The sequence below is a fragment of the Sphingopyxis chilensis genome (assembly GCF_035930445.1).
Taxonomy (GTDB): Bacteria; Pseudomonadota; Alphaproteobacteria; order Sphingomonadales; family Sphingomonadaceae; genus Sphingopyxis; species Sphingopyxis chilensis.
In genome coordinates this window covers 1763188-1878104 of the sequence record NZ_CP142394.1, presented here as the reverse complement: position 1 = coordinate 1878104, position 114917 = coordinate 1763188, and the positions used below count along the sequence as shown (strand labels likewise).

Annotated in this window: 104 protein-coding genes (2 of these 104 only partly in view); 45 read left to right on the top strand and 59 right to left on the bottom strand. The window is 65.0% G+C overall.

The genetic code is table 11. From position 1 onward, the window contains the following. The 7 genes from VSX79_RS08455 to VSX79_RS08425 form a co-directional block, all read right to left on the bottom strand. Positions 1 to 535 carry the 5' portion of an acetyl/propionyl/methylcrotonyl-CoA carboxylase subunit alpha gene (locus VSX79_RS08455; RefSeq protein WP_326915164.1) on the bottom strand. It extends 1460 nt beyond the left edge of the window, so the window shows 535 of its 1995 coding nt (coding positions 1–535); the start codon lies at positions 533 to 535; its stop codon lies beyond the left edge, outside the window. Then, positions 535 to 744 (bottom strand): hypothetical protein, encoded by a 210-nt coding sequence (locus VSX79_RS08450; RefSeq protein ID WP_326915163.1) that lies wholly within the window; start codon positions 742 to 744, stop codon positions 535 to 537. Before VSX79_RS08450 ends, VSX79_RS08455 begins: the two co-directional genes overlap by 1 nt. After that, entirely contained in the window at positions 741 to 1781 is a 1041-nt protein-coding gene (gene bioB, locus VSX79_RS08445) for a biotin synthase BioB (RefSeq protein ID WP_326915162.1), read from the bottom strand. The genes VSX79_RS08450 and bioB overlap by 4 nt, the downstream gene beginning before the upstream one ends. After that, a complete protein-coding gene (gene scpA, locus VSX79_RS08440) occupies positions 1778 to 3925 on the bottom strand; it encodes a methylmalonyl-CoA mutase (RefSeq protein WP_326915161.1) in 2148 nt (715 codons plus the stop codon). Before scpA ends, bioB begins: the two co-directional genes overlap by 4 nt. A 186-nt stretch (positions 3926 to 4111) precedes the next feature. Beyond that, a complete protein-coding gene (gene mce / locus VSX79_RS08435) occupies positions 4112 to 4549 on the bottom strand; it encodes a methylmalonyl-CoA epimerase (RefSeq protein WP_179496343.1) in 438 nt (145 codons plus the stop codon). A gap of 10 nt (positions 4550 to 4559) precedes the next feature. Continuing rightward, positions 4560 to 5309, bottom strand: a complete 750-nt coding sequence (locus VSX79_RS08430; RefSeq protein WP_326915160.1) for a hypothetical protein — start codon at positions 5307 to 5309, stop codon at positions 4560 to 4562. A gap of 126 nt (positions 5310 to 5435) precedes the next feature. Beyond that, positions 5436 to 6968, bottom strand: coding sequence for an acyl-CoA carboxylase subunit beta (locus VSX79_RS08425; protein ID WP_326915159.1), 1533 nt, complete (start codon positions 6966 to 6968; stop codon positions 5436 to 5438). A gap of 112 nt (positions 6969 to 7080) precedes the next feature. Here VSX79_RS08425 and VSX79_RS08420 point away from each other — a divergent pair, with 112 nt between their 5' ends. Next, complete coding sequence (locus VSX79_RS08420) at positions 7081 to 8490, top strand: helix-turn-helix domain-containing protein (RefSeq protein ID WP_326915158.1); 1410 nt, start codon at positions 7081 to 7083, stop codon at positions 8488 to 8490. Here the strand turns inward: VSX79_RS08420 and VSX79_RS08415 are convergent. The 3 genes from VSX79_RS08415 to pgi form a co-directional block, all read right to left on the bottom strand. Further along, positions 8487 to 9503 (bottom strand): SDR family oxidoreductase, encoded by a 1017-nt coding sequence (locus tag VSX79_RS08415; protein WP_326915157.1) that lies wholly within the window; start codon positions 9501 to 9503, stop codon positions 8487 to 8489. The genes VSX79_RS08420 and VSX79_RS08415 overlap by 4 nt on opposite strands. A gap of 39 nt (positions 9504 to 9542) precedes the next feature. Next, positions 9543 to 10889, bottom strand: a complete 1347-nt coding sequence (gor, locus tag VSX79_RS08410; protein WP_179496353.1) for a glutathione-disulfide reductase — start codon at positions 10887 to 10889, stop codon at positions 9543 to 9545. Between the two features lie 107 nt (positions 10890 to 10996). Continuing rightward, on the bottom strand, positions 10997 to 12502 hold the full coding sequence (pgi, locus tag VSX79_RS08405) for a glucose-6-phosphate isomerase (protein WP_326915156.1): 1506 nt from the start codon (positions 12500 to 12502) through the stop codon (positions 10997 to 10999). A gap of 278 nt (positions 12503 to 12780) precedes the next feature. On the opposite strand from pgi, the gene lepB reads away from it, so the two are divergent. Genes lepB through era form a run of 3 tightly spaced genes read left to right on the top strand, consistent with a single transcriptional unit; the run spans position 12781 to position 15166 of the window. Then, the gene (gene lepB / locus VSX79_RS08400) at positions 12781 to 13599 is read left to right on the top strand and encodes a signal peptidase I (protein WP_179497406.1); all 819 of its coding nucleotides are present in this window, start codon (positions 12781 to 12783) and stop codon (positions 13597 to 13599) included. Then, positions 13596 to 14276 (top strand): ribonuclease III, encoded by a 681-nt coding sequence (gene rnc / locus VSX79_RS08395; RefSeq protein WP_179496357.1) that lies wholly within the window; start codon positions 13596 to 13598, stop codon positions 14274 to 14276. Before lepB ends, rnc begins: the two co-directional genes overlap by 4 nt. Continuing rightward, positions 14273 to 15166, top strand: coding sequence for a GTPase Era (gene era, locus VSX79_RS08390; RefSeq protein ID WP_179496359.1), 894 nt, complete (start codon positions 14273 to 14275; stop codon positions 15164 to 15166). Before rnc ends, era begins: the two co-directional genes overlap by 4 nt. On the opposite strand, the gene VSX79_RS08385 is transcribed toward era, so the two are convergent. The 5 genes from VSX79_RS08385 to plsY form a co-directional block, all read right to left on the bottom strand. Then, positions 15163 to 16287: a lipase family protein gene (locus VSX79_RS08385; protein WP_326915155.1), complete on the bottom strand. Its 1125-nt coding sequence runs from the start codon at positions 16285 to 16287 to the stop codon at positions 15163 to 15165. The two genes, era and VSX79_RS08385, sit on opposite strands and share 4 nt — an antisense overlap. Before the next feature lie 114 nt (positions 16288 to 16401). After that, on the bottom strand, positions 16402 to 18951 hold the full coding sequence (gene topA, locus VSX79_RS08380) for a type I DNA topoisomerase (RefSeq protein WP_326915154.1): 2550 nt from the start codon (positions 18949 to 18951) through the stop codon (positions 16402 to 16404). Between the two features lie 80 nt (positions 18952 to 19031). Further along, complete coding sequence (locus VSX79_RS08375) at positions 19032 to 20642, bottom strand: VWA domain-containing protein (RefSeq protein ID WP_326915153.1); 1611 nt, start codon at positions 20640 to 20642, stop codon at positions 19032 to 19034. Positions 20643 to 20748: 106 nt separating this feature from the next. Further along, positions 20749 to 21834, bottom strand: a complete 1086-nt coding sequence (gene dprA, locus VSX79_RS08370; protein WP_326915152.1) for a DNA-processing protein DprA — start codon at positions 21832 to 21834, stop codon at positions 20749 to 20751. Next, entirely contained in the window at positions 21831 to 22433 is a 603-nt protein-coding gene (gene plsY / locus VSX79_RS08365; RefSeq protein ID WP_326915151.1) for a glycerol-3-phosphate 1-O-acyltransferase PlsY, read from the bottom strand. The genes dprA and plsY overlap by 4 nt, the downstream gene beginning before the upstream one ends. A gap of 133 nt (positions 22434 to 22566) precedes the next feature. Between plsY and murI the strand changes: the two genes are divergently transcribed. From murI to VSX79_RS08345, 4 genes are all read left to right on the top strand, one after another. Beyond that, positions 22567 to 23370 (top strand): glutamate racemase, encoded by an 804-nt coding sequence (gene murI, locus VSX79_RS08360; protein ID WP_326915150.1) that lies wholly within the window; start codon positions 22567 to 22569, stop codon positions 23368 to 23370. A 137-nt stretch (positions 23371 to 23507) separates the two neighbouring features. After that, positions 23508 to 24728, top strand: coding sequence for a 5-aminolevulinate synthase (gene hemA, locus VSX79_RS08355; protein ID WP_326915149.1), 1221 nt, complete (start codon positions 23508 to 23510; stop codon positions 24726 to 24728). Then, complete coding sequence (locus tag VSX79_RS08350) at positions 24725 to 25414, top strand: nitroreductase (protein WP_326915148.1); 690 nt, start codon at positions 24725 to 24727, stop codon at positions 25412 to 25414. Before hemA ends, VSX79_RS08350 begins: the two co-directional genes overlap by 4 nt. A 72-nt stretch (positions 25415 to 25486) precedes the next feature. Then, positions 25487 to 26749, top strand: coding sequence for a YceI family protein (locus tag VSX79_RS08345; protein ID WP_326915147.1), 1263 nt, complete (start codon positions 25487 to 25489; stop codon positions 26747 to 26749). A 24-nt stretch (positions 26750 to 26773) separates the two neighbouring features. On the opposite strand, the gene VSX79_RS08340 is transcribed toward VSX79_RS08345, so the two are convergent. From VSX79_RS08340 to VSX79_RS08325, 4 genes are all read right to left on the bottom strand, one after another. Further along, positions 26774 to 27433 carry a class I SAM-dependent methyltransferase gene (locus VSX79_RS08340; RefSeq protein WP_179496377.1) on the bottom strand — a complete coding sequence of 220 codons (660 nt, stop codon included), beginning with the start codon at positions 27431 to 27433 and terminating at the stop codon, positions 26774 to 26776. A 3-nt stretch (positions 27434 to 27436) separates the two neighbouring features. Then, a complete protein-coding gene (locus VSX79_RS08335) occupies positions 27437 to 28654 on the bottom strand; it encodes a DUF3419 family protein (RefSeq protein ID WP_179496379.1) in 1218 nt (405 codons plus the stop codon). A gap of 144 nt (positions 28655 to 28798) precedes the next feature. Further along, positions 28799 to 29245, bottom strand: a complete 447-nt coding sequence (locus tag VSX79_RS08330) for a hypothetical protein (RefSeq protein WP_179496381.1) — start codon at positions 29243 to 29245, stop codon at positions 28799 to 28801. 46 nt (positions 29246 to 29291) lie between these two features. Next, on the bottom strand, positions 29292 to 30281 hold the full coding sequence (locus tag VSX79_RS08325; RefSeq protein WP_326915146.1) for a threonine ammonia-lyase: 990 nt from the start codon (positions 30279 to 30281) through the stop codon (positions 29292 to 29294). Between the two features lie 63 nt (positions 30282 to 30344). Between VSX79_RS08325 and VSX79_RS08320 the strand changes: the two genes are divergently transcribed. The 4 genes from VSX79_RS08320 (at position 30345) to VSX79_RS08305 (ending at position 34318) form a co-directional block, all read left to right on the top strand. After that, positions 30345 to 31553 carry a saccharopine dehydrogenase family protein gene (locus tag VSX79_RS08320; protein WP_326915145.1) on the top strand — a complete coding sequence of 403 codons (1209 nt, stop codon included), beginning with the start codon at positions 30345 to 30347 and terminating at the stop codon, positions 31551 to 31553. A 135-nt stretch (positions 31554 to 31688) separates the two neighbouring features. Further along, positions 31689 to 32774 carry an alpha/beta fold hydrolase gene (locus tag VSX79_RS08315; protein ID WP_326915144.1) on the top strand — a complete coding sequence of 362 codons (1086 nt, stop codon included), beginning with the start codon at positions 31689 to 31691 and terminating at the stop codon, positions 32772 to 32774. Continuing rightward, positions 32771 to 33121, top strand: coding sequence for a DMT family protein (locus VSX79_RS08310; RefSeq protein ID WP_179496390.1), 351 nt, complete (start codon positions 32771 to 32773; stop codon positions 33119 to 33121). Before VSX79_RS08315 ends, VSX79_RS08310 begins: the two co-directional genes overlap by 4 nt. Before the next feature lie 24 nt (positions 33122 to 33145). Continuing rightward, positions 33146 to 34318: a carboxynorspermidine decarboxylase gene (locus VSX79_RS08305; protein WP_179496392.1), complete on the top strand. Its 1173-nt coding sequence runs from the start codon at positions 33146 to 33148 to the stop codon at positions 34316 to 34318. Between the two features lie 27 nt (positions 34319 to 34345). On the opposite strand, the gene VSX79_RS08300 is transcribed toward VSX79_RS08305, so the two are convergent. Next, entirely contained in the window at positions 34346 to 36004 is a 1659-nt protein-coding gene (locus tag VSX79_RS08300; RefSeq protein WP_179496394.1) for an FAD-dependent oxidoreductase, read from the bottom strand. Between the two features lie 256 nt (positions 36005 to 36260). Between VSX79_RS08300 and VSX79_RS08295 the strand changes: the two genes are divergently transcribed. From VSX79_RS08295 to VSX79_RS08275, 5 genes are all read left to right on the top strand, one after another. After that, positions 36261 to 37454, top strand: a complete 1194-nt coding sequence (locus VSX79_RS08295; RefSeq protein WP_179496396.1) for a type III PLP-dependent enzyme — start codon at positions 36261 to 36263, stop codon at positions 37452 to 37454. Between the two features lie 89 nt (positions 37455 to 37543). Then, on the top strand, positions 37544 to 38866 hold the full coding sequence (locus VSX79_RS08290; RefSeq protein WP_326915143.1) for an MFS transporter: 1323 nt from the start codon (positions 37544 to 37546) through the stop codon (positions 38864 to 38866). An 83-nt stretch (positions 38867 to 38949) separates the two neighbouring features. Then, a complete protein-coding gene (locus VSX79_RS08285) occupies positions 38950 to 40104 on the top strand; it encodes a CaiB/BaiF CoA transferase family protein (RefSeq protein WP_326915142.1) in 1155 nt (384 codons plus the stop codon). A gap of 66 nt (positions 40105 to 40170) precedes the next feature. After that, positions 40171 to 40602, top strand: coding sequence for an MAPEG family protein (locus tag VSX79_RS08280; protein WP_179496402.1), 432 nt, complete (start codon positions 40171 to 40173; stop codon positions 40600 to 40602). Positions 40603 to 40614: 12 nt separating this feature from the next. Beyond that, positions 40615 to 41049, top strand: coding sequence for an MAPEG family protein (locus tag VSX79_RS08275; protein ID WP_179496404.1), 435 nt, complete (start codon positions 40615 to 40617; stop codon positions 41047 to 41049). A 3-nt stretch (positions 41050 to 41052) separates the two neighbouring features. Here VSX79_RS08275 and VSX79_RS08270 read toward each other — a convergent pair whose 3' ends face one another. The 8 genes from VSX79_RS08270 to VSX79_RS08235 are packed head-to-tail and all read right to left on the bottom strand — an operon-like array spanning position 41053 to position 50826. Beyond that, positions 41053 to 42252, bottom strand: a complete 1200-nt coding sequence (locus VSX79_RS08270; protein ID WP_326915141.1) for a class I SAM-dependent RNA methyltransferase — start codon at positions 42250 to 42252, stop codon at positions 41053 to 41055. Position 42253: 1 nt separating this feature from the next. Continuing rightward, complete coding sequence (locus tag VSX79_RS08265; RefSeq protein ID WP_326915140.1) at positions 42254 to 43606, bottom strand: NAD(P)H-hydrate dehydratase; 1353 nt, start codon at positions 43604 to 43606, stop codon at positions 42254 to 42256. 32 nt (positions 43607 to 43638) lie between these two features. After that, positions 43639 to 44028: a hypothetical protein gene (locus VSX79_RS08260; protein WP_326915139.1), complete on the bottom strand. Its 390-nt coding sequence runs from the start codon at positions 44026 to 44028 to the stop codon at positions 43639 to 43641. Further along, the gene (ilvD, locus tag VSX79_RS08255; protein ID WP_326915138.1) at positions 44025 to 45884 is read right to left on the bottom strand and encodes a dihydroxy-acid dehydratase; all 1860 of its coding nucleotides are present in this window, start codon (positions 45882 to 45884) and stop codon (positions 44025 to 44027) included. Before ilvD ends, VSX79_RS08260 begins: the two co-directional genes overlap by 4 nt. Before the next feature lie 59 nt (positions 45885 to 45943). Continuing rightward, entirely contained in the window at positions 45944 to 46675 is a 732-nt protein-coding gene (locus tag VSX79_RS08250; protein WP_326915137.1) for an N-formylglutamate amidohydrolase, read from the bottom strand. After that, positions 46672 to 47520, bottom strand: a complete 849-nt coding sequence (locus tag VSX79_RS08245; RefSeq protein WP_179496416.1) for a 4-(cytidine 5'-diphospho)-2-C-methyl-D-erythritol kinase — start codon at positions 47518 to 47520, stop codon at positions 46672 to 46674. The genes VSX79_RS08250 and VSX79_RS08245 overlap by 4 nt, the downstream gene beginning before the upstream one ends. Further along, positions 47517 to 49154, bottom strand: a complete 1638-nt coding sequence (locus tag VSX79_RS08240) for a tetratricopeptide repeat protein (protein ID WP_326915136.1) — start codon at positions 49152 to 49154, stop codon at positions 47517 to 47519. The genes VSX79_RS08245 and VSX79_RS08240 overlap by 4 nt, the downstream gene beginning before the upstream one ends. Positions 49155 to 49170: 16 nt before the next feature. After that, entirely contained in the window at positions 49171 to 50826 is a 1656-nt protein-coding gene (locus VSX79_RS08235; RefSeq protein ID WP_179496418.1) for an electron transfer flavoprotein-ubiquinone oxidoreductase, read from the bottom strand. 118 nt (positions 50827 to 50944) lie between these two features. Between VSX79_RS08235 and VSX79_RS08230 the strand changes: the two genes are divergently transcribed. The 4 genes from VSX79_RS08230 (at position 50945) to VSX79_RS08215 (ending at position 55161) form a co-directional block, all read left to right on the top strand. Further along, on the top strand, positions 50945 to 51733 hold the full coding sequence (locus VSX79_RS08230; protein ID WP_179496420.1) for a uracil-DNA glycosylase family protein: 789 nt from the start codon (positions 50945 to 50947) through the stop codon (positions 51731 to 51733). A 12-nt stretch (positions 51734 to 51745) separates the two neighbouring features. Next, positions 51746 to 53512, top strand: a complete 1767-nt coding sequence (locus VSX79_RS08225; RefSeq protein WP_326915135.1) for a lytic transglycosylase domain-containing protein — start codon at positions 51746 to 51748, stop codon at positions 53510 to 53512. Beyond that, positions 53502 to 54026 carry a molybdenum cofactor biosynthesis protein B gene (gene moaB, locus VSX79_RS08220; RefSeq protein ID WP_179496424.1) on the top strand — a complete coding sequence of 175 codons (525 nt, stop codon included), beginning with the start codon at positions 53502 to 53504 and terminating at the stop codon, positions 54024 to 54026. The genes VSX79_RS08225 and moaB overlap by 11 nt, the downstream gene beginning before the upstream one ends. Before the next feature lie 76 nt (positions 54027 to 54102). After that, positions 54103 to 55161, top strand: coding sequence for a PA0069 family radical SAM protein (locus tag VSX79_RS08215; protein ID WP_326915237.1), 1059 nt, complete (start codon positions 54103 to 54105; stop codon positions 55159 to 55161). Here VSX79_RS08215 and VSX79_RS08210 read toward each other — a convergent pair. From VSX79_RS08210 to tpiA, 10 genes are all read right to left on the bottom strand, one after another. Next, positions 55158 to 56762 carry a long-chain fatty acid--CoA ligase gene (locus VSX79_RS08210; protein WP_179496426.1) on the bottom strand — a complete coding sequence of 535 codons (1605 nt, stop codon included), beginning with the start codon at positions 56760 to 56762 and terminating at the stop codon, positions 55158 to 55160. The genes VSX79_RS08215 and VSX79_RS08210 overlap by 4 nt on opposite strands. A 77-nt stretch (positions 56763 to 56839) precedes the next feature. After that, positions 56840 to 60328, bottom strand: a complete 3489-nt coding sequence (gene dnaE / locus VSX79_RS08205; RefSeq protein ID WP_326915134.1) for a DNA polymerase III subunit alpha — start codon at positions 60326 to 60328, stop codon at positions 56840 to 56842. 39 nt (positions 60329 to 60367) lie between these two features. Beyond that, positions 60368 to 60844, bottom strand: a complete 477-nt coding sequence (locus VSX79_RS08200; protein WP_179496430.1) for a glutathione peroxidase — start codon at positions 60842 to 60844, stop codon at positions 60368 to 60370. A 1-nt stretch (position 60845) separates the two neighbouring features. Then, positions 60846 to 61382, bottom strand: a complete 537-nt coding sequence (locus tag VSX79_RS08195; protein ID WP_326915133.1) for a hypothetical protein — start codon at positions 61380 to 61382, stop codon at positions 60846 to 60848. Between the two features lie 29 nt (positions 61383 to 61411). Continuing rightward, positions 61412 to 62089: an ABC transporter ATP-binding protein gene (locus VSX79_RS08190; RefSeq protein ID WP_179496432.1), complete on the bottom strand. Its 678-nt coding sequence runs from the start codon at positions 62087 to 62089 to the stop codon at positions 61412 to 61414. Further along, complete coding sequence (locus VSX79_RS08185) at positions 62082 to 63332, bottom strand: lipoprotein-releasing ABC transporter permease subunit (protein WP_179496450.1); 1251 nt, start codon at positions 63330 to 63332, stop codon at positions 62082 to 62084. The genes VSX79_RS08190 and VSX79_RS08185 overlap by 8 nt, the downstream gene beginning before the upstream one ends. Before the next feature lie 435 nt (positions 63333 to 63767). Then, on the bottom strand, positions 63768 to 64451 hold the full coding sequence (locus tag VSX79_RS08180) for a Crp/Fnr family transcriptional regulator (RefSeq protein ID WP_179496452.1): 684 nt from the start codon (positions 64449 to 64451) through the stop codon (positions 63768 to 63770). A 27-nt stretch (positions 64452 to 64478) separates the two neighbouring features. Further along, complete coding sequence (locus VSX79_RS08175; RefSeq protein ID WP_179496454.1) at positions 64479 to 66110, bottom strand: CTP synthase; 1632 nt, start codon at positions 66108 to 66110, stop codon at positions 64479 to 64481. Between the two features lie 105 nt (positions 66111 to 66215). After that, the gene (secG, locus tag VSX79_RS08170) at positions 66216 to 66668 is read right to left on the bottom strand and encodes a preprotein translocase subunit SecG (protein WP_179496460.1); all 453 of its coding nucleotides are present in this window, start codon (positions 66666 to 66668) and stop codon (positions 66216 to 66218) included. A 100-nt stretch (positions 66669 to 66768) separates the two neighbouring features. Continuing rightward, positions 66769 to 67518, bottom strand: a complete 750-nt coding sequence (gene tpiA / locus VSX79_RS08165; RefSeq protein ID WP_326915132.1) for a triose-phosphate isomerase — start codon at positions 67516 to 67518, stop codon at positions 66769 to 66771. A 179-nt stretch (positions 67519 to 67697) separates the two neighbouring features. On the opposite strand from tpiA, the gene VSX79_RS08160 reads away from it, so the two are divergent. Continuing rightward, on the top strand, positions 67698 to 69644 hold the full coding sequence (locus VSX79_RS08160; protein WP_326915131.1) for a peptidylprolyl isomerase: 1947 nt from the start codon (positions 67698 to 67700) through the stop codon (positions 69642 to 69644). A 2-nt stretch (positions 69645 to 69646) separates the two neighbouring features. Next, positions 69647 to 71164 (top strand): anthranilate synthase component I, encoded by a 1518-nt coding sequence (trpE, locus tag VSX79_RS08155; protein ID WP_326915130.1) that lies wholly within the window; start codon positions 69647 to 69649, stop codon positions 71162 to 71164. A 73-nt stretch (positions 71165 to 71237) separates the two neighbouring features. Here the strand turns inward: trpE and VSX79_RS08150 are convergent, their stop codons facing one another. Genes VSX79_RS08150 through VSX79_RS08140 form a run of 3 tightly spaced genes read right to left on the bottom strand, consistent with a single transcriptional unit; the run spans position 71238 to position 74801 of the window. After that, complete coding sequence (locus VSX79_RS08150; RefSeq protein WP_326915129.1) at positions 71238 to 72608, bottom strand: sensor histidine kinase; 1371 nt, start codon at positions 72606 to 72608, stop codon at positions 71238 to 71240. Further along, positions 72605 to 73528, bottom strand: a complete 924-nt coding sequence (locus VSX79_RS08145; protein WP_326915128.1) for a hypothetical protein — start codon at positions 73526 to 73528, stop codon at positions 72605 to 72607. Before VSX79_RS08145 ends, VSX79_RS08150 begins: the two co-directional genes overlap by 4 nt. Positions 73529 to 73586: 58 nt before the next feature. Beyond that, on the bottom strand, positions 73587 to 74801 hold the full coding sequence (locus tag VSX79_RS08140; RefSeq protein WP_179496472.1) for a glycosyltransferase family protein: 1215 nt from the start codon (positions 74799 to 74801) through the stop codon (positions 73587 to 73589). Positions 74802 to 75105: 304 nt separating this feature from the next. Here VSX79_RS08140 and gyrA point away from each other — a divergent pair, with 304 nt between their 5' ends. The 3 genes from gyrA to VSX79_RS08125 all read left to right on the top strand — a co-directional run bounded on the left by gyrA (position 75106) and on the right by VSX79_RS08125 (position 80280). Further along, a complete protein-coding gene (gyrA, locus tag VSX79_RS08135) occupies positions 75106 to 77772 on the top strand; it encodes a DNA gyrase subunit A (RefSeq protein ID WP_326915236.1) in 2667 nt (888 codons plus the stop codon). Further along, positions 77769 to 78080 (top strand): DUF952 domain-containing protein, encoded by a 312-nt coding sequence (locus VSX79_RS08130; protein WP_326915127.1) that lies wholly within the window; start codon positions 77769 to 77771, stop codon positions 78078 to 78080. Before gyrA ends, VSX79_RS08130 begins: the two co-directional genes overlap by 4 nt. Positions 78081 to 78207: 127 nt before the next feature. Next, on the top strand, positions 78208 to 80280 hold the full coding sequence (locus VSX79_RS08125; RefSeq protein ID WP_326915126.1) for an amidohydrolase family protein: 2073 nt from the start codon (positions 78208 to 78210) through the stop codon (positions 80278 to 80280). A gap of 221 nt (positions 80281 to 80501) precedes the next feature. Here the strand turns inward: VSX79_RS08125 and VSX79_RS08120 are convergent, their stop codons facing one another. The 3 genes from VSX79_RS08120 to nadC form a co-directional block, all read right to left on the bottom strand. Then, positions 80502 to 80666, bottom strand: coding sequence for a hypothetical protein (locus VSX79_RS08120; protein WP_257018133.1), 165 nt, complete (start codon positions 80664 to 80666; stop codon positions 80502 to 80504). Positions 80667 to 80821: 155 nt separating this feature from the next. Further along, on the bottom strand, positions 80822 to 81538 hold the full coding sequence (locus tag VSX79_RS08115) for a ribonuclease T2 family protein (RefSeq protein ID WP_179496482.1): 717 nt from the start codon (positions 81536 to 81538) through the stop codon (positions 80822 to 80824). Beyond that, entirely contained in the window at positions 81525 to 82373 is an 849-nt protein-coding gene (nadC, locus tag VSX79_RS08110) for a carboxylating nicotinate-nucleotide diphosphorylase (protein WP_179496484.1), read from the bottom strand. The genes VSX79_RS08115 and nadC overlap by 14 nt, the downstream gene beginning before the upstream one ends. A gap of 91 nt (positions 82374 to 82464) precedes the next feature. Between nadC and VSX79_RS08105 the strand changes: the two genes are divergently transcribed. Then, a complete protein-coding gene (locus VSX79_RS08105; RefSeq protein ID WP_326915125.1) occupies positions 82465 to 83601 on the top strand; it encodes an NAD(P)H-dependent flavin oxidoreductase in 1137 nt (378 codons plus the stop codon). A gap of 37 nt (positions 83602 to 83638) precedes the next feature. Here the strand turns inward: VSX79_RS08105 and VSX79_RS08100 are convergent, their stop codons facing one another. After that, positions 83639 to 84085, bottom strand: coding sequence for a peptidylprolyl isomerase (locus VSX79_RS08100; RefSeq protein ID WP_179496488.1), 447 nt, complete (start codon positions 84083 to 84085; stop codon positions 83639 to 83641). A gap of 158 nt (positions 84086 to 84243) precedes the next feature. On the opposite strand from VSX79_RS08100, the gene mgtE reads away from it, so the two are divergent. Then, entirely contained in the window at positions 84244 to 85689 is a 1446-nt protein-coding gene (gene mgtE, locus VSX79_RS08095) for a magnesium transporter (protein ID WP_326915124.1), read from the top strand. Between the two features lie 221 nt (positions 85690 to 85910). Then, on the top strand, positions 85911 to 86039 hold the full coding sequence (locus VSX79_RS08090) for an entericidin A/B family lipoprotein (RefSeq protein WP_179496492.1): 129 nt from the start codon (positions 85911 to 85913) through the stop codon (positions 86037 to 86039). Positions 86040 to 86054: 15 nt separating this feature from the next. Here the strand turns inward: VSX79_RS08090 and tatC are convergent, their stop codons facing one another. The 9 genes from tatC to VSX79_RS08045 all read right to left on the bottom strand — a co-directional run bounded on the left by tatC (position 86055) and on the right by VSX79_RS08045 (position 93312). Then, positions 86055 to 86861 (bottom strand): twin-arginine translocase subunit TatC, encoded by an 807-nt coding sequence (tatC, locus tag VSX79_RS08085; protein ID WP_179496494.1) that lies wholly within the window; start codon positions 86859 to 86861, stop codon positions 86055 to 86057. Continuing rightward, on the bottom strand, positions 86858 to 87250 hold the full coding sequence (gene tatB / locus VSX79_RS08080) for a Sec-independent protein translocase protein TatB (RefSeq protein ID WP_326915123.1): 393 nt from the start codon (positions 87248 to 87250) through the stop codon (positions 86858 to 86860). Before tatB ends, tatC begins: the two co-directional genes overlap by 4 nt. A gap of 32 nt (positions 87251 to 87282) precedes the next feature. Further along, on the bottom strand, positions 87283 to 87516 hold the full coding sequence (locus VSX79_RS08075; protein ID WP_179496498.1) for a twin-arginine translocase TatA/TatE family subunit: 234 nt from the start codon (positions 87514 to 87516) through the stop codon (positions 87283 to 87285). Between the two features lie 25 nt (positions 87517 to 87541). Next, the gene (scpB, locus tag VSX79_RS08070) at positions 87542 to 88135 is read right to left on the bottom strand and encodes an SMC-Scp complex subunit ScpB (protein ID WP_179496500.1); all 594 of its coding nucleotides are present in this window, start codon (positions 88133 to 88135) and stop codon (positions 87542 to 87544) included. Continuing rightward, positions 88132 to 88905, bottom strand: coding sequence for a segregation and condensation protein A (locus VSX79_RS08065; protein ID WP_326915122.1), 774 nt, complete (start codon positions 88903 to 88905; stop codon positions 88132 to 88134). The genes scpB and VSX79_RS08065 overlap by 4 nt, the downstream gene beginning before the upstream one ends. Before the next feature lie 7 nt (positions 88906 to 88912). After that, a complete protein-coding gene (gene nagZ / locus VSX79_RS08060; protein ID WP_179496502.1) occupies positions 88913 to 89920 on the bottom strand; it encodes a beta-N-acetylhexosaminidase in 1008 nt (335 codons plus the stop codon). Between the two features lie 107 nt (positions 89921 to 90027). Next, positions 90028 to 90777: an SPOR domain-containing protein gene (locus VSX79_RS08055; protein WP_179496504.1), complete on the bottom strand. Its 750-nt coding sequence runs from the start codon at positions 90775 to 90777 to the stop codon at positions 90028 to 90030. After that, on the bottom strand, positions 90777 to 92504 hold the full coding sequence (gene argS, locus VSX79_RS08050) for an arginine--tRNA ligase (protein ID WP_179496506.1): 1728 nt from the start codon (positions 92502 to 92504) through the stop codon (positions 90777 to 90779). The genes VSX79_RS08055 and argS overlap by 1 nt, the downstream gene beginning before the upstream one ends. Positions 92505 to 92640: 136 nt before the next feature. Then, positions 92641 to 93312 carry a hypothetical protein gene (locus VSX79_RS08045; protein WP_326915121.1) on the bottom strand — a complete coding sequence of 224 codons (672 nt, stop codon included), beginning with the start codon at positions 93310 to 93312 and terminating at the stop codon, positions 92641 to 92643. A gap of 174 nt (positions 93313 to 93486) precedes the next feature. On the opposite strand from VSX79_RS08045, the gene ispH reads away from it, so the two are divergent. Genes ispH through rnhA form a run of 3 tightly spaced genes read left to right on the top strand, consistent with a single transcriptional unit; the run spans position 93487 to position 95884 of the window. After that, positions 93487 to 94467 carry a 4-hydroxy-3-methylbut-2-enyl diphosphate reductase gene (gene ispH, locus VSX79_RS08040; protein ID WP_179496510.1) on the top strand — a complete coding sequence of 327 codons (981 nt, stop codon included), beginning with the start codon at positions 93487 to 93489 and terminating at the stop codon, positions 94465 to 94467. Beyond that, positions 94467 to 95429 carry a homoserine kinase gene (gene thrB / locus VSX79_RS08035; protein ID WP_326915120.1) on the top strand — a complete coding sequence of 321 codons (963 nt, stop codon included), beginning with the start codon at positions 94467 to 94469 and terminating at the stop codon, positions 95427 to 95429. Before ispH ends, thrB begins: the two co-directional genes overlap by 1 nt. Beyond that, entirely contained in the window at positions 95426 to 95884 is a 459-nt protein-coding gene (gene rnhA, locus VSX79_RS08030) for a ribonuclease HI (RefSeq protein WP_326915119.1), read from the top strand. Before thrB ends, rnhA begins: the two co-directional genes overlap by 4 nt. Before the next feature lie 35 nt (positions 95885 to 95919). On the opposite strand, the gene VSX79_RS08025 is transcribed toward rnhA, so the two are convergent. Together VSX79_RS08025 and VSX79_RS08020 are read right to left on the bottom strand one after the other, a co-directional pair. After that, positions 95920 to 96096, bottom strand: a complete 177-nt coding sequence (locus tag VSX79_RS08025; protein WP_326915118.1) for a YegP family protein — start codon at positions 96094 to 96096, stop codon at positions 95920 to 95922. 86 nt (positions 96097 to 96182) lie between these two features. After that, a complete protein-coding gene (locus tag VSX79_RS08020) occupies positions 96183 to 97322 on the bottom strand; it encodes an NAD(P)/FAD-dependent oxidoreductase (RefSeq protein WP_326915117.1) in 1140 nt (379 codons plus the stop codon). A gap of 98 nt (positions 97323 to 97420) precedes the next feature. On the opposite strand from VSX79_RS08020, the gene VSX79_RS08015 reads away from it, so the two are divergent. The 7 genes from VSX79_RS08015 to VSX79_RS07985 all read left to right on the top strand — a co-directional run bounded on the left by VSX79_RS08015 (position 97421) and on the right by VSX79_RS07985 (position 104568). After that, complete coding sequence (locus VSX79_RS08015) at positions 97421 to 97903, top strand: A24 family peptidase (RefSeq protein ID WP_326915116.1); 483 nt, start codon at positions 97421 to 97423, stop codon at positions 97901 to 97903. A gap of 54 nt (positions 97904 to 97957) precedes the next feature. Beyond that, a complete protein-coding gene (gene cpaB / locus VSX79_RS08010; protein WP_179496522.1) occupies positions 97958 to 98998 on the top strand; it encodes a Flp pilus assembly protein CpaB in 1041 nt (346 codons plus the stop codon). Position 98999: 1 nt separating this feature from the next. Continuing rightward, positions 99000 to 100547 carry a type II and III secretion system protein family protein gene (locus VSX79_RS08005; RefSeq protein WP_326915115.1) on the top strand — a complete coding sequence of 516 codons (1548 nt, stop codon included), beginning with the start codon at positions 99000 to 99002 and terminating at the stop codon, positions 100545 to 100547. A 25-nt stretch (positions 100548 to 100572) separates the two neighbouring features. Next, positions 100573 to 101214 carry a CpaD family pilus assembly protein gene (locus VSX79_RS08000; protein WP_326915114.1) on the top strand — a complete coding sequence of 214 codons (642 nt, stop codon included), beginning with the start codon at positions 100573 to 100575 and terminating at the stop codon, positions 101212 to 101214. Next, entirely contained in the window at positions 101211 to 102482 is a 1272-nt protein-coding gene (locus VSX79_RS07995; protein ID WP_179496528.1) for a pilus assembly protein CpaE, read from the top strand. The genes VSX79_RS08000 and VSX79_RS07995 overlap by 4 nt, the downstream gene beginning before the upstream one ends. Positions 102483 to 102539: 57 nt before the next feature. Then, complete coding sequence (locus tag VSX79_RS07990) at positions 102540 to 103508, top strand: type II secretion system F family protein (protein ID WP_326915113.1); 969 nt, start codon at positions 102540 to 102542, stop codon at positions 103506 to 103508. Between the two features lie 103 nt (positions 103509 to 103611). Continuing rightward, entirely contained in the window at positions 103612 to 104568 is a 957-nt protein-coding gene (locus VSX79_RS07985; protein ID WP_218844454.1) for a type II secretion system F family protein, read from the top strand. Between the two features lie 60 nt (positions 104569 to 104628). Here the strand turns inward: VSX79_RS07985 and VSX79_RS07980 are convergent, their stop codons facing one another. Beyond that, the gene (locus tag VSX79_RS07980) at positions 104629 to 105630 is read right to left on the bottom strand and encodes a fumarylacetoacetate hydrolase family protein (protein ID WP_326915112.1); all 1002 of its coding nucleotides are present in this window, start codon (positions 105628 to 105630) and stop codon (positions 104629 to 104631) included. Positions 105631 to 105691: 61 nt separating this feature from the next. Next, on the bottom strand, positions 105692 to 106105 hold the full coding sequence (locus tag VSX79_RS07975; protein WP_179496535.1) for a hypothetical protein: 414 nt from the start codon (positions 106103 to 106105) through the stop codon (positions 105692 to 105694). Positions 106106 to 106254: 149 nt separating this feature from the next. On the opposite strand from VSX79_RS07975, the gene VSX79_RS07970 reads away from it, so the two are divergent. Continuing rightward, positions 106255 to 107478, top strand: a complete 1224-nt coding sequence (locus tag VSX79_RS07970; RefSeq protein WP_179496537.1) for an ATP-binding protein — start codon at positions 106255 to 106257, stop codon at positions 107476 to 107478. On the opposite strand, the gene VSX79_RS07965 is transcribed toward VSX79_RS07970, so the two are convergent. Further along, the gene (locus VSX79_RS07965) at positions 107475 to 108791 is read right to left on the bottom strand and encodes an aspartate aminotransferase family protein (protein ID WP_326915111.1); all 1317 of its coding nucleotides are present in this window, start codon (positions 108789 to 108791) and stop codon (positions 107475 to 107477) included. The two genes, VSX79_RS07970 and VSX79_RS07965, sit on opposite strands and share 4 nt — an antisense overlap. A 240-nt stretch (positions 108792 to 109031) precedes the next feature. On the opposite strand from VSX79_RS07965, the gene VSX79_RS07960 reads away from it, so the two are divergent. From VSX79_RS07960 to VSX79_RS07940, 5 genes are all read left to right on the top strand, one after another. Next, on the top strand, positions 109032 to 110378 hold the full coding sequence (locus VSX79_RS07960) for a glutamine synthetase family protein (protein ID WP_179496541.1): 1347 nt from the start codon (positions 109032 to 109034) through the stop codon (positions 110376 to 110378). Positions 110379 to 110392: 14 nt separating this feature from the next. After that, complete coding sequence (locus VSX79_RS07955) at positions 110393 to 111661, top strand: NAD(P)/FAD-dependent oxidoreductase (RefSeq protein ID WP_179496543.1); 1269 nt, start codon at positions 110393 to 110395, stop codon at positions 111659 to 111661. 14 nt (positions 111662 to 111675) lie between these two features. Beyond that, on the top strand, positions 111676 to 113067 hold the full coding sequence (locus VSX79_RS07950) for a glutamine synthetase family protein (RefSeq protein WP_326915110.1): 1392 nt from the start codon (positions 111676 to 111678) through the stop codon (positions 113065 to 113067). 92 nt (positions 113068 to 113159) lie between these two features. Beyond that, the gene (locus VSX79_RS07945) at positions 113160 to 114266 is read left to right on the top strand and encodes an ABC transporter substrate-binding protein (RefSeq protein ID WP_179496546.1); all 1107 of its coding nucleotides are present in this window, start codon (positions 113160 to 113162) and stop codon (positions 114264 to 114266) included. 22 nt (positions 114267 to 114288) lie between these two features. Next, positions 114289 to 114917: the 5' portion of an ABC transporter permease gene (locus tag VSX79_RS07940; protein WP_179496548.1), read on the top strand. The gene runs 277 nt beyond the window's last position; only the first 629 of its 906 coding nucleotides appear in the window; it begins with the start codon at positions 114289 to 114291; its stop codon lies beyond the right edge, outside the window.

The window sequence follows — 114917 nt, the reverse complement described above, 5'->3', positions numbered from 1 at the left end:
CGCGGACGTCCTTTTCGTCATAGGCGAGGCGCATGCCCTTGCCGCCGCCGCCCGCCGACGCCTTCATCATCACCGGATAACCGATCTCGTTCGAGATGCGCACGGCATGTTCGGTATCGTCGATCTCGCCGACGAAGCCGGGGACGACGTTAACACCGGCCTCCTTCGCGAGCTTCTTCGACTCGATCTTGTCGCCCATCGCGGCGATCGCATTCACCGGCGGGCCGATGAAGGCGATATTTTCCTTGGCGAGCGCCTCGGCAAAGCTCGTGCGTTCGGACAGGAAGCCATAGCCCGGATGTACCGCCTCTGCGCCCGTCGCCTTGCACGCCGCGATGATCTTGTCGGCGATCAGATAGGATTCGGACGCGGGCGATGGACCGATATGCACCGCCTCGTCGGCCATCTGCACGAACGGCGCGCGCGCGTCGGCGTCCGAATAGACGGCAACGGTCGCGATGCCCATGCGGCGCGCGGTCTTGATAACGCGGCAGGCGATTTCGCCGCGGTTGGCGATCAGGATTTTCTTGAACATCAGTGATCCAGCTTCTTCCAATAACGTCTGGCGTAGAGCGAGAAGCTCAGCGCCGACAGGATGAGTATGACTGCCTTCCACGGGCAGAAAGGCACATTGCCCGGCGCTTCGTCGCTGCCCCAACTTACAAAGAAATAGACCAAGCCTGTCACCGCCGCCCAAACGAGGAAGCCAGCGAGGATATTGGCGAGGACTCCAAACAGCTTCACTCGGCCGCTTCCATCCGCATCGGCTCTTCGCTCTCCATCGGCTTGAGCCCCAGCTTGGCGAACAGCGCCGCGTCGGCATTGTCGCCGCGGTTGCCGGTGGTGAGCAGTTTGTCGCCGGTGAAGATGCTGTTCGCCCCCGCCATGAAGCAGAGCGCCTGCGTCGCCTCCGACATGCTCTCGCGCCCCGCCGACAGGCGGACCATCGATTTCGGCATGGTGATGCGCGCGACCGCGATCGTGCGGACGAATTCGATATCGTCGATCTTCGCCAGCGGCGTGTCGGCAAGCATGTCGCCAAGCACGGTGCCCTTCACCGGGACCAGCGCGTTGACCGGCACGCTTTCGGGATGGCGTTCGAGCGTCGCGAGCGCGTGGATGAAGCCGACGCGATCGGCGCGCGTCTCGCCCAGCCCGACGATCCCGCCCGAGCAGACGTTGATGCCGGCATTGCGGACTTCATCGAGCGTATCGAGGCGGTCCTGAAAGGTCCGCGTAGAGATGATATTCTCGTAATTCTCCGGGCTCGTGTCGATATTGTGGTTGTAATAGTCGAGCCCCGCGACCGCGAGCGTCTGCGCCTGCTCCTTGCTGAGCATCCCCAGCGTCATGCAGGTTTCCATGCCCATCTGGCGCACGCCCTCGACCATCTCGACGATCGCGGGCATGTCGCGCTCCTTGGGGTTGCGCCAGGCGGCGCCCATGCAGAAGCGCTTCGATCCCGAATCCTTCGCCTGCGCCGCCGCCTGCAGCACCGCGCGTACGTCCATCAGCTTGGTCGCCTTCAATCCGCTATCGGCGCTCTTGGACTGCGAGCAATAGCCGCAATCCTCGACGCAGCCGCCGGTTTTGATGCTGAGCAGCGTGCAAAGCTGCACTTCGCCACGGGCATGGTGACGGCGGTGGACGCTCTGCGCTTCCCACATCAGCTCGTCGAACGGCAGGTCGAACAATTCGGCGATTTCCGCGCGCGTCCAGTCGGTGCGAGCCTCCCTCTCTTCGTTCGACACAGAGGGGGTGGAAAGATTGGTATTGGTCACGCAGCGTCCTCCAAAGGCGGCATATTATGCCCCAGCAAGCGCAGCACATCGGCGGCGCATTCGACAACATTCGATCCCGGCCCGTAGATCCCCTGCACCCCCGCGTCGCGCAGATATTGATAGTCCTGCGGCGGGATGACGCCGCCCGCGATCACCTTCACATCGCCGCGCCCCGCCTCTTTCAGCTTGTGGATAAGTTCGGGGATAAGTGTCTTGTGCCCCGCCGCGAGGCTCGATGCGCCGACAACGTCGACGCCGGCGTCCAGCGCGAGTACCACCGTCTCCTCGGGCGTCTGGAACAACGGTCCCGAGACGACGTCGAAGCCCATGTCGCCGAAGGCCGAGGCGATGACATTCGCGCCGCGGTCATGGCCGTCTTGCCCCATCTTGGCGACGAGCAATTTCGGCTTGCGTCCCATCCGCTGCTCGACCGCCTTGACGCCGTCGAGCACTTGCTGCCAGCGTGCATCGCCCGCATAGGGCGCGGCATAGACGCCCTTCACCGGGGTCGGCTGCGTGCCATAGCGCTCGAAGCTTTCCTCCATCGCCGACGAAATCTCGCCGAGGGTCGCGCGGGCGCGCGCAGCCTCGACAGCGTGCGCCAGCAAGTTCGTCTCGATCGATTGCGGTGCGGCGGCCGCCTTGCGTAGAGCGTCGAGCGCCGCTTGGCATGCCGCCTCGTCGCGGCTCGCCTTCACCCGGTTGATTCGCGCGACCTGCGCCTCGCGGACCTTGCTGTTGTCCACCTCGAGCGTTTCGAGCAGGTCTTCGTCCTTCAGGCGATATTTGTTCACCCCGACGATCACATCGTCGCCGCGATCAACGCGCGCCTGCCGCGCCGCAGCGGCGGTCTCGATCATCGCCTTGGGCCATCCCGCCGCGACGGCCTTCGCCATGCCGCCTTCCTTCTCGACGCGCTCGATGATCTCCCACGCCTTGTCGACCAGCTCCTGCGTCAGCGCCTCGATATAATAGGAGCCGCCGAGCGGATCGACGACCTTGGTCATCCCCGTCTCTTCCTGGATGACGATCTGCGTGTTGCGCGCGATGCGGGCCGAGAAATCGGTCGGCAGCGCGATCGCTTCGTCGAGCGCGTTGGTGTGCAGGCTCTGCGTCCCGCCGAGCATCGCCGCCATCGCCTCGATCGTCGTGCGCATGACATTGTTGTAAGGGTCCTGCTCGGTCAGCGACACGCCCGACGTCTGGCAATGGGTGCGCAGCATCTTCGACCGCTCGTCCTTGGCGCCGAGGCCCGTCATCACGCGGTGCCACAGCACGCGCGCGGCGCGCAATTTGGCGATCTCCATGAAGAAGTTCATGCCGATCGCGAAGAAGAAGCTAAGGCGCCCGGCGAACTTGTCGATGTCGAGCCCCGATGCGACACCATAGCGCACATATTCGGCGCCGTCGGCGATGGTGAAGGCCAGCTCCTGCACCTGCGTCGCGCCGGCTTCCTGCATATGGTAGCCGCTGATCGAGATGCTGTTGAACTTGGGCATTTCGCGCGACGTATAGCCGAAAATGTCGCTGATGATCCGCATCGAGGGTTCGGGCGGGTAGATATAGGTGTTGCGGACCATGAACTCCTTGAGGATGTCGTTCTGGATTGTCCCGTCGAGCAATTTGCGGTCGACCCCCTGCTCCTCACCCGCGACGATGAAGAAGGCGAGGATGGGTATCACCGCGCCGTTCATCGTCATGCTGACCGACATCTGATCGAGCGGGATGCCGTCGAAGAGGATTTTCATATCCTCGACGCTGTCGATCGCGACCCCCGCCTTGCCGACGTCGCCGACGACGCGCGGATGGTCGCTGTCATAGCCGCGGTGCGTCGCAAGGTCGAAGGCGACCGACAGGCCCTTCTGTCCCGCCGCGAGGTTGCGGCGATAGAAGGCGTTCGATTCCTCGGCGGTGGAGAAACCCGCATATTGGCGGATCGTCCACGGCCGCCCCGCATACATCGACGCGCGCACGCCGCGCGTGAAGGGCGCGAAACCGGGCAGGCCGGGGTCTTCGCGGACGTCCTCGGCGGTGTAGAGCGGCTTGACGGCAATTCCCTCGGGCGTGTGCCAGGTCAGGTCCTTGCCTTTGACTTCCTTGTCGGCGGCGGCGGCCCATTGGTCGAGGGTCGGTTTGTCAGTCATATGCAGTCTCGTTCCAAACTTCCTCTCCCACCGGGAGAGGATACGAAGCCTTGGCCGCAGGCCTAGGCGGAGTTGGTGAGGGTTGGCACGTCCTCAAACGTCGCTCTACCCTCACCCAGCTTCGCATAGGCAGCAAGCTGCCAAGGCTATGCAACCCTCTCCCGACGGGAGAGGCGGGTAAGCGGCTCAATGCCCCTTCGGCGTCTCCATAATCTCGGTCAGCACCCCGCCCATGTCCTTGGGGTGGAGGAAGAAGATCAGCGTCCCATGCGCCCCGATCCGCGGCTCGCCGAGCACGCGTTTTCCCAGCGCCTCGAACTCGGCCCTCGCGGCATGAATGTCGGGGACTTCGTAACACATATGATGCTGGCCGCCCGCCGGGTTCTTCGCGAGGAAACCCGCGATCGAGCTATTGCCGGGCAGCGGCTCGACTAGCTCAATCTGCGTCCCGTTCAGCGCGCCATCGGCACCCGGCGTATCGACAAAACACACCTTCACCCCCTGCTCGGGCAGGTCGAACGGCTCATGGATCTTTGTCGCGCCCATCACGTCGCGGTAAAAGACAATGCTGCCGGCGATCGACGGCGTCGCAACGCCGATATGGTTGAGGCGGCCTAGTTTCATGTCATTCTCCTCAGCACCCCGGAATCTGGTCCTTGCCGACCAGTTCGTATTTGCCGTTCTTCAACAGATATTGCTGCTTGATGGCGCGCGTGCCGGTGTAGGTCACGGTGAAGCTCTTGTCCGGAACGGCCGCGGTGATCTGTCCGTCGAAGCCCTGCTCCTTCTGGTTCAGACCGGCGCCCGAGCTCATGCTGTCCATGAAGCTTGCGCGATCGACGGGGCCGCCCGGCGCCAGCTCGGTCAGCGTCGCGCTGCTGATCGCGCAGCCCTGCCACACGCCGCCGCCTGACGTGACGAGATAGGGGTTCTTGCCCAACGCATCGCTGAAGCCCCATGCGGTTGCGGCATTGCCGACCGACCCGATCGATCCGAGGTTCAGCCATTCGCCCGTGCGCTGCCAGCCCGACGGGCCACCCTGCAGATAATGGATCGCGTTGATTCCGCCTTCGCTGTGCCCCGCTTCTTCGAGGCTGCCGAGGCTCAGCAGCACGCCGACATTGTTCGGGAGCAGATGGATGGCAGCGGGGCGGAACTGGTAGCTGCGCCCGTCGATCTCGCGCGTCGCCGTCGGTTTAGCGTCCTTGCCAAGGCCGAAGGCGGTCTGGAACGCGAGGCCGATCGTCGTGTTCTCTTCGCTGTCCAGCGTCACCGGGAAAGCGGGTTTCGGCTCGCCCACGGGCGTGTCGGGGTCGAACGCAAACGCCGCCGGCGAAGCCAGCAGGGCGGGAACCATCAGAGCAGCTGGAAGGAATTTACGCATCTTCAAACCTCTTTCGGAATCAAGGACATGGCGGCCATGTTTTAACCGCCTCCCGCCCTTGCCTCCAGCCCGTGATTCTCATGTGTCGAACGTCACACACACGGACAATATCCGTGCGCCTCGCGATCAGAGCGGAATATTGTCGTGCTTCTTCCACGGGTTTTCGAGTTGCTTGTTCCTGAGCTTCCGCAGCCCCAGCGCAATCCGCTTGCGCGTATTATGCGGATGAATAACCTCGTCGATATACCCCCGCGATGCCGCCACAAACGGGTTGGCAAAGCGGTCTTCATATTCCTTGGTGCGCTGCGCGATCTTTTCGGGGTCGCCGATGTCGCTGCGGAAGATGATCTCGACCGCGCCCTTCGCACCCATCACCGCGATCTCGGCGGTCGGCCAGGCATAGTTCAGGTCGCCGCGCAGATGCTTTGACGCCATCACGTCATAGGCGCCGCCATAAGCCTTGCGCGTGATCACCGTGATCTTCGGCACCGTCGCCTCGGCATAGGCGAACAGCAGCTTCGCGCCATGCTTGATGATGCCGTTATATTCCTGCGCGGTGCCGGGCAGGAAGCCGGGGACGTCGACGAAGGTGATGATCGGGATTTCGAAGGCATCACAGAAACGCACGAAGCGCGCCGCCTTTTTCGACGAGTTGATGTCGAGCACCCCCGCGAGCACCAAAGGCTGGTTCGCGACGATGCCGATCGTGCGACCTTCAATACGTCCGAAGCCGCAGATGATGTTCGCGGCATGCGCCGGCTGCACTTCGAAGAAATCGCCCTCGTCGACCGTTTTGCGGATCAGTTCGTGCATGTCGTAGGGCTGGTTCGCATTGGGCGGGATCAACGTGTCGAGGCTCATCTCGGCGCGGTCGAACGGGTCGCTCGTCGGGCGCGTGGGAACCCCGGCGCGGTTGCTTTCGGGCAGATAATCGAAGAAATCGCGCGCCGCGAGCAGCGCCTCGATATCATTTTCGAACGCGAGGTCGGCGACCGAGCTTTTGGTCGTGTGGGTGATCGCGCCGCCCAGTTCTTCCTGCGTCACCACCTCGTTGGTTACCGTCTTCACCACGTCGGGACCGGTAACGAACATGTACGACGAGTCCTTCACCATGAAGATGAAGTCGGTCATCGCCGGGCTGTAAACCGCGCCGCCCGCGCAGGGGCCCATGATCAGGCTGATCTGCGGCACGACGCCCGATGCCAGCACATTCTTCTGGAACACGTCGGCATAACCGCCGAGGCTTGCGACGCCCTCCTGGATGCGCGCGCCGCCGCTGTCGTTGAGACCGATGACCGGCGCGCCGACGAGCATCGCCTTGTCCATCACCTTGCAGATCTTCTCGGCATGGCGTTTCGACAGCGATCCACCGAACACCGTGAAATCCTGGCTGAAAACATAGACGAGGCGGCCATTGATCGTCCCCGACCCGGTGACGACGCCGTCGCCGGGGACCTTCTGATCCTGCATCCCGAAATCGACGCAGTCATGCTCGACATAGGTGTCGAGCTCCTCGAACGAGCCTTCGTCGAGCAAGACGTCGAGCCGTTCGCGCGCGGTCAGCTTGCCCTTGGCGTGCTGCGCGTCGATGCGCTTCTGCCCGCCGCCCAAAGCAGCGGCGGCGCGGCGGCGTTCCATTTCGGCGATATTGGCGGACATGCGGCTCTCCGGAGAAATGTGATAGGCTCCCCTGCCCGTTTGGCGGCAGCGAGGCAAATGTGAATTTGCAAAATTGCAAAGTGATAGTTTGCAAAGTAGGGACTTCAGTTCGATGGTTCGACAACGCATCTTCGCCGGGGCTCGCCTGCGCCAACTCCGCAATGATCGCGGCATCAAGCAGGCGGATTTCGCCGAAACGCTTGACATCTCCACCTCCTACCTCAGCCAGATCGAGCATGACGACCGTCCGCTGACCCCCGCGCTGCTCGAACGGCTGCAACGCCTCTTCCCCCTCGAATGGGAAGAGGTGGCGCACGACGCCGGCGACCGCCGCGCCGGCGCGCTGCGCGAAGCCGCGGCCGACCCGCTGTTCGCCGCCGCGCCCCTGCCTCCCGAACAACTCGAACGCGCCGCGCTCCAGCAGCCGCAGCTCGCCGACCAGTTCGTCGCATTGCACGCGGCCTATCGTCGCGCGGGGCAGCGGCTCCAGATCATCGACGAGGCCCTGACCGGCGGAACCGCCGAGGGTAGCCGCCTGCCGTGGGAAGAGGTGCGCGATTGGTTCCACGATGCGGGCAATTATGTCGATCGCCTCGACCGCGCCGCCGAAGCGCTGGCGGCACAACTGCGCGGCAAAGACCCGTCGCCCGCGATCGAGACGATCGAGCGGCGCCTGCGCGACGCGCTCGGCATCTCGATCGTCTACCAGCAGACGCAGGCCTTGCGCGATTTCGACGCGACGATGAGACATCTGGTGATCGACCCGTCGCAGCCCCCCGAAAGCCGCCGCTTCCAGCTCGCGCACCAGCTCGCCGCGCTCGCGCTGGCGAACGAGATCGCGGCGGTCGTCGAGGCCAGTCCGCTGCGGACCGCCGCTGCACGCCAGCTCCTCCACGTGGGCCTCGCCAATTATGCGGCGGGCGCGGTGCTGATGCCCTATGCCCCCTTCCGCGCGAGCGCGCGCGCAGTGCGGCACGACATCGACCGGCTCCGGCTCGAATATGGCGTCAGCTTCGAACAGGCGTGCCACCGCCTCTCGACGCTCCAGCGTCCCGGCGCGCGCGGTATCCCGATGTTCTTCTGCCGCGTCGACATGGCGGGAAACATCACCAAGCGGCATAGCGCAACGCGGCTGCAGTTCGCGCGCTTCGGCGGCGCCTGCCCGCTGTGGATCGTCCATGAAGCCGCGGCGATCCCCGACCGCATCCTGTTCCAGCTCGCCGAGACGCCCGACGGCCTGCGCTACGTGTCGATGGCGAAGGGACTGGTGAAGCCGTCCGGCAGCTACGCCCGCTCACCGCGCCGCTACGCCGTCGCGCTGGGGTGCGAGGCGCAATATGCGGGCGATTTCGTCTATGCCGACGGGGTCGATGTCGCCGCGCCGCAAGCCGCGACACGGATCGGTCTGTCGTGCCGCATCTGCCCGCGCGACGATTGCGACCAGCGCGCCTTTCCGCCTAGTGACCGCCCGATCCTCGTCGATCCCGACCGGCGCGACGTCGTTCCCTACCGGATCGGTTAGACCTTCACGATCCCCCGCTCGATCAGGCTGTGCGCGGTCGCGAGGATCGCTTCGTCGGGCGGACGCATCGTCCAGCCGAGCGTGGTCATCGCATGGCTACTGTCGCCACCACGGACATTGCCGAGTTCGGCAACGAGTTGCTTGAGTTCGGGCCGCACCAGCGCGAACAGCTTGAGTAGCCAGTCGGGCATCCTGCGCGCCGGCACCTTCTTCGCCTTGTCGCGGAGGTTCGCCTTCAGGATGTTCGCGACGTCGATCATCTTCAGGAACGGCCCCGAGCAGACAAAGCGTTCGTCCTTGATGTCCGGCGCGGTCAGCGCGCGGTAATGCAGGTCGGCGACATCGCGCACGTCGATGATCCCGAAACCGATGTCGGGACACATCGGCACCTTGCCCTCGAGAAGCTGCTTCACGAGCTCGATCGAGGTCGAAAGATCGTCGGAGAGCAACGGCCCGAACACCGCGGCAGGATTGACCGAGGCGAATTCCATATCGTCACCCTCGGCCTTCACCCAGTCGCGCGCCGCACGCTCGGCGACGGTCTTCGAGCGCGGATAAGGCATGACTTCGGGATTATCGAGATTGGTCCAGTCCGCCTCGCTATAGAGTTCGCGGCTTTTACCATGGCCATAGGCAACCGCCGCCATCGACGATGTCAGGACGAAACGCCTGATCCCCGCCGCCCGCGCAAAGCGCAGCGCGCGCAAGGCACCCTCCCGCGCCGGGACGACGATCTCGTCGGCATGTTTGGGAACGCCCAACGGAAAGGGCGACGCGACATGCGCGACATGAGTGCATCCGGCGATGCTCTCGGCCCAGCCCGCGTCATGCTCCAGGTCGGCGGCAAAGAATTTCAGCCGGTCGTTGTCGACGCTCAGCCAGCCGCGCACCTCGGCCTCGCGCTTCAGGCTGCGCACCGTCGTGTGGACGCTCCAGCCATTGTCGAGCAGCTGCCGGATGAGGAAGCCCGCGATATAGCCGCTGCCGCCGGTAACCAATGCCGTGCCCGTCATGCGACCCTCCTCGCGATCTGAGCGCGGAAGGTAGCAGGATTATTTGAGCAGCACGAGTTCCTCCGCCATGCTCGGATGCAGCGCGACGGTGTTGTCGAAATCGGCCTTGGTCAGACCCGCCTTCACCGCGATCGCCGCCGCCTGCAGGATTTCCGGCGCGTCAGGGCCGATCATATGCAGGCCCACGACCTGATCGGTGGCGGCGTTGACGATCATCTTGTAGAGCGCGCGTTCGTTGCGACCTGCGAGGACATTTTTCATCGCGCGGAAATCGCTCGTGTAGACGCGGATCGAGCCCAGCTTGTTGCGCGCCTCGGCCTCGGTCATGCCGACGGCGCCGATCGGCGGGTGGCTGAACACCGCGCTCGGGACATTGGCATAGTCGACCACCGTCGGCTTGCCGCCGAACATGCTGTCGGCAAAGGCCTGGCCTTCGCGGATCGCGACGGGGGTGAGCTGGATGCGGTTGGTGACGTCGCCAACGGCATAGATGCTCGGCACCGACGACTGGTTTGTTTCGTCGACCTTGATCGCGCCATGGTCGTCGAGTTCGACGCCGACGTCATCGAGTCCGATGCCCTTCGTGTTGGGCGTACGGCCGGCGGCGACGAGCACCGCATCGGCCGGGATCGGGTCGCAGCCTTCGAGGTGGGCAATCAGCGATCCGTCGTCCTTCTTCTCGATCGACTGGAACGGCGCGTTGAACTTGAATTCGATGCCCTTGGTCATCGAGATCTGGAGCAGCCGGTCGCGGATCTGCTCGTCATAACCGCGCAGGATCGTGTCGCCGCGGTTGACGATCGTCACCTTGCTGCCGAATTCGTTAAAGATACCCGCAAATTCATTTGCGATATAGCCGCCACCGGCGATCACGACGCGCTTCGGCAAGGTTTCGAGGTGGAAAACCTCATTGGAAGTGATCGCATGTTCGCTGCCCGGAAATTCCGGAATGTGCGGCCAGCCGCCGGTTGCGATCAGGATGCGTTCGGCGGAGAGTTCGGTCCCGTCCGCCAGCCGCACCTTCTGCGGGCCGATAACGGTCGCGCGGGTCTTGAAGACGGTGACTTTATGGTTGTCGAGCGTCTGACCATAGAGACCCTCGAGCCGGTCGACCTCGGCAAGCACATTGTCGCGCAGCACGTTCCAATCGAACTTGCAGTCGGGAACGTCCCAGCCGAACTTGCGCGCGTCCTTTAGGTCCTCTGCAAAATGCGCGCCGTAAACGAGCAATTTCTTGGGCACGCAGCCGCGGATGACACAGGTGCCGCCGACCCGATACTCCTCCGCAACCGCGACGCGCGCGCCGTGCGACGCCGCGATGCGCGAAGCGCGGACGCCGCCCGAACCGGCGCCGATGACGAAAAGATCATAGTCGAAATCGCTCATGGATTACCCCTGAATTGGACAGGCAGGCATTCGCGTCCGGCGCCTATGTGGTTACACGGGCGCGGCTTGCCAATCGAAATTTGCGCTCAGTGTCAGCGGTGAACGGCTCAATCGCCGAGCGCGGCCTGCATCAGCGCCTGTGTCGCAGCGTCGAACTCGACGGTACCTTCGGCAAGGCCCTTCGCCATCTCCTTGCCCAACTCTACGCCGAACTGGTCGAACGGGTTGATACCGAGCAGCACGGCATTGGCGAACACGCGATGTTCGTAGAATGCGATCAGCGCGCCGAGGCTGCGCGGTGTCACCTGGTCAAGCAGGATCGTCGTTGAGGGACGGTCGCCCGGATAGTTGCGCGCGCCATCCTCGCTCGCGCGGCCCGTCATCAGCGCCGCGCCCTGCGCGATGCAATTGGCGACGAGCGTTTCGTGATGCGCATCGTCGAGCAGATGGTCGGGCTCGCGCGCGACGACGAACTCGACCGGCGTCAGGTGCGTGCCCTGATGGAGCAGCTGGAACACCGCATGCTGCGCATCGGTGCCGACGCCGCCCCAGGTGATCGGCGCCGTCTGCTGATCGACCGGCTCGCCTTCAAAGCTTACCGACTTGCCGTTCGATTCCATTTCGAGTTGTTGCAGATAGCTTGGAAGCAAGCGCAGCCGCTCGTCATAGGCAAAGACTGCGCGCGTCTGGCAGCCGAGACGGTTGGCATAGACCTGGTCGGCAAAGGCGGCGAGCAGGCAGATATTGTCGGCGCCGTCGGCCAAGCGGAAATGGCGGTCCATCTCGGCCGCGCCTTCGAGCAAATCGGCGAAGGCGTCCCAGCCGAGCGCGAGGGCCGCCGGGAAGCCGATCGACGACCAGAGCGAATAGCGGCCGCCGACGGTCTCGTTGAATGGCAGGATGCGCGTTTCGTCGATGCCCCATTCCATCGCGCGCTCGGGCTTCGCGGTCAGCGCGATGAAGCGGCCGACGGGATCCTCGACCCCGGCCTCGTCGAGCCATTGCAGCGCCGAATTGGCGTTGAGCAGCGTCTCGGTCGTGGTGAAGGTCTTCGACGCCACGGCGACGAGCGTATGTTCGGGGCTGAATTTGGCGAAGGCTTCGTCGAGCGCGGCGCCATCGACGTTCGACACGACCGCGACGTCATAGCGGTTGCTGTGCCGGCCGAGCGCGTCGATGAGCAGGTCGGGGCCGAGCGCCGATCCGCCGATTCCGATGTGCAGCAAATGGCGGATCTCGCCGAACGCGCCGGCCTCGATCGCGTCGATCATCATCCGCATCCGCTGGTGCAGCGCCTGCGCGGCATGCACCGATTCCGGTGCGCCGTCGCCGCGCTCGGCGCTATGCTCGGCCGCACGGCCTTCGGTCGGATTGGCGATGCCGCCGGAAAAGAGCGTCTTGCGGCGACCCGCGAAATCCTGGGCTTCGGCGAGGGCGGACAGGGTCGCAATCGCGGCGCTGTCGAGGTGTGTCTTGGCGAAATCAAAACGGATATCGGCGACGTTTCGGACCAGCGCCTGCAGCCGCGCCTGCGGATCGGCAGCGATCAGGTCGGTCAGCTTCTGCGGCTGCCAGTCGGAAAGAGCCTGCCAGGCGTCGGATGCGGTCGTCATGGAATCTTCCTTGGTTTTCCGTTCGCATCGAGCGAAGTCGAGACACCCCGAGCGTGACGCCACGCCGATGGGCATCTCGGCTTCGCTCGATGCGAACGGTGGTGAGATGTCGGCCCTTCTCTAGGCCCGCTACCCGCATGGCGCCAGTGGCGTCCGCCGATAATCGCTTGACGTGGCAACCTATTCATCGCCAATGCCGCAGCATGACCAACGCCAGCTTTACCGCCGATATGACGCCCCCGACCGGGTCCACGCCGCCAGCCCCGACTCCCGCGCCGGTGTCCGCCAAGGAAGAGGCGGTCGATACCGTCCGCTTCCTCGCGCTACTCGCGATCGCGGTGCTGATTTTCCGCAGCTTTTTCCTGTCGCCCTTCAATATCCCGTCGGAATCGATGCAGCCGCGCCTCCTGATCGGCGATTATCTGCTCGTGAACAAGATGGCCTATGGCTATTCGAAATACAGCCTGCCATTCAGCGCGCCGCTGATCCCCGGGCGGATATTTCCCCGCACGCCCGAGCGCGGCGATGTCGTCGTGTTCAAGGCGCCGCCGGTCAACGACAACGACTATATCAAGCGCGTGATCGGCCTGCCGGGCGACAGCGTGCAAGTGAGGGGCGGCATCGTGTGGCTGAACGGCAAGCCGCTTCAGCGCGAGGCGATGTCCGATTTCGTCATCCCGGTGACCCCCAACATGATCGAGGCCTCGCGCGCGACGGGCACCCTGCCCTGTTACGCGCCCGAGTTCGAAGAGCTTGCCGCCGACGGCCAACGCCAGTGCCGCTACAAGCAGTTCAAGGAAACGCTGCCCAGCGGCAAGAGCTACGCGATCCTCGACATCACGACGATCCCGGAAGACGATACCCCGCTCGTCGTCGTGCCCGAGGGGCATCTGTTCCTGATGGGCGACAACCGCGATCGCAGCGCCGACAGCCGTTTCCCCGCGATGGAAAATCAGGGCATCGGCCTCGTCCCCGAGGAAAATCTGGTCGGCCACGCGCTGGTCGGGATGTTCTCGACCGACGGGTCGGCAAGCTGGATCAACCCGATCAGCTGGTTCACCGCCGCGCGCTGGGGACGAATCGGGGAAGGTTTTTGAGCGACCCACTCGATACCGGGGCGCTCGCCGGGATCATCGGCTGCAGCCCGGACGACCCGGCGCTTTACGACCTGGCTCTGACGCACGGCAGCACCGGGCGCGCCGATTATCAGCGGCTCGAATTTCTTGGCGACCGGGTGCTCGGGCTCGTCATCGCGTCCGAACTCTACACGCGCTTTCCCTCCGCCAGCGAAGGCGAGATGTCGTCGCGCCTGCATGTGCTCGCCTCGGGTGCGACCTGCGCCGCTATCGCGCACAAGCTCGACCTGACGGCGCTGATCCGTTTCGGCGCGCAGGCGCGCAACGACGGTGGGCGCTACAGCGACAATATTGCCGCCGACGCGATCGAGGCGCTGATCGGTGCGCTCTATCTCGATCAGGGGATGGAGGGCGCTCGCGCGTTCATCCTGGCGCATTGGAACGAGATGATCGCCGGGCAGCAGGCGGCGCCCAAACACCCCAAAGCGGCGCTGCAGGAATGGGCGCTCGCGCGAAAACGCCGCCCGCCCGAATATGAAATAGTCGCGCGCGAAGGCCCCGACCATGCCCCGCGCTTTCGCGTCGCGGTCAGCGTCGGAAAACTGGCCCGGGCAGAGGCCGAGGGCGCATCGAAACAGGCGGCCGAAAAGGCTGCGGCGGCAGCTCTGCTCGCCGAACTCGAAGGAATGAAAATATGACCCATCGTTGCGGATTTGTCGCCGTCGTCGGCGCGCCCAACGCGGGCAAATCGACGATCGTCAACGCGCTCGTCGGGCAGAAAGTGGCGATCGTCAGTCCCAAGGCGCAGACGACGCGCACCCGGCTGATGGGCGTTGCGATGGACGGCGAGACGCAGATCATCCTGATCGACACGCCGGGCATTTTCGCCCCCACCCGCAGACTCGACCGCGCAATGGTTGCCGCCGCGTGGAACAGCCTCGACCAGGCCGAGGCGATCCTCGTGATGATCGATGCAGCAGCGAAGCTCGGGGAACGTGCCGAGCGCGTATTGCAGGGCATCGAGGGGCGGCCCGAGAAGAAGTTTCTCGTCCTCAACAAGGTCGATCTGACCAAGAAGGACAAGCTGCTGACGATCGCGACGCAGCTCAACGAGCGCGTCGCCTTCGACGAAACCTTCTTCATCTCGGCGAGCACCGGCGACGGCGTTCCCGAACTCAAGGCGCACCTCGCGAAACTGATGCCCGAGGGGCACTGGCACTTCCCCGAGGACGAGGTCAGCGACGCACCCGAACGCATGCTCGCCGCAGAGATCACGCGCGAGCAGCTTTATCGCCAGCTCCACGAGGAACTGCCGTATCAATCAACCGTCGAGACCGAAAAATTCACGACGCGCCCCGACGGCAGCGCCGAAATCCACCAGCAGATCCTCGTCGCGCGCGACAACCAGCGCGCGATCATCCTTGGCCACAAGGGCGAGCGGATCAAGGAAATCGGCAGCAAGGCGCGCGCCGAACTGGCCGAACTGCTTGGTCGCAAGGTCCACCTGTTCCTGCATGTCAAGGTCAAGGCGAACTGGGATGAAGACCGCAGCGTTTATCGCGACATGGGGCTTGATTGGGTCGACTAAATCCGCCGGCAATCATTCGGCGGCGGGTTGCCGTCGAAGCGCGAGGTGATCCAGCCGATCGTTTCCTGCGCGCTCTCTTTCGCGCTCGCGCCATGATCGCCCGTCATGTCGATCCAGCGCAGCGGCGTGCCGAGCCTGCACACGGCCTTCGCGAACTTGCGCGTGACCGTGGGCGCGACGATCGTGTCGTTGCGGCTCTGTGCGATCAGCAGCGGACCCGGCACACGCGCAGGATCGACACTGTTGGCGCGCGCGAAGGAGCCGAAAGGCTCGATCTTCGCGATATCCCTATTTTTGGTCGCGCGGGCGATGGTGAGGATTCCGAGGATCGTACCGAGCTTCGGCTTCTTGTCGAAGCTCACGCAATTATTCTCGGCGAGCCGGTGAATAATGCCCTGGTTCGTGCGGTTGGCGATCGAATCGAGCGAAAATCCGTATAGCGTCGACCAGCTGTGGAGCGCGAGGGACAAGAGCAGCGCGCGCGCGTTTTTGTCACTGCCCTCGCGCAAATTGGCGGCGAGATCGGTCGGCGGGGCAGCCGCCGCGGTTGCTATCAGCCGCAAGTCGGGGGCGTAGGAACGCGCGGCCATTGCGGTCCAAAGCGCCGCATGACCGCCCTGCGATTCACCCCAGACCGCAAAGTCGCTGCCGGCAGCCGCACCGGGAATTTCGCGCGCAGCACGCAACCCGTCCAGAACCGACTGCGCGGTGTCCGGGCCGACGAGAAACGGATGCATCGTCGGGCTCGCAAGGCCGATATAATCGGGCGCGACGACCACATATCCGCGTAGCACCGCATCAATGCCCGCCGTCGCGGCAAAGAAATTCGGGCTGATCGAGGGTGCGCATTTTTCGGCGACACCCCATGCGCCGTGCGTCCAGGCGATGACGCGGCGCGGGCGCGGCGGGATCGCCTCCATCGGCGCGGCGACGATGCCGGTGACGGCAAAGCGCTGGCCGCTCCCATTGCTCGTCCAATATTGCACGCGCCATGCCTGCACGCCCGGTGGCGTGTCCTGCATCGGAGCGGCCGAGATCAGATATTGCGACGGCTGGGCGGCCGCGGGGAACGAAAGCGCCGACAGGATGACGAGCAGGACGGCGGCAAGCAGGTGGCGCATGGACAAGTCTCCCCGATGCGCCAAGATAACACGGCTTCACGCCTTCGGAAACGCCGAGCGTTAAGCCGCTCTAACCCTCGTCACTCCCGCTTTCGCGGGAATGACGAAGGAATTTCACTCGGCCGCCTTCTTGGCAGGCGCCTTCTTCGCCGCAGCTTTCTTCGCGGGCGCCTTTTTCTTCGGCGCCGCCTTCTTCTTGCCCTTCGCAGGCCCCTTTGCCGCGCGCGCATCGATCAGCGCGATCGCCTCTTCGAGCGTCAGTGTCGCGGGGTCGGCGGTCTTGGGCAAGGTCGCGTTGGTCGTGCCGTCGGTCACATAGGGGCCGAAGCGCCCCTCCATCAGCTTCATCTCACCGCCGCTCGTCGGGTGCGGGCCAAAGGTGTTGAGCGGTTCGGCCTTGGTCCGCCCGCGCCCGCCGCCTGCCGCAGCTTCGGCAATGCGGACGACTGCGGCGTTCATGCCGATGTCGAAGATTTCGGCGGTGCCCGTCAGCTTCGCATATTTGCCGTCGTGGAGCAGATAAGGACCATAGCGCCCCAGCCCCGCCATGATCGGCTTGCCGCTTTCGGGATGCACGCCGACCTCGCGCGGCAGGCTCAAAAGCCGCAGCGCATAATCAAGATCGAAATCCTCCCCCGGAATGTCCTTGGGGATCGACGAACGCTTCGCCTCCTTGCCGTCGCCGAGCTGGATATACGGCCCGAAGCGTCCGCTGCGCTTCGTCACTTCCAGCCCCGATTCCGGATCATTGCCCATCGTTTCGGGCCCGGTGTCAGCCCCGTCGCTTCCGCCGGGCTGCGCGAACTTGCGTGTATATTTGCAGTCGGGATAATTGCTGCACGCGATAAACGGCCCGAACTTGCCGCCACGCAGCGCCAGCTTGCCGGTGCCGCAATTGGGGCAGATCCGGGGATCGCTACCGTCACCCTTGTCGGGGAAGAGATAGGGGCCGAGGAACTCGTCGAGCGCCGCGGTAATCTCCGACGGTTTCTGCTCCATCACCTCGCCGGTGCGCGGCTTGAAGTCGCGCCAGAAACGTTCGAGCACCGCCTGCCACTGCGCACGGCCGCCCGAGACGTCGTCGAGCTCTTCCTCGAGGCCCGCGGTGAAGTCGTAACCGACATAGCGTTCGAAAAAGCGTTCGAGGAACGCCGTCAGCAGCCGTCCGCTCTCCTCGGGGATGAAGCGGTTCTTTTCGACCGTCACATAGGCGCGGTCCTTCAGCACTTGCAGGATCGACGCATAGGTCGACGGACGCCCGATGCCGAGCTCCTCCATCTTCTTGACGAGGCTTGCTTCCGAATAGCGCGGCGGCGGCTGCGTCTCATGGCTTTCGACCTCGACGCCGGTCTTCGCGGGAGCATCGCCCTTTGCCATCGCGGGCAGCAAGCGCGCGTCGTCGTCGTCCGCGCTATCGTCGCGGCCCTCGTCATAAAGTGCGAGGAAGCCGGGGAATTTCACCACCTGCCCCGTCGCGCGCAGCACTGTCTTGCCGGTGCCGTCGGAAAGGTCGACGCTGGTGCGTTCGAGCCGCGCCGATGCCATCTGGCTCGCGAGCGCGCGCTTCCAGATCAGTTCGTAAAGCCGCGCATGGTCGCCGCTTCCCGCCTTGTCCTTGCTGAAATCGGTCGGACGGATCGCCTCATGCGCTTCCTGCGCATTCTTCGCCTTGGTCTGATATTGCCGCGGCTGGTCGGGGACGTAGCCGCCGTCGTAGCGCGTCGCGATGGCTTTGCGGGCAGCACTGATCGCGCTGTGGTCCATCTGGACGCCGTCGGTCCGCATATAGGTGATCGCGCCATCTTCATAGAGCGCCTGCGCGATCCGCATCGTGTGGCTGGCCGAAAAGCCGAGCTTGCGCGCCGCTTCCTGCTGCAAGGTCGACGTCGTGAAGGGCGGCGGCGGGTTGCGCGTCAGCGGCTTGGTCTCAACCGTGTCGACGGTGAAATGGCCCGCGTTCACATCGGCTTCGGCGGCGCGCGCGTCGGCTTCGTTGGTGATCGTCAGCCGCTCGATCTTGTCGCCCTTCCAACGGGAAAGTCGCGCCTTGAACGGCGTCCCGCCCATCTCGAACAAGCCCGTCACCGACCAATATTGCTGCGCAACAAAGGCCTCGATTTCGCGCTCGCGCTCGACCACCAGGCGCAGCGCGACCGACTGGACGCGTCCCGCCGATTTCGCACCGGGCAGCTTGCGCCACAGCACTGGCGACAGGGTGAAACCGACGAGATAGTCAAGTGCCCGACGCGCGCGATAGGCGTCGATCAGATCGTCGTCGAGCGCGCGCGGGTGCGCCATCGCGTCGGTCACCGCCTGCTTGGTGATCGCGTTGAAGGTTACGCGGTCGACCGATGCGGGCAGCGCCTTCTTGCTTCGCAGCAATTCCTGCACATGCCAGCTGATCGCTTCGCCCTCGCGATCAGGGTCGGTCGCCAGGATCAGGCGGTCGGCGCCCTTCGCCGCGTCCGAAATTTCCTTCAGCCGCTTCGCCTTGTCGGGATACAGCTGCCACTGCATCGCAAAGCCGTCGTCGGGATCGACCGAGCCGTCCTTCGGCGGCAGATCGCGAACGTGACCATAGGATGCCAAAACCTTGAAATCGCGACCGAGATACTTCTCGATCGTCTTCGCCTTGGCGGGCGATTCAACAATTACCAATTGCATTCAAAACTATCCCCGTCACCGGCTCTCACATGTACGCGCGAGGGTGGCGGGGATAGCTTGATTCCGTCAAGCGGGATTTTCTACCCGTCCTGCCATTTGAAATCGGCGGGCAGGATGCATTTGCCGGCGTCATATTTGCCGACGCTGCGGATGATTTCCTGATCGTCGGGCTCGATGCGGCGGCCGCTGATCTGGCTATCGATCACACGGCGGACGAGCGCGTCGAGTTTGGTCACGAGATAGCAGTCGATCGCCGGCGGCGCGTGTGGATTGCCGACGCCGCTGTCGTCGGTCAGGAACAGGTATCGCGACTGGGTCGCCGCCGCCATCGCGCGCATCGCATATTCTGCCTTGTCGGCGACACCCGAGGCAGCAACCGGCGTGACGTGGATGCGCTTGGCGCGTGCCGCCTCGGCGGCTTGCCATGTTCGCCCGAACTTGTCGTCGTGTGGCGGCGCGTCGGCGACGAGCAGCAGGGACTTCACCGCATCGGGGCGCCAGTCCTGACCGACCGCGCGGATCATCGCCTGGTCCATCGCCTCTGGATAGTCCCCACCTCCGTTGGCGTTCTGCCGCGCCAGCGCGCCCTGCACGCGCCCGATATCGCGGTCGAATGCGATGGTGCGCGTCACATATTCGTCGCCGAGGTCACGATAGAAAACGAACCCGATGCGGATGTCGAGATCGCGATGCTTTGCGGTAATCGCGCCGATGATCGAGCGGAGCTCGGCCTGCAGATAGCGGATCTCGTCGCCCATGCTGCCCGTCGTGTCGACGACGAGCATCAAGTCGAGCTTCGTCACTTTCGACGCCGTTTGATTTGCGGTCAGGCCAACGAGCTGGCCTCCGGGAGCGTCGGAGACGAGCACGGGCCGGGCGTTCGCGATCGCGCGGCCGGCCTTCCGCGCCGAAACCGTGATCCGTTCGCTCAACCGGTCTAGCCCGGGAAAGAAGACCGCGCTCCCGTCGGCCTGCGTCGCCATCGTGATGCTGTTGCCGTCGCTGCACGTCACGGTGACGTCGGCGAAGGCGATCGGCTGGCCGCTGCGGTCATTGACCTTTACGGTGACCACGCGGGTCGTATCGACGCGCGGCAGGTTCCGCACCTCCTGCCCCAGATCGCCGCTGCGGTTGACGTAGGCCGCATAAAGTTCGGGGTTGAGCAGATCGTCATGTTCGCCCGCGGTCAAAATGCCCGATTGCGGCTGCGGCTGCGGCTGCGGATAGGGACGCGGAGGCACGATTGCCGGGACGACGCGCGAAAAGTCCGAGGATGACTCCGGCACGGCCGAAGCGGGCGGCGGCGGCAGTGCTTCGACCGAGGCATCGCCGGGTACTGCTCGCGACCCGCTCACCGCGACATCGGCGGAATCGCCGGAATAGGACGAAGGCGGCGGTGCCATCGGAGGAGGAGGAGGAGGAGGAGGAGGAGGAGGAGGTGACGGCGGAGCGGCTTCGACCGGCATCGCCTCCTCGCGGTCGCGCTCCGCGCTGCCCCGCGTCTTGTGGAGGCTGGCGTGCTGCTGCTGTTGCGGCCGCTCCTCGGGAGCGAGCTGCGGCAAGGGAGCGGCGTTGCGACAGAAACCTTGATCGGGTGCAGGCCGCGACTGGGCCATCGCGAGGGGGATCGGTGCCGGCGCGGAGGCCAGCATGGCAAACATCGTGACGCCTGTCAGGAACCGGCTTCGCATCCACAATCTCCCCGCATGTGATACAACATCACAAGCCTGTGGCTCGGCCGCTGAACCGTGGCTGAACCGCGACGAGACGTTGGATGGCCTGGTGCGGCGGCGGCTGTCACACGAGCGAGATCTTCGCCCCGGCATGACGCTCGACGCGGCCCGCGAGTTCGAGTTCGAGCAGCACGAGTTGCACCGTCGAGGCATCCTGCCCCGATTGTCGCACCAATTCGTCTACCGCGACCGGCGTCGGGCCGAGCAGGTCGATCAGCGACCGGCGCTCGCCCTCTCCCGCGTCCGCCGGTGCGGCGGCCGGCGTGAAGCGCTGCACCGGCTCGCGGACCATCCGCGCGTCGATCGGTCCGACCGCTTCGATCACGTCGTCGACTGTCTGGATCAAAGTCGCGCCTTCCCGGATCAACAGGTTGCAGCCCTGCGCGCGCGGATCGAGCGGAGAGCCCGGCACCGCCATCACCTCGCGTCCGTAATCGCCGGCGCGCCGAGCCGTGATCAGCGACCCCGATTTCGGCGCCGCCTCGATCACCACGGTCCCGTGGGCGATGCCTGCGATGATCCGGTTGCGCGCGGGAAAATGACGCGCGAGCGGCTCCGCGCCCGGCGGCTGTTCGGCGATGAGCAGCTGGTCGCTCGCGATCTTTTCCTGAAGCGCGGCATTTTCAGGCGGAAAGGCGATGTCGATGCCGCTCGCGATCACCCCCGCCGTCGCGCCGCCAAGCGCGCCGATGTGCGCGGCGGTATCGACCCCGCGCGCCAGCCCGCTGACCACCGTGACGTCGCGCGTGGCAAGATCGGCTGCGAGCTGGCGTGCGAAACGGCACGCAATCGCCGATGCATTGCGCGCACCGACGATCGCGACGCATGGTCGCCGGAGCATGGCCGTGTCGCCGCGCACGATCACGGCTGGCGGCGCGCCCTCGACCTCGCGCAGCATTGGCGAATATTCGTCCTCGTCGCTGAAAACATGGCGAGCGCCCAAGCCCGCCACACGTTCGATTTCGCGCTCGGCGACCTCGGGGGCCGCAATGCGCGCCTTGCCCGCTCCACCGCGCAGGACAAGGTCGGGCAACGCCTCGAGCGCCGCCACGCCCGACCCGAAGCGCGACATGAGCTGGTGCCAGCTGACAGGTCCGACATGCGGCGTTCGGATCAGCCGCAGCCGCGCCAGCCGCTCGGCGTGGGTCACACATGCTCCTTGCTGGCGCCGACGCGCGGTTCGGTCCCGGCGCGCAGCCGCGCAATATTCTCGCGGTGCCGCCACAGCACGACCACCGCGAGCCCCGCTAGCCCGATCGCATATACCGGATAGCCGAACGCCAGCGCAGCGACCGGTGCCGACACCGCCCCCAGCATCCCGCCGAGCGACGAGATGCGCAAAAGCAAGACCGTGCCGAGCCATACGACCGCGAACACCAACCCGATGGGCCAGGCGAGCGCCAGCGCCAGCCCCAGCAGCGTCGCCACGCCTTTCCCGCCGCGGAATTGCAGCCATACAGGATAGCAATGCCCGATCATCGCCGCGGCGCCGGCGATCATCGCGGCATGTTCGCCGAGTTCCGGAACGAAATGCCGCGCGAGCAGCACGGCAACCGCGCCTTTCGCGCCGTCGAGGATCAAGGTCGCCGCCGCCAGCTCCTTGCGTCCGGTACGCAGCACATTGGTCGCGCCGATATTGCCCGACCCGATCTGGCGCAGGTCGCCCTCACCGAAAAGGCGCGTCAGGATGACCCCGAAAGGAATCGAGCCGAGCAAATAGCCGAAGGCGGCCAGCAAGAATATCGTCATGAAAACCCCGCTCCGTTTCGGCCTATGTGCCGCCGTTGGCGAAAGCAATCAACGGATTCGAACCCGATCGCTCCCAAAATGGATCGATAGCTCGCCCATTGAGCGGCGAGGGCCGCGCTGCTAGGCGCGGGACATGCTTCCCGCCGCCGACGCTCCCATCCTCTTTTTCGACAGCGGCCTCGGCGGTCTCACCGTACTCGGGCCAACGCGCGCGCTGCTGCCGACCGCACCGATCGTTTATGCCGCCGACTATGCCGGCCTGCCTTACGGCAAGAAAAGCGACGAGGAACTTGCGGCGCGGGTGCCCGCGCTGCTCGGCCGTCTGGTCGAGCGCTATCAGCCACGGCTTGCGGTGATCGCGTGCAACACAGCCTCAACGATCGCCCTTTCACACGTCCGCGCCGCGCTCGACCTGCCGATCGTCGGCACCGTGCCCGCGATCAAGCCGGCCGCCGAGTTGACGCGGAGCGGCGTCATCGGCGTACTCGGCACCGAGGCGACGGTTCGCCAGCCCTATGTCGACGATCTGAGCGCCTGCTTCGCCGCTGGAAAGATCGTACTGCGCCACGGCAGCCCCGGGCTCGTCACCGGCGCCGAAGCCAGGCTGCGCGGCGAGGCGATCGATCCCGAGGTGATTGCGCGCGCGATTGCGGGCCTGCGCGACCAGCCCGGCGGCGATGCCATGGACGTCATCGTCCTCGCCTGCACGCACTTCCCGCTGCTGCGCGACGAATTGCAGGCCGCGGCGGGTCCCGCCGTTCGCCTGATCGACGGCGCGGCAGGCATCGCGCGGCGGATCGCCTGCCTGACCGAAGGGCAACAATGGCCCGATGCTCCTGCGCCCGGAATCGCGGTCTTCACGCGCAGCGACGATCGTCCACCGCCACCGCTCGTCGCGCTCGCGCCCTATGGTATCGGATCGATCGAGACGATCTGATAGGACAATTTGTCCCAATGCTGCGAATCGTTCGCACTGGCCTTTGGCGCTTTTCGGCGTTATTGGCCCGCATGTTAATAGCCGCCGGAGGGAGCGGCCCAATGGCCTGAATTGGCACCTGACTGCGGGGCTGAGACGTGAACTATAACGATATTTTCGCACGCGCCATCGACCGGTTGCACGAAGAGGGGCGCTACCGCGTCTTCATCGACATCCTGCGCAACCGCGGGTCTTTTCCCAATGCGCGCTGCTTCGCGGGTCACAACGGGCCGAAACCGATCACGGTGTGGTGCTCGAATGACTATCTGGCGATGGGCCAGCATCCCAAGGTCGTCTCCGCGATGGAAGAGGCGCTGCACGACGTCGGCGCCGGTTCGGGCGGCACGCGCAACATTGGCGGCAACACCCATTATCACATCGACCTCGAAGCCGAACTCGCCGACCTGCACGGCAAGGAAGGCGCCCTGCTCTTCACCTCGGGCTATATTTCGAACGAGGCGACGCTCGGCACGCTCGGCAAGCTGCTGCCGAACTGCATCATCTATTCGGACGAACTCAACCATGCCTCGATGATCGCGGGCATCCGCAATTCGGGCTGCGAAAAGCGCGTGTGGCGCCACAACGACCTCGCCCACCTCGAAGAGCTGATGGCCGAGGACGATCCCGAAGCGGCGAAGCTGATCGCGTTCGAGAGCGTTTATTCGATGGACGGCGACGTCGCCCCGATCCACGCGATCTGCGACCTCGCCGAAAAATACAACGCGCTCACCTATTGCGACGAAGTTCACGCCGTCGGCATGTACGGACCGCGCGGCGGCGGTATCACCGACCGCGACGAGGCGGCGCACCGCGTCACCATCATCGAAGGCACGCTCGGCAAGGCGTTCGGTGTGATGGGCGGCTATATCGCCGCCGACAAGAATATCATCGACGTGATCCGTTCTTACGCGCCGGGCTTCATCTTCACGACCAGCCTGTCGCCGGTGCTCGTTGCGGGCGTGCTCGCCAGCGTACGCCACCTGAAATCGTCGGGCGTCGAGCGCGAGGCGCAGCAGGCGGCCGCCGCCTATCTCAAGCAGAGCTTCCGCGATGCGGGCCTGCCGGTGATGGATTCGACGACGCATATCGTCCCGCTGATGGTCGGCGACCCGGTGCGCGCGAAAAAGATCAGCGACATTTTGCTCGCCGAATATGGCGTCTATGTGCAGCCGATCAATTTCCCGACCGTGCCGCGCGGTACCGAACGCCTGCGCTTCACGCCGGGTCCGGCGCATGACGAAGCGATGATGCGCGAGTTGACCGACGCGCTTGTCGAAATCTGGGATCGGCTCGAACTGCAGCTCCAGAAGGCTGCGTGACGACCGCATCCGGTTATGACGAGGTCGTCGTCGGACGCCGCTCGATCCGCGGCTTCCTCGACAAGCCCGTTCCGAAAGCGGTAATTGCCGAAATCCTCGAGGTAGCGATGCGCGCGCCCTCGTCGTTCAACAATCAGTGCTGGAATTTCTCGGTCGTCACCGGCGATCCGCTCGCGGCGATCCGCCACGGCAACACCGAAGGAATCCTTGCGGGCAAGCCCGACAGCCGCGAGTTCCGCCGCTTCGATGGCATCGCCGACGACCATCGTGCCCGCCAGATCGAGATCGCCAAACAGCTTTTCGGCGCGATGGGCATCGCGCGCGACGACAAGGACGCGCGCCAGGATTGGGTGCTGCGCGGTTTCCGCCAGTTCGACGCACCCGTCAGCATCGTCGTGACCTATGACCGCGTGCTGCTCGGGAGCGACATCGCGCCCTTCGATTGCGGCGCCGTCACCAATGCGCTCGTCAACGCCGCCTGGTCGCGCGGGCTCGGCTGCGTCATCAACAGCCAGGGTATCATGCAAAGCCCCGTCGTCCGCGAACATGCCCGCATCCCCGACGATCAGGTCATCATGATCTGCGTCGCAATGGGCTGGCCCGATGCCGATTTCCCCGCCAATGCGGTGGTGTCGAACCGCAAGGGCGTCGACGAGGCGGTGCGGTTCGTAGGTTTCGACGATTAGGCACCCTTCGACAATATCCGCGTGACTCGATAGGGTTCCCCCGAATCCCCTCCCCGACCGTGAAAGATTGTCATGCCAACACAGCGTTATAGCTATACCGCGATCACGCTTCACTGGCTCATCGCGCTGTTGCTGGCGTTCCAGATCGCGCTTGGCTGGGCGCTCGAAGGGAACAACAGCCCCGAATTGTTTGCGCGCTACCAGCTCCACAAATCGGTCGGCATCACCATCCTGCTGCTCAGCCTCGCCCGCCTTGCGGTTCGCCTGTTCACATCGCGCCCGCCCGCCTCCGACGGCCCGGCATGGACGCGCGCGCTCGCCAGTACGGTACACTGGCTTTTCTACCTCGTGATGATCCTCGGTCCGATCACGGGATGGCTGCTCGTTTCTACCGCGCGCGTTCAGGTGCCGACGCTGCTTTATGGCATCATCCCCTGGCCGCACCTGCCCGTTGGCCGGAGCTGGCACGAACCAGCCGAATCGATCCACGGCGCGATGGCGTGGCTCGCGATCGGCCTGTTCCTGCTCCATATCGCGGGCGCGCTTCGTCACCAATGGTTGCTCGGCAAGCCCGAACTCCAGCGAATGATCCCTTTCGCGCGCGGGAAAGCTGCTGGAGCCGCGATCGGCGCGCTGGCGCTCGTCGCCGCGGCCTTTGCGGGCGGCAATATGATCTACCCCAGCAAGGATCGTCGGGTGGTGAAAGCCGAAACCGCGGCGCCCGCAGCGCCGGCTCCGAGGGCACCTGCGGCCTCACCTCGGCCCGAAGCACAAGCGATAGCGACCGAAACCACCGAAAGCGAAAAGGCCGAACCCGAAGACACCGGCCAGCCGCTCGCCGACTGGACGGTCGCGTCCGGTGGCCGGCTCGGCTTCACCGCGCACTGGAACGGCGAAGCGGTGGACGGCGCCTTCGGTCGCTGGCGCGCCGCCATCCGCTTCAGCCCCGCCCAGCTCGCCAAATCGACCATTCGCGTCACCGTCGACCTTGCCTCGGCCGATACCGGCGACGGGCAGCGCGACGATTCGCTGAAAGGCAGCGACTTCTTCAACATTTCGGCCCACCCAAATGCTGTCTTCACGGCGCGCGACATCCGCCACCGCGGCGGCGACCGCTATGAAGCGCGCGGCACGCTCGACCTGCGCGGCATCAGCAAGCCCGCGACGGTTCGCTTTACGCTGCGCATCGACGGCGACCGGGCGCGTGTCGCCGGGACCGCGCGGATCGACCGCACGGCATTCGGCGTCGGCCAGGGCGAATGGGCGGCAACCGACGCGATCGCCGCCGGGGTCGACGTCGACTTTTCGTTCAGCGCGACGCGTCCGGCGTCCTGACCATCCAGTCATGGAAAATGCTGTCTAGCGCGGTCGTCGGTCGATCCTGAGCGACCAAGCATAGCCGCGATAGAGGCGCGTCACCGACATTCGCCCCCCGATATCATTCGCGATTTCGCGTGCGCCTTCGATCAGCATCGCGCGCGGTTCGACATGAAAGCGGGCGAGCCAGCCGAGCAGCGCGGCGCGCCACCAGCCGGGCAACTGCTCCTGCTGGCCGAAATCGACGATGTGAAGCGAGCCATGGGCGGACAAGTGGCGCATCGCTTCGCGCATCGCGCCCTGCCAGTCGGGAATCATCGACAGTGTATAGCTTTGGAATATCCGGTCGAACCCGTCGATCCCGAACAGCGTGTTGGGATCGAAATCCGTTGCATCACCCCTTGCCACGCTGATCCTTTTGGCAAGGCCGGCGCGCGCGATCGAGGCGCGCGCGGTTTTCAGCATCTCCTCCGAAATATCGATGCCGTGGAAGCGCGCGCCCGGCCAGCAACGGGCAGCCGCGATCAGGTTGCGCCCGGTTCCACAGCCGATTTCCAGCACCCGCCCGCCCACCGGCGGTGTCAACTCGTCGATCAACCGGTCGCGGCCGAGCAGATAATATTTGCGGGTCAGATCATAGATATGACGCTGTCCCCGATAGACGCCGTCCATCAGCGCCGCATGCCCCTCCCCCCGGCGCATGCCTCAATCCTTCAGGACATAAAGATGGACCCCGCCATAAATCGCCGACCGATCGCGACGCGTATAGTCGCGCGACGCTTGCTCGCGATAAACCCAGCGGCTGAGCAAATCCTCGGGAAGCCGTCCCGGCAGCAGGCTCGGCTCGGCGGCGGTACGGAAAAGGACGCGCGCGCCGGGCCGCGCGGTGCGCGTCACCTCGGTCCACAGCGCGGCAAGCTGCGCGTCGCTCATCCAGTCCTGCGCGTCGAGAAAGACATAGCGATCGAAACTGGCCGCATCGGCGGCGGCAAGCATGTCGGTCATGTTCGCGTGCAGCATCGTCACGCGTTCGGCGCGCGCCTTCACCGCGGCATAATTCGCCGCCTGCAGATAGGGCGGCAGCGGCATCGTGACGCCCTTCCCATATCCGCGCCCGAACGCCTGCCAGGCGAAATAATTCTCGTCGAGCGGGAAGTCGCACGCGAGCTTTTCGAGCCGCGCGCGCAGGACGTCCGCCATCGGCCTGCCGCCGGCGAGCGCGTCATATTGCGCGGGCGGGATACCGAGCCCGAAGAGCGACGACCGCTGATCGGTGACCCAGCGGATGAACTTCCTGTCGAAAAAGGGCGCGAATTTGGCTTCGAAGATCGCACGCTGTTCCGCGACCGTCTTCGCCTGCAGAAACTGTCTCGGGTCGATGCGGTGCATCCGCGCCACCAGATGCGCGAGGCCGATGAAATTTCCGAGCAGCCCGCGCTTGTAGAGCCCATGCGCGAAGCCGTTGATACGGCGGCGCCCCGCGAGGTCGCGGCCCTCCCAATAGCGGCGGCTGGTCTCGTCCAGATAGGGCCGGACGAACGCGCGATAGTCGGCGACGTTTGCGCTGCTGTCGGCGTCGGCAAAAAAGCGGCGGAAGCTGAGATAGTCAGGGAGCCGCTGAATGGCGACGCGCTTCAAATTATTCAGCGCGACATGCGCGGTGTTGAGATCGACCGCGACGATCTCGGCAGGATCGGCGGTGAGATAGGAAAAGACATTGCAACCACCGCTCGCAATCGTTGCGATCCGGTTGCCCGGCTCGATCGCAAGCGCCTCCATATCGACCACCGGATCTTCCCATATCTGGGCATAAACAAGGCCCTTGAACGCGAGCGCAAAGGCGCGGTCGAGCAGGCGCTGCTTCTGCTCGGCATCCTCTCGCACGACGGCGGCGGCGATCTTGCGATTGGGCTGGCTGGCCATGTAATGCGACTCCGGAACTGAGGGATCCGGGGCCGCGCATGGCAGGGAGAGGTGCCATTCCCGCGACGGTTCGGTGACAAATCGGCGACAGGAGCAAAAAACTCCCGTCATTCCCGCCACGGCGGCAATGACGGGCGGTTCAGATCAATCGCGGCAGTAGCCTTCGCCTTCCTTGACGATCAGGCATTCCTTCTTGCCCGCGAGATATTTGAGGCCGGTATCGCCGCCGTTACCCCGGCGCAGCGACAGCTCTTCGTCGCCGCGCTTGAACTTGATGCCATGCTCGCTGTCCCAGCCTTCATACGTGCCCTTGGTATCGAGGTCCGACTGCATCTCGAGCTTATATTTCTCGGGCGCTGCGGTCGCGATGGTGACGTACATGCCCTCCACCCCGGTCCATTTGCCGGCCCAGCTCGCGAAGCGGTGGGGCGCGGTGGCGGCGTTGCCGGTGCCGGCGGTCTCGCTCGGCATCGTCTCGACCGGCACCTCTTCGGTGGTCGTCGGCTCGGCGGGCGCCGGAGCCTCGGCCTTTTCGCAACCGGCCAGCAGCACCAATGCGGCGGTGCTCGCCAATATCATGCTCTTGTGCATCACGCGTCTCCTTCCCATTCCAAACGCTTCGGTCCCGATAAGTTTCCTATTCGGTGATGATCTCGGCGAACTTCAGCGGATCGACATTGCCGCCCGACAGGGTGACGAGCGTCGCATCGGTCACCGCGACCTTTCCCGCGAGCACCGCCGCGAGCGCCGCGGCGCCGCCGGGCTCGACCACCAGGTGCAGTTTTTCGAATACCAGCCGCATCGCGTCGCGCACTTCGCCGCGCGTCACCGCTATGCCCTTTACCCCGCGCGCCTGAAGCACCGCGAAGTTGATCGGCCATGTCTCGGGGGTCTGCAACGCATCGCATTCGGTGGGATAGGCCATATCCTCGACGGACAGGATCCTGCCAGCAGCCAGGCTGCGCGTCACATCGTCCCAACCCTCGGGCTCGACGGCGATGATTTCGGCATCGGGGCAGGCGAGCGCGAGGCCCGCGGACAGGCCGCCGCCACCGCAGCAGGCGATAACCTTGTCGAGCCCGCCCAACCCGCGCCCCTTCATCTGCGCCGTCGCCTCGATCCCGGCGCTGCCCTGCCCCTCGATGATCCACGGGTCGCCATAGGCATGAACGAGCGTGCCGCCGCGATCGGCGAGCAGCTTCGCCGCTACTGCATCGCGCGATTCGGTGACGCGATCGTAAAGCACGACCTCGGCGCCAAGCTTGCGCGTCGCCGCTAGCTTCATCGCGGGCGCGTTGCTCGGCATCACGATCGTCGCATTGATCCCCAGCCGTTTCGCCGCCCAGGCGACCCCCTGCGCATGATTGCCGCTCGATACGCCGACGACGCCTTCGTTCGCCTGTTCGGGTGAAAGATCGGTCAGCCGGTGCCACGCGCCGCGGATCTTGAACGCGCCGACGGGTTGCAGGCACTCGGCCTTGCACCAGATCATTTTGCCGTCGATTTCAAGCGGGAGTAGCGGCGTTTGCGGCAGCAATGCAGCGACTTTCGCCGCGGCGCGTTCGACTCCCGCGAGCGTGGGCGCGCGGGTCGGGTCGATCAGGGTATCGGGGCTTTGCTGTGTCATGGCTTCGTCCTATAGGGCGCGGCATACAACACAAGCCGCAGCATAGCGGGCAGGAGATTTTTCATGAGCAAGGTTCTGGTGATCGGCGCAGGCGGCGTCGGATCGGTCGCGGTGCACAAGATGGCGATGAACCCCGACATCTTCCCCGACATCACGCTGGCCAGTCGCCGCAAGTTCAAGTGCGACGCGATCGCCGAATCGGTGAAGGAGCGCACGGGCGTGACGATCCAGACCGCCGAGGTCGACGCCGACCATATCGACGCGACCGCGGCGCTCATTCGCTCGATCGGCGCGACGCATGTCGTGAACCTCGCGCTCCCCTATCAGGACCTGACGATCATGGAGGCGTGCCTGTCGACCGGCGCGCATTATCTCGACACCGCCAACTATGAACCGCGCGATGAGGCGAAGTTCGAATATCATTGGCAATGGGCCTATCACGACCGCTTCAAGGAAGCCGGGCTGATGGCGCTGCTCGGCTCGGGCTTCGATCCCGGCGTGACGAGCGTCTTCACCACCTGGCTGCGCAAGCACCATTTCGACCGGATCGACACGCTCGACATCCTCGACTGCAACGGCGGCGATCATGGCCAGCATTTCGCGACCAACTTCAATCCCGAAATCAACATCCGGGAAGTCACCGCGGTCGCCCGCCACTGGGAAAACGGCGAGTGGGTCGAAACCCCGCCGATGTCGGTGAAGCAACCGTTCGATTTCGAAGCCGTCGGGCCGAAAAATATGTACCTCATGTATCATGAGGAAATTGAAAGCCTGAAAACGCACCTGCCCGAAATCAAGCGCATCCGTTTCTGGATGACCTTCGGCGACGCCTATATCCAGCACCTCACCGTGCTCCAGAATGTCGGCATGACGCGCATCGACCCGGTGATCTATGAAGGCCGCGAGATCATTCCGCTGCAGTTCCTCAAGGCCGTGCTGCCCGAACCGTCGAGCCTTGGCGAGACGACGAAGGGCAAGACCAATATCGGCGTCATCGCGACCGGCCTCGGCAAGGACGGCAAGGAAAAGACGCTCTATCTCTACAATATCTGTGACCATGAGGACGCGTTCGCCGAAACCGGCAATCAGGCGGTCAGCTACACCACGGGCGTTCCCGCGATGATCGGGGCGGCGATGATGGTCACCGGGACCTGGTCGGGCGACGGCGTGTTCAACATGGAACAGATGGATCCCGATCCCTTCATGGCCATGCTCAACAAGCATGGCCTGTCGTGGCAGGTGAAGGAATTGGACGCGCCGCTCGACTTCTAAATCTGACGCCACCCTCTATGCCGTTCGTGCTGAGCTTGTCGAAGCACCGTTTTTCCCTTTAACCTGGGAAGAGCGGCCCTTCGACAAGCTCAGGGCGAGCGGCTTTTTATTGGCTGGCAAGCGCAAGGACGTGCCATGAGATTTTACCTCGCCATTCTGGCGCTTCTCTCCCTTGCCACGCCCGCGCTCGCGCAAACCGAAGACTCCTACGCCCTGGCACGCGCGATCGTCGCCGACATCGGCAAGATCGTCACGCCGAACGGCGTTCAGGAAACCTTCGAGGCAACGCTCGGCGGCGCACGGCAGATCGTGAACGTCCGGGGCGCGGACCAAGACAACCCCATCCTGATCTTCGTCCACGGCGGTCCCGGCGCTGTGGAGATGCCCTTCGCCTGGGCGTTCCAGCGCCCGTGGGAGGACGTCTTCACCGTTGTGCAATATGACCAGCGCGGCGCCGGGCGATCGTACCCGCTGAACGATCCCGCCACGCTCGCGCCGACGATGACCGTCGAGCGCTACCGCGACGACGCCATTGAACTGATCGAGTTGCTCAAAAAGCGCTACGACAAGCGCAAGGTCGTGCTGATGGGGCACAGCTGGGGTTCGATCGTCGGCCTGTCGGTCGCGGCCGAGCGCCCCGATCTGCTCTACGCCTATGTCGGCGTCGGTCAGGGCATAGATTTCCGCGAGGGCGAGAAGGCCGGCATGGCGTGGACGCGAGCGAAAGCGCTGGCGGCAGGCAACGCCGAAGCCGTCGCCGCGATCGACGCGCTCGCACCCTATCCGCAGGGCGAGTTCACCATCGCCAAAGCCGATGGCTGGCGCAAATATGCCATTCCCTATGGCTCGCTGATCTACAACAAGCCCGACCTCAAATATTATTTCCAGACCCCGCGCCTGTCGCCAGAATATACCGCGGCCGATGTGCAGGCGTGGGGCAAGGGCAGCGCATTTTCGGTGACGACGCTCTGGCCGCGGCTCGCCGACGTCAGCTTCAAGTCGGTGCACAAGATGGACGTTCCGATCGTCTTCCTGCTCGGACGGCATGACTATACTGTGCCTTCGCCTGTAGCAGCCCAGTGGTTCGGACAGGTTGAAGCACCCTCAAAGAAGCTCGTCTGGCTCGAACATTCGGCGCATATGCCGATGGTCGAGGAGCCGGGGCATTTCTTTGCCGCGCTGCTTCGCGACGTGCTGCCGCTGACGAAAGAGACCAAATGACCGCCTATCTCGCGCCGATCGGGCTGCTGTTCGTCTCGAACATCTTCATGACCTTCGCCTGGTACGGCCAGCTCGGCGCGGTGTCGCGTCCGGTCTGGCTCGCGGTGCTGATCGCGTGGGGAATCGCCTTTTTCGAATATTGCCTCGTCATCCCCGCGAACCGCATCGGCTATGGCGTCTACAGCGCCGCCGAACTCAAGACCTTGCAAGAAGTGATCACCCTGATCATATTCGCCGGGTTCGCGGTCTTCTGGCTCGGTGAGAAGCTGACGGTGAACCATCTCGTCGGCTTCGGTCTGATCGCGGCGGGGGCGTTCTTCATCTTCAAGGGACCGATTGCGGTCTGACTTAATTCAGGAATCCCAAGCGACATGGAAACCCGTGCCGGCGACCCCGGAGCCTTTGCCCGCTTCGACCTGACCCGCGTCCCCTCCCCCGCATTCGTCGTCGATGCCGCGAAGGTGCGTGCGAACCTGGCGCTGCTGCGCCATATCGGCGACGCGTCGGGCGCGCGCGTGCTTGCGGCGCTCAAGGCCTTTTCCATGTGGTCGCTCGGGCCGACCGTCGCCGAATATCTCGACGGCGTATGCGCCTCCGGCCTTTACGAAGCGAGGCTCGGCCGCGGCGAATATGGCGGCGAAGTCGCCACCTATTGCGCCGGCTACAAGGAAGCCGACCTGCCCGAGATCGCGGCGCTGTCCGACCATCTCATCTTCAACTCGCCTGGCCAGATCGCGCGATTCCGTCCGCTGCTCGACCAGCTTCGTACGCAGGGTGCGACGTTCGACATCGGCCTGCGCATCAACCCCATGCACAGCGAAGGCGAGGTCGCGAAATACGATCCTGCCGCGCCGTGCAGCCGCCTCGGCTTCCCGATCAGCCAGCTGCTCCCCGAACATATGGAGGGCGTCGACGGCGTCCATATGCACAGCCTGTGCGAACAGGACTTCCCGCCGCTCCAGCGCACCTGGAACGCGGTGCAGCCGATGCTGCGCCCCTTCTTCGGCCAGCTCAAATGGATCAATTTCGGCGGCGGCCACCATGTCACGCGCGCGGATTATCAGGTCGACGACCTGATCGCTTTCCTGAAGCAGGTGCGCGCCGCGACGGATTGCGACGTCATGATCGAGCCCGGCGAAGCGATCGCGCTCGACGCCGGCATCCTGGTCGGGGAGGTGCTCGACCTGTTCGACAATGGCATGCCGATCGGCATCACCGACGTTTCGGCGACCTGCCACATGCCTGATGTGATCGAGGCACCCTATCGCCCCGCAATGCTCGATGAAGGAAGTGAAGGCATGCCCACGCGGCTCGGCGGCCCCTCGTGCCTCGCGGGCGACATCATCGGGGACTATCGCCTGCCCGGCGGTGCGCGCATCGGCCAGCGCTTCGCCTTCCTCGACCAGGCGCATTATTCGATGGTCAAAACCAACACCTTCAACGGCGTGCCGTTGCCCTCGATCTGGCTGTGGGATAGCGAGAGCGACGCGCTGAAGCTGGTCCGCGAATTCGGTTACGAGGATTTCAAGACGCGGCTGGGGTAATCCAAACCCATTTTCACCTGGATGACGTTATTCGGCGGGAGCGCCAACCTCCGCCAAAGCCTGATGGATGTCGCTGACCACCACCGACCCCTCACCCACCGATGAAGCAACGCGCTTCACCGACCCCTTGCGGACATCGCCCACGGCATAGATGCGCGGCCAGCTCGTTTCATAGCGCGTCGGCATGCGGTCGAGTGCCCAGCCCGCCTTGACCAATTCGATAGGTGCGATGTCGGTGCCGGTCTTCACGAAGCCGCGCTCGTCGCACACCATTTCCTTGGGAAGCCAGGTCGTGTTCGGGTTCGCGCCGAGGAACAAGAACAGGAAGCCGCAATCGCAATGCCCCTCCTCGCCGGTCTCGCGGCAGCGATAGGTTAGACCGGCGAGCCGATCCTCGCCGTGGAGCGCAACGACGTCGGTCGATGCTATGATCTCGATATTCGGATGCTCTTCGAGCCGCTTGACCAGATATTCGGACATCGTCTCACGCAGGCTCGACCGGCGGAAGATGACGTAGACCTTCTTCGCCACGCTGGCGAGATAGATCGCCCCCTGCCCCGCCGAATTGCCTGCCCCGACGATCGTAACCTCGGCATCGCTGCACAGCTGTGCCTCCATCGGCGTCGCGCCATAATAGATGCCACGTCCTTCATAGACCTCAATGCCGTCGATCGGCAGGCTCTGATATTTAGCGCCGCTTGCGACGACGACCGCGCGGCTGCGCAGCTTGCGACCATCCGCCAGATGCAGGCAATAGGCGTCCTCGTCGCGGTTGATCGACGCCGCGCGGACCGGCGCCACCAGCCGCGCGCCGAATTTCTGCGCCTGCACCGTCGCGCGGCGCGCGAGTTCGTTGCCCGAAATGCCGGTCGGGAAGCCTAGGTAATTTTCGATCTTCGACGACGTCCCCGCCTGTCCGCCCGGCGCCAGCGCATCGAGCGCGATCACCGTCAGCCCTTCGGACGCGGCGTACACTGCCGCCGCCAGCCCACCGGGACCGCTGCCGACGACGATGACGTCGGCGGTCGCGCCGTCGGGAAGCAGGTCGAGCCCGAGCCCGGCCGCGAGTTGTTCGGGAGTCGGCTGGATCAGCACATCGGCGGCACCAAGGATCGCCACGGGCAGTTGATCCTCGGCCAGCCCGCGCTCGGCCAGAAGATGCCCTGCGACCGGCCCGTCGGCGGGGTCGAACCAGCGGTGCGCGACGCCATGCTTCATGAGCAGGTCGCGCATCGCATAGACGCTGCGGTCCATCGCCGCGCCGATAATGATCGTGACCGCAAAGCCGCGATGCTTGCTGAACTCGCGCCGCGCCGACAGCACGCGCACGAAGATGTCCGAATAATGCGAATTGCCCGCGATCAACCGCTGGAAATCGGGGTGCGCGATGCGCAGTATCTCGCCGTCGGCGCCCATTTCGACGCGCGACAGATGTCGCTGCCCCGTCAATACCGACAGGTCGCCGGCGAATTGCCCTCGCTCCATCCATCCGACGCGCTTGCGGCCCTCGTCGGTCGACGCGAAAATGTCGGTGTACCCCGACAAGGTCACGATGCAATCGGGAGCCATCGCCCCTTCTTCGATGAGCAGATCGCCGGCCCTGTGCGACTCGACCGTGCCATAGGCCCGCAGTTCGTCCAGTTCTGCGTCGGAGAAGTTGTGATTGACCTCGGCGCGAGAAACCATGGGAGGAGAGTCCTTTCGGGTTAGGTCTTCAACATGTTTCTAATACCGCGGCGCGCTTTTGTCTCGCCTTTGCCCGGCCCGGCGCGCGTCGCACCCGCTTCGCCGTGCATGTTACCGTGCTATTACAAAATTGCGCCCAAGGGTCTTTACAGGGGGGACCCCCGCCCATATATGCGCTCTCCGCTGCCCCAGGGGGACTTCCAATAACCGCAAGGCAGCCTTGGATGTTTAACGTTATTTTTGGGGGTCCCTTGAGTTGCACCAGCATCATAGCGCCCACGGGCTGATTCAGGCACTTTCGCCGGTCGAACCTGTTACGCTTGTCCGCCCGCATGCCGCGCGGCGCGCAGCGCGTTTCTTCATCGAGCGATTTCCCGGCACGACCATGTATGCGGTCAAGGCGAATCCATCGCCCGACCTGCTACGCGTGCTGTGGGACTCGGGCGTCACCCATTATGACGTCGCCTCGATCGCCGAGGTCCGCCTCGTCGCGCGCACGCTTCCCGACGCGACGCTATGCTTCATGCATCCGGTCAAGGCCGAGGAAGCGATTTCCGAAGCCTATTGGAAGCATGGCGTGCGCACCTTCTCGCTCGACACGCTCGACGAACTCGAAAAGATCGTCCGTGCGACCGAAGGCGCGCAGGATCTGAACCTGCTCGTCCGGCTTCGCGTCTCGTCCGACCATTCGAAGCTCAGCCTAGCCGCGAAATTCGGCGCCGAGCCCGACGAGGTCGCCGAACTGCTGATGGCGACCCGCCAAGCGGCCGACGCGCTCGGCATCTGCTTCCATGTCGGCAGCCAGGCGATGACGCCTCATGCCTATGCGCAGGCGATGGAACGCGTCCGCGCCGCCATCGTCGCGGCGTCGGTCACCGTTGACATCATCGACGTCGGAGGGGGCTTCCCCTCCTCCTATCCGGGTATGGAGCCGCCGCCGCTCGACGCCTATTTCGAGACGATCCACCGCAGCTTCGAAAGCCTGCCGATCAGCTATTCGGCCGAACTGTGGTGCGAGCCCGGCCGCGCGCTGTCGGCCGAGTATAGCTCGCTCATCGTGCGCGTCGAAAAGCGTCGCGGTGACGAACTGTACATCAACGACGGTGCCTACGGCGCGCTGTTCGATGCCGCGCATGTCGGCTGGCGCTTCCCGGTCACGCTGCAACGCGAAGACCGCAGCGAGGCCGAGATGGTGCCGTTCAGCTTCTACGGCCCGACCTGCGACGACCTCGACCATATGGCGGGGCCTTTCTTCCTGCCCGCTGATGTCAAAGCCGGCGACTTCATCGAGATCGGCATGCTCGGCGCTTATGGGTGTGCGATGCGGACCAAGTTCAACGGCTTCGGCGCGGACGAGACGCATGTCGTCAGCGACGAGCCGATGGTCAGCCTCTATACGGGCGAAGTCGAGCAGGAACGCCGCAGCGCGACGGTGACCAAGCTGTTCTGATCGCAACGGAATGCCAAAAAGCGGGGGGCAGGCGCTGCGATGCGACCGGCCCTTTTCCTTTCAGGACAAGGCGCTAGATTGCGCCGCTTATGCAACCCTTTCACCATCTTCTTGCCAACAACCTGGTCGCGAACATCACCAATTTCACGGTGTGGTTCGCGCTCACCTTCTGGACCTTTCTCGAAACCCGGTCGGTGTTCGCGACGGGGATGATCGCAGGCATTTATCTCGTCCTCACCGCCGCGCTCGGTATCTGGTTCGGCAGTCTTGTCGACCATCATGGCAAACGCAACATGATGCTCGTCTCCAGCGCCGCCTCGCTGGCGCTCTACGCCGCCGCGCTCGCGGGCTATGCGCTCGCCCCCGATATTCGCGGTGCGGATACCGGGAGCATCACGCTCTGGCTCTTCATCCTCATCACGATGCTGGCGGTGATCGCCGGCAATATCCGCATGATCGCGCTGCCCACGCTCGTCACTTTGCTCGTGGCGGAAGATCGCCGCGACAAGGCGAACGGCCTCGTCGGCATGGTCAGCGGCATCGGCTTCCTCACCACCTCTGCGATCAGCGGATTCCTCGTCGCGTGGGGCGGCATGGCAGGGACGCTAGCCTTCGCGATCGGCTTCACGCTGGTCGCGATTGTCCACCTGCTGTTCGTCCGGATCGACGAGCCGCGTGTTGGCGAAGCGCATGACGCGCCGCGCCGCATCGACCTCGCCAGGACCCTTCGCGTCGTGCTGGGCATACCCGGCCTGATCGCCCTCATCCTCTTCACGACATTCAACAATCTCCTCGGCGGCGTCTTCATGGCGTTGATGGACGCCTATGGCCTGTCGCTGATGGAGGTCGAGGAATGGGGATTGCTCTGGGCGGTCATTTCCTGCGCCTTCATCCTCAGCGGGATGGTCATCGCGCGGACCGGCCTTGGCGTGAACCCCGTACGAACGCTGCTTTTCGTTAACCTCGCGGCATGGATCGTCGCGGTCTTCTTCACGGTCCAGTCGTCGATCCTGCTGTTGGCGGCCGGCTGCTTTATATGGATGTTCCTCGGCCCCTATGCCGAGGCGGCCGAGCAGACGACGCTGCAAAAGGTCGTTCCCTATGAACGGCAAGGGCGCGTCTTCGGCTTTGCCCAATCGGTCGAGCAGTCGGCGTCGCCGCTCACCGCCTTCCTGATCGCGCCGCTGACGCAGTTCATATTCGTGCCGCTGATGACCGACGGTGCGGGCGCGGTCGCGATCGGCGACTGGTACGGCCGCGGGCCGGAACGCGGCATCGCGATCGTCTTTTCGATCGCCGGTGCGTTCGGTGTGCTTGCGACGGTCGCCGCTTTCCGGTCGAAATCCTATCGCCGGATATCGACCGCCTACGCGGTCGGTACGGGCAATGAAGCGGATAGCCTGACAGAATAGCCAGCCTGACGACGAAGCCTCTTCCGTTTTACTTTGCAATCATTCTATCGTGCGCGCGAAGCAGAGAGAGAGGATGCGCGTCGATGTTGTCAGGGATCCGGATCATCGATCTTACCACGGTTATCTTCGGTCCCTATGCGACGCAGATGCTCGCCGATCTCGGCGCCGAAGTGATCAAGGTCGAAACGCCGGGCACCGGCGACATTTCGCGCTATCTCGGGAACGGCGTCCCCGACCCGACAATGGGCTCTATCCACCTCACCGTGAACCGCGGCAAACGGTCGATCGCGCTAGACCTCAAGAAGCCCGAGGACGCCGCCGTACTCCGCGACCTGATCGCGAGTGCCGACGTCTTCTTTCACAATGTCCGAGGCAAGGCGATCGCCAAGCTGGGCTTCGACTTTGCGGCCTGCAAGGCGCTGAAGCCCGACATCATCTATGTCCATGGCACCGGCTTCGGGCAAGACGGCCCCTATGCCGATCTGCAGGCGTATGACGATGTCATCCAGGCAGCGACGGGTACGACCAGCCTGCTGCCACGTGTCGATGGCGACCCGCGCCCACGCTATTTCCCTTCGCTGATCGCCGACAAGATCGCGGGCCAGTTCGGGGCGCAGGCGATCCTTGCCGCGCTAGTCCACAAGCTCCGCACCGGCGAAGGGCAAGAGGTCGAGGTGCCGATGTTCGAATGCTTCGCGTCCTTCATGCTCGTCGAGCATTTCCGCGACGCGACGCTCGATCCGCCCATCGGTCCCGCCGGCTATCCGCGTCAACTCGACCCGACGCGCCAGCCCTTTCCGACGAGCGATGGCTATCTCGCGATCGTTCCCTACACACCCGAATCGACCGCGCGGCTGATGGCGCTGCTCGGCAGCGCCGACCTGCTCGCAACGCCGGACTATGAGGCGGCAAAGGCCGAAGGACGGCATATGTCGCTGATTTACAGCGAGATCGCACGCAAAACACCGGCGAAATCCACCGCCGAATGGCTCGCACTGTTCGCCGCAAACGATATTCCGGCGATGGCGACGCGCGACCTTCAGGACATCAAGGAAGACCCGCATTTCGCTGCAACCGGCTTTTTCCGCCACCGTACCCATCCCGATGTGGGGGCGTTCCACGAAATGCAGCCGCCGGTGAAATATGGTGCGATGCCGCCGCGCGATCTTGGCTTCGCGCCGCGCGTCGATGGCGACGGAGCCGCGATCCGCACCGAGATCGCGGTTCGGCGCGACTGAATTTTGGCAATTGCATATCGGCGCGCCGCCCCTAGCATCGCCGCCGTACGACAAAGGGGGGAGCATATGACGCCGAACATTCTCGCACCGGGCGCGGTGCTGATCCTGTGGACGCTCGTCATGCTGGTGTGGGTCGCGGTGACGCGCTTCGGCGCGCTTGCCAAATCGGGTATCGATCTCAAGGCAGCACCGCCCGGCGGTCGCGGCGGCGACCTTGAAGGGATCTTGCCGCCCGTCACCAACTGGAAATCGCACAATTACACGCATCTGCTCGAACAGCCGACGCTCTTTTACGCCGTCATTCTGATCCTGCACGCGGTCGGCGGCTATCCCGCCTATGTCGTATGGATCGCCTGGGCCTATGTCGCGCTGCGTATCGTGCACAGCTTCTGGCAGGCAACGGTGAACCGTATACCGGTGCGCTTTGCCATCTTTGCGGCGTCGACCTTGTGCCTGCTGGCGCTCGCGCTGCTAGCGGTGATCGCCACTTTGGGTTGAGGGGGAGAGATTATGGATACGAACGCTATTTTGGGACCGGTCGCGACGCTCGCGCTCTGGTCGATGGTCATGTGGGTGTGGATGTACGCGACGCGCATCCCGGCAATGCAGCGCGCGAAAATCGACGCCGCAAAAATGGTCGGCGGCACCGGCAAGGGGCTCGACGATGTGCTGCCCGCCGAGGTGCAATGGAAGGCGCATAATTACAACCATCTGATGGAACAGCCGACGGTCTTCTATGCCGTCGCGATCGCGCTCGCGGTCGGCGGCATGGGCGGCGGGCTGAACGCGCAGATCGCTTGGGCCTATGTCGCCCTGCGCATCGTGCACAGCCTGATCCAGGTGACGGTCAATCGCGTGATGTGGCGCTTCGGCGTCTTCGCGCTGGCAAGCCTTGCCCTATTCGCGCTTTGCCTGCACGCCTTCATGGGTTTCGTGCTGCATTAACAGCTATCGCGAAAACCGCGCGGCCAGTTCCACATGGGTCGACCAGCGAAACTGGCCGACGGGCTGGACCCAGTCGAGCCGGTAGCCGCTTTCGGTCAGTATTTTCGCATCGCGCGCGAAGCTCGCGGGATTGCAGCTGACATAGGCGATTGCCGGCACCGCTGAACCAGCGAGCTGCCTCACCTGCTCCTCCGCCCCCGCGCGGGGAGGGTCGAGGATGATCGCACCGAAACGGTTGAGCTCGGCAGGCACCAATGGGCGCCGGAACAGGTCGCGATGCTCGGTCGCGACCAGCGCGCGGGCACGGTTTGCGGCGCCGGTCAACGCGGCGACCGCATCGCGCGCGCCCTCGGCAGCATAGACTTTGCGCCCCGCCTGCACCGACAGCGCGAAGGTGCCGACCCCCGCAAACAGGTCGGCAACGGCGCCGGCATCACCGATCGCTTTGGTTACCGCATCCACGAGCGCCGCCTGCCCCGTCGCGGTCGGTTGCAGAAAGGCAAAGGGCGGCACCTCGACCAATATGTCGCCAAAGCGCATCGTCGGCGGATCGGGCTGCCATAGGATTTCGAGCCCGTCGCCCTGATCGATCGCGAAACGCGCCAGATCGTGCGTGCCGGCAAAATCCTGCAACGCCATCGCGGCATCGAGCCCGTCGGCCTTGACGCCATCGAGGATCAATTCGACGCCCTGATCGAGCATTTGCAGCTTGACCTTCACCGGGCGTCGCGGCTGCGCAGTCATGACCAGCAGTTCGCGCACAGGTTCGATCAACGCGAAGAGTTCGGGCAGCAACAGCGGGCACATCCGCATATCGACGATCTGGTTGCTCTGCGCCGCGTTGAATCCGATCGCGACCTGTTTGCCCGTCCTGAGCGCGGTGAGCGCGGCGCGGCGGCGACTCTGCGGCGGCGAAAGGAGCGCGGGAAGCACCTCGCCATAGAGGACGTCCTGCCCCTCCAGCCCGCCGACCACGCGATCGCGCACGAACTCGGCGAGCGCCGGTTCGGCGACATGCTGCAACTGGCAACCGCCGCATCTGCCGAAATGGCGGCACACCGGTTCGGCGCGGTTCGGTCCCGGAATGAGGATCCCGTCGTCGCGCACGCGGTCGCCCGGCACGGCGCCCGCCACATGGCGGCCGTCGCCCGTCACGCCGTCGCCGCGCGCGGCGATGCGCTCGATCAGCGCAGCTTCGCTCATGTCAGTCCCTTATCAGATCATCCGCTACAAGGCCGGGGCCTATATGCGTGGCGCGCGCAATATGCCAGCCCACCGCGGCGACCGCGGCATCGAAAGCATCGCCCCCCCTTGCCAGCATCGCGCCGCAAGCACCGGCCAGTATGTCGCCCGTCCCCGCCGTCGCCAGCCACGGGCTGCCCGGCCATGCGGCCGCAACGCGGCCGTCGGGCGCGGCGATGATCGTATCGGCGCCCTTGTAGACAACGACCGCCTGCGTGCGCGCCGCGGCCGCCTTGGCGCGATCGATCTTGCTGCCGTAAAGCTGCGGAAAGGCGCGCGCGAACTCGCCTTCATGCGGGGTCAGGATGGCTTTTCGGGGTGTTTCGGCCAGGCGCGGCAGCGCCGCGTCGATGGCCGCGGCGTCGAGCACCAGCGGCTTGCCCGAATCGAGCGCCGCCTCCACGTCGAACAACAACTCGTCGCCCGCCGGAAACCCGGGCCCGATGACGACCGCGCCGACGCGCGGATCGTCAAGCCGTTCGCCGAACTTCTCGTCACTCTCGGCGATGATCGCCGAAAAGGGCGCCCGCTCGCTGCCGTCGAGCACGACATAGCCTGCGCCCGCCCGCAGCGCCGCTGCGGCCGTCAGGCCGGCGGCGCCGCGCATCGGTCCGGCAAAGACCAGCACCATCCCGCGCGTGAACTTGTGCGCCGCCGCCTCCGGCTTCCTCTCCCGCGCGTCCGGCAGCGTCCACATCACCTTGTTCGCCGATATGCCGATCGGCGCGAGCAGGACGCGGCCGCAGGCGGGTGCGGTCGGAAGCAGGACATGCGCGGGCTTCAGCGCGCCAAGCGCCAGCGTCACATCGGCGCGAAGCGGCGGGATCCAGTCGGCCGCACCGTCGCTGTCGATCCCGCTCGGGACATCGACCGCAAGGATGCGCCGGTCGGAAAAATGGCCGAGGATGGCGGCGAGCTCGTCCGAGATCGTCCGCGACAGCCCGACACCGAAAAGCGCATCGACGATCAGTGGCGCAGGCGCCAGGCGGCCATCGACAGCCTCGACCGGTCCGCTCCACCCTGCGCGCGCCGCCTTCGCCAGCTCAGTCGAGGGTTCGGCCAGTGCGGCGACGCGCACCGCCGCTCCGCGCTCGGCGAGCATCCGCGCCGCGACATAGCCATCGCCGCCATTATTGCCAGGGCCGCAGAGGATGAGGATGGGCGCTCCCGCCGCCATCCGCCAGGCCGTATCGGCCACCGCTGCACCCGCAAGCTCCATCAATTGCGATAGCGAAGTGCCTTGGATGGCGCAGGCGGCCTCGGCTTCGCGCATCGCACTCGCGGTCAGGATCGGGGCGTCGGCAGGAACGGACATGATGCCGCCCTATCACGATCGCGCGACAGCGCCTACTTGGCGCCGCCCGTATTCGCCGGCAGGCGATAGCGGTCGTGCCCGATCGCCACCTCGATCATATTGTCGCCGACGATCGTCACCTTCGCCGGCTCGGCACCGTCCGCCGACACGACGCCGCGGCCGTCGGTCGTGACCTGCAGGCGCCGGTATCCGACATTGGCGCGCCCGACGACGAGGACCGCACCATTCTCGCCGCTCATTTCCTCGACGGTGCAGGTGCGATCGAACAGCTTCGCGCCCTCGAGCGCGCACTCGATGCGGCCATTCTCGGCAGCTTCGCGCGAACCGCGTGCCTCGGCCTCGGCAAGGTCGCCATTGTCGGGCGCGCGATTGCAGCCCGCGAGCGCGAGCAATGTCAGCGCGATCCCCCCGAGTCTTTTCATCCCTTGCCCTTCAGCTGCGACAGGTCGCGGACAGCGCCGCGCGCTGCACTCGTCGTCATCGCGGCATAGGCCTGAAGTGCTACCGAAACCTTGCGCGGGCGCGCTTTCTCGGGCTGCCAGGCGGTATCGCCCTTGGCTTCCATCGCGGCGCGGCGCTCGGCCAGCACGCTGTCTGCGACCGCAAGCGTGATCGTCCGCGACGGGATGTCGATGTTGATCAGGTCGCCATTCTCGACCAGCCCGATCGCGCCGCCCTCGGCGGCTTCGGGCGAGACATGGCCGATCGACAGGCCCGACGTGCCGCCCGAAAAGCGCCCGTCGGTGATCAGCGCGCAGGCGGCGCCGAGGCCCTTGGACTTGAGGTAGCTCGTCGGATAGAGCATTTCCTGCATGCCCGGTCCACCCTTCGGCCCTTCGTAGCGGATGACGACGACGTCGCCCGTCTCGACCTGCCCGGTAAGGATCCCCGCGACCGCCGCGTCCTGGCTTTCATAGACTTTTGCCGGACCCGAAAATTTCAGGATGCTCTCGTCGACGCCCGCGGTCTTCACGATGCAGCCGTCGAGCGCGACGTTGCCCGACAGCACCGCAAGCCCGCCATCCTTGCTGAACGCATGGTCGGCCGAACGGATCACCCCCGCCTCGCGGTCGAGGTCGAGGCTATCCCAGCGCCGGTCCTGGCTGAACGCCGTCTGCGTCGGCACCCCACCCGGCGCCGCCATGAAGAATTTCTGCACATCGGGGTCGTTCGTCCGCGAAATGTCCCATTTGTTGAGCGCATCGCCCAGCGTCGCACTGTGCACCGTCGGCAGATGCGCGTGGATCAGCCCCGCGCGCTCCAGCTGGCCGAGGATTGCCATGATCCCGCCAGCGCGGTGGACGTCCTCCATATGGACGTCGCTCTTCGCCGGCGCGACTTTTGACAGGCACGGCACGCGGCGTGACAGCCGGTCGATGTCGGTCATGGTGAAATCGACCCCGGCCTCGAACGCCGCGGCAAGCAGGTGGAGCACGGTGTTCGTCGACCCGCCCATTGCGATATCGAGGCTCATCGCATTTTCGAACGCCTCGAAGGTCGCGATATTGCGCGGCAACACGCTATCGTCGCCTTCCTCATAGTGGCGCTTGCACATCTCGACGACGATCCGCCCCGCGCGCAGGAACAATTCCTTGCGATCGGCGTGCGTCGCGAGCGTCGAGCCGTTGCCCGGCAGCGACAATCCCAGCGCTTCGGTCAGGCAGTTCATCGAATTCGCCGTGAACATCCCCGAGCACGAGCCGCAAGTCGGGCACGCTGCACGTTCGATATCGGACACTTCCTCGTCGGTATATTTCTCGTCGGCGGCGGCGACCATCGCATCGACGAGATCGAGGGCGACTTCCTTGCCCTTGATCACGACCTTGCCCGCCTCCATGGGCCCGCCGGAGACGAACACCACCGGAATGTTGATCCGCAGCGCCGCCATCAACATGCCCGGCGTGATCTTGTCGCAGTTCGAAATGCACACCATCGCGTCGGCGCAATGCGCGTTGACCATATATTCGACGCTGTCGGCGATCAGGTCGCGGCTCGGCAGGCTGTAGAGCATGCCGTCGTGCCCCATCGCGATGCCGTCATCGACCGCGATCGTGTTGAATTCCTTGGCAACCCCGCCCGCCGCTTCGATCTCGCGCGCGACCATCTGGCCAAGGTCCTTGAGGTGGACGTGGCCGGGAACGAACTGGGTAAAGCTGTTGACCACCGCGATGATCGGCTTGCCGAAGTCGCTGTCCTTCATCCCCGTCGCGCGCCACAGGCCGCGGGCGCCGGCCATATTGCGGCCGTGGGTGGTGGTACGCGAACGATAAGAAGGCATTCCCGATATTCCTAGTAATATTATTTCACAGATTGACGTCGAGATGCGCCTCTACACGCCTATGTCGCGATGTTCAACGCCACTTTCTTGCACATGCGCCCGAGACTTTCGGCAAACAATGCCTGCCCTGCCTCATCGCCGACCAAATCCTGCCGCATCTCGATCCCGACGTAGGGAATGACATTTGCCTCGGCGTGCCGGTTCATCGTCGCGTTGAGCAATTTGCCCGAATAGGGCTGCTGGTCACCGACATTCAGCCCTTCGGCCTCCAGCGCGGCAATGGCAGCCGCAGCAAGACGATCGTCCTCATTATAGAGCACCCCGACATGCCACGGACGCGCCTGGTCGGGATGCGCAGACAGCGACGGGGTAAAACTGTGCAGCGAGAGGATCATCGCCGGCCGATGCGCTGCGATCGTCGCGGCGATATGGTCGTGATAAGGCCGGAAGAAGCGCGCCAGCCGCGCCTCGCGCGCTGCATCGTCGAGTGCATTGCCTGGCACTGCATGGCCGTCGCTCGCGATCGGCAGCACCCCCGGAGCATCTTCCTCGCGGTTACAGTCGACGACGAGGCGCGACACGCCGCCCAGGATCGCCGCGTCGACCGCGCCGCTTTCGACGAGCAACGCCGCGACCTCGGCGACGCCAATGTCGATGGCGATATGGTTCGACAGCAACGCGCGATCGATGCCCAGATCGACGTCGTCGGGCACATGGGCCGACGCATGATCCGCGATCAGCAGCACGCCCCCTGCCCGCGCCTCGCCGATCTGCCGCCATGCTTCGCTCACCTTAATGCTCCTGCCATCAGCCACCAGTCCGGACGCTGCTCCGCCAGCAAGGCTGCCGCCGCATCGCGCTCGGCCGTCGCGTCGAACAGCGCGAAACAGGTCGCGCCCGACCCCGACATGCGCGCCAGCCACGGCCTGAGTGCGCCGAGTTCGAGCAATATGTCGGCGATCGCGGGGCACTGTGCGGTCGCCGGGCGCTGCAGGTCGTTGCGCGCGCCCAACAATTGCGCGCGCAGGTCGGCCCCGGTGAACAAGGGCCCGCGATCGATCCCGTCCCAGGCGGCAAACACCGGCCCCGTCGCGACCGGCTGCCGCGGATTGACGAGCAGCACCGGCGTACCGCCGAGCCGCAGTTCGGGCACTGGACTGAGTTCCTCGCCGACCCCGACGCCAAGACAGGTCGTGCTCGCGACACAGGCGGCGATATCCGCGCCGAGCGGGCTCACGACCCGCGCAAGCGTCGCGTCGCCCAGCTCGGGCAGGAAATGCGCCCGGATAAGCCGCGCCATCGCCGCCGCATCGGCCGACCCGCCGCCGATCCCTGCGGCGACCGGAAGCGCCTTGGTGAGCGTCACCGCCAGCGGCGGCACGCGGTCGGCGCCGTAGCGCGCGCGGAGCAGTGCGATCGCTTTCATCACCAGATTGTCGCTGTCGGCGCGCAACCCTGCGGCGAACTCTCCCTCGATGGCGAGGCTGTCCGCTTCTGCAAGCTCCGCCGCGATAGCATCTCCCCCATCGACAAAGGCGAACAGCGTCTCGATCGCATGATAGCCGTCGGCCCGCCGCGCCCGGACGTGCAGCGCGAGGTTGATCTTGGCCCAGCCGGTCTCGCTAAACGCCGTCACGGCGCCGTCGTGGCGGGGGTCAGCCCGTCGCGCAGCTTCGCCTCCAGCCGCGTCGCCATCTCCGCCTCGGCCAGCAGCGCCGCGGCGCGCCAGTTATACCGCGCCCGGAACTTCTGGCCCGCCTTCCAATAGGCATCGCCCAGATGCTCGACGATCACCGGATTCTCGGGCTCGCCTCGCTGCGCCCGCTCCAGCAGATCGACCGCATCGTCGGTCCGTCCCGTCAGGAAATAGGCCCAGCCCAGCGAATCGCTGATGCTCGCATTCTGCGGCTCGCGATGCCAGGCGGCTTCGATCCGCGCGAGCGATTGCGGCATGTCCTTCCGCCGTTCGAGCGCGGAATAGCCGGCAAAATTCAGTATCGACGCGTCGCCGGGCCGCAACGCGACGGCCTGCTCCATCAGCGCCGCCGCTTCGTCCCAACGCCCCGCCTGCAGCAGCAAGTCCGCACGCGCGATCAGCAACGTCCCGCGCAACGCCCGATCGCCTTCGTCGTCGCCCAGCGCCGCCCCGAGCCGCTCATAGGCGCTCGCGGCCGCCGCAGGGTCGCCCGAACGCCGCGCGATATCGGCGAAGCGGACAAGCAGCCCACGCGCGGGATTGGCGTTGGCGGCGGTCTCGGCAAGCGCCGCCGCGCCCGCAAGCTCGCCGGCATCGGCCATCAGTTCGGCGCGGCGCATCGTCAACACGGCCGGCAACGCCTGACGGCCGGTGTCGAGCAGCGCCATCGCGTCTTCGGACTGGCCGTTGCGGTCGAGCGCCTCGACGAGCGTCGCCCGCACCGCCCAATCTTCGTCGTTGAGCCAGTACGCCGCGCGCGCGAACAACAAGGGCAGCTTAGTGCTGCCGTTCGGAGTCCGCGCAAGGCCGTCGGCCAAAATGCCCAGCCATTGCGCCGTGCCCGCCCGCGGCGTCGAAACCGGCTGGTCGGGAAGCAGCAGCATCGGATCTTCGCGCTGCCCCGACGCGAGGGCGATCCGCCCGCGCAGCCGCTCGGCCGCCTCGCTTTCGCCCGCCTTGTCCAGCGTCGCGGCGACCCGCATGGCGACAAGTTGGCTCGTCCGGTCTGTCAGCGTGATACCGTCGGTCAGGGCTGCGGCCGAATCCGCACGTTTCGCCGCGATCTGCACAAGTGCGACCTGCAGCGTCAGCGCGGGCTCTGGCCGCGTCCGGCTGTTGACCGCCAGCAGATGCTGTTCGGGGAAATTTTCGCGCGCGCCGACGTCGATCCACGCATTCACCGTCGGCAGGATCAGCCGCGCGATGGTGTCGGCACCCGCCTTGTCGGCGCGGCCCGCCATATAGGAGCGCGCCGCCTTCCAGTCAGACCGGCGCATGGCATCGACCATCAGCACCAGTTGCGCGTCGAAACGCCGCTCGCCCGCCGCCCACAGGCGCTGCGCCGCATCGTGCGCGGAGTCGAGATCGCCCGCCTCGATCGCTTGTTCGAGCATCCGTCCGCGGATACCCGGCAGGTCCGGCGCCGCACTCGATACGGCGGACAGCGCCGACAGCGCGGCTGCCGGTTCGCCGCCCTCTTCCGCCAATCGCGCCTGCACGAGCGCGTTGAGGATCATGCCGCTATCGTCGGCGGCTTGCGCGGGCATCGCCGCCGCAAAGGCGGCAGCGATCAAAAGGAAGCGCGCGGGCTTACATGTTCGGGTAATTTGGGCCTCCGCCGCCTTCAGGGGTGACCCAGTTGATATTCTGGGTCGGGTCCTTGATATCGCACGTCTTGCAATGGACGCAATTCTGCGCGTTGATCACGAATTTCGGATCGCCTTCCTCTTTGCCGACGATCTCGTAAACCCCCGCCGGACAATAACGCTGCGCGGGCTCGTCATAAAGCGGCAAGTTATAGGCGACCGGGATCGACGGATCCTTGAGCTGGAGGTGGACCGGCTGGTCTTCCTCATGGTTGGTGTTCGAGATGAACACCGAGGACAGGCGGTCGAAGGTCAGCACGCCGTCGGGCTTGGGATAGTCCGGTTTCGGCATGATGTCGGCGCGATAGAGACTCTCGTTGTCCGGATGATGCTTCATCGTGAAAGGGACTTTGATCTTCAGCGTTTCGAGCCACATCGTGATGCCCGACAGGATCGTCCCCGCAAGGTCGCCATATTTCTCGACGAGCGGCAGCACGTTGCGCACGACGCTCAGTTCTTGTTTGACCCAGCTATCGTCATAGGCGGCCTGATAGGCATCGAGCGTGTCGCTCGACCGCCCTGCGGCCACCGCCGCGAACGCGGCCTCGGCGGCCATCATACCCGACTTCATCGAGGTGTGAGTGCCTTTAATGCGCGGGACATTGAGGAAACCCGCGCTGTCACCGATCAGCGCGCCGCCCGGGAAGGCGAGTTTCGGCACCGACTGATACCCACCATCGCTGATTGCGCGCGCGCCATAGGAAACGCGCTTTCCGCCCTTCAATATCTTCGCGATCTCGGGGTGCGTCTTCCACTTCTGCATCTCCTGGAACGGGGAGATGTGCGGGTTGCGATAGTTGAGCCAGGTCACGAAACCCAGCGCGACCTGCCCGTTCGCCTGATGATAGAGGAAACCGCCGCCGTTGGCGTTCTGATCAAGCGGCCAGCCCTGCGTGTGGATCACGCGCCCCGGCGCATGGTTCGCGGGATCGATATCCCAAAGTTCCTTGACGCCAAGACCATAGACCTGCGGTTCGCAATCGGCGTCGAGCGCGAATTGCGGCTTGAGCATCTTGGTCAGATGGCCCCGCACACCCTCGGCGAAGAAGGTATATTTGGCGTGGAGTTCGAGGCCGGGAGCATAATCGGCCTTGTGGCTGCCGTCGCGCGCGACACCCATGTCGCCCGTCGCAACGCCTTTGACCGATCCGTCCTCGTTGTAGAGGATTTCGGCGGCAGGAAAGCCGGGAAAGATTTCGACGCCCAGCGCTTCGGCCTGCTCGGCAAGCCAGCGGCAAAGATTGCCGAGGCTGCCCGTATAGGTGCCCTTGTTGTGCATGAAACCCGGCGAGATGAGCTCGGGCAGGCCGAACTTCTTGTTCTTGGTGAGAATCCAATGCTGGTTGTCGTTCACCGGCACCTCGGCGAGCGGACAGCCCTGGTCGCGCCAATCCGGCAGCAGCTCGTCGAGCGACTTCGGGTCGATCACCGCGCCCGACAGGATATGCGCGCCGACTTCCGACCCCTTTTCGAGGATGCACACCGACAATTCGCTGCCGGCTTCGTTCGCCAGTTGTTTGAGGCGGATCGCCGCCGAAAGCCCCGCCGGACCCGCGCCGACGATGACCACGTCATAGGGCATCGATTCCCGTTCGCTCACCGCAAATACCTTTCTGCCGTCCCTGCGCGGACATTCATCGTGCCCCGCGCTCATTCTGTCACGATTTGCGATGCCCGCCAATTGACGCGTCCGTCAACTGCCTGTTTGAAACAAAATCATGGGCGGGCGAAACTCTGCGTTGCTGGCGGAAAGCTATTGTGACTGGTGGTCCTTGGCGGGCGTCGATGCGCTTGTCGGTGAGGCGCCGGCGGGATGGCTGGTCGTGCCGCCCGCAAATGACCCCGCGGCCGCCAAGCCAAAACGCGTCGCCGACATCGAGCCCGAACCGCTCCCGCTGCCCGCTGTGCTCCAGCGACAGGAAGCGCCCGAGGCGTTCGAGCCGAAAGGGCCGGTCGTGTTTCCCGACGACTGGGAAGAATTCCAAGGCTGGCTGGCGACCAGCGCCGATGTGCCTGGCAGCCAGTGGGATGCGCGCCGCGTGCTCCCGGTGGGCGACGCGGGCGCGCCGCTGATGCTGCTCACCGCCTGGCCCGAACTCGACGACCAGCAGGGCGGAACGCTCTTTTCCGGCGGCGCGGGCAAGCTGCTCGATGCGATGCTGCAGGCAATCGGCATGGCGAGGGCAGACTGCTATGTCGCGAGCCTTGCCGTCACCCGCCCTGCCGGCGGCCGCTGCGACGACAAGGACGCCGCCGAACTCGACCGCCTGCTTTGGCATCATTTGCGGCTGGCACGGCCCGAACGGTTGCTGCTGATCGGTAGCGACATCGTTCGCATGGCCGCCGCGACCGCACTTCCCGACGCGCGCGGAAAGTTACTCGATATTAACCAAAGCGGCGCCACGATGGAGACGGTGGCTGTGGCGCATCCCGTGATGCTGCTCGCCCGCCCCGCGCAGAAGGCGGCGGCGTGGGATAGCCTGAAACTGTTCAACCGGGGACGTTGACAGATGCGGAATATGACCAAGATCCTTCTTTCCCGCGCCGTTCTGGCGCTTTCGCTCACCGCGGCGCCTGCATTCGCTGCCGATGCCGGGGGGCGCGATTTTGTATCGGCACCGCAGACGGTGCCCGAAATTCTTTCGTCGAAACAGAAACAGCTTTACACGCAGGTCCTTGGCGCGATCCGCGGCGAGCGCTGGGCCGACGCAAAGGCGCTGCTCGATAGCGCGGAACAGGATGCGAAGGGTGGCCCGCTTACCGATTTCCTGCGCGCCGAACTGTTGACCGCCGCGAACAGCCCGCGCGCCGAAGTCGCAGACATCATGCCGATTCTTTCGCGCTCGCCCTATTTGCCGCAAGCCGCACAGCTTGGCCGCCTCGCGACCAGGCGCGGCGCGACCGATTTGCCGACCCTTCCCTTCGAGGCGCGTCTCGCCTGGGCGGGCAGCGCGCCGCGCCGGCTCGGCGCGGACAGCGTCAGCGACCCGGCGGCGGCGCGTCTCGCGGCGACGATCCCCGACCGGATCAAGAATGACGATCCCGCGGGCGCCGAAACGCTGCTCAACGCCGTCATCGACCAGCTCAGCCCGGCGGCCCGCGCCGAATGGACGCAAAAGGTCGCCTGGTCCTATTATATCGAAAATGACGACCAGAATGCGCTGCGCCTGTCGCTCGCCTGCACCTCGGCCGGCGGCGCCTGGGCGACGCAGGGCGCGTGGGTGCAAGGCCTCGCATCGTGGCGGCTGCGCGATTACCGCACCGCGCTTGCCGCGTTCGACCGCGTCGCAAAGGAAGCGCCCGACAGCGAACAGCGCGCCGCCGCTTATTACTGGGCTTCGCGCGCCGCCGTTGCGGCGGGCCAGCCCGCATTGGTGCAGCCGCGCCTGCGCGCCGCCGCCGCCAATGAGGAAACCTTCTATGGCCTGCTCGCGACCGAATCGCTCGGCGTCGAAGCGGCGAGACAGCGCGAGAATGTCCGCCCCGATCGCAGCGCCTGGCGCGCGCTCGAGGAACAGCCCAACGTCCGCATCGCGATGGCGCTCGCAGAGATCGGGGAGGAGGTCTACGCGGGCCAGGCGCTGCGCCACCAGGCCCAGATCGGCAATCCCGACCAACACGCCCAGCTGATCGCCATGGCGGGGGCGCTCAGCCTGCCCGAAACGCAGCTCTATCTTGCCCACAACACCCCGCACGGCCGCAAGCCGGCTGCCTTGGCCCGCTATCCGCAGCCCAAATGGGAACCCAATGGCGGGTGGAAGGTCGATCCCGCGCTCGTGTTCGCCCACACGCTTCAGGAATCGCGTTTTCAGCGCGCCGTCGTCAGCAGCGCGGGCGCGACCGGGCTGATGCAGGTGCGCCCCGGCACCGCGCGCGACATCGTGCGCTGGGAAGGCGCGGTCGCCGCGCTCGGCGACCTCAAGACGCCCGCGGTGAACATGGATCTCGGCCAGCGCTACCTGCAATATCTGAGCCGCGAACCCGCGACGGGCGGCCAGTTGCCCAAGGTCATCGCCGCCTACAACGCCGGCCCCGCACCGGTCGCGCGCTGGCAGTCCGAGATCCGCGATAATGGCGATCCGCTGCTCTACATGGAATCGATCCCCTATTGGGAAACGCGCGGCTATGTCGGCATCGTGCTGCGCAATTACTGGATGTACGAGGCGCAGCAGGGCAAGCCTTCGGTCAGCCGCGCGGCGCTCGCCCAAGGGAAATGGCCGCGCTTCCCCGACGGCAAGGACCGCACGCGCCTTTCCTATGCCGGCGATTTCGCGAATGCCGATTGACGACAGCCTGGCGTTCAAGCCCGTCCGCATCGCGCTCCTGACGATTTCGGACAGCCGCAGCGCAGCGGACGACCGTTCGGGCGACAAGCTTGAGGAATTGCTGACCGGCGCGGGCCATATCCTCGCCGCGCGCGCGCTGATCAAGGATGAAACCGACCTGATCGTCTCGCGCCTCCACAACTGGATCGACGATCCGGCGGTCGACGTCGTGATCACCACGGGCGGTACCGGGCTCACGGGCCGCGACGTGACGCCAGAGGCGCTGCACCGGCTCGACGGCAAAGAAATCCCCGGCTTCGGCGAATTGTTCCGCTGGCTCAGCTACCAGACGATCGGCACCTCGACGATCCAGTCGCGCGCCTGCGCCGTCGTGGCACGCGGCACCTATATCTTCGCGCTGCCCGGCTCGACCGGCGCGATCACCGACGCGTGGGAAGGCATCTTGTCGACCCAACTCGACAGCCGTCACAAGCCCTGCAATTTCGTCGAACTGATGCCGCGACTGACCGAATAACCAGTTTGTTCTTTATTTGTTCCCACCGGAGGATTATCCTCTCCCGGTGGAATCGTCCAAACCCCTCCCTCCCATCATGGGCCGCGGCGCGCCGACCAATTTGCGCCCGACGCGCACGGGGTCGGCCGCGCGAGTCCTCGACGGCGACTGGCTCGATGCGGCGGAGGACATCGACGGCGAAGCGCCCCGATTGCGCACGACGGTCACGGTCGAGCATCCCAAGACGATCATATCGCGCAACAAGTCGCCCGACATCAGCTTCGACCGCTCTATCAACCCCTATCGCGGCTGCGAACATGGCTGCATCTATTGCTTTGCGCGCCCGACGCACGCCTTCCACGACCTTTCGCCGGGGCTCGATTTCGAAAGCAGGCTCTTCGCAAAGCCCGAGGCGGCAAAGCTCCTGCGCGCCGAACTCGCCAAGCGGGGCTACGAGGCGGCACCGCTCGCCATCGGCACCAACACCGACGGTTATCAGCCGATCGAACGTGAATGGGGCGTCACCCGTTCAGTCATCGAAGTGCTCGCCGAAACGCGGCATCCGCTGATCATCACCACCAAATCGGATCGCGTGCTCCGCGACATCGACCTGCTCGCCGACATGGCGCGCGACAATCTGGTGGGCGTCGCGGTATCGGTGACGACGCTCGATCCCGGGATTGCGCGCACGCTCGAACCGCGCGCGCCGCATCCGAAACGCCGCCTCGCCGCGATCCGCAAGCTGATCGACGCGGGCGTGCCGACGCAGGTCAATATATCGCCGATCATCCCTGCGATCACCGATCACGAGATCGAGGCGATCATGCAGGCCGCTGCCGAAGCGGGCGCGATCCGCGCCTCCTATATCCTGATGCGCCTGCCCTTCGAGGTCGCGCCGCTCTTTCGCGCTTGGCTTGCCGCCCATTATCCCGACCGCGCCGACAAGGTCATGCACATGGTGCAGGACATTCGCGGCGGGCGCGACAACGATCCCGATTTCTTCACGCGCATGCGCGGCCACGGCGTCTGGGCGCAGCTCATCCGAACCCGCGTCAAACGCGCCGCGCGCGAACATGGCATGGACCGGAGCTTCCCGGCCATCCGCAGCGACCTGTTCCGCCCTCCCGAGCGGGATGGGCAGATGGAACTATTCTAGGCCGCCGTCAGCGACCGCAGCTTGTAATCCTTGTAATCGTCGCGGATCTGGCGCTTCAAGATCTTGCCCGTCGCGGTGTGCGGCAGCTCATCGACGAAGACGATTTCGTCGGGCAACCACCATTTGGCGACCTTGTCCTTGAGGTAATCGACGATCGCCGCCTCGCTCGTCTCGGCGCCCGCCTTCTTCACGATCAGCAGGATCGGCCGCTCGTCCCATTTGGGGTGATAGACTCCGACCGCCGCCGCCTCCTGAACCCCCGGCGCGCCAACCGCGGCATTTTCCAGTTCGATCGAGCTGATCCATTCGCCGCCCGACTTGATCACATCCTTTGCGCGATCGGTAATCTGCATGACCCCGTCGGGGTGGAGCACCGCGACGTCGCCGGTGTCGAACCAGCCCTCGGCGTCGGCCGCATCGCTATCGGCTTTGAAATAGCGCTGGATGATCCACGGGCCGCGACATTGCAGGCGCCCGCTCGTCTCGCCGTCGCGTGGCAATTCGCCTCCCTCGTCATCGACGACGCGCAGCTCGACACCGAAGGGCGGACAACCCTGTCGCGTGACAATGTCGACCCGCTCGTCGAAGCCCATCTCGTCCCAGTTCCACGGCCTCTTGCCCATCGTCCCGATCGGCGAGGTTTCGGTCATCCCCCAAGCATGGCCGACGTCGATTCCTGCCTTCATGAACCGCTCGATCATGGCACGCGGCGCCGCCGAGCCGCCGATGATGACGCGGTAAAGCTTGCCATAATCCATGCCGGTCGCGTCCATATGCGCGAACATCGCGAGCCACACCGTCGGCACGCCCGCACTGTGCGTCACGCCCTCGTCGTGCATCAGATCGCACAATATCCGCGCATCGTTAGTCGCGGAAAAGACGAGCTTCGCGCCGACGGTCGCGGCGGCGAAAGGAATACCCCAGCTGTTCGCATGGAACATCGGCACGATCGGCAGCACGACGCTGCGGTTCGACATGTCGAACACGTCGGGCTGGATCTCGGTGATCGCATGGATGACGTTCGAGCGATGCTCGTAGAGGACGCCCTTGGGATTGCCGGTCGTGCCGCTGGTATAGCAAAGCCCGACCGGATCACGCTCGTCGAGCTCCACCCATTCGAAATTGCCATCCTCGACATCGATCAGGTCGCGGTACGACAGATAGCCCTCCCGCGCCGGCGCATCGAACAGGATGAAATGCTCGACCGTCGGCAATTGGCTCCGCAGCCGCTCGACGATCGGCAGGAACATCGCGTCGAACAACAGCACGCGGTCCTCGGCGTGGTTGATGATATAGACGAGCTGCTCGTCGAACAGCCGCGGGTTCACCGTATGCAGCACGCCGCCCATCCCGGCGGTGCCGTACCAGCTGACCAGGTGATGACCATGGTTCATCGCCAGCGTCGCGATGCGGTCGCCCTTCGTAATCCCCAGTTTCACCATCGCGGCGGCGAAACGGCGTGCATCCTTGCCGACCTCTCCCCAGTTCGATCGCGTCGTGCTGCCGTCAACCCACCGCGACACGATCTCGCGTCCCGCATGTTCGCGAGCGGCATGATCGATCAGGCTGGTGACGAGCAGTGGCTGGCCCTGCATTCCCATGGTGCGGCATCCTCAATTATATCGTTGCCCCCCATGGATAGGGTCGAAAACCGCCGATATGCAAGGGGGAAGGAAGGTCAGCGCACCCTGAATTCGCGCGGCGCGACCAGCGACAGCATGGGCTCTGCCACCCCGGCGATCATGTCGAACCGCGACACCGTGTCGGGACCGAGCGCGAAACCGCGGCCGAGTTCGATGCGAATTTCGTCGTCGGTCAGCGGATCGATCGTCGTGATCACGACACGGCCCCGCGCATCGTCGCGTTTGACGAGCAACCGCGCCATATCCTCGATCGCCGCCGGCATTTCGACGCGGCACGCCAGCTGCAACGCCGCGGTCGCGGCGATATCGGCGAGCGATTGCGCACCACGCACGGTGACCCGCGGCGTTTCCTCGCCCTCGAGCAGATCGAGTTCAACCGACAGTAGGGCGCAGCCGCCATCGGCCGCCAGCGCCTCGAGCGTCTTGCCCGCCATCTCGTCGAAACAGCTCGACTGGAATTGGCCGCTGCGATCCGACAGTGTCAGGTTGAGGAAGCGATTACCGCGCTGCGACACGCGCGGCCGCGCGCTTTCGACCATCGCCGCCATCACCATCGGGATGCGCGTGCCCGGCGTCATTTCGACATTGTCGGAGATGTCGCCATAGGATCGCGCGCCGCGCGCCGAGACGATCGCCTCATATTGCTCGACCGGGTGCGACGAGAAATAGAAACCGAAAGCGTCCTTCTCGCGCGTCATTCGTTCGGCGAGCGTCCACGGCTCGGCGGCGGGCAGTTGCAGCACCGGGGCGATCGCTATGTCGCCGCCGAACAGGCCACCCTGCCCCGTCGATCGTTCGTGCGCCGAACTGTTCGCGCAGGCGAGCAGGCTTTCGGCGCCGGCAAAGGCGCGCGGGCGGTCGGGTTCGATACAATCGAACGCCCCCGCTGCCGCCAGCGCCTCGATCTGACGGCGGTTGAGCAGCTTGGGGTCGATGCGGTTCGCGAAATCGTCGAGGCTCGCGAAATCGCCCTTCGCCTGCCGCTCGGCGACAAGCGCCTCCATCGCCTTCTCGCCGACGCCCTTGAGCGCGCCGAGCGCGTAGCGGACAGTCAATCCTTCGTCGCTACGCCCGACCGAGAAATCGGCTTCGCTGTCGTTAACCGACGGCGGCGTGATCGCGACGTCGAGGCGGCGCATATCGTCGATGAAGATCGACAATTTGTCGGTCTGGTGGCTGTCGAACGACATCGATGCCGCGAAAAATTCGTGCGGATAATGCGCCTTCAGCCACGCCGTCTGATAGGAGAGCAGCGCATAGGCCGCAGCGTGGCTCTTGTTAAAGCCATAGCCAGCGAACTTGTCGATCAAGTCGAACAGCTCGTTCGCCGCCTTGGCGTCGATGCCATTATGCTCGCCGCAGCCCTTGACGAAGGTATCGCGCTGCGCGTCCATCTCGGCCTGGACTTTCTTGCCCATCGCGCGGCGCAGCAAGTCGGCGCCGCCGAGGCTGTAGCCGGCGAGGATCTGCGCCGCCTGCATTACCTGTTCCTGGTAGACGAAGATGCCATAGGTTTCGGCGAGGATGCCTTCGAGCAGCGGGTGCGGATAGGCGATCGGCTCGCGCCCGTTCTTACGCGCGCCAAAGAGCGGGATATTGTCCATCGGCCCTGGGCGATAGAGCGCGACGAGCGCGATGATGTCGCCGAAGTTGGTCGGTTTCACCGCCGACAGTGTGCGCCGCATTCCTTCGGATTCCAGCTGGAACACCCCGACGGTCTCGCCGCGCTGGAGCAGCGCATAGACTTCCTCATCGTCCCATGCGAGCGTGTCGAGATCGACATCGACCCCCCGCAACGCGAGCAGGCGCTTCGCCTCCTTGAGCACCGACAGGGTCTTCAAGCCGAGGAAGTCGAATTTCACCAGCCCGGCTGTTTCGACATATTTCATGTCGAACTGCGTCACCGGCATGTCCGAACGCGGGTCGCGATAGAGCGGGACGAGCTGGTCGAGCGGGCGATCGCCGATCACCACCCCGGCGGCGTGCGTCGAGCTATGCCGCGGCAGGCCTTCCAGTTGCCGCGCCATGTCGAACAGGCGCCGCACTCCGTCGTCCTGCTTATATTCAGTCATCAGCTCGGCAACACCGTTCAGCGCGCGTTCGAGCGTCCAGGGATCGGTCGGATGGTTCGGGACCAGCTTGGCAAGCCGGTCGACCTGACCATAGCTCATCTGGAGCACGCGGCCGGTGTCCTTCAGAACCGCGCGCGCCTTCAGCTTACCGAAGGTGATGATCTGCGCGACGGTGTCGCGGCCATATTTTTCCTGCACATAGCGGATCACTTCGCCGCGCCGCGTTTCGCAGAAGTCGATGTCGAAGTCGGGCATCGACACGCGTTCGGGGTTGAGGAAGCGTTCGAACAGCAACCCCAGTTTCAGCGGATCCAGGTCGGTGATCGTCAGCGCCCAGGCGACGACGCTGCCGGCGCCCGAACCGCGTCCCGGCCCAACCGGAATGTCGTGGGCCTTCGCCCATTTGATGAAGTCGGCAACGATCAGGAAGTAACCCGGAAAGCCCATCTGGACGATGACCCCGACCTCGAAGTCGAGCCGCGCGACATAGGCGTTGCGCTCCTCTTCGGAGAGATCGGAATAGAGCGCCAGCCGCGCATCGAGGCCCGCGCGTGCGTCGGCGGCAAGCTGCGCCGCCTCACCCTCGCGGTCGCCCGCAAGGCTGGGCAGGATCGGCTTGCGCTTCGGCGCCATGAAGGCGCAGCGCTGCGCGATGACGAGCGTGTTGCGGATCGCCTCGGGCAGGTCCGAAAAGGCGTCTTCCATCGCCTCGGCGGGCTTCAGCCAGGCTTCGGGGCTCGACACCCGCCGGTCCTCGCTCTCGACATAGGCGGACTGTGCGATGCACAGCATCGCGTCGTGGGCCGGATGGAAGTTCGGTTCGACGAAATTGGCTGGATTGGTAGCGACGATCGGCAACGCCCGTGCATAGGCGAGATCGATCAGCGCCGCCTCCGCCGCCGTCTCGGTCGCGTCGCCGCGCCGCGACAATTCTATATAGAGCCGCCCGTTGAACAGCGCCTCCAATTGCTCGACATAATCCTCGGCCGCACTCTTCTGCTCGCCCGCGAGAAGTCGCGCCAGCGCGCCCTCGCCGCCGCCGGTCAGGCAGATGAGGCCATCGGTCTTGCCCGTGACATCCGACAGCAGGACATGCGGATCCTGTTCGACCGGACGCCCCAGGTGCGCCGCCGAGACGAGCGCGCACAGATTGTCATAACCCTTCTCGTCCTGCGCATAGAGCGCCAGCCAGTCGATCAGCGGTGCGCCGTTCGCCATCCGCTGCCCCGGTCGCGCGACGCTGAGCAGGGTCCCGACGATCGGCTGCACCCCCGCCGCCTTGCACGCATCGCCAAAGGCCATGACGCCGTAAAGCCCGTTGCGATCGGCCACCGCTATCGCCGGAAAACCGCGCTCGCGCGCGGCTTTCGCGATCAGCTTAGGCTCGATCGCCCCTTCCAGCATGGTGAAACTGGAAAAGACGCGCAGGGGAACAAAGGGGCTGTAGGCCATCACATGACGCTACAGTGACAGCGGTGATTCTGCCAAGGCTTAACCCAGCAGTTCCTCAATCTCTTTGCGCAATTGCTCGGGCTTCGTCGTCGGTGCGTGGCGCGACACCGTCCGCCCTTCGCGATCGACCAGGAACTTCGTGAAATTCCACTTGATCCCGCTGCCGAGCAAGCCGGTCTTTTCCTTCTTGAGATGCTTGAAGATCGGATCGGTATCGTCGCCATTGACATCGATCTTCGCCATCAGCGGGAAGCTCACATCATAGGTCAGCGAGCAGAAATTCTTGATCTCCTCCGCATCGCCCGGCTCCTGCGCCCCGAACTGGTTGCAGGGGAACGCCAAAATCTCGAACCCGCGGTCCTTATAATCGCGATACAGCTCCTCCAGCCCCTCATATTGCGGGGTGAAGCCGCACTTCGACGCAGTGTTGACGATCAACAGCACCTTGCCCTTGTAGTCGGCAAGCGATTGTGCGCCGCCGCCGGGCAGTTTCGCCGAAAGATCATAGAGTCCCATGTTATTTCTCCCCGGATTTTTGCGGTCTATAGATGAAATCGAAACTCTTGGTCCAACTGAGTCCGTGATCGACCGACTGCTCGCCATGCTGGCGCACCGATCCGTCTTCGCGCCGCGTATAGGTCATGCGGATCAGGCCATCCTGTTCCTTGCCGGCCACATTCGCCCAGCGGCCGGTCAGCACCATCCTCCCGTCGACCGGTCCCCCGTCGAAATCGACTCGCGCGCCGCCGCTATCGACCCACGCCTGCCGCCAATGCCGGCGTTCCTTGTCATAGTGGCTGAACGAGCCGCCACCGCCCCCCTTGAACGGTTTCCACGTCTCACGGATCGCGCAGCCGTCGAACATCGCTTCGATGCTGCTTGTCGCGACCTGCGTTCCGCTGTTACCCGGATAGACGTCCCACTCACCGACCCAGAAATCGAAGGCACGGTGATCCGGCGCCGAACATGGCGGCGGCGATGGCGGCGCGACCTGCGCCGACGCGGCCGCGGCAGCCAGAATGGCGGCCAACAGCATCGAAAATCGAAGCATCATGGTTCCCCTCTCACCCCGGCGGATAGAAGCTACGCCTCGATATGCCCCTCATGCAAGCGCAACACGCGGTCCATTTTTGCGGCCAGCCGCTCGTTGTGCGTCGCCACCAGCGCGGCCGAACCATGGTCGCGCACCAGCTTCACGAACTGGTCGAACACGCGGTCGGCGGTCGCTTCGTCGAGATTGCCCGTCGGCTCGTCGGCGAGCACCAGCAGGGGCCGGTTCGCCAGCGCGCGCGCGACCGCGACGCGCTGCTGCTCCCCGCCCGACAGCTTGCTCGGCTTGTGATGCAGCCGCTCGCCGAGCCCCAGCCTCCCGAGCAGGTCGGCGGCGCGCTCCTCCGCCTCGGCCTGCCCCGCGCCGCGTATGAGCTGCGGCAGCACGACATTCTCGATCGCGTTGAAATCGGGTAGCAGGTGATGGAACTGATAGACGAAACCGATCTTCTCACGCCGTGTCTTCGTCCGCTCGCCCTGCTGGAAGCGCGTGACGTCCTCGCCGTCGATGCGGATCGTCCCGCCGAAGCCGCCTTCGAGCAGGCCCACCGCCTGCAGCATCGTCGACTTGCCCGACCCCGACGGGCCGAGCAGCGCAACGATCTCGCCGCGGCGCAGCGACGCGTTGACGCCGCGCAGCACCTCGATCGTAACATCGGCTTGGGTGAAGCTCCGTCTCAGGTCGACCAGTTCCAGTGCGACATCATTCATAGCGCAGCACCTGCACGGGGTCGGTATTGGCCGCCTTGTACGCGGGATAGAGCGTCGCGAGGAAGCTGAAGACGATCACCATGATGACGATAGCGGTGATTTCGACCGGGTCGGGCTTCGACGGCAATTCGGTGAGAAAGCGGATCGATGGATCCCAGAGCGGCTGGCCGGTGATGAACTCGACCCCGCGCAGCACCCCTTGCCGAAAATAGAGCAACGAGAAACCGACGATCATCCCCGCAATCGTCCCCGCGATGCCGATCGACAGGCCGATCGCCATGAAGATGCGCATCACCGCGTCGCGCGGCGCGCCCATCGTGCGCAATATCGCCATGTCGCGCGTTTTCGCGCGCACCAGCATGATCAGCGACGAGATGATGTTGAACGAGGCAACAAGGATGATCAGCGACAGGATCACGAACATCGCGACGCGCTCGATCGACAATGCCTCGAACAGGCTGGCGTTCATCGACCGCCAGTCGGAAACGACGGCCCGCGCCGCGAGCTTTTCGGCGAGCGGCTGCATGATCTCGCCGACGCGGTCCGGGTCCTCGGTCTTGACCTCGATCATCTGGACCTGATCGCCGGTGAGCAACAGCAGCTGCGCATCCTCCATCGGCATGACGATATAGGCTTTGTCGAAATCATAGACCCCGATCTCGAAGATCGCCGTCACGCGATAGCTGATCTCGCGCGGCACCGTGCCAAATGGCGTCGAGCGGCCCTGCGGATTGATGATCGTCACGTTCGACCCGACCTGCGCACCCAGATTGCGCGCCAGTTCGCTACCGATCGCGACATTGCCCGAACCCCCGGTCAGGCTGTTCAGACTGCCCTGGAGCACCTTGCCGCCCAGCGTCTTGTTGCTGCGGATATCGGGCACTGTCATGCCGCGCACCAGTACGCCCTCGACCCGCCCGCTGAAGGTCGCGAGCAAAGGTTGCTCGATCAACGGAGTCGCCGACACGACTCCCGGCGTCGCCTTCGCCTGTTCCAGCACGTCACGCCAATTGTCGATCCGTCCGCCGAAACCCTGCACGACCGCATGGCCGTTCAGCCCGACGATCTTGTCGAACAAGTCGCTGCGCACGCCGTTCATCACGCTCATCACCACGACCAGCGCCGCAACGCCCAGCATCACGGCGGTGAAGCTGAACGCTGCGGCGACGAAGATGAACCCTTCGCCGCGCTGCGGAAGCAAATAGCGTTTGAAGATGGTGCGCTCGTACGGACGCAGAATCATGGGAGGACCGGCCTTTGCGGCGCTTGGAAAAGGTCACGCATGATAACTGCTTTAGGCAGGTCAAACAGTGCTGGCAATGGGCGCCTGAATGACCCCAAGTTACCAATGACTCGCATGAATGTGTTGCCCATAGGTCACAGCGGCCCGCAAAAGCGTGGCCAAATGCCCGCCAGAGGGTGACAAAGCCTGGTCCACGACCTACCCCAAGGCTTCTGGTTCAACGCGGCCCAAAGGCCCGGATCCAGGGAGTGCAGGCCTTTCGCCGGCCTGCGCACAAGGGGGATGGCGAGTGTTCGTCACAGGCGCCCGGGTCTTGGAAACAAGGCCCGGGCGTTGTGATTCCGGCTGCAGGACTAGGCCCCTGCTCTGTTCGTCGCTCCGGCGCCCGGATCAAATCCGGAATGACGATGAAGCAAAGGCCGGCGTTGCGAGCGCCTAACCCTCATTCTCGCTGATATCTTCAAGCATCTCGGCGTCGAGCACGCGCACGCGCCCTTGCTCGAGCGAAATCACGCCCGATTCCTCCCAGCTCTTGAGCTGCCGGTTGATATGCTCGCGGCTCATGCCCGCAAAATTGCCGAGTTCTGTCTGGCTGAGTTCGACGCGCTGCGACGCTTCGATATCCTTGCGAATCAAGCGCTTCAGATAGCGCGCGAGGCGCGGGCCGGAGGCATAGGCGCGGTCGCTTTCGATCGTCTGGTCGGCGGTGCGCAGCCGCCGCGCGAGCTGCTGCATCAGCGACCAAGCGAATTCGGGGTGGCTCGCGGCGAAATCCTTGAGCGCGTTGCGGCCGAGTTGAAGCGCGCTGCCGGCGCTCGTCGCGGTCACCGACGCCGTTCGCTCGCCGCCATCGAGCAGCGCGATCTCGCCCAGCACCGCACCGGGCTCGGCATAGGCGAGCACGATCTCGCGCCCGCCGGCGGTGAGCATCGATATCCGGGCCGTACCTTCGGTCAGGATCAGCATCATGTCGCCGGGATCGCCCTGAACGAGCAATTCCTTGCCCTTGACGAAGTTGACCTGCACCGCGCGGCGCGCGATCTCGGCCCAATCCTCGATCGACAGACCGGAAAAAATGCTGTCGGGGCCCTGCAACTCGGCGAGTTTCGCGTGATCCATTTGCCCCTACACCCCTTTTCGTCCGGCCTAGACCAGCCGGCTCTGCTTCACCGCCGCTTCGATGAACCCCGCGAACAAGGGATGCGGGTCGAACGGCTTCGACTTGAGTTCCGGGTGGAACTGCACGCCGATAAACCACGGATGATCGGGGCGCTCAACGATTTCCGGCAACATGCCGTCGGGCGACATGCCCGAAAAGACGAGACCGCCCTTTTCGAGTTGCTCGCGATAGGCGTTGTTGACCTCATAGCGGTGGCGGTGCCGTTCGCTGATGTCATTGGCGCCGTAGACGCTCGCAACATGGCTGTTCGGCGACAGCTTCGCCTCATAGGCGCCGAGGCGCATCGTGCCGCCCAGATCGGTGTCGGCCCCACGCTTCTGCAACCCTTCGGCGCTCATCCATTCGGTGATCATGCCCACCACGGGCTCGTTCGTCGGGCCGAATTCGGTGCTCGATGCGTCCTCGATCCCGCTCGTATTCCGCGCCGCCTCGATGCACGCCATCTGCATGCCGAGGCAGATGCCGAAAAAGGGCACGCCGCGTTCGCGCGCGAAACGCACGCTCGAAATCTTGCCTTCGGACCCACGCTCGCCGAAGCCGCCGGGGACGAGGATGCCGTGCATCGGCTCGAGATTGGCGGCGAGGTCCTCGTCGCGCTCGAACATTTCGGCGTCGAGCCAGCGGATATTGACCTTGACGCGATGCGCCATGCCGCCGTGGACAAGTGCTTCGTTGAGCGATTTATAAGCGTCGGGCAGCGACACATATTTGCCGACGACGCCGATCGTGACCTCGCCCTCGGGGTGCTGCTTGCGATCCATGATATCGTACCAGGCCGTCAGGTCGGGTGCGGGCGCGTCGTGGATACCAAAGGCGTAGAGCACTTCGGCGTCGAGCCCCTCGCCATGATATTGGACGGGCACCGAATAGATGCTGTCGGCGTCGAGCGCCGGGATCACGGCCTCCTTGCGGACGTTGCAGAATTGCGCGATTTTCGCGCGCTCGGTCTCGGGCAGCGGCTTTTCGCAGCGGCAGAGCAGGATGTCGGGCTGGACGCCCAGGGAAGCGAGTTCGCGCACGCTGTGCTGCGTCGGCTTGGTCTTCAGCTCGCCCGCAGCGGCGATATAAGGCACCAGCGTAACATGGACCGAGATGGCGTTATCGCGCCCGACTTCGTTCTTGAGCTGGCGGATCGCCTCGATGAAAGGCAGCGATTCGATGTCGCCGACGGTGCCGCCGATTTCGCACAGCACGAAATCAAGGTCGTCGGTTTCGGCGCGCGCAAATTCCTTGATCGCGTCGGTCACGTGCGGGACGACCTGCACCGTCGCGCCTAGATAATCGCCGCGCCGTTCCTTGGCGATGATGCCCTGATAGATGCGGCCCGAGGTGACATTGTCGCTCTGTCGTGCCGCGACGCCGGTGAAGCGTTCATAGTGACCAAGATCAAGGTCGGTCTCGGCCCCGTCGTCGGTCACATAGACCTCGCCGTGCTGATAGGGCGACATCGTGCCCGGATCGACGTTCAGATAGGGATCGAACTTGCGAATACGGACACGATAGCCACGCGCCTGCAACAAGGCTGCCAGGCTAGCCGCCATCAGACCTTTGCCAAGCGAGGAGACCACGCCGCCGGTGATAAAAATGAACCGCGCCATGGGAGGAAAGACTTACTCAACGGGAGGGGGACGGCGCAAGCCGTCGAATCGCATCCGGCGGAAAATATTTCCGCCGGGCGGGCTGACTGGAGGCCGAAGCCGCCGTTATTTCTTGGCGGGTGGTGCCTGGGCGGGGGCCGGAGCGGCCTCCTGGCTTGCCGCCGCGGCGGCCGCGGCCGCCAGCGGGTCGTCGCCCGCCGCCGCAGGCGCGGCGCCGGCAGCAGCGCCTTGCGCCGGCTGGGCCGGACCGGTCAGCGACGAGGCGGGAGCCGCGCCGCTGGTCTGTGCCGCCTTCGACAGCGAGGTGTCGATCGTTGAACCGCTGCGGCCGACCGAAGCCATCGCCGCGAGCAGGATCGACAGCGCGACGAAGGCGGTTGCAAGAACCGTCGTCGCCCGGGTCATGAAGTCCGCCGCACCGCGCGCCGACAGCAGGCCTGCGGGGCTGCCGCCGACACCAAGGCCGCCACCTTCCGACTTCTGCATCAGGATGACGCCGATCATCACCGCAGCGACGAGCGCCTGCAGGACGAGTATGAAGGTGAAAAGGCTGGACATCGTATTTTCCCGAACTCGCGCGACCTCAAACGGACCGCGCCCGCGGCGCACATAGAGACGAAGCGGCTCCGCTTCAACCCATTGGATCAGCCGCCGAGGATCAGTGGAGCGACGCGCCCGCGCCGATGATCGGCACGAACTTCGCGGCGGTCAGGCTCGCGCCGCCCACGAGCGCGCCGTCGACGTCGCCCGCGCCGAGTAATTCGGCGGCGTTGTCGCCATTGACCGAGCCGCCATAGAGAATGCGCATTTCCTCCGCCGCACCGCCAAACCGGGCCGCGAGCGCGCCGCGGATCGCGCCGTGCATCGCAGCCACATCGGCCACGGTCGGGACCAGGCCGGTGCCGATCGCCCAGATCGGTTCATAGGCAATCGCCAGGCGGGCCGGATCGAATTCGCCCGGAACCGAATCGGCGACCTGCGCCAGCACATAATCGATCGCCCCGCCCGATTCGCGTACCTCGCGCGGCTCGCCGACGCAGAGGATGACCGAAAGGCCGGCGGCCAGCCCCGCTTCGGCCTTGGCGCGGACGTCGGCGTCGCTTTCGCCGAATCCTTCGCGCCGTTCGCTATGCCCGACGATCACCAGGCTCGCGCCGATGTCGGCGAGCATCGGCGCTGCAACCGACCCGGTAAAGGCTCCCGACGCCGCGCTGTGGCAATCCTGCCCCCCGATCGCCTTGCCCGGCGCCGCGACGGCCATGGGACCGATCAGCGTGAAGGGCGGGCAGATGGCGACGTCGACCGCCGGATGATCATCCGCCGCGACGAAAATAGCCCGCGCTTCGGCGACGGCATCCGACAATCCGTTCATTTTCCAGTTGCCGACCACATATTTGCGCCGCGCCATGTCTCTGCCTCTCCCGCTATTGTGGACCTCGTCAGGCCCTAGCGGCGCACGGGGGCGGGAGGCAAGCCGCGTTGGCGCGTGCGAAAAGCCCCTTTCCGGCCTTGATGCCGCTCCGCCTCGCGCCTAAAGCAGCGCGCAATCGCGCACAATTGCGCCCTGCCGGAAAGAATGCCCGCTTCATGATCACCGCCATCCGCGCCATGTTCTCCTCGACGATCGGCAAATTCCTTGCCCTCGCCTTCGTCGTGCTCGTCGGGCTCGCCTTTGCGCTCAGCGACGTCACCGGCAATTCGACCTTCGGCGGGGTCGGCGGCGCCAATGTCGCGAAAGTCGGCGACGAGAATATCGGCGTCGGCGAATTGCGCGAGCGCGTCCGTCAGACCTATAATCAGGCGCGGCAGGACCAGCCCGGCTTGACGATGGCGGCCTTCGTCGAATCGGGCGGTCTCGACCAGGTGCTCGACCAGCTTGTCGAAGGATCGGCCTTCGATCAGTTCGCGACCGAAATGGGCTTCGGCGTCAGCAAGCGGCTGATCGACGGCCGTATCGCCGACCTCCCCGCGTTCGCCGGCGTGTCGGGCAAGTTCGACCAGACGGTGTTCGAGAATTTCCTGCGCCAGAACGGTATCAGCGAGGCGCAGCTGCGCCGCGACCTGCGCCAGCAGATCCTGGTCGAACAGCTGGCCGCTCCGATCGCCCAGATGCCGCGCATCGCGCCCGGCATGGCGCAGCCCTATGCCGCGCTGCTTCTCGAACAGCGCCGCGGTCAGGCGACCTTCATCCCCGCCAGCCCCTTTGCGCCGACCGCCGATCCCGGCGACGCCGCTCTGCGGACCTTCCTGTCGCAGAACAAAACCAAATTCACCGTCCCGGAACGCCGCGTGATCCAATATGCGCTGTTCGATCGCGGCGCCGTCCCGGTTCCCGCGGTTACCGAGGCTGAAATTGCCAAGGTCTACAAGGATAATGCCGCCCAATATGCCGCGAGCGAAACGCGCCGTTTCGCGCAGGTGATCCTTCCCGATCAGGCGGCAGCGAATGCGCTTGCCGCCAAGGTTCGCGGCGGCACCTCGCTCACTGCGGCGGCACAGGCTGCGGGTCTGTCGGCCTCGACCACCGGCGACCTGACCCAGTCGGCCTATGCCGCGACGACGACCGCCGCCGCCGCCAAGGCCGCCTTTGCCGCCAAGCGCGGCGACATCGTTGGGCCCACCCAGACCGGGCTCGGCTGGACCGTCGCACGCGTCGAGGACGTCACCGCCCGCCCCGCGCGCAGCCTTGCCGAAGCGAGCGAAGATATCCGTACCGAACTTGCCAAAAACAAGGCGAACGAAGCGATCGTCGACTATTACAACGCGATCCAGGACGCCGTGAACGGCGGCGCGTCGGTCGAGGAAGTCGCCGCCGACCGCAAGCTCCAGCTCGTCGAGACCCCCGCTCTGCTGCCGAGCGGCCGCGCCCCGGCGCAGCCCGCCTTCGTGCCCGCGCCCGAACTCGCGCCGCTCGTCGCGCAGGCCTTCCAGGCCGCGGGCGAAGGCGAGGGTCATATCGCCACGATCGTCGAGAATGAGAAATTCGCCGTCTATGCGGTGAAGTCGATCGTCGCTGCGGCGCCGCCGCCCTTCGCGCAGATCCGCTCCGACCTGCTCAGCGAATGGCGCTTTGCCGAGGGACAGAAGGTCGCCCGCGACAAGGCGCGCGCGATCGTGAAAGCTGTCGAGGGCGGAAAGAGCCTCCCCCAGGCGGTCGCCGCTGCGGGCCCGAATATCGGCAGCGTGCAGCCAATCGGCGGTCGTCGCGCCGAACTCGGCGCCGACGGCAAGCCCGTTCCGCCGGAACTCGCGTTGCTCTTCTCGATGGCCAAGGACAGCGTCAAGACGCTCGAGATTCCCGGCAACCGCGGCTGGATGGTGATTGCGCTCGACGACGTCCAGCGCCCCGATCCGAAAACGATCGAGCCGCAACGTGTCGCCGCGATCGCCCAGCCCCTCGCTCCCGCTTTCGGCAACGAACTGATCGAACAGCTCGCCGCCGAAGCGAAGCGCCGCGTCGGCGTTACCATCAACAAGGATCTCGTCGCCCAGCTGCGCGCCGAACTCACCGGCAACGCGCCGGTCGTCGAATAAGGGTGAGCCTCGAAGGGAGAGCCGCGGCGCTCGAAGCGCTGGCGCAGGGACGCGGCGCGGTCGTCTGGCAGCGGCTGATCGCCGACATCGAAACGCCCGTGTCGGCGGCGCTCAAGCTGATCGAGCCCGGGCGCGGCGACTGGGTGCTCGAATCGGTCGAAAGCGGCGAAACGCGCGGGCGTTACAGCCTGATCGGGCTCGACCCCGACCTGATGTTCGAGGTGAAGCGCGACGCCGCACGGATCAACCGCGACTGGCGCCGCGACCGTGATGCGTTCGAACCGCTCGAAACCGGCGCGCTGCACGCGCTTCGCGACCTCGTCGCCGAATGCCGCTTCGACGTGCCCGACGGTCTGCCGAAGGCGCTCGCGACGCTCGTCGGCTTCTTCGCCTATGAGACGATCGGCCTCGTCGAGCGCATTCCGCGCGCAGCGGGCGCGGGCCTCGGCCTGCCCGACATGGTGTTCGTGCGCCCGACGGTCATCCTCGTCTTCGACCGCCTTGCCGACGAACTCTTCCTCATCGCGCCGATCTGGCCCGACGCCAACGGCGCGATCGACCGCATGATCGAGGATGCGCAGGAGCGGCTTGAAACGGTCGCCGCCCGCCTGTCCAGCGTCAGCGCGCACAGCGACCGTGCGACGACCGACGCACTGCCGGAAGCGATCGCGGCGAACCCTGCCACCGCGCCAGCGCATTTCGCCGAAATGGTCGCTGCCGCGAAGGATTATATCGCGGCGGGCGACATCTTTCAGGTCGTGCTGTCGCAGCGTTTCTCGACCCCGTTCGACCTGCCGCCCTTCGACCTCTATCGCGCGCTGCGCCGTGTAAACCCCTCGCCTTTCCTCTATTTCCTCGACCTGCCCGGCTTCGCGCTGATCGGCTCCTCGCCCGAGATCCTCGTGCGCGTCCGCGACGGTGAGATCACGATCCGCCCCATCGCCGGCACGCGCCCACGCGGACGCACGAGCGCCGAGGATGTCGAGAATCGCGAGAGTCTGCTTGCTGATCCCAAGGAACGCGCCGAGCATTTGATGCTGCTCGACCTCGGCCGCAACGATGTCGGTCGCGCGGCGATCGGCGGCAGCGTCACCGTCACCGACAGCTATACCGTCGAATTTTACAGCCACGTCATGCACATCGTCTCGAACGTCGTCGGCCGGATCGCGCCCGACAAGGACGCGATCGACGCGCTGTTCGCGGGCTTTCCTGCCGGCACGGTCAGCGGCGCGCCCAAGGTCCGCGCCTGCCAGATCATCGCCGAGCTCGAAGCCGATGCGCGCGGGCCCTATGCCGGCGGCGTCGGCTATTTCGCGCCCGACGGCAATATGGACAGTTGCATCGTGCTGCGCACCGCCATCGTCAAGGATGGCGAAATGCACGTTCAGGCCGGCGCCGGCATCGTCGCCGACAGCGACCCCGCCTATGAACAGCGCGAGTGCGAGGCAAAGGCCGGTGCGCTCTTCGCTGCCGCCCGCGAGGCTGTGCGGTTGGCGGGCACGCCGGGATATGGCCAATAGGGCGCGGCCGCGGCGGAGGCTTTGAAGCGTTGATTTGCAGGAAGGCGGTTTTCGGCCGCCAGCGACCCGCCCCTCAACCCTCGTCCCGCGCCGGCAGACTCAAGGTGAACCGCGCCCCCTGCCCTGGCGCGCTGTCGACCGTCAGGTCGCCATCCATCGCACGCGCCAGCCGGCGGGCGATGTAAAGTCCCAGCCCCGATCCGCCACTATCGGTCCGCCCCAGCCGTTCGAATTTCTCGAACACCACCGCCTGCTGCTCGGCGTCGATCCCCTGACCCTGATCGGCGACGGTCACTGTCGCGCGGCCCTCTTCGCGGTCGACGCGGATCCATATCTGCGATTGGTCGGGTGAATAGCGGATCGCATTGCCGAGCAGGTTGAGCAGCACCTGCAGCACCCGGCGGAACTCGCCATAGGCCGGCGCCCGGTCGTCGCCGCGCGGCGCGTCGATGCGGATGCCCTTTTCCTCGGCCTTCATGCCGAGCAACCCGACGGCGCGGCGGGCAAGGTCGCCCAGGTCGATTTCATCACGCGCCGCCTTGAAACCGGGGCGCTCGATATTCTGAAGGTCGGCGAGATCATCAACAAGGCCGAGCAGGTGGCGCCCCGCATGCGCAATATCGCCAGCGTAGCGCGCGTAGTCGGCGCGAATTGGCCCGTCGAATTGTCCCGAAATCGTCTCCGCCGTCGCAATGATGCGGCTGAGCGGTCCACGCAACGCGCCGTCGATGCGGCGGCCGAACTGCGGATCCGACAGGGGCAGCGATCCGAAGGCCGGATCGACGAGCGCGCCGGGAGTCCTTTGTTCGATCGGGGGCGGTGCCTCGGCAGCGACCGCGCTTCCGCGAAAACCGGTGAAACGTCCCGTCGCGTCGAACAACGCTTCGCCGGCGAGCGTCATCACCATCTGCTCCACCCGGACGCGCTGGCCGTCGAAGCGCGCCTGTCGCGCGAGGCCGCGCAGCACGGGAAAACGGCCGTCATCGTCGGGTTGCAGCTCGAACAACTCGGAAAGCGAGCGCCCTTCCCAGCCCGTCGGAACCGGGGGGGCATCGGGGGCCGCACGCAGCGCGACGAGGCGTAGTTGCTGGTCGCACTCCCACGTCCAGCTTTGCGGAACCGCCGCGCCCTCGGCGATCGGCGGCATTTGCGGCTGGACCAGCGGCCGCGTCCGCCAGTCGGTGATCTCGAGGCTTGCGCCATCGGCATCGGGGGTGATGCGGACGAGCGCGTGGATGTCGCTGTGATCGTCGGCGGCATAAAGCGGCCGGCTGATATCGCGGTGGAGCCGCTGTGCGAGCGCAACGAGACGCGCGAGATGCGGCAGGGCGAGCGGCTTGTCGAGACCCGCGCCCGCGCGCTGCTGCAGGCGCAACAGCGGCGCGTCGGCGCTTACCAGCGCGCCCGACCGGTCGATGCGGCCGCGGACGACGCGCTCGCTCACCGCGCACGGTCCGCGTCGTAAGATTTCATATCGTCGGCGCTGCCTACCGCGCGCGCCGGCAGCATCGCCAGCGACGCCTCGATCGGCGCCAGCGCCATATTATCGAGCCGCAGCGGCGCGAACAGCGAGGGCAGCGCCGCGCTCTCCGCCGTCAGCAGCGCAAGCGCCATGCCGTCATAGCTGCGGCGATGCGCCGCCGCCGCGAGCGCGATCAGCACCGGCCAATCGTGCCGCGCAATCGCCGCAGCTGCAGCATCGGTCGCGTCCGCGCCCAAGGCCGCGTAATATGCGCCTCCCGCGTCCTCTATCCCGCTTTCCTTCGCTTGCCGTTCGGTCGCGGCGCGCACGGCGTCGCCCAGTGCGGCGGCGCGTTTCGCGTCCTTGCTCACTTCTGCCAGCCGCCACGCGGCTATGTCGAGCAGCAGCGTGCGGAAAATTTCGCTATCAAGGTCGGCGATCGCGATCGCCGGATTGCCGAGCGCATCGAACCGCCGGCGGTCGGCGATTTGCACTGCCAGATAGGCGCGGTCGAGATCAGATAGTGCATCCTCGACGGCGGGACCCTCGTCATTCGCTGCGGCGGGATCGGCGAGCAATGGCGGCGGGCTGCCGCGCTGTGCCGACTGTTCGCGCCAGCGATGTTCCTCGGCGCGCGCAAAGCAGATTCCGGCCAGCCGCGTGGCGGAAGGCAGTCCACCGCCCAGCCACTCGTTCCACAGTGCTGCGGGGTCGACGGACGGGTCGAGCCGCGCCGCCACCTCGGCGACCATCCGACGCGCGATCCCCAGCGACAGGGCGCGCTGCTCCTCGGTCAGCCGGCCCGCCTTGGGCGCGGCGAGATAATCCGCCAGCTCGCGCAGGCGCGCCGCCAGCGTCGGCGACGGCGGATCGATGCCGGGAGAGAAGAGCGATTCACTCATGCGCGTCCGCCAATATCAGCATGACGTTAATAGGGCTTAAACCTTCAAGGCCTTTGTTTTACCGCGCCTCGGGGCGGCGCGCGAGGCGTAGCCAGAGCAGGATCTGAAACAGCGCCAGCAGCGGCAGGATCGCGAACATCAGCGGGGCAAAGCCGAACAGCAGCGCAGGCGCCAGCAGGATCCATGCCTCGTCCGCGTCGGGCAGCAGCCAGTGAAATCGCCGCCGCTCCCCCGAATCTTCGTAAAGCGCACGCGCGAGGAGGATCGCCGCGGCAAGGCACGGCGCGAGCGCGGCTTCGGAAAACGGCGGCATCTTCTGCCCCGGCCCGGCGAGCGACAGCAACCAGGGAAAGACTGCGAGCAGCACCCACGCAAAAGTGCGGATAATGTCGCGCGCGCGGTCCTGCGCCGCGCTTTCGGCACGAAACGCCGACAGGAAACGCATCGCCGCGAGCCCCAGTCCGCCGAGGATGGCGACAAGCGCGCCCGCCGCCGCGAGGCCGCTCGCCGCCAGCAGCGCGACCGCCACCCACAAGAGAGCGGTGACATATGGCAGATAGCGCGCGGTCGCCGGCGATTTGACCAGCAGCGGGCCCGCCAGCCGGATCACCGGCATCATGATCGCCGAACGGCCAAGCCCCATGCCGCCATATTCGACTTGCTGAAGGCTCGATTGCTCGATCAGCGCGGCGGTCGGGCGATCGGCCACGATCGCGATCTCGCCCTGCTCGAACAGCGCCGGCTCGCAATAGAGGCGCCGCGCACCCGCCTGCACCGCGAGACGCAGCAGGGTCAGCATCATGTCCCATTCGCCGGGCATCGCCGCGAGTTCGGCGACCATGGGCTGCGAGATCGAGGCGAGCCCGCCCCAGCGCCGCGTCGCGTCGATCCGCTCGAATCCCTGCGTCAGCATCGTGTCGCCGGTGACCAGGATCGCCGGCGATCCGGGCTTGGCGATCGCCGCATAATGGGTGCCGCCCGCGCGAAGGCCGTCGGCGACGAGGATGATCCTGTCGTCGCCCTCCACCAGCGGGACGAGATCAGCTGCCTGGCGCACGGGCGTGACCTTGATCCCGCGGCGGCGGATGCGGTCGCAGGTGGCGAGCAATTCGCCGGGCACCGCACCGACCGCGACCGCGATATGCGTCACCCCGACGTCGGCGAGGCGCGCCGCCTGGCGCTCGATCAGCGTCTCGCCGGCGACGGTGACGAGCGCGCGCAGCGATCCGTCGGGCAACGTTTCGGAGGCGCCGACCAGCGCAATCAGGGCCATTGGCGCAAGAGTTTCTCTGCAGCGGGCATCGGCACGAAGCTTTAGGGCCGGTGAAGCGATTGGCAAGCCCCGCCATGCGCCGCGATGACGTCACGCCTTCACCTTATTTTCCTGTGCTTTCCGCGCCTTTTCGGTCCGCAAAAAAATCCCGGCGAAAGGCGCGAATCGCTGGCCTTTCCAGCCCCCATCGGCTAGGCAGAATCCATCTCCCGAAAGAGCAGAAAAAGGCCGGGTCTTGACCGAAGAAAATACGCCTGTGCAGCCGTCCGACAACGGCGTTTCGCCGATCAATATCGTCGACGAAATGAAGACATCCTACCTCGATTACGCGATGAGCGTGATTGTCAGCCGCGCGCTTCCCGATGTGCGCGACGGTCTGAAACCGGTGCATCGCCGCATTCTTTATGCGGCGCAGGAAGGCGGCTTCGTCCCGGGCCGTCCGTACAAGAAATCAGCGAAGATCGTCGGCGACGTGATGGGCAATTATCACCCGCACGGCGACAGCGCGATTTACGACGCGCTCGCGCGCATGACGCAGGACTGGTCGCTGCGCGTACCGCTGATCGACGGCCAGGGCAATTTCGGCTCGATGGACCCCGATCCGCCAGCCTCGATGCGCTATACCGAAGCGCGGCTTGCCAAGACCGCGATGGTGCTGCTGAACGACCTCGACAAGGATACGGTCGACTTCCAGCCCAACTATGACGCGAGCCGCGACGAGCCCACGGTGCTCCCGGCGCGCTTCCCCAACCTGCTGGTCAACGGCGCAGGCGGCATCGCGGTCGGCATGGCGACCAACATCCCGCCGCATAACCTCGGCGAAGTGATCGACGCGACGCTCGCGATGATCGACCGCCAGCTCGAGGGCGGGCCGCCGGTCACGCTCGAGGAATTGATGGCGATCGTTCCCGGCCCCGACTTCCCGACCGGCGCGATGATGCTCGGCCAGGGGGGCGCACGCAACGCCTATGCCACGGGCCGCGGCTCGATCATGATGCGCGCGACGCATGTGATCGAGGAAGGCAGAAACGACCGCCAATCGATTGTTCTGACGTCGATTCCCTTCCAGGTTGGCAAGTCGGGTCTGGTCGAGAAGATCGCCGAAGCCGCGCGCGACAAGCGCATCGAGGGCGTCGCCGACATCCGCGACGAGTCGAACCGCGAGGGCGTGCGCGTCGTCATCGAGTTGAAGCGCGATGCGACCGCCGAGGTCGTCCTCAACCAGCTCTGGCGCCACACCCCGGCGCAATCGAGCTTCCCCGCGAACATGCTCGCGATCCGTGGCGGCCGCCCCGAAATGCTCGGCCTGCAGGATATTCTCTCGGCCTTCATCACCTTCCGCGAGGAAGTGATCACCCGCCGCTGCAAGTTCGAACTCGCCAAGGCACGCGACCGCGCACACATCTTGCTCGGCCTTGTCGTCGCGGTATCGAACCTCGACGAAGTCGTCCGCATCATCCGCGGTTCGAACTCGCCCGCCGCGGCGCGCGAAGCGCTGCTGGCGCGCGAATGGCCGATCGGCGAGATCGCCCCGTACATCCGCCTCGTCGAAGCGATCGAGGGCGAGATGGAGGAAAGCGCGACCTATCGCCTCTCCGAAATTCAGGTGAAGGCGATCCTCGACCTCCGCCTGCATCGCCTCACCGCGCTCGGCCGTGATGAAATCGGCAAGGAACTCGGTGAGTTGGCTACCGAAATTGAGGAACTGCTTTCGATCCTCGCCGACCGCGTCAAGCTTTATGGGGTGATGCGTGAGGAGCTGGTTGCGGTGCGCGAGGAATTCGCGACCCCGCGCCGCACGCTCGTCGCTCCCGCCGCCGACGGCATCGACGACGAGGATCTGATCGAACGCGAAGAGATGGTCGTTACCGTCACCCTCGACGGCTATATCAAGCGCACGCCGCTGGACACCTTCCGCGCCCAGCGCCGCGGCGGCAAGGGCCGTGCCGGCATGGCGACGAAGGACGAGGATGTCGTCACCGAATTGTTCGTCACCTCGACGCACACGCCGGTGCTCTTCTTCTCGACCGCGGGCAAAGTCTATCGCATGAAAGTGTGGCGCCTGCCCGAAGGCGGGCCCGCGACGCGCGGCCGCCCGATGATCAACCTGCTACCGCTCGCGCAGGGCGAGACCATCTCGACCGTGCTCCCGCTGCCCGAGGACGAGGCCGAATGGAGCAAGCTGCACGTCATGTTCGCAACCGCGAAGGGCAGCGTGCGCCGTAACAGCATGGACGCTTTCACCAACGTGCCCTCGAACGGCAAGATCGCGATGAAGTTCGAGGGCGAGGACGAGGACGACCGCCTGATCGGCGTCGCCTTGCTCGACGAAAGCGACGATGTGCTGCTGGCGACGCGCCAGGGCAAGGCGATCCGCTTCGCCGGCGACGACGTCCGCGAGTTCCAGAGCCGCAATTCGACCGGTGTCCGGGGGATGAGGCTGACGGGCGGCGACGAGGTGATCTCGCTCTCGATTCTCCACCGCGTCGGTACCACGATGGAGGAGCGCGAAGCCTATCTCCGCGCCGCGCCGTGGAAGGACAATGAGAACGAACCGACGCTGCCCGGCGATCGGATGGCCGAACTGGCCGCGAGCGAGCAGTTCATCCTCACCGTCTGCGCCAACGGCTATGGCAAACTCTCCTCGGCCTATGAATATCGCCGCACCGGTCGGGGCGGCCAGGGGATCACCAACATCGACAATATCGCCCGCAACGGCCCGGTCGTCGCGAGCTTCCCCGCCACCAAGGTGCATCAGCTGATGCTCGTCACCGATCAGGCGAAGCTCATCCGCATGGGACTCGATTCGATGCGCGTCATCGGCCGTGGCAGCGCGGGCGTGCGCCTGTTCGACGTCGCGAAAGACGAGCATGTCGTCTCGGCGGCGCTGATCGAGGAAGGCGATGAGGAGGAAGGCGAAATCGCGGAAGCCGTCGCCGAAACCCCGGCCACCGAGGCGCCCCCCGAATGACGACGTCCGCGACCGCCTTCAAGGTGCTGACCCAGCAGCAATGGGCAGATTTCGAGCGCGAACGCGTGTTCCGTGGCGCGCCCGTGGATATCGCCGACGGTTATATCCATCTTTCGACCGCCGAGCAGCTCGAGGCGACGATCGCCAAATATTTCGCGGGCGAAAGCTGCCTGATGATCGTCGAGGTCGATCTCAACCTCCTCGGCGACGCCATCCGCTGGGAACCCGCACGCGGCGGCGACCTCTTCCCGCACATCTATGCCGAACTGCCGATCCACGCGGTGGTTAGCCTGCAACAGCGCGGCTGAACGCGTCACTCCCGCGGAAGCGGGGTGACCGAATCTGTTGAACGAACATTTCCGACCTTTGGTCGTATCTTGCTTCGTGCATCCAAATAGTCCTACCACCGTCGCGCTTTGCGACCGGGGAGATTTGATGATGCGCCTGATTTTGATCGCCGCCCTGCTGGCCTCCGCTGCACCCGTTGCCGTCCACGCGCATGGTGAGCCTGCGCCCGCGGCCCCGTCGAAGCCCGTACCCAAGGAAGACCTGCTGAAACCCCCTGCCGACGCGGCGCGCTATGTCGTCGTCTCCGAAGCCGGACAGCACGGTAGCCAATGGCGCTGGCAGCTTCCCGACGGCCGCACCGCCTATCGCTGGTCGCAGGAACTGCGGGGCTGGATCACCGAGATGGATCAGGTCACGACCTTCGCGCCCGACGGCACGATCGCGGCGATGACCGTCCGCGGCGTGACCATGTCGGGCGACGCCGCCGAGGAATTTCGAACCGCGAACGGCCGCGCGACGTGGAAAACCGCCAATGACGCCGGCGAAGCGGCTGCAGGTGGCTGGTACATCCCCGCGAGCGGCGTCGGCATCGCCAACGCCCCGCTGATCGGCGCGCTCGCCGCGGCGGGCGACAAGGGCCTGACCTTCCTGCCCAGCGGCAAGGGCCGCATGACCTTCGGTCCGACCGAGATCATTCAGGGTCCCGCCGGCCCCAAGACGGTCCAGCTCGCCTTCATCAGCGGCATCCTGCCCTCGCCGCTCCCGGTCTGGCTCGACGAGCAGAAGCGCCATTTCGCCGACATCAGCTATATCTCGGTGATCCCCGCGGGTTATGAGGGCGCGCTCAAACAGCTTCGCGATGCGCAGGAAAAGGCGACCGCCGACACGGTCGCCGCCATCGCCAAACACTTCCTGACTCCCACCGCCAAGGCGCCGGTGCTGTTCGACAATGTCCGGCTGTTCGACGCCGATAAGGGCGAGTTCCTGCCCGCGCGCGCGGTGCTCGCGCAGGACGGAAAGATCGCCGCAGTCGGTGCTGCCGGATCGCTTGAGGCCCCTGCGGGCACGCGCATCATCGACGGGCGCGGCAAGACGCTCGTCCCCGGCATCTGGGACAGCCACCTCCACATCGGCGACGACTGGGACGTGCTCTCCAACATGGCGAACGGCATCACCAGCTTCCGCAGCCCCGGGACGACCTTCGACCGCGCGGTCGATGCGACGAAACGCCGCGCCGAGGGCAGCCTGCTCATGGGTGAACCCTTCATCTCGGTCATCATCGACCGGAAGGACCCGCTCGCCGCGCAGGGCGCCGAAGTCGTCAGTAGCGCCGAAGAGGCCATCGCCGCCGTCCGCCGCGTCAAGGATGCGGGCCTGTGGGGCGTCAAATTCTACACCTCGATGAACCCCGCCTGGATCGCCCCCGCCGCGGCCGAGGCGCACCGGCTCGGCCTCCACGTCCACGGCCATGTTCCCGCGACGATGAAGCCGAGCGAGGCCGTCGCTGCGGGGTATGACGAGCTGACCCACCTCAATTTCGTCGTGATGGAATCGATGCCGCGCGAGGTGATCGACAAGGCGAATACGCGGGCGCGGATGGAAGGACCGGCGCGCTATTTCAAGGATGTCGATCTCGACGCCCCGTTGATGAAGAATTTTGTCGCCGACCTCGCGGCGAAAAAGACGATCATCGACCCGACCATCGTCATTTTCGAGGGGATGCTGACGCAAGACGGCGGCAAACCGCACCCCGCCTATGCTCCATATATGGGCATCATCTCGCCCGTCATCGAACGCTCGGCGTTCACGAGTGGCGGCTATCCGCTCGTCGAGGGTCTGACGCGCGACGATTATCGCAAAAGCTATGCGAAGATGGTCGAACTGGTCGGCCGGCTGCACAAGGCCGGCGTCCCGATCGTCGCGGGCACCGACGGCTGGGGGATAGAGCTCATCCGCGAGCTCGAAATCTACCGGCAGGCGGGCTTCACTCCCGCCGAAGCGCTCCGGAGCGCGACGATCCTCCCGGCCCGGATCGCCGGCGCCGACCAGCGCACCGGCTCGATCGTGGTGGGCAAGGAAGCCGACATGGTCCTCGTCGATGGCGACGCCTCGACCGACCTCGGCGCGCTCCGCCGCGTCGTAACGGTGGTCAGCGACGGCTATGTCATGGACGCCGACGAGTTGCGGAAAGCGGCGGGATATAGCGGGCGGCCGAAGTAGAGGGCCTGCACGCCCAAATTTCCTTGCACCACGCCGGCCTGATCCGCGATGACACTCGACCGCTTTGGAGCGGCGAGCGGACGTTCCCACCCCAACCTCGTCATTCCCGCGAAAGCGGGAACCCAGTCTGGGGTCAGCGCACGCACACTCTGGATCCCCGCTTTCGGGGAGATGACGACGTAAGACGGCCGACGATCTCTAGTTTCGGCCGAAGCCCAGCCTCAAACCAAAAACATCATGGTCGCGGTAAAGAAAATCGCGAAGCTCTGCAGGAACAGCCGGAAATCATTGCCCGAAAAGATCGTCACCGGCTCACGATGCGCGGCCAGCGCCGCGCGCAGCTCGCCTTGCCAATCCTCGGGCGCATTCAGGCGCGCAATCGCCAATTGCCGTGCGCCGTGCGCACGCACACGCTCGCGAATGTCGATATGATCGTCCGACTCCATGCACCCAAGGCTAGGGGGATGTTAACGAGTCGATAAGGTTAAAAGAGTGTTAATGCCGCCACCGTCCCACGGCGGGACGCTTCGACGCTCACGCCTTAACCTTTGGGCATCGATCGGACGCGAAGCCGTTGCCCGTCTTTCGCGCCCGCCTGGAACGGCTTGCACCGTGCGGGCTTCATCCGCGGCCCCAGGCACAAGCGCACTTCGTTCAGCCAACCCTGCCGGTCGGCCGACACCGCAATCATCGGCACCGTCACCCCTCGATTGGCGGCGGCGAAGGCGCGTCGAATGCTCCCCGCCGTCTGCGGTTTCACGGCGAGCGCCGTCATGTCGGGAAAGCGGACGGCGCGGAACAATATATCGGCCGCGCGGAAATAGGCGGCGGGATGCGGGCTCATGCACGTCCCATGCTTTGCCCATTCATGCTGGAGCAGCTGCGCCGACGGCGTCATGCACATATGTTTCCGCAACACCGGTTGCGGCACAATCTTCGCCGGGCGGCACCATTGCGGGTAAGCGGGACCGTCGGCCTCGGGCCACAGCCCGTGCAGCACCCAGCCGAAGCGGCCATTCTCGCCCGCGCATTGGAACCGGTCGCGCGCGCCCTTGGGGTTCCGCACGTCGGCGCAATGCTGCGGCGACCAGCTCATGGCGAGCAGATAGCCCGTGATCGCGGGCTTGCGCACCGGTTCGCCGCGCTTCGGCTGTTCGAGGCGCGGGACCGGGATCCGGTCGGGAACCGAGCAGGCCAGCGATTGCGCCTGCGCCGCGACCGGCACCAACGCCAGCGCGACGGCGCTAAACCAGCGCAAAATCGAGCCCGATGTCCGCCGCCGGCGCCGACTGCGTCAGCCGCCCGACCGACACATAGGTCACGCCCGTCGCGCCGATGTCGCGGATCGTATCAAGCCGTACCCCGCCCGACGCCTCGGTCGGCACCTTGCCGCCGACCAGCGCGACGCACTGGCGCAGTTCGTCGAGGCTCATGTTGTCGAGCAGCAGGTGCGTCGCGCCGGTATTCAGCGCGGGTTCGACTTGCGCCACGCGATCGACCTCGACGATGATGTCGGCGATTCCCGCCACGACCGCGCGCCGCACCGCCTCCTCGACCGATCCCGCGACGGCGACATGATTGTCCTTGATCATCGCCGCGTCCCACAGGCCCATACGATGGTTTTTCGCGCCGCCCATCCGCGTCGCATATTTCTCGAGCACGCGCAGGCCGGGGATCGTCTTGCGCGTGTCGAGCAATGTCGCGCCGGTCCCCGCGAGCGCATCGACATATTGCCGCGTCATCGTCGCGATGCCCGACAGATGCTGCACCGTGTTGAGCGCCGACCGCTCGGCCGTCAGCATCGCGCGCGCATTGCCCGACAGGCGCATCAGGTCGCTGCCCTCGGCGGCTTCAGTGCCTTCCTCGATCAGAATCTCGATCTCCATCGCGGGTTCGAGCGCGCGAAAGAAGCGCTCGGCGATCGGCAGCCCCGCGACGATGATCGCATCGCGGCTGTCCATCACCCCGCCAAAGCGTGCATCGGCGGGGATCGTCGCCATCGAGGTAATGTCGCCCCCCGCCCCCAGATCCTCGGCCAAGGTGGCGCGAACAAAGGCATCGAGGTCGAAATCGGGAAGCGAGAATTGGGTCATGCGACCTGCGATAATCCGCCCGTCCAGCAAATCAACTTGACGTTTACGTCAACTGGCGCTGACATGGAGCAAATATGAACGGAGAGGTCCCATGCAATCCCCCATCTGCGCCCTGCTCGGCATCGAATTCCCGCTGCTTGCCTTTTCCCACTGCCGCGACGTCGTTGTCGCTGTGTCGAAAGCCGGCGGCATGGGGGTATTCGGCGCCGCCGCCCTCCCGCCCGAGCGGCTCGAGGAAGAGCTTGCATGGATCGACGCGCATATCGGCGGACGCCCCTATGGCATCGACCTGATCGTGCCGAACAGCTTCGCGGGTAAGGGCGACGCGCCTTCGCTCGCCGCCGCGAAAGTGCCCGAAACGCATCTGCGATTCGCCGCCGACCTCCTCGGCAAATTCGACGTCGATGCCGCCGGGCTGGCGGCCGCTATGGAAACCCGGCAGAGCTTCGGCGACAATATGCACGAGGATGGCGCGGCGAAGCTGCTCGAAGTGGCCTTCCGCCATCCGATCAAGCTGATCGCCAACGCGCTCGGCGTTCCGCCGCCGCTGATGCTCGAACTCGGCAAGCGTCATAATGTGCCGGTCGCCGCGCTCGTCGGCACGCGCGACCACGCGCTGGCGCAAGTCCGTGCCGGTGTCGATATCCTCGTCGTAGCGGGCGGCGAGGCGGGCGGCCATTGCGGCGAGGTCGCGACGATGGTGCTCGTCCCCGAAGTCGCCGCGGCGGTCGAAGCCGTGGGCGCGGACACCCCGATCCTCGCTGCGGGCGGCATCGTCACCGGGCGCCAGATGGCGGCGGCGATGGCGATGGGCGCGCACGGCGCCTGGTGCGGTTCGGTATGGCTGACGACCGCCGAGGCCGAAACCAACCCTGTGGTGAAGGAAAAGATGCTCGCTGCCTCGGCGCGCGATACCGTGCGATCGAAAAGCCGCACCGGAAAACCCTCGCGCCAGCTCCGCTCGCCGTGGACCGACGCATGGGAAGCCGAAGGTGCGCCAAAACCCCTGCCGATGCCGCTGCAATCGCTGGTCAGCGAACCCGCGCTGCGCAAGGTCGATAAATTGTCCGAAGGCGGGCACGAGGGGGCAAAGGCGCTTGCGACCTATTGGGTCGGCCAGGGGGTCGGCCTGATGAACGAGGCGATGGGCGCCGGACAGGTCGTGCAGGCATTCAAGGAAGACTGGGTCGCCGCCTGCGAACGGCTCAACGGCTTTATCGGCGACTAGGCAAAAAAATCCCCACCGAAGTGGGGATTTTCTGAAATCAGCCGATGGTCGCCTTGACGATCTTGCCGGGTTCGCGCGGCGGCTCGCCCTTGGGCAGTGCGTCGACATTTTCCATGCCTTCGGTCACTTCGCCCCAGACCGTATACTGGTTGTCGAGGAATCGCGCGTCGTCGAAGCAGATGAAGAACTGGCTGTTCGCGCTGTTGGGGTTCTGCGCACGCGCCATCGAGCAAACGCCGCGGACGTGCGGCTCGCTATTGAATTCCTGCGGCAGGTCGGGAAGCTGGCTGCCGCCCATGCCGGTACCCGTCGGGTCGCCGCCCTGCGCCATGAATCCGGGGATCACGCGGTGGAACACGACGCCATCGTAAAAGCCTTCCTTGGCGAGGGTCGAGATTCGCTCGACGTGCTGCGGCGCGAGGTCGGGGCGCAGGCGGATGACGACATCGCCGGTCGAGAGCGAAAGCGTGAGGGTTTCGGACATATTGAAGCTCCTGATGGTCTGATTTGGCGGTGCCATAGCGGGGCACAGCGCTCAAGGCCAAGGTCTAATTGTGGAAAAGGCGTTCGCGGCGTTGCCATCGGCAGGTGGCGGCACTAGGGGAAAGCTCGGACGCCGCAAGAGACCGGGAGGACCGCGCGATGGACAAACGCGAAGAATCCCTGCCGCCCGACGATGCAGCGATCGTCGATGACCGCGAAGCCGCTCTCCGCGAACCCGAAACCGAACTCGATGAAGACGACCGGCTGAAACCCCAATTCGTCCGTGACGTGATCGAACTTGCCGAAGCCGGCGAAGCCGAAGCGGCGCGCGAACGCGTCGGCCGCCTCCATCCCGCCGACATCGCCGACCTGTTCGAACTCGCGCGCACTGACGAGCGCCCGATGCTGGCGGCCGTGCTCGGCAACATGCTTTCCGCCGACGTGCTCGCGGAGATGAACGATTATGTCCGCGAGGAGCTGATCGACCTGCTCGCGCCCGAGCAAGTCGCCGAACTCGCTTCCGAACTCGATACCGACGATGCCGTCGCGATCATCGAGGACATGGAGGAGGACGAGCAGCAGGCGGTTCTCCAGGCGATGGAGCCCGAAGATCGCGCCGCGATCGAGGACGCTCTGTCCTTCCCCGAGGAATCGGCGGGCCGTCTGATGCAGCGCGACCTCGTCGCGGTGCCCGAACATGTCACCGTGGGCGACGTGATCGATCGGCTGCGCGAAGACGCCGATCTCGCCAGCGATTTCTGGGAAATCTTTGTTGTCGATCCGATGCACAAGCCGGTCGGCACATGCCAGCTGAGCTGGATACTTCGCACCCCGCGCGACATCGCCATCAGCGATGTGATGAAACGCGAGCAAACGCTGATTCCGGTCGACATGGATCAGGAAGAAGTCGCGTTGCGCTTCCAGAAATATGCGCTGATCTCCGCCGCTGTGGTCGACAAGGCGGGGCGCCTTGTCGGCATGATCACCGTCGATGACATCGTCCATATCATTCAGGAAGAGGCCGGCGAGGACATCCTGCGCCTGTCGGGCGCCGGCGACGGCGACATCAACGAGCCGATCCGCGAAACCTATAGCGCGCGCGTCCGCTGGCTGATCGCCAATCTCGGCACCGCGCTCGTCGCCTCGACGATCGTTGGCCTGTTCGGCGGCGCGATCGAACATATGGTCGCGCTCGCGGCGCTGATGCCGATCGTCGCGGGGGTGGGCGGCAACGCCGGGACGCAGACGCTCGCGGTCACGGTCCGCGCACTTGCCATGAACCAGCTCACCGATTCGAACAGCTGGCGCGCGATCTGGCGCGAGATGAAGATCGCGCTGCTCAACGGCGGGACGATTGCCCTGATCGCGGGCACGGCCACTGCGCTCTGGTTTGCGAACCCGATGCTCGGCGGGGTCATCGCAGCGGCGATGATCGTCAATATTTTCGTCGCCGGCGTGGCAGGCGTCGCGATCCCGTTGCTGCTCGACCGGCTCGATCAGGATCCCGCGGTGGCCAGCTCGATCTTCGTCACCATGACCACCGATTCCATGGGTTTTCTGGCGTTTCTCGGGCTCGCGGTGCTCAGCGGATTGACTACGCTCTGATCGCAAGTCCCTGGAATCCAAGCGATTCAAAAGATTCACGAAAAAAAATTTATCGCAGCGATTTTTTTCGGGAACTATGGCCCATGTAGCTCGTTTCCCATTCGAGCAGCGGTCATCGCCCCCCCGCAGCGCTGCTCAGCAACATTGGCCCGGCCCGCATTCCCTCCCCCCCCTCGAAGCGTGCCGGGCCATTTTGCGTCCATCTTGGAGAGGTTAGAAACATGACGAGTTTCCGTGCAATTCTTCTCGCCCTTCTCGCCAGTGTTCTGGTTACGGGCTGCAACACGGTGAAGGGCGCTGGTCGCGATATCGAGTCGGTCGGACAGGCCGGCAGCGACGCTATCGACTGATTTTGACGACTTACCCTAAGCCTCTTCGAGAGGCTCGACAGGCGCCTCTTCGGCGCCTGTTTTGCGTCGGCGCTGGGTAAACCAGATCGCGAAGAGCGACATTTCATACAGAAATACCAACGGCACCGCGAGCAGCAGTTGGCTGAGGATGTCGGGCGGCGTGAAAACCGCCGCGATCGCAAAGGCCGCGACGATCATGTAGCGCCGCGCCGACACCAGCTGCTCGCGCGTAACCAGCCCCGACCGCTCGATCAGCATCAAGAGGATCGGCAGCAGGAAGGCGATGCCGAACGCCATGATAAACTGCATCGTGAAGCTCAGATAATTGCCGACCGAAGGCAGCGCCTCCTGCGTGATCCCGCCGATATCGCCCTGGTAGCCGAGCAGAAATTTGAGCGCGATCGGGATGGTGATGAAATAGGCGAAGCTCGCGCCGATCGCGAACAGCACCGGCGTCGCGAGCAGGAAAGGCAGCAGCGCACGCTTTTCCTGCTTGAAGAGGCCCGGTGCGACGAATTTCCACAGCTGGTTGGCGATGACCGGAAAGGCGATCATCATCGCCGCGAACAGCGCGACCTTGATCTCGACGAAAAAGGCTTCGAACAGCTGGGTATAGATCAGCTTCCCCTGTCCGGCGCGGACCAGCGGCTGGACGAGGATCCCGAAAATCGGCTTCGCATAATAGAGGCAGATCCCGAAAGCGAAGCCGATCGCCAGCAGCGATTTCAGCAGCCGCGAGCGCAGCTCGATAAGATGGTCGAGCAGCGGCATCTTGCCGCCGGCGCCATCTTCCTCCGCGGACGCGGATGTCTCCGCGCTCATGGCAACGGGCCGTCCTTCGGCGGCACGGCATGGGTTTCAGGCGGTCCGGCGGCGGCGGCCTGATCGACCTCGGCGTCAGTTGCCGGAGGCGCGGCTTCGTCTTGTGTTGCCGGTACCGATGCGGCGGGCTGCGACGTGCCGACATCGTCGATGCGCGGAAATTCCCGCATGATCGCCTCATTCTGCTCGCGCCACTGCTTCTCGAGTTCCTCGAGCTCGGCCTCGCGCATCATCGTGTCGAGTCCGGCGCGGAAATGGCGGGCCATACCGCGCGCCTTCCCCATCCATTTGCCGACAAAGCGCATCGCCTTGGGGAGGTCCTTGGGGCCGATAACGACCAAGGCCACCACCACGACGAGCAGCAACTCGGTGGGCGCAACATCGAACATTTAAAAGCCCAATCCCCGCAAGCAGCCAGAATTTAGCGGTTTTCGGTTTCCGCGGTGGGCGTCGGCGTCGCGGTCAGATCGGGCGTGCGCTGGCCTTCGATCTGCTTCGGCGCGGGGGTCGGCGCGTCGTCTTCCGACATCCCCTTCTTGAAGCTTTTAATGCCCTTGGCGACATCGCCCATCATGTCGGAAAAGCGGCCCTTGCCGAACAGCAGCAGGACGAGGATCCCGACCACGAGCCAGTGCCAGATGCTGAAGCTACCCATCTCAAAATCTCCTTGAAGGGCCCATCTAAGCCTCTTCGCCGTCTTTTACTAGGTCCAGTTCGCCCATCGCTTCCTCGAAAGCGAGATCGACCGGGTCGAGGAGACCCGCCGCGCGCAAATCTTCGATTCCCGGCAGGTCCTTGCGGCTGGTGAGGCCGAAATGTTGCAGAAACGCGTCGGTCGTCTTGTAGATCAGTGGCCGCCCCGGAACTTCGCGGCGGCCGGCGGGCATGATCCATTCGGCTTCCATCAGCACATCGAGCGTGCCCTTCGAGGTCTGGACACCCCGGATCGCTTCGATTTCGGCGCGGCTGACCGGCTCGTGATAGGCGATGATCGCCAGCACCTCGGCGGCGGCACGCGACAATTTGCGCGGGTCGTCGCGTTCGCGGCGCAAAAGATGTGCCAGATCGGCCGGGGTCTGAAAATGCCAGTGCCCGCCGCGCTCTACAAGCTCGATACCGCTTCCCGAATGGCGCTGCGCGATATTTTCGATGATCGCCTTCACCTGGCCCGGCGTCATTTCGTCGCCGAGGCGCGCCGCGACCTGCCGCGCGTCAAGCGGCTCGTCGCTGGCGAACAACATCGCCTCTATCGCGCGCTCAAGATCGTCGATCATGCTTGTGCTGCTTTCAAATAGAGCGGCTCGAAGGCGCCATCCTGCCGCAATTCGACGCGGCCCTGCCTTGCCAATTCAAGCGCCGCGACGAAACTCGATGCGATGGCTGAGCGGCGCAGCGGACCGTCATAGTCACCGGGCAGGAAATCAGCGAGTTCGGCCCAGTCGAGCTTCACGCCCAGCATTCGCTGGAGATGATGCAGCGCGGCGTCGAGGGTGATTACCGGGCGACGAGACACCATGTGCACGACGGGTTCGGAGCGCAGCTTGACCTGGCCATAGGCTGCTAGGAGATCATAGAGGCTCGCGTCCCAGCGACGAACCTTGATATCGCGAAGCCCCTCCGGCTTGGCGCGCAGAAAGACATCGCGGCCGATACGATCGCGCGCCAGCAGGCGCGCGGCCGCGTCGCGCATCGCCGCGAGCCGCTGAAGGCGGAGTTGCAACCGCAGCGCCAGCTCGTCCGGCGATGGATCCTCGAGCGGATCCTTCGGCAGCAACAGCGCCGATTTGAGATAGGCGAGCCACGCCGCCATCACGAGATAATCGGCGGCCACCTCCAGCTTCAACTCGCGCGCCTCGGCGATGAAGGTCAGATATTGCTCGACAAGCGCAAGGATCGAAATCTGCTTGAGATCGACCTTCTGGCTGCGCGCGAGCGCCAGCAAGAGGTCGAGCGGCCCCTCCCAGCTTTCGAGCGATAGCTGCAAAGCGTCGTCGCGTTCGGGCGCTGCCGGTACGATCTCGAAATCGAGCGGCAAAGCCTCCATCAGCGGATCAGGCCGTTGCCAGCAGCGCGTCGCGCTGATCGACCAGTGTCGCAAACGCGCGGGCATCGCCGGTGCCCGACACCCGGTCCATCGCACCCTCCAGCCGCGCACGCGACACGGTGCTGATCGGATCGAGCGCATTCGCAATCCCGATCATGTCGTCCATCTTCGCCCAGCAATTGAGCGCAATGTCGCAGCCCGCAGCGATCGCATCGGCGGCGCGCGACGGGACGTCGCCCGACAGCGCCTTCATGTCCAGGTCGTCGGTCATCAGCAAGCCGTGAAAACCGATACGCTGGCGAATGATAGTGTCGATGACGATCGGCGACAGCGTCGCGGGTCGGTCGGGGTCCCACGCCTCGAAAATGACGTGGCAGGTCATGGCCATCGCCGCGTCGCGCAGCGCCGCGAACGGCGCGAGATCGGTCTGCAGGTCGCGATCCGGCGCGGTAACCGTGGGCAGCGCCTCGTGCGTGTCGAGCAGCGCGCGGCCGTGGCCCGGGATGTGCTTGACGATCCCGACGACGCCGCCGGCCTGCAATCCGCCGAGGATCGCACGGCCCAGCGCCGCGACGCGCATCGGTTCGCTACCGAGCGCGCGGTCGCCGATCACATCGCTTGCGCCCGGCTGGCGCACGTCGAGAAGCGGCAGGCAATCGACGGTAATGCCCACCTCGGCGAGCATGGCGGCGAGCGCCATCGCGTTGAGCCGTGCCGCCTCGATCGCGCTGGCGGGCGCCCGGTCGTACAGCGCGTCGAATGCCGCGCCACTCGGGAATAGTGGCCATTCGGGGGATTTCATGCGCGCGACGCGCCCGCCTTCCTGGTCGATCAGGATCGGCAGGTTGCCGCGGCCGTCGAGACCCCGAAGCTCGTCGGTCAGGCGCCGCAACTGCTCGCGGTTTTCGATGTTGCGGCCAAACAATATATAGCCCGCGGGGTCGCTGTCGCGGAAAAAGGCGCGCTCGTCATCGGTGAGGGTCAGGCCCGACACGCCGAAAATAGCAGGTATCATCGTCCTTCAAACTCCATCGGTCGCCGCCCCCTCAGGCAACGACCAGCACGGTAACATGCCATAGCGACGGGATTGCACCAACGGAGTCTGCGGCCAAGCGGGCCGAATCAGCGGACGACGACGCAATTTTCACCCGCAACACGCAATTTTCCGCATAAATTCGACGCGTTGGCGGCCGTTCCTGCCGACACGCGCAGGCGATAGACGGTTCCGTCGCCGACCTTGGCGGGCGAAACCGATTTATTGAGTTCGGCCAGATAGGCAAAACGCTTCGACAGGTTGGTCCATGCCTTCACGGCCGCTCCCTCGCTGCTGAACGCGCCGAGCTGGATCATCGCCGTTCCCGATGCAGGCGCCGCCGGCGTGCTCTCGTCCGCCTTGGCCGGAGCGGCCGGGCTGGACTTGCCGCCGGTAGCGGCCTTAGCGGGGGCTTTCTTTTCGGCGGCTGCCTTCTTGGCGGCCGCCTCGCGTTCCGCCGGCGTCACAGCGGGTTCTTCGGGCATCCGCGCCGGGTCGACCTTGCCCGCTGGCTGCGCGCCCTCGCTGGCGGAAAAGGCGGCATCGCCCTCTCCTTCAAAGGTTTTCGCGCCATCACTCTTGGGGGCTATCTTGTACCCCCCCTGCTCCGCGGCGATCAGTTCGCCCTTGCCGCGCGCGCCGCCGTTCTGAACCCACCAAAGGCCGCCAAGCACCGCGCCGATCAGGAGCAACCCACCAAGGACCATGACGAGCAACCGGACTGGCGAAACCTCGCCATCTTCCTCGAACCCGTCGGCCGCTTCGAGCCAGGGCAGCCGATCCTCGTCATCGAGGCCAAGCCCCGTCTCGCCCTGCCCCGCATCCTTCCCCTCGGCCATCAATTCATCTCCTCGAGCGCCTCAACCCCCATCAGGGAGAGCCCGTTGCGGATAACCTGCCCGATTCCGTCGGCCAAATAAAGCCGCGTCGCGGTCAGTTCGGGGTCATTGTCGAGCACGATGCGCGCGGACGGGTCGTCGTTGCCCAGATTATACCAGGCGTGGAACGCCGCAGCGACGTCGGCCAGAAAGAATGCGATCCGGTGCGGCTCGCGCGCCGACGCCGACGCTTCGACCGTGCGCGGGAATTGCGCGAGCAGCTTGATCAGCCCCAACTCATGCGCGCTCAGCCGTGCGGGAGCCGGTGCCGGCAAGTCGATCCCCGCTTCGGCGGCCTTCTTGCGCAGGCGCGCAATCCGGGCGTTGGCATATTGCAGATACCAGACGGGATTGTCGCGCGACGCCTCGACGACCTTGGCGAAGTCGAAGTCCATCTGCGCGTCGGCCTTGCGCGTCAGCATGGTGAAGCGCACCGCATCCTTGCCGACCTCTTCGACGACATCGGCGAGCGTGACGAAATTGCCCGCACGCTTCGACATCTTGAACGGCTCGCCATTCTTGAGCAGGCGGACCATCTGCACCAGCTTGACGTCGAAACGGGTCTTGCCGCCGGTGAGTGCCGCGACCGCGGCCTTGATCCGCTTCACTGTGCCCGCATGGTCGGCGCCCCAGATGTCGATCAGCTCGTCGGCATTCTGGCTTTTCTGGAAATGATAGGCGAGGTCGGCGCCAAAATAGGTCCAGCTGCCGTCCGACTTCTTGATCGGGCGGTCCTGGTCGTCGCCGAACCGGGTCGAGCGGAACAACGGCAGCTCGACCGGCTCCCAATCCTCGGGCGTTTCGCCTTTCGGGGCTTCGAGCAGGCCGTCGTAGACGAGATCATGATCGCGCAGCCATTTTTCAGCGGCGGCGGGTTTGCCCTCGGCCTGCAGCTCGGCTTCGGAGGAGAAAAGGTCGTGATGGATGCCGAGCTTGGCCAGGTCGGCGCGGATCATATCCATCATCGCGCTGACCGCTTCGGCGCGGAACAGGCCGAGCCATGCGCTTTCGGGCGCATCGACGAAGCGGTCGCCATGCTCGGCCGCCAGCTTGCCGCCGACGGGTTTCAGATAGTCGCCGGGATAGAGCCCCTCGGGAATCGCCCCGATCTCCTCGCCGAGCGCCTCGCGGTACCGCATGTGCACCGATCTTGCGAGCACATCGACCTGCGCGCCGGCGTCGTTGACGTAATATTCGCGGATCACTTCGTGCCCCGCATATTCGAGCAGCGCGGCGAGCGCGTCGCCGACGACGGCGCCGCGACAATGGCCGACGTGCATCGGGCCCGTGGGATTGGCCGAGACATATTCGACGTTGACGCGCCGCCCCTGCCCCATCGTCGATCGACCGTAGTCGCCGCCTTCGCTGAAGATCAGCGCCAGTTCGTCGCGCCAGCTGTCGTCGGCAAGGCGCAGATTGATGAAGCCGGGGCCGGCGACGCTCGCCTCGGTCACCTCATCGAGCTTGCCGAGTTCACCGACGAGCAGGTCGGCAAGCGCACGCGGGTTCATTCCCGCGGGCTTCGCAAGCACCATGGCGGCATTGGTCGCGACGTCGCCGTGCGCGGGGTCGCGCGGCGGTTCGACGCTGATCGCGCCGCGGTCGAGGCCGGCGGGCAAGGCGTCGCGGGCGGCGAGCGCATCGAGCGCGGTGCCGATATGGTCGGAAAAACGGCTGAACAGGGTCACGGGGCTTGGCCTATCTTGGATCGGGAAAAGTCTTGCGCGCGCCCTATCCCAGCTTGCGGCACGCGAAAAGCCCTGCGTCACCGGGCGGCGCGCAGGGCGTGAAGAGGCGAACGGCGTGGCTACGCCGCCGCGAGGCCTATCGTCGGACGTTATATTCGAGCTGATCCTGCGTCAGCTGAAAGCCGACGAGCAGTTCAAAACTGGCGCGCTGCACCGCCGCGCGCACTTCGGGAAGGCTGAGCGGGTCAATCGCGGCGTCCTGGTCCCCCGCCTTGCGCTTGCGCGTGATGCGTTCCTGGATATCGGCGGGCAGCGTCGCCGCGGCGCGATCGACATAAGCCGAAGCCTGCCCGCGCCCGGTGCCGCGCACCTGCCCTTCCGCAAAAGTCACAGCGACATTGCCCAGGCGCTTTGCAACCACCGCAGTCCCGCCCTGCAACACCGTGGCGTAATAGGGCAGCGTCACAGTGCGCGCCGGTCCGGCATCGCGGCGCGTCGCGACAACATCGAAACTCGCGAGCTGATAGACTTTCTCACCCGTGTCGTTGCACTGCGGCGTCACATTGGTAATCGCGGCGACGACATCGACCGCGCTCGCATCGCGGCTCGTCGCGGGATCGAACAGCGTGATATCGCCGGTGTGCAGCGGCACAGCGACCGCCGGACAGGCGCTGCGCGTCGCGGTGATGCCGACGCCGCCCGAGACGTCGATTTCATTGTCCTTCGCACAGCCCGCCACCGTCGCCATGGCCGCCGCGCCGCACAGCATGGCCAGGAACTTACGGGACGGAAACGAAGTGGACATCATGATAATCGGGCTTTCCAAATAAGGCGCACGGACAAGTCCGGGACGATTGATCCCGCTTCATGCGCGCCGCTTCTTATCGGTGCGATGAACGAGGCGCAACAAAGAGAACGACAAAGACACCAGGGACGAAGCGGCTTTACCCCATGGGACTTGCTGCGCTAGAGCGCGCGCATCATGAACGCACCCCATCCGACGACGCCCACGTCCGGCCACGAAGCGGCAGAACTCAAGGTTTTGATTGCCGCGCCGCGCGGTTTCTGTGCCGGCGTCGATCGCGCGATCCGCATCGTCGAACTCGCGTTGCAAAAATATGGCGAGCCCGTCTACGTCCGTCACGAGATCGTGCACAACCGCTATGTCGTTGACTCGCTTAAAGAGCAGGGAGCGATTTTCGTCGAATCGCTCGACCAGGTCCCCGATGGCGTTCCGGTGGTGTTCAGCGCGCATGGCGTCCCCAAAGCCGTGCCGGCAAAGGCCGAGATGCGCGGGCTCGATTATATAGACGCGACCTGTCCTTTGGTATCCAAGGTGCATCGGCAAGCCGAGCGCGCGCATGAATCCGGGAGGCACATCGTCTTTGTCGGACACGCGGGCCACCCCGAAGTCGTCGGCACGCTGGGCCAGCTCCCCGAGGGCGCGATGTCGCTGGTGGAATCGGTGGACGATGTCGCCGCACTGACACCGAGCGATCCCGCGATGCTGTCATACCTGACCCAGACGACACTCTCTGTCGACGACACGCGGGACATCATCGCAGCATTGCAGCACCGCTTTCCCGCGATCAGCGGCCCGCGTGGCGAGGACATCTGCTACGCCACGTCGAACCGTCAGGACGCGGTGAAGGCGATCGCGGGCGAATGCGACCGCATGATCGTGATCGGGGCGCCCAACAGCTCGAACAGCCTCCGCCTGGTCGAGGTGGCCGAACGGCTGGGGACGCCCGCGCATCTCGTCCAGCGCGGCACCGATGTCGATCGGGCCTGGCTGGAAGATATTTCGACGCTCGGCATCACCGCCGGGGCCAGCGCGCCGGAGACGCTGGTCCGCGAAGTCATCGACGCTGTCGCCGCCATTCGCCCGGTCGTCGAGGATATCGTCGTCACCGCCGAAGAGCATATGATCTTCAAGTTGCCGCGCGGACTCGAAGCGGCCTGATGGCGGTCTATACCCACGTCGAGCCCGACGATCTCGCAGCACTGGTGTCCCGCTACGACATCGGTACCGTCGTGTCGTGCAAGGGCATTGCCGAGGGCGTCGAGAACAGCAATTTCCTGCTCGAGACCACCGGCGGGCGCTTTATCCTGACGCTCTACGAAAAGCGCGTCAGCGAAGGCGACCTGCCGTTCTTTGTCGATCTGCTCGATCATCTCGCCGGCCAGAATTGCCCCGTTCCGGCCATGATCCGCGATCGAACGGGTATCGCCATCCAGCAGATTTCGGGGCGCTCCGCCTGCCTCATCCAATTTCTTCAGGGCATTTCGCTGACCCAGCCGACATCGGAACAGTGCGAAGCCGCCGGTGCGGCGCTCGGCACGATGCATCGCGCGCTCGAGTCCTATGCCGGTGGACGCGAAAACAGCATGGGTCACGATCATTGGCGCGCCGTGGCCGAAGGGGCGGGAAATCTCGATGTCGTGCTCCCGGGATTGCAGGCAATCGTCGATGAGGAGCTTGGGCATCTCGACGCGCGCTGGCCGAGCGGCTTGCCCGCGCACGTCATCCATGCCGACCTGTTCCCCGACAATGTCCTGATGCTCGGCGACCGCGTCACCGGCCTCATCGACTTCTATTTCGCGGCTAGCGATTTTCGCGCCTATGATCTGGCTATAACCCACGCGTCATGGACCTTTTCGACCGACGGCAGCCAGTGCGATCCGGCGCGCGCACGCGCGCTGATGCGCGGCTATTTACGGGAAATATCGTTGACGGACGCAGAGATCGCCGCGCTGCCCCTGCTCGCACGCGGGGCGTCGCTCCGTTTCCTGCTGACCCGCGCGCACGATTGGGTGCACACACCCGCCGACGCGCTCGTCACGCGCAAGGATCCATCGCCCTTCCTCGCCCGTCTGCAGCGCTATCGCGCCGCCGACGCCGCCAGCCTGTTCGCGTTCGCATGACGACAAGCACCGCCAAGACCGTGATTGTCGCCACCGACGGAGCGTGCAAGGGCAATCCCGGTCCCGGCGGCTGGGGCGCGGTGCTGCGCTGGGGCGATGTCGTCAAGACGCTGTCCGGGGGCGAACCCGACACGACGAATAACCGCATGGAGCTGATGGCGGCGATCGAGGCGCTCGCCGCGCTCAAGCGCAGTTGCAACGTCGAACTCTCGACCGACAGCGTCTACGTCCGCGACGGTATCACCAAATGGATTTTCGGCTGGCAGAAAAACGGCTGGAAGACCGCCGCGAAAAAGCCCGTCGCCAATGCCGACCTGTGGCAACGGCTGATCAAGGAAGCCACGCGGCACAAGGTCGAATGGCTCTGGGTCAAGGGCCATGCCGGGCACGGCGACAATGAGCTGGCCGACCAGCTCGCCAGCGACGCCGCGCTGGAAATCGCGCGGGCGCGCTGATCTGGTTGGCCGGTGGGGCGCCCGCGCGCGCCCGTCTATTCGGTTTCGCGGACTTCGGCGCCGGGTCCGTTCTTCAGGATCGACTCGATCGCGTTTTTCGCCGAGGCCTTGCTGCTATAGCCTTCGGTCCAGAAGATCGGTTCGCTATTATATTTGAAATAGGCGACAAATTCGCCCGCCTTGTTCTTCTTGATCTCGAAATAATGGGTCATGCCATCCTCCACATTCGCGCCACGTCGGGGACGACGAGCGAAACATATGTTAATTCAATCGCTTCGCCGTGCAAGAAAAGAACGGCTCAGGCAAAGCGCGAGGGCGTAAAAGGCACGGGGTCGATCCGCCCGATCGCGCCCAATTGCGCCGGCGCGCCCAATTGCGCCGCGAGCAGCCCCGCAATCGCCGGCGCGGTCTGGATGCCGAATCCTCCCTGCCCTGCACACCAGACAAACCGGTCTTCGTGGCGATCGGGACCGAAAACGGGAAGCCGGTCGGGGGCGAAGCTGCGCAGGCCGGCCCATTTGCGCTCCACGGCGGCCACCGGCCAATCGACGACCGACTGCATCCGCTCGATCGCGATGGCGACGTCAATGTCTTCGGGCGCCACGTCGTGCGCCGTGGTCGGGGTCTCGTCGTGGGGGCTGAGCCACACACGCCCCTCGCTTTCACCCTTGAAATAGAATTGCCCGCCGACGTGGATCACCAACGGCAGTTCGGCTGGCACCGCAGCGCCGAGCCGCACTTGAAGCACCGTCCGCCGATACGGCTGGATTCCGACCGGCGCGACACCGCAAGCGGCCGCGACGTGATCGGCCCACGCGCCCGCGGCGTTCACGATCACCGCCGCCTCAATCTCGCCGTCGCCCAGCTGGACCCTCCATCCGTCGCCCGCGCGGCGGGCGCGGCGGGCGCGGCGCAGCGGAGCGCGGGTCACCAGCGATGCGCCCGCACGTCTCGCGGCGCGAAGATAGGCTGTGTGGAGACCGCCGACGTCGATATCCCGGCATGCGGCTTCATAAGCCGCTTCGCTCCATTCCGGACGCAGGCCGGGAATTCGCTCGGCGAGGGCGGCCCCGGACATCCGCTCGATCTCCACGCCTCGCGCCTTGAACTCAGCGGTGAAAGCATCGACCGCCGCCGCTTCGGATGTCCGTCCCACGGTCAGCGCCGAGCGCGACGACAGAAAGCCATGGTCCGAAAACGCCGGGTCGGGCCTCAGCAATGTTTCGAGCGAGGCCAGCGTCAAGGGCTGCACCCCCGCCCCGCCATAGGTTTCGTGCCAGAACGCCGCCGACCGGCCGGTGGCATGATAGCCGGGCGCGTCCTCGGATTCCGCCAGCACGACGCGTCGCCAGGGCGCAAGCGCTGCTGCCAGGCTCGCACCGGCGATACCGGCGCCGACGATCAGGACATCGGTGGCGGAAGGCGGCCTGTCGGTCATCGTCCCGCCGCATATCCCCTGGACCGCGGAATGCAAGGCCGCCGTGCCGAACGGAACATGGTTACTCTTTGGTAAGCCATGTTGCGTAGGAGGAGGCAATGGATAGCAGCGCGACCTCGCTCGGCCTGATGGTCATTCTTGGCCTGCTGATGATTGCAGCGGCAATCAGCGACGTGCGGTCGCGGACGATTTCAAACGAGCTCAACGCGGCGATGGCGCTGCTCGCGATCCCTTTCTGGATCGCGACGGGACTCGCGCTCTGGCCCGAGATCCCCGTTCAATTCGGAGCCGCCCTTCTCGTATTTCTGATTTTCGCGGGCTTGTTCGCCGTCGGCGCGATGGGCGGCGGCGACGTGAAAATGATCGGCGCGGTGATGCTGTGGATCCCGCTTCCGCTGTTCTTGCCCATGCTGATGATCATGGCGATCGGGGGAGGCATCCTGTCAGCCCTGATGCTTATCCATATGAAATTGCGGCCATCGGACAAGCCGGTCGAGGTACCCTATGGGGTCGCCATAGCCGCTGCGGGCCTTTGGGCGCTTCACCAACAATATCTTAACCAGTTTCAGGTTATCGGATGACCTGAGGGAAAAGCACGACCGTCTCTGGTGGGTGCAGGAGGGCGACAACTCGTCATGGATACGCGAAAGATTATGCTGATCGTCGGCGCGCTGGTGATTGCCATCGGCGCGGCGTTCGGGGTCAACCAGATGATGCGCGGCGCCGCCGCCCCGTCCGCACGAGCGGCGGCTGCACCGGAAATCACTGGCCCGACGATTCTCGTCGCGACGCGGCAACTGCCGGTCGGCACGATCATCGGCCCCGACAGCTTCCGGTTCCAGCCATGGCCGAAGGAACTGGTCGAGCAAGCCTATTTCCTGAAGGACAAGACCGACGTGAACACGCTGGTCGGCACCGTCGTGCGCCATGCGATCACGGCCGGGCAGCCGCTCACGCAGGGCGCCCTGGTTCATCCCGACGACCGCGGCTTCCTCGCCGCGGCGCTCGGGCCTGGAATGCGTGCGGTCACCGTCAAGGTCTCGCGCGAACAGGGCGTCGCCGGCTTCGTCTTTCCGGGCGACCGCGTCGATGTGATGCTCGCCCAGCGGATATCGGTCGACTCCGACACCTCATCCTACCCGGACAAGGAATTGTTCACGGCGGAGACGATCATCCGCAACGTTCGCGTCCTTGCGACGGATCAGCGCTATAATGCCGAGGACGAGACGGGCAAGACGCCGGTCCGCACCTTCAGCTCGGTAACGCTCGAAGCCACGCCGGACATTGCCGAAAAGATCGCTGTTGCCCAGGATATGGGCAAATTGTCGCTCGCGCTCCGTCCGCTGGCCGAAAGCGCCGGCGAACTCGAAGCCGCGATCGCGTCGGGCGAGATCGATGTTCCCGCCGGAGCCGGAACGGCCGCGGAGAAAAAGATGCTCGCCGAAGCCGCCGCGCGACCGACGTCCAACCGCTCGTCGGCGACGACCGGCGGCGACGTCTCGCGCTTCTGGATCCCGGTACGCGGCCGCGTCACCTCGCCGCGCACGCCGCAGCCGGAAAGCCGGGGGGTTTATACCCCGTCCAATGGCGGCCGCCAGGCGGCTGTGCCGACCGGCCCGGTGGTGCGCATCACCCGCGGTGACAAGATGACCGAAGTTCCGGTTGGGGGTAAGTAACATGAAAAGCAAAGCCAATTTCAAGGCGGCGGCTCTGGCGCGCACCCTGGCCATCGGCCTTGTGGCAGCGACGCTGGTCGCGGCGCCTTCGCAGCCCGTCATCGCCCAGGCCGTCCAGGCCGCCAGCGGCAGCCTCGAACTGTCGGTCGGCCGCGGCCGTCTGGTCAGCCTTCCGGCCACGATGTCCGATGTTTTCGTCGCCAACGACGAGGTCGCCGACGTCCAGGTCCGCTCGGGCCGCCAGCTTTATGTCTTTGGCAAAAAGCCGGGCGAAACCAGCATCTACGCCACCGATGCCAGCGGCCGGGTCGTCTTTTCGACGGTCGCCCGCGTCGGCAACAATATCGAGACGATCGACCAGATGCTGTCGCTCGCCATGCCTGACGCCAGCATCGCGGCGAACCCGATGAACGGTTTCGTGCTGCTCACCGGGACGGTACAATCGCCCGACGATGCCGCCGAAGCCGAACGGCTGGTTCAGGCCTTTGTCGGCGAAGAGACCAAGGTCCTCTCCCGCCTGCGCACGGCAACGCCGCTGCAGGTCAATCTGCAGGTCCGTATTGCCGAAGTGAACCGCTCGCTCGTCAAGGAAATCAGCGGGAACATTGCGACCCTCGACTCGACCAGCGGTTTCCTGGGCGGTGTCTTTGGAGGTCGGAATCCCGGCACGATTACTCGGATACCTGCGCCGACCGCAGTCTTTCCCGGTAGTCCGGTGCCGCGTCCCTACGATCCTACCACGGGCCTGCCGATCAATTCGCCGTTCCTCGGCACCTCCTATGAGATCACCACTCCCGCCGGTACGCGCAGTCTCGCCGGTGCGGGTCGTCTGTTCGGGCTCGACCTGCTCGCCTCGCTCGACATCGGCGAGCGGTCCGGGTTGGTCGCGACGCTGGCGCAGCCGAACCTGACCGCGATTTCGGGCGAGACGGCCGATTTCCTGGCGGGCGGCGAATTCCCCGTGCCGATCCCCGGCAACTTTGCCGGTACGACGATCGAGTATCGCAAATATGGCGTCAGCCTGGCCTATACGCCGACCGTGTTGTCGAACGGCCGGATCAGCCTGCGCGTCCGCCCCGAAGTATCCGAACTGTCGACCGAAGGCGCGATCGAGATGCAGGGCTTTCAGGTACCCGCGCTGACGATCCGCCGCGCCGAAACGACGGTCGAGCTCGGTTCGGGCGAAAGCTTCATGATCGCCGGCTTGCTGAACAACCGCTCGATCGGCGCGATCGACAAGATGCCCGGGCTCGGCGATGTGCCGCTGCTCGGCACCTTGTTCAAATCGGACAGCTTCCGCCGCGGCGAAACCGAACTCGTCATCGTCGTGACGCCCTATCTGGTCCAGCCCGTGTCGGCGAACGACATCAAGCTGCCGACCGACGCATTTCAGGACACGCACGATCTGCAACGGCTGCTGCTCAACCAGACGAGCGATGGCGTGACGGGCGGCGATCGCCCCAAACCGCGGCTCGATACCAACGTCGGCGACGCCGACCGTCCGCAGACCGGTGGCGGCAACGCCGCGCCCGGTTTCAACATCAAGTGACGCGCCGGATTTCAGGAGCAAAGTGATGAAGAAAATCGCAACTTGGACGGTTCTGGCGCTGGCGACCTCGCTCGCCGGCTGCACCGGCGCCGCGTATAGCAACCGCAGCCTGGAATCGGTGCATCAGCCGGTGGTGCGCAACAATCTTTACCAATTCGATGTCGCGACCGCGGGCGGCGAGCTGCCACCCAGCGAGCAGAGCCGCCTGCAAGGCTGGCTCGACGCGATGGGGGTCCGCTATGGCGACCGCATCGCGGTGGAAGACCCCTCGCTTTACGGTGCCTCGTCGGCGCAGGCGACCGTCCGCGCGATGGTCGAACGCCGCGGCTTGTTGCTGAGCCGCGAAGTGCCGGTAACGACTGGCGCGGTTCCGGAAGGGTATCTGCGCGTCGTCGTGACGCGCGCGTCGGCTTCGGTTCCGGGATGCCCCAATTGGGAAAGCAAATCCTCCTTGAACCCGGTCAATGCGACATCGTCCAACTATGGCTGCGCGGTCAACAGCAACCTCGCCGCGATGGTCGCGGATCCCAATGATCTCATCAAGGGCGCGCGCGACACGGGGCATGACCCGCTCGCAGCGACGCGCGCGATCCAGACCTATCGGACGAAACCCCAGACCGGTGCCGGCGAATTGACCAAAGCACCCACCAGCGGAGGTGGCCAGTGAACGCTCCTTTCAAATCAGCAGGACTGCGCGATCCCTTCAACGCCTTCGTCTGCGACGACGATACGCTGGAGCTGATCCGCGTTGCGGCGGGCGACATGGGTTGGCCGATCGAAAAGTGCAACAAGGGCGGTCTTCGCAACGCGGTGCAGTCGCTGTCGGTGTCGGCCAGCCCGAATATCCTGTTCGTCGATATGTCCGAATCGGGCGACCCGATCAACGATATCAACGCGCTGGCGGAAGTTTGCGAGCCCGGAACGGTCGTGATCGCGGCAGGCCAGGTCAATGACGTGCGCCTGTACCGCGACCTGCTGTCGAGCGGTATTCAGGACTATCTTCTGAAGCCGCTCTCGCTCGAACAGGTCCGCGAATCGCTGACCATGGCGCAGGCCATGCTGTCGGCCCCCAAACACGCCGATATGCACGACGACAAGCCGCATCACATGATGGGTGTTGTGGGTGTCCGGGGCGGCGTCGGCGCATCGCTTGTCGCGACGTCGCTCGCCTGGGCGATCAGCGAACAGGCGGACCGTCAGACCGCGCTCCTCGATCTCGACATTCATTTCGGAACCGGGGCGCTCACGCTCGACCTCGAACCCGGGCGCGGCCTGATCGACGCGATCGACAATCCGAGCCGCATCGACGGCCTGTTCATCGAGCGCGCGATGGTGCGCGCGTCGGACAAGCTCAGCCTGCTGTCGGCCGAAGCCCCGATCCATCAGCCGGTGATGACTGACGGCTCGGCCTTTTTCCAGCTGGAGGAAGAGCTGCGCAACGCGTTTGAAATGACGATTGTCGACATCCCGCGCCAGGTGCTGATCCCCTTCCCGCATCTTGTGTCGGAAATGGGAACCATCCTGCTCGTCAGCGACGTAACCCTTGCCGCGGCGCGGGACACGATCCGCCTCCTGTCGTGGTTCAAGCAGAACATCCCGGGCGCGCGCGTGCTGCTTGTCGCCAACAAGTTCCAGAACGCGATCGGCGAGCTGTCGCGCAAGGAGTTCGAATCGTCGATCGAACGGCCGATCGACATCGTCATCCCGTTCGACCCGAAACTCGTCGCACAGGCGGCCAAGCTCGGGAAATCCTACGCCGAAACCTGCAAGGGCACCAAGTCGGCGCAGGTGTGGAACAACCTGATGCGCATCATCCTCGACGGCGCCGATGTCGATGCCGAGGACGCGCCGGTCGTCGCCGCGAAAAGCAAGTCCGGCGGCTCGCTGCTCGGCAAGCTCGGCCTGGCCAAAAAGGGCGCGAAGCAGGCGGCGTAAGGGCGCGTCCGACGTGCCTTAGCGATCCCCGTTGACAGAAGCGGACACCAACTGACCATGAACCTGCCAGTCATCCTTATCGTCGCCGGAGCCCTCCTGGCCTTTGCCCTCCTCGTGATACTGGTTGGCGGGCCTTCGGCGGGCAAGGCGAAGACGCGAAGGCTTGCGATGGTCAAGGATCGCCATGCCGCCTCGACCGAAGCGGTGGTCGCCGCGCAGATGCGCAAGACGATCCAGTCCGGCCGCAAAGGCGATTCGACGCTGACCAATTTGCTGCCGCGCCGCGAGGAGCTCGAAAAGCGCATCCGCCGGACCGGCAAGAGCTGGACGCTGACGCAATATATGTTCGCGACGATGATCGTGTTCGTCGTCGCCACCGGCGCCATGCTCATCGTCCGGGCCCCTTTCCTGATGGCGGGGCTCGTGGGTTTGCTGCTCGGTCTCGGCCTGCCCTATCTCGTTGTCGGGATGACAATCAAAAGGCGTGTCGCCGCTTTCAACAGTCGCTTTCCCGACGCGATAGACCTGCTCGTGCGCGGCCTCAAATCGGGTCTGCCGGTCACCGAGACCTTTCAGGTGGTGAGCCAGGAGCTTCCCGGCCCCGTCGGCGAGGAATTCAGGGGCGTCGTCGAACGCATCCGCATCGGTAACACCATGGAAGCCGCGCTGCAGGAATCGGCCGAAATGCTCGGCACGCCTGAATTCCAGTTCTTTTGCATCACGATCCAGATCCAGCGCGAAACCGGCGGCAATCTGGCCGAAACGCTGGCCAACCTGTCGGATGTGCTGCGCAAGCGCGCGCAGATGAAGCTCAAGATCAGGGCAATGTCGTCGGAAGCCAAGGCCTCCGCCTATATCGTCGGCGCGCTGCCCTTCTTCGTGTTCGGCGTCGTCTGGACGGTGAACCCCAGCTATCTTGCAGGCTTTTTCGTCGAAGAGCGGTTGATCATCGCCGGTATCGGCGGCCTGATATGGATGAGTATCGGCGCCGGCATCATGGCCAAAATGGTCAATTTCGAGATTTGAGAGGGCAGAGACAGTGAACAGCAGCCTCCTTCTCTCGTCCGCCTTCACGGGCGCGCAAAGCGGACCGACCCTGCTCGGCATCGACGTCGTATGGGCCGGGACCATGCTGGCGGCGGTCGGCGTCTTCGCCGTATTGTTCGCCATCTACAACGCGCTGACAGTCCGCAATCCGATGACGAAGCGCGTCAAGGCGCTCAACGACCGCCGCGAACAACTGAAAGCCGGTATCACCGCCTCGACAGCAAAGCGCCGCGCCCGGCTGGTCCGCAAGAATCAGACCGCCGACAAGATGCGTACCTTTCTGGGCAAGCTGCAGGTCCTTCAGGACAGTCAGATCAAGGAAGTCCAGCAAAAGCTTGCGCAGGCCGGCATCCGGTCAAAGGATCTCGCCGTCGCAGTGATTTTCGGCCGGATGGTCCTGCCGATCCTGTTCGGCGCGCTTGCCATCTTCCTGATTTATTGGGTCGACATGTGGCCCAGCCTGACGTCGTTCAAACGCACGGCCTACACGATGGGTGCACTGATCCTCGGCTACAAGGCGCCCGACCTGTTCGTCGACAATATGCGCCAGAAGCGGACCGACGCGATCCGCAAGGGGCTTCCCGATGCGCTTGACCTTCTGGTTATCTGCGCCGAGGCAGGCCTGACGGTCGACTCCGCCTTCTCCCGCGTCTCAAAGGAACTGGGCCGTGCCTATCCCGAACTGGGCGAGGAATTCGCGCTGACGTCGATCGAACTGGGCTTCCTGACCGAGCGCCGGCAGGCGTTCGAGAATTTCGCCTATCGCGTGAATCTGGAATCGGTGAAGGGCGTGGTCACGACCATGATCCAGACCGAAAAATACGGCACACCGCTCGCGTCCGCGCTTCGCGTCCTGTCGGCGGAGTTCCGCAACGAACGCATGATGCGCGCCGAGGAAAAGGCCGCACGCCTGCCCGCGATCATGACGGTGCCGCTGATCCTCTTCATCCTGCCTGTGCTGTTCATCGTCATTCTGGGCCCGGCGGCCTGTTCGCTGAGCGACGCGATGTCGGGCGGCAGCTTCGGCGGCAAGGGCTGACAACGGCGCCACCTGTGAACAGCTAGAAGAGGGCGGAAGCGACTTCCGCCCTCTTTGCTTTCAGCCGACCGTCTGCTCGATCGCGCCGAAAATGCTGTGGTGGCGCTCGTCATCCATCCAGATGCGAACCATATCGCCTTTTTGCATGAACGGCGTCTTGGGCTCGCCCAGCCGGATCGTCTCGACGGTCCGCACTTCCGCAAGACAGCTATAGCCCAGCCCGCCTTCGCTGATCGGTTTGCCGGGACCGCCGTCGGCATCGCGGTTGGAAACGGTTCCCGACCCGATGATCGTTCCGGCGCCAAGGTCGCGCGTCTTTGCGGCATGGGCGATCAGCGCGCCGAAGTCGAAAGTCATGTCGACCCCCGCGTCGGCACGGCCCAGCGGTTCACCGTTCAGATCGACCGACAGCGTCCCGTGCAGCTTCCCGTCCTTCCAGCGATCGCCGAGCGCCTCGGGCGTCACGAAGACGGGCGACATCGCGCTCGACGGTTTTGACTGGAAAAAGCCGAACCCCTTGGCGAGTTCCCCAGGGATCAGCCCGCGCAACGACACGTCGTTGGTCAGGCCGACGAGAAGGATCTTCTCACGCGCCGCAACGGCATCGATGCCCGCCGGCACATCGCCGGTCACGACGACCACCTCGGCCTCCATGTCGCAGCCCCACGCGGGATCGCCGAGCGGAATCGGATCGCGCGGGCTGAGGAACTGGTCGCTCCCGCCCTGATACATCAGCGGATCGTGCCAGAAACTGTCGGGCATTTCGGCGCCGCGCGCCTGCCGGACGAGCGCGACATGGTTCACATATGCGCTGCCGTCGGCCCATTGATAGGCGCGCGGCAACGGCGACGCCGCGTCGCGCTCGTGAAACCGCTCCTTCGGGATTGCATCATGGTTGAGGTCTTCGGCGAGCGCGGCAAGGCGCGGCGCCGCATAGGCCCAATTGTCGAGCGCAGTCTGCATGGTCGCCGCGATCTGGCCGGCGTCGGCATACCAGGCAAGATCGTCCGAAACGACGACCAGGCGGCCGTCGCGGCCCTTTTTGAGCGATGCTAGTTTCACGAAAACTCCCTTGTCTGACGATGCGGCCGAAAACCGTCATCGCTTGTCGGGGGAGCGATAATCAGCGCGACGTCGTGATCGATGCGAAACAGGTAAAGCCGCTCTGCCCCGCCTGCAAGCGCCGGATATACTGAAGATAGGCCTGTGACTGGTTGTAGGTCGTTCCGGGCAGCGTCTGCCCGCGGAACGCGCGCTTCACTTCCTCGCCGGTAAAGGGGCGGGGCGAACCCGGAAACGCGCCCTTCGTCCCTGCCGGTACCAACTTGCCCGCGGTGTCGATGTATTTGCCGGCCCCCGTTGGCCCAGGCACCGGTATCTCGCAGTTCATCACCGATACGGCGGTTTGTGCAAAGGCAGGCCGGATCGTCAACGCGGCAGACACACCGACGGCGCCAAGCGCCAGCATCTTGCGGCGCGACGGAACGGCTTCGCCATCCATTTCGGGCGGACCGGCGGGAATGTCGCTGTTTTCCATGGCCGGCGCATAACGCAATGATGCGCCAAGGAAAAGCAAAAGACCGCCACGGCGAACCGGCTTCCCGCTTTGGCACATCCCGCGAAAAAGCGTTAACGACCGCAAAGCCGCTTGCGCTGATCCCCCGCTTCGTGCGACCCGAGCGGCGCATGTTCGACCGTCTGTCCAGCCTCGTCATCGCCCTGACTCTGGTCGTTATCGCGGCGATCTTTGCCGCGCTGACGGGAGGCGACCCCTTGTCGATCGCGATGATGGCGATCGCGGGCTTTGCGGCCGCAGCCACGGTTTACAGTGCGCTCCCAGCGCCGCTCCCCGACGTCCAGGGCGCAGCGCCGGCGGCCGAAACGCCGCCGGTTTCGCTTCTTCGCCACCCCGATTTCGCACGCTGGGTCGATCAGGAAAAGGACCCTCTGCTGGGCGTTGCCGACAATATCGTCGCGATAGCGAATGATGCAGCGATCCGCCTGCTCGGCCGCCATATCGTCGGCGCAGATATACGAACTGCGATCCGCCATCCGGCGGCGGCCGAATGGCTTTCACGGATCAACAGCGACGGCCCGCTCGAAACGGTCAATCTGATCGACTTCCCCCGCCCCGGCCAGCGCTGGACGATGCGCGTCGCCGCGCTGTCGGATGGACAACGCATCGTCATGCTTTCGGATCATTCGGCGATCGACGCCGCCGATCGGATGCGATCGGATTTCGTCGCCAACGCGAGCCACGAACTCCGCACGCCGCTCGCCGCCATCCTCGGCTATGTGGAAACGCTGCAGGACATGAACGGCGATACCGACGCGCCGACGCGCAGCCGCTTCCTGTCGATCATCCACCGCGAGGCCGGACGGATGCAACAGCTCGTCATCGACCTGCTTTCGATCTCGCGCGTCGAGGCCGATCGCTTTCGGCGCCCGACGACTCCGGTCGACCTCGCCGCGGTCGTCCGGACCTCGATCGCGCAGCTTCGCGACAGCGAACAGCCGCGCGCGAAGGATATCGTCCCGATGCTGGGCGACATGCCGCAACCCATGCTCGGCGACGGGGCGCAGCTCGGGCAGCTCGCGCACAATATCATTTCGAACGCGATGAAATATGGCCATTCGGGGACTCCGGTCACGGTGGAACTGGCGCGCGAAGGAAACCGCGTGCGGCTGTCGGTGAGCGACGAGGGCGACGGCATCGCGCCCGACCACCTGCCGCGCCTGACCGAACGCTTCTATCGCGTCGACGAGGCGCGCAGCCGCTCGGTCGGGGGCACCGGCCTCGGCCTCGCGATCGTCAAGCACATCAGCGAACGCCACCAGGGTCAACTCGACATCCAAAGCGAGCTGGGCAAGGGAACGAAGGTGTCCGTGACCTTTCCGCTCGCTGCCTAGTCGATCGCGCCGAGCAGGTCGCCAATCCGTCCGAACATCTCGTCGATCTGCGATTTTTCGACAATCAAAGGGGGCGACAATGCGATAATGTCGCCGGTCGCACGGACGAGCAGGCCGTTGTCGAAACAGGCGTGGAACAATTCCATCGCGCGCGCGGTCGGCGCGCCCGGACGCGGTTCGAGTTCGATGCCCGCGACGAGCCCGATGGTGCGGATATCGATGATATGACGCTGCCCCTTCAGCGCGTGCGCGGCATCCTCCCAATAGGCGGCCAGTTCCCCCGCGCGGTCGAACAGACCGTCACGGGCATAAAGGTCGAGCGTCGCGAGCCCGGCCGCGCTTGCGAGCGGGTGACCCGAATAGGTATAGCCATGGAACAGTTCGATTCCGCTGGCTACGCTATCGATGACCGCATCGTGCAGTTCGCGCTTCACCGCCACGGCGCCCATCGGCACCGCAGCGTTGGTGAGTCCCTTCGCCATGGTGATGATGTCGGGCGTCACGCCCCATGCTCCGGACGCCGTTGCCCCGCCGACGCGGCCGAAGGCGGTGATCACCTCGTCGAAGATCAATATGATGCCGTACTCGTCGCAAATCTCGCGCAAGCGCCGGAGATAGCCGACCGGCGGCACGAGCACCCCCGTCGATCCCGCCATCGGCTCGACGATCACCGCCGCGATCGTCTCCGCACCGTGCAGATCGACGAGGCGCCCGAGGTCGTCGGCCAGCTCGGCCCCGTGCTGCGGGAATCCGCGCGTAAAGGCGTTGCGCTCGATATCGTGCGTGTGGCGGAGATGGTCTACACCGGGAAGCCCGCCGCCGAAGGCGCGACGGTTATTGACGAGCCCGCCGACGCTGATCCCGCCGAAACCGGTGCCGTGGTAGCCGCGCTCGCGTCCGATCAGCCGCGTACGCGTGCCCTGCCCCTTCGCGCGCTGGATCGCTAGCGCGATCTTGAGCGCGGTATCGACCGACTCCGACCCGCTATTGGTGAAGAAGATGCGGTCGAGCCCTTCGGGCATCAGTGCCGCGAGCCGTTGTGCCAGTTCGAAAGGCAGCGGGTGGCCGAGCTGGAAGGTCGGGGCGAAATCGAGCGTTGCGGCAGCCTTCGCGATCGCCTCGGTAATCTCGGGACGACAATGGCCGGCATTGCTGCACCACAAGCCCGAAGTGCCATCGAGGATCGTCCGCCCGTCACTCGCCCGATAGTGCATGCCCTTTGCCGAGACGAGTTGGCGCGGCTGGCTCTTGAAGGCGCGGTTTGCGGTAAAGGGCATCCAGAAGGAGGCAAGTTGGTCGTTGTCACCTCTCATCGAACCATCCCCTGCATCCACCCGTCATTGCGAGCGAAGCGAAGCAATCCAGAGCGGTTTACGCGGGCTCTGGATTGCCACGCGGCTCCGCCGCTCGCAATGACGAATATAATTGCCGGGCGCACGTCCGCCTGGCAATGTCAAAAACTGGCCGTTAACGGCCCCTATGGTGCTTTACCCAAGCTTGCGATAGGCTGGCCTTCCACAAACGGGCCGGATCCTCGGCCCAATCGGGGGCGCATGTCAGTCAATCTGGAACAATGGATCAGCGACCATAATATCGACGAAGTCGAATGTATCGTCCCCGACATCAACGGGGTTCAGCGCGGCAAGGTCCTGCCGGCCAAAAAGTTCCTCTCATCGGTCAAGGACAAGTCGCTCCGAATTCCGGGCAGCGTCTTCATCTGCACGATCGACGGCCATTATCCGGAAGATATCGACGACATCTGGGACAAGGATCCCGACAAGATATTGATCGCCGATCCCGACACGATCTGCGTCGCGCCGGGCTTCACCTCGCCGACAGCCTTCGTCATCGCGGACGCTTTCAACCGCGACGGTACCGAGGTCGACATTGCCCCGCGCACGATCCTCAAGAAGGTGCTCGGCCTTTATGAGGACAAGGGCTGGAAACCGATCATCGCGCCCGAAGTCGAATTCTACCTCGTCTCGCAGAACACCGACCCCGATTTCCCGCTGACCCCGCCGACCGGCCAGTCGGGGCGCAGCGAGAGCGCAAGCCAGCCCTATGGGCTCGAGGCGATGAACGAATATGAGGATATCATCGATCATATCTATGACGATTGCGAGCTGATGGGGCTCGATATCGACACGATGATTCACGAAATGGGCGCCGCGCAGCTTGAGGTCAATTTCATCCACGGCGACCCGCTGCGCCTCGCCGACGAAGTGTTCCTGTTCAAGCGCGTCGTGCGCAACGTCGCGAAACAGCACAATGTCTACGCGACCTTCATGGCGAACCCGATGGCGGGCCAGCCGGGCAGCGCGATGCACGTCCATCAGTCGATCGTCGATGCGGAGACCGGGCGCAACCTGTTCGCGACCGCCAACGGCCGCGACAGCGCGGCGTTCCGCAGCTATATCGCTGGCCTGATCCGCTTCATGCCACAAATTTCCCCGATGTGGGCCCCCAATGTGAACAGCTTTCGCCGCATGCGCCCCGACAGCGCGGCGCCGATCAACGTCCAGTGGGGTGAGGACAACCGGAGCTGCGGCTTCCGCGTTCCGATCGCCGACAAGCATAATCGCCGCGTCGAAAACCGGCTGCCCGGCGCCGACAGCAACCCCTATCTTGCGATCGCGGCGTCGCTGGTGTGCGGCTATATCGGCATGGTCGATCGCATGGTCCCGCCGAAACCGATCACCGGCAGCGCCTACAACCGCGCGCGCACGCTGCCGCGCACATTGGAAGCCGCGCTCGACCGCTTCGCTTCGTGCAAGAAGGTCCGCAACCTGCTCGGCGACGATTTCTTCGAAATCTTCTTCGCGGTGAAGGATTATGAACTGTTCAACTACCAATCGGTGGTGTCGAGTTGGGAACGCGAACATCTGTTGATGCGCGTCTGACGCGCGGGCGCGCCATGACTGATCCGCTGAACCACAGCTATTATGCGGCGACCGCGCATGAGCGGACGGCGCGTGGCAACGTCCGCGGTGATGCGCGATGCGATGTAGCGGTGATCGGCGGCGGGTTTACAGGCCTTAGCGCGGCGCTGGCTTGTGCCGAACGAGGCTTCTCCGTCATCCTTGTGGAGATCGCCCATATCGGCTTCGGCGCGTCGGGGCGCAACGGCGGACAACTGATCCCCGGCCTCCGCTGGGCGGCCTCGGAACTGGAAGATGAATTCGGGAGCGAGCGGACCGACTCCCTGTTCGACCTTTGCTGGCGCGACAATCGCGTGAAGTTCCGGATCGCCAAGCACGGGATCGACTGCGATCTGAAAGCCGGTCATCTGGAGGCGGCGTGGACGCCCGATGATTTCGACGCGATGCGGCGCGAGGCCGACTATGTTGCGAAACGTTTCGATTACGCCAGTGATGTCATTGCACGGGCCGATATGGCCGCCCACATTGCGACCCCGTTGTACCACGGCGGCATCCATGACTTGCAAGGCGGTCATTTCCATCCCCTGAACTACGCCATCGGGCTTGCCGCCGCCGCCGAAGCGGCGGGCGTCGATATTTGGGAAAGCCACCAAGCCTATCAGATTGAAGAGGCAACAAATCGGCTGCGTGTGATTACCGACTGGGCAGAAATTGATGCGCGATATGTCATCGACGCCACCGACAGCTGGATCGGCGACGTCGAACCCGATCTCGGCCGCTATACGGTGCCGATCATGAACTATAATATCGCGACCGAACCGCTCGCAAACGCTGACGCGTTGCTCCCCGGCGATGCGGCGGTTGCCGACAGCCGCTTCGTGCTCAACTATTTCCGCCTGTCCGCCGATAAACGCCTGATCTTCGGCGGCGGCGAGCGCTATTCGCAGACGCCGCCGCGCGACATTGCGGCGTTTGTGCGGCCCTACATGGCGCAAGTCTTCCCGCAGATCGCCGATGCCAGGATCGATTACGGCTGGGGCGGCGCGGTCGCCGTGACGCGGAACCGGCTGCCGCATATCGGGCGGCGCGGGAACGTCTTTTTCGCGCACGGATTTTCGGGGCATGGCGCGCTGGTGACGACGCTTGCGGGCGAACTCATTGCCGAGGCGATGGCGGAAACGGCCGAACGCTTCGACGTGCTGGCAGATTTGCCATCAAAGCCTTTTCCCGGTGGAAAATGGCTCCGCCGTCCGCTCGCCACGCTGGGACTCCTCTGGTATGCGCTGCGCGACCGGTTGGGGTGAAGGAGCGGATAGCCATGTCGAAGTCATCGGGCGCCATCGCGCCGCGGTCGGAGGCCGAGGCCTTTTTCCAGGCCAACCCCGACGTCGATTCGATCGAGATGATCTACACCGACATGGGCGGCGTGCCGCGGGGCAAGCGGTTGCGCCAGCACGAGGTCCTCGCGGTCTATGAAAGCGGCCGCATGTTCCCGGGTTCGATCACCGTCGTCGATATCACCGGGCAGGACACAGTCGAAACCGGCCTCGTCTGGGAGGATGGCGACGCCGACCGCTCGATGAAACCGATCCCCGGCACGCTCGTCCGCACCCCCTGGGGCGGCGACCATGCCGCGCAGTTCCTCGTCGATTTCTACGAACTCGACGGCACCCCGCACGACCTCGACCCGCGCCACGTCCTTGGCCGCGTTATCGACCGCTTCGCCGCGGACGGCCTTACGCCGGTTCTCGCAGTCGAGCTGGAATTCTATCTCGTCGATCCGCGCCGCGCGCGCGACGGCCGTATCCGCCCCGCCCGCCCCGGCTACAGCCGCGACACGCCGCGCAACGTCGAAGTTTACGGCCTGCGCGAGCTCGACGATTTCCGGCCCTTTTTCGATGCGCTCTACGCCGCGACCGACGTGCAGGACCTGCCGCTCGAAAGCGCGATCTCCGAATTTGCACCCGGCCAGTTCGAGCTGACTTTGCGCCACAAGCCCGACGGCCTGCGCGCCTGCGACGATGCGATCATGTACAAGCGGCTGGTGAAGGCGGTCGCGCAAGCGCACGGTCTCGAAGCCACCTTCATGGCCAAGCCCTTCGCCGATCAGGCGGGCAGCGGCATGCACATCCACGTTTCGATGAACGATGCCGCCGGCAACAACATCTTCGCGAGCGACGATCCCGAAGGCACGCCAGCCCTCCGCCAAGCGATCGGCGGCATGATCGGCAGCGTCGGCGACGGTTTCGCGCTCTTTGCGCCGCACGCGAACAGCTATCGCCGTTTCAAGGCAAACAGCTATGCCCCCGTCGCGCCGACCTGGGGCGTCAACAACCGCACCGTCTCGTTCCGCATCCCCGCCGGCCCGCCGGAAAGCCGCCACGTCGAACATCGCGCGTGCGGCGCCGACGCAAATCCTTATCTTGCGGTCGCCGCCGTGCTCGCCGGGATGCACCACGGCATGGCGAACAAGACCCACCCCGGAGCGGCGGTCGTCGGCAACGGCTATGACCGCGACAATAGCGGCGACGACAAACCGCCGTCGAACTGGTTCGCCGCGGTCGATCGCTTCCACGCGTCGACGCTGATGCGCGATTATCTGGGCGACCGGTTCGTTGACATGTTCAGCGTCGTGAAGCGCGTCGAGCAGGATAATTATTTCAGTGTCGTGCCGACGCTCGATTACGATTGGTATCTGCGTAACGCATGATAATTTCACAGAATCTTGGTGCGGCGCAAAAAAGCCTCTTTCCAAGCCGCCCTTATTAAGTCAGCTTGACGTCACATACAGGGAGGCTGGCCATGAATTTCGACGAACTGATCAAGCAAACGCGCGGGCGCCGCTCGCTGCTCCAGGCGCTTGGCGCCACGGCGGTCGGGATCAGTTTCGGCGGGCTCGCCGCCTGCAGCAAGGAAGGCGGCAAAACGCTCGCGAACGGCGAGGAAGCCAAGCTCAACTTCTACAATTGGGACACCTATATCGGCGAGAATACGCTCGACGATTTCAAGCAGGCGACGGGCGTCGATGTGACGATGGACCTGTTCGACAGCAACGACGTGCTGTTCGCCAAGTTCAAGGCCGGCAACCCCGGCTATGACGTGATTGTGCCGTCGAATGATTTCGTCGAGCGGATGTCAAAGGCCGACATGCTGATGCCGCTCGACCATGCCCTCATTCCCAACAAGAAGAATATCGATCCCGCCTACATCAACGTCGAATATGACCTGCAGCGCAAATTTTCGATGCCCTACACCTGGCTCGCGCTCGGCATCGGCTATCGCAAGTCGAAAGTGTCGGCGACGCCCGACAGCTGGAAAATCCTGTTCGACAGCCCCGAATATGCCGGCCGCATCGCCTGGCTGTCCGAAGCGGGCGACATGTTCCGTCTCTATGGCAAATATCTCGGCAAATCGGTCAATGCGCTGACCCCCGCGGACATTGCGACGATCGAAAAGATGATGATCAAGCAAAAGCCCAATGTGAAGAAATTCCACGAAGACGACGGGCAGGATCTGTTGCTCAAGGGCGACGTCGACGTCGTGCTCGAATATAATGGCGACATCGCGCAGGCGATGGTCGAGGACGACGACATCGACTTCGTCATTCCGAAGGAAGGCAGCCAGCTCAATTCAGACAATCTCTGTGTCCCGAAGGGCGCGCCGCACCCGAAGAATGCGCACGCCTTTATCAACTATATCCTAGACGCCAATGTCGACAAGCATATCACCGAGACGATCCTCTATCCGACGCCCAACGCGGCGGCGAAAAAACTGATGCCCGACAGCTACAAGAATAATCCGGTCATCTTCCCGCCCGCCGACGCGCTCGCGAAATGCGAATATGCGCGGTTCAACGCCGAGCTTCAGCCCTTGTTCGAGGAAGCCTTCACCAGGGTTCGGGCCGCCTGACGAACGGAAGGGGCATCGGGGGGTGGCCGAACAGGATTGGAGAACGAACAAGAGGGTCTTCGCGGCGGTGTCGCTGCCCACGCTCTTCTGGATCATTCTGTTCTTTCTCGTCCCGATGGCGATCGTCTGGCTCTACAGCTTCGGCGAGAACAGGGGCCTCACCGACATCGAGATTTCGGGCACGCTCGACAATTACAAGCGCGCCACCGAGTGGCTCTACCTCACCATTTTCGGCAAGAGTTTCGCGGTCGCGGCGCTCGTCACGCTGATCTGCCTGATCGTCGGCTTTCCGGTGGCAATGGCGATCACGTTCGCCAGCGAGAAATGGCGGCCGTGGCTGCTGCTCGGCATCATGCTGCCCTTCTGGACCAACCTCCTCATTCGCACCTATGCGCTGATGATGCTGCTCGGCACGCAGGGCTTCGCGAACAAGGGGCTGGGGGCGTTGTGGGACGGCGCGAGTTGGCTGAAATCGCTTGTCGGGCTTCAGCCGCTACCAACTTGGGAGCCGGTCGAGCTGCTCTTCAACAATTTCGCGGTCGTGTTCGGCCTCGTTTATGTCCACCTGCCCTTCATGGTGCTGCCACTGTACGCCGCGCTCGACCGGCTCGACCGCAGCCTGATCGAAGCAAGCCTCGACCTGGGCGCCGG

Excerpts from the sequence above, each read along its gene's own strand:
- scpA (WP_326915161.1), bottom strand. The coding sequence starts at position 3,925 with ATGACTGACAAACCGACCCTCGACCAATGGGCCGCCGCCGCCGACAAG.
- mce (WP_179496343.1), bottom strand. The coding sequence starts at position 4,549 with ATGAAACTAGGCCGCCTCAACCATATCGGCGTTGCGACGCCGTCGATC.
- VSX79_RS08430 (WP_326915160.1), bottom strand. The coding sequence starts at position 5,309 with ATGCGTAAATTCCTTCCAGCTGCTCTGATGGTTCCCGCCCTGCTGGCT.
- VSX79_RS08425 (WP_326915159.1), bottom strand. The coding sequence starts at position 6,968 with ATGTCCGCCAATATCGCCGAAATGGAACGCCGCCGCGCCGCCGCTGCT.
- VSX79_RS08420 (WP_326915158.1), top strand. The coding sequence starts at position 7,081 with ATGGTTCGACAACGCATCTTCGCCGGGGCTCGCCTGCGCCAACTCCGC.
- VSX79_RS08415 (WP_326915157.1), bottom strand. The coding sequence starts at position 9,503 with ATGACGGGCACGGCATTGGTTACCGGCGGCAGCGGCTATATCGCGGGC.
- gor (WP_179496353.1), bottom strand. The coding sequence starts at position 10,889 with ATGAGCGATTTCGACTATGATCTTTTCGTCATCGGCGCCGGTTCGGGC.
- pgi (WP_326915156.1), bottom strand. The coding sequence starts at position 12,502 with ATGACGACCGCATCCGACGCCTGGCAGGCTCTTTCCGACTGGCAGCCG.
- era (WP_179496359.1), top strand. The coding sequence starts at position 14,273 with ATGACCCATCGTTGCGGATTTGTCGCCGTCGTCGGCGCGCCCAACGCG.
- VSX79_RS08385 (WP_326915155.1), bottom strand. The coding sequence starts at position 16,287 with ATGCGCCACCTGCTTGCCGCCGTCCTGCTCGTCATCCTGTCGGCGCTT.
- topA (WP_326915154.1), bottom strand. The coding sequence starts at position 18,951 with ATGCAATTGGTAATTGTTGAATCGCCCGCCAAGGCGAAGACGATCGAG.
- VSX79_RS08375 (WP_326915153.1), bottom strand. The coding sequence starts at position 20,642 with ATGCGAAGCCGGTTCCTGACAGGCGTCACGATGTTTGCCATGCTGGCC.
- plsY (WP_326915151.1), bottom strand. The coding sequence starts at position 22,433 with ATGACGATATTCTTGCTGGCCGCCTTCGGCTATTTGCTCGGCTCGATT.
- murI (WP_326915150.1), top strand. The coding sequence starts at position 22,567 with ATGCTTCCCGCCGCCGACGCTCCCATCCTCTTTTTCGACAGCGGCCTC.
- VSX79_RS08345 (WP_326915147.1), top strand. The coding sequence starts at position 25,487 with ATGCCAACACAGCGTTATAGCTATACCGCGATCACGCTTCACTGGCTC.
- VSX79_RS08340 (WP_179496377.1), bottom strand. The coding sequence starts at position 27,433 with ATGCGCCGGGGGGAGGGGCATGCGGCGCTGATGGACGGCGTCTATCGG.
- VSX79_RS08335 (WP_179496379.1), bottom strand. The coding sequence starts at position 28,654 with ATGGCCAGCCAGCCCAATCGCAAGATCGCCGCCGCCGTCGTGCGAGAG.
- VSX79_RS08330 (WP_179496381.1), bottom strand. The coding sequence starts at position 29,245 with ATGCACAAGAGCATGATATTGGCGAGCACCGCCGCATTGGTGCTGCTG.
- VSX79_RS08325 (WP_326915146.1), bottom strand. The coding sequence starts at position 30,281 with ATGACACAGCAAAGCCCCGATACCCTGATCGACCCGACCCGCGCGCCC.
- VSX79_RS08320 (WP_326915145.1), top strand. The coding sequence starts at position 30,345 with ATGAGCAAGGTTCTGGTGATCGGCGCAGGCGGCGTCGGATCGGTCGCG.
- VSX79_RS08315 (WP_326915144.1), top strand. The coding sequence starts at position 31,689 with ATGAGATTTTACCTCGCCATTCTGGCGCTTCTCTCCCTTGCCACGCCC.
- VSX79_RS08310 (WP_179496390.1), top strand. The coding sequence starts at position 32,771 with ATGACCGCCTATCTCGCGCCGATCGGGCTGCTGTTCGTCTCGAACATC.
- VSX79_RS08305 (WP_179496392.1), top strand. The coding sequence starts at position 33,146 with ATGGAAACCCGTGCCGGCGACCCCGGAGCCTTTGCCCGCTTCGACCTG.
- VSX79_RS08300 (WP_179496394.1), bottom strand. The coding sequence starts at position 36,004 with ATGGTTTCTCGCGCCGAGGTCAATCACAACTTCTCCGACGCAGAACTG.
- VSX79_RS08290 (WP_326915143.1), top strand. The coding sequence starts at position 37,544 with ATGCAACCCTTTCACCATCTTCTTGCCAACAACCTGGTCGCGAACATC.
- VSX79_RS08285 (WP_326915142.1), top strand. The coding sequence starts at position 38,950 with ATGTTGTCAGGGATCCGGATCATCGATCTTACCACGGTTATCTTCGGT.
- VSX79_RS08280 (WP_179496402.1), top strand. The coding sequence starts at position 40,171 with ATGACGCCGAACATTCTCGCACCGGGCGCGGTGCTGATCCTGTGGACG.
- VSX79_RS08275 (WP_179496404.1), top strand. The coding sequence starts at position 40,615 with ATGGATACGAACGCTATTTTGGGACCGGTCGCGACGCTCGCGCTCTGG.
- VSX79_RS08270 (WP_326915141.1), bottom strand. The coding sequence starts at position 42,252 with ATGAGCGAAGCTGCGCTGATCGAGCGCATCGCCGCGCGCGGCGACGGC.
- VSX79_RS08265 (WP_326915140.1), bottom strand. The coding sequence starts at position 43,606 with ATGTCCGTTCCTGCCGACGCCCCGATCCTGACCGCGAGTGCGATGCGC.
- VSX79_RS08260 (WP_326915139.1), bottom strand. The coding sequence starts at position 44,028 with ATGAAAAGACTCGGGGGGATCGCGCTGACATTGCTCGCGCTCGCGGGC.
- ilvD (WP_326915138.1), bottom strand. The coding sequence starts at position 45,884 with ATGCCTTCTTATCGTTCGCGTACCACCACCCACGGCCGCAATATGGCC.
- VSX79_RS08230 (WP_179496420.1), top strand. The coding sequence starts at position 50,945 with ATGGGCGGGCGAAACTCTGCGTTGCTGGCGGAAAGCTATTGTGACTGG.
- VSX79_RS08225 (WP_326915135.1), top strand. The coding sequence starts at position 51,746 with ATGACCAAGATCCTTCTTTCCCGCGCCGTTCTGGCGCTTTCGCTCACC.
- moaB (WP_179496424.1), top strand. The coding sequence starts at position 53,502 with ATGCCGATTGACGACAGCCTGGCGTTCAAGCCCGTCCGCATCGCGCTC.
- VSX79_RS08215 (WP_326915237.1), top strand. The coding sequence starts at position 54,103 with ATGGGCCGCGGCGCGCCGACCAATTTGCGCCCGACGCGCACGGGGTCG.
- VSX79_RS08210 (WP_179496426.1), bottom strand. The coding sequence starts at position 56,762 with ATGGGAATGCAGGGCCAGCCACTGCTCGTCACCAGCCTGATCGATCAT.
- dnaE (WP_326915134.1), bottom strand. The coding sequence starts at position 60,328 with ATGGCCTACAGCCCCTTTGTTCCCCTGCGCGTCTTTTCCAGTTTCACC.
- VSX79_RS08200 (WP_179496430.1), bottom strand. The coding sequence starts at position 60,844 with ATGGGACTCTATGATCTTTCGGCGAAACTGCCCGGCGGCGGCGCACAA.
- VSX79_RS08195 (WP_326915133.1), bottom strand. The coding sequence starts at position 61,382 with ATGATGCTTCGATTTTCGATGCTGTTGGCCGCCATTCTGGCTGCCGCG.
- VSX79_RS08190 (WP_179496432.1), bottom strand. The coding sequence starts at position 62,089 with ATGAATGATGTCGCACTGGAACTGGTCGACCTGAGACGGAGCTTCACC.
- VSX79_RS08185 (WP_179496450.1), bottom strand. The coding sequence starts at position 63,332 with ATGATTCTGCGTCCGTACGAGCGCACCATCTTCAAACGCTATTTGCTT.
- VSX79_RS08180 (WP_179496452.1), bottom strand. The coding sequence starts at position 64,451 with ATGGATCACGCGAAACTCGCCGAGTTGCAGGGCCCCGACAGCATTTTT.
- VSX79_RS08175 (WP_179496454.1), bottom strand. The coding sequence starts at position 66,110 with ATGGCGCGGTTCATTTTTATCACCGGCGGCGTGGTCTCCTCGCTTGGC.
- secG (WP_179496460.1), bottom strand. The coding sequence starts at position 66,668 with ATGTCCAGCCTTTTCACCTTCATACTCGTCCTGCAGGCGCTCGTCGCT.
- tpiA (WP_326915132.1), bottom strand. The coding sequence starts at position 67,518 with ATGGCGCGGCGCAAATATGTGGTCGGCAACTGGAAAATGAACGGATTG.
- VSX79_RS08160 (WP_326915131.1), top strand. The coding sequence starts at position 67,698 with ATGATCACCGCCATCCGCGCCATGTTCTCCTCGACGATCGGCAAATTC.
- VSX79_RS08145 (WP_326915128.1), bottom strand. The coding sequence starts at position 73,528 with ATGAGTGAATCGCTCTTCTCTCCCGGCATCGATCCGCCGTCGCCGACG.
- VSX79_RS08140 (WP_179496472.1), bottom strand. The coding sequence starts at position 74,801 with ATGGCCCTGATTGCGCTGGTCGGCGCCTCCGAAACGTTGCCCGACGGA.
- gyrA (WP_326915236.1), top strand. The coding sequence starts at position 75,106 with ATGAAGACATCCTACCTCGATTACGCGATGAGCGTGATTGTCAGCCGC.
- VSX79_RS08130 (WP_326915127.1), top strand. The coding sequence starts at position 77,769 with ATGACGACGTCCGCGACCGCCTTCAAGGTGCTGACCCAGCAGCAATGG.
- VSX79_RS08125 (WP_326915126.1), top strand. The coding sequence starts at position 78,208 with ATGATGCGCCTGATTTTGATCGCCGCCCTGCTGGCCTCCGCTGCACCC.
- nadC (WP_179496484.1), bottom strand. The coding sequence starts at position 82,373 with ATGACCCAATTCTCGCTTCCCGATTTCGACCTCGATGCCTTTGTTCGC.
- VSX79_RS08105 (WP_326915125.1), top strand. The coding sequence starts at position 82,465 with ATGCAATCCCCCATCTGCGCCCTGCTCGGCATCGAATTCCCGCTGCTT.
- VSX79_RS08100 (WP_179496488.1), bottom strand. The coding sequence starts at position 84,085 with ATGTCCGAAACCCTCACGCTTTCGCTCTCGACCGGCGATGTCGTCATC.
- mgtE (WP_326915124.1), top strand. The coding sequence starts at position 84,244 with ATGGACAAACGCGAAGAATCCCTGCCGCCCGACGATGCAGCGATCGTC.
- VSX79_RS08090 (WP_179496492.1), top strand. The coding sequence starts at position 85,911 with ATGACGAGTTTCCGTGCAATTCTTCTCGCCCTTCTCGCCAGTGTTCTG.
- tatC (WP_179496494.1), bottom strand. The coding sequence starts at position 86,861 with ATGAGCGCGGAGACATCCGCGTCCGCGGAGGAAGATGGCGCCGGCGGC.
- tatB (WP_326915123.1), bottom strand. The coding sequence starts at position 87,250 with ATGTTCGATGTTGCGCCCACCGAGTTGCTGCTCGTCGTGGTGGTGGCC.
- VSX79_RS08075 (WP_179496498.1), bottom strand. The coding sequence starts at position 87,516 with ATGGGTAGCTTCAGCATCTGGCACTGGCTCGTGGTCGGGATCCTCGTC.
- scpB (WP_179496500.1), bottom strand. The coding sequence starts at position 88,135 with ATGATCGACGATCTTGAGCGCGCGATAGAGGCGATGTTGTTCGCCAGC.
- VSX79_RS08065 (WP_326915122.1), bottom strand. The coding sequence starts at position 88,905 with ATGGAGGCTTTGCCGCTCGATTTCGAGATCGTACCGGCAGCGCCCGAA.
- nagZ (WP_179496502.1), bottom strand. The coding sequence starts at position 89,920 with ATGATACCTGCTATTTTCGGCGTGTCGGGCCTGACCCTCACCGATGAC.
- VSX79_RS08055 (WP_179496504.1), bottom strand. The coding sequence starts at position 90,777 with ATGGCCGAGGGGAAGGATGCGGGGCAGGGCGAGACGGGGCTTGGCCTC.
- VSX79_RS08045 (WP_326915121.1), bottom strand. The coding sequence starts at position 93,312 with ATGATGTCCACTTCGTTTCCGTCCCGTAAGTTCCTGGCCATGCTGTGC.
- ispH (WP_179496510.1), top strand. The coding sequence starts at position 93,487 with ATGAACGCACCCCATCCGACGACGCCCACGTCCGGCCACGAAGCGGCA.
- thrB (WP_326915120.1), top strand. The coding sequence starts at position 94,467 with ATGGCGGTCTATACCCACGTCGAGCCCGACGATCTCGCAGCACTGGTG.
- rnhA (WP_326915119.1), top strand. The coding sequence starts at position 95,426 with ATGACGACAAGCACCGCCAAGACCGTGATTGTCGCCACCGACGGAGCG.
- VSX79_RS08025 (WP_326915118.1), bottom strand. The coding sequence starts at position 96,096 with ATGACCCATTATTTCGAGATCAAGAAGAACAAGGCGGGCGAATTTGTC.
- VSX79_RS08020 (WP_326915117.1), bottom strand. The coding sequence starts at position 97,322 with ATGACCGACAGGCCGCCTTCCGCCACCGATGTCCTGATCGTCGGCGCC.
- VSX79_RS08015 (WP_326915116.1), top strand. The coding sequence starts at position 97,421 with ATGGATAGCAGCGCGACCTCGCTCGGCCTGATGGTCATTCTTGGCCTG.
- cpaB (WP_179496522.1), top strand. The coding sequence starts at position 97,958 with ATGGATACGCGAAAGATTATGCTGATCGTCGGCGCGCTGGTGATTGCC.
- VSX79_RS08005 (WP_326915115.1), top strand. The coding sequence starts at position 99,000 with ATGAAAAGCAAAGCCAATTTCAAGGCGGCGGCTCTGGCGCGCACCCTG.
- VSX79_RS08000 (WP_326915114.1), top strand. The coding sequence starts at position 100,573 with ATGAAGAAAATCGCAACTTGGACGGTTCTGGCGCTGGCGACCTCGCTC.
- VSX79_RS07990 (WP_326915113.1), top strand. The coding sequence starts at position 102,540 with ATGAACCTGCCAGTCATCCTTATCGTCGCCGGAGCCCTCCTGGCCTTT.
- VSX79_RS07985 (WP_218844454.1), top strand. The coding sequence starts at position 103,612 with ATGCTGGCGGCGGTCGGCGTCTTCGCCGTATTGTTCGCCATCTACAAC.
- VSX79_RS07975 (WP_179496535.1), bottom strand. The coding sequence starts at position 106,105 with ATGGAAAACAGCGACATTCCCGCCGGTCCGCCCGAAATGGATGGCGAA.
- VSX79_RS07970 (WP_179496537.1), top strand. The coding sequence starts at position 106,255 with ATGTTCGACCGTCTGTCCAGCCTCGTCATCGCCCTGACTCTGGTCGTT.
- VSX79_RS07965 (WP_326915111.1), bottom strand. The coding sequence starts at position 108,791 with ATGAGAGGTGACAACGACCAACTTGCCTCCTTCTGGATGCCCTTTACC.
- VSX79_RS07960 (WP_179496541.1), top strand. The coding sequence starts at position 109,032 with ATGTCAGTCAATCTGGAACAATGGATCAGCGACCATAATATCGACGAA.
- VSX79_RS07955 (WP_179496543.1), top strand. The coding sequence starts at position 110,393 with ATGACTGATCCGCTGAACCACAGCTATTATGCGGCGACCGCGCATGAG.
- VSX79_RS07950 (WP_326915110.1), top strand. The coding sequence starts at position 111,676 with ATGTCGAAGTCATCGGGCGCCATCGCGCCGCGGTCGGAGGCCGAGGCC.
- VSX79_RS07945 (WP_179496546.1), top strand. The coding sequence starts at position 113,160 with ATGAATTTCGACGAACTGATCAAGCAAACGCGCGGGCGCCGCTCGCTG.